96 protein-coding genes and 1 tRNA gene are annotated in these 102,352 nt (G+C 66.4%); 42 read left to right on the top strand and 55 right to left on the bottom strand.

Going from position 1 to position 102,352, the window contains the following annotated elements; genetic code table 11:
- Nucleotides 1-157 precede the first annotated feature (157 nt).
- Together J8I33_RS28170 and J8I33_RS28165 are read left to right on the top strand one after the other, a co-directional pair.
- Nucleotides 158-826 (top strand): M35 family metallo-endopeptidase, encoded by a 669-nt coding sequence (locus tag J8I33_RS28170; protein ID WP_209939521.1) that lies wholly within the window; start codon nucleotides 158-160, stop codon nucleotides 824-826.
- Nucleotides 819-1,229, top strand: coding sequence for a hypothetical protein (locus J8I33_RS28165; RefSeq protein WP_209939520.1), 411 nt, complete (start codon nucleotides 819-821; stop codon nucleotides 1,227-1,229). Before J8I33_RS28170 ends, J8I33_RS28165 begins: the two co-directional genes overlap by 8 nt.
- Nucleotides 1,230-1,432: 203 nt before the next feature.
- On the opposite strand, the gene J8I33_RS28160 is transcribed toward J8I33_RS28165, so the two are convergent.
- The 4 genes from J8I33_RS28160 to hemE all read right to left on the bottom strand — a co-directional run bounded on the left by J8I33_RS28160 (nucleotide 1,433) and on the right by hemE (nucleotide 10,774).
- Nucleotides 1,433-2,572, bottom strand: a complete 1,140-nt coding sequence (locus J8I33_RS28160) for a branched-chain amino acid ABC transporter substrate-binding protein (protein WP_050015844.1) — start codon at nucleotides 2,570-2,572, stop codon at nucleotides 1,433-1,435.
- Between the two features lie 84 nt (nucleotides 2,573-2,656).
- Nucleotides 2,657-6,589 carry a trifunctional transcriptional regulator/proline dehydrogenase/L-glutamate gamma-semialdehyde dehydrogenase gene (putA, locus tag J8I33_RS28155; RefSeq protein ID WP_209939519.1) on the bottom strand — a complete coding sequence of 1,311 codons (3,933 nt, stop codon included), beginning with the start codon at nucleotides 6,587-6,589 and terminating at the stop codon, nucleotides 2,657-2,659.
- Nucleotides 6,590-6,966: 377 nt separating this feature from the next.
- Nucleotides 6,967-9,228, bottom strand: coding sequence for a primosomal protein N' (locus tag J8I33_RS28150; protein WP_209939518.1), 2,262 nt, complete (start codon nucleotides 9,226-9,228; stop codon nucleotides 6,967-6,969).
- Between the two features lie 451 nt (nucleotides 9,229-9,679).
- Nucleotides 9,680-10,774 carry a uroporphyrinogen decarboxylase gene (gene hemE, locus J8I33_RS28145; protein WP_290369655.1) on the bottom strand — a complete coding sequence of 365 codons (1,095 nt, stop codon included), beginning with the start codon at nucleotides 10,772-10,774 and terminating at the stop codon, nucleotides 9,680-9,682.
- Between the two features lie 148 nt (nucleotides 10,775-10,922).
- On the opposite strand from hemE, the gene J8I33_RS28140 reads away from it, so the two are divergent.
- Nucleotides 10,923-11,741 carry a transporter substrate-binding domain-containing protein gene (locus tag J8I33_RS28140; protein ID WP_209939517.1) on the top strand — a complete coding sequence of 273 codons (819 nt, stop codon included), beginning with the start codon at nucleotides 10,923-10,925 and terminating at the stop codon, nucleotides 11,739-11,741.
- A gap of 737 nt (nucleotides 11,742-12,478) precedes the next feature.
- On the opposite strand, the gene J8I33_RS28135 is transcribed toward J8I33_RS28140, so the two are convergent.
- The 26 genes from J8I33_RS28135 to J8I33_RS28010 all read right to left on the bottom strand — a co-directional run bounded on the left by J8I33_RS28135 (nucleotide 12,479) and on the right by J8I33_RS28010 (nucleotide 41,592).
- Nucleotides 12,479-14,206, bottom strand: coding sequence for an AMP-binding protein (locus J8I33_RS28135; RefSeq protein WP_209939516.1), 1,728 nt, complete (start codon nucleotides 14,204-14,206; stop codon nucleotides 12,479-12,481).
- Nucleotides 14,207-14,476: 270 nt separating this feature from the next.
- Entirely contained in the window at nucleotides 14,477-14,902 is a 426-nt protein-coding gene (locus J8I33_RS28130) for a F0F1 ATP synthase subunit epsilon (protein WP_006477288.1), read from the bottom strand.
- Between the two features lie 121 nt (nucleotides 14,903-15,023).
- Complete coding sequence (gene atpD / locus J8I33_RS28125) at nucleotides 15,024-16,418, bottom strand: F0F1 ATP synthase subunit beta (RefSeq protein WP_031397079.1); 1,395 nt, start codon at nucleotides 16,416-16,418, stop codon at nucleotides 15,024-15,026.
- A gap of 66 nt (nucleotides 16,419-16,484) precedes the next feature.
- On the bottom strand, nucleotides 16,485-17,360 hold the full coding sequence (gene atpG, locus J8I33_RS28120) for a F0F1 ATP synthase subunit gamma (protein ID WP_034209645.1): 876 nt from the start codon (nucleotides 17,358-17,360) through the stop codon (nucleotides 16,485-16,487).
- A gap of 122 nt (nucleotides 17,361-17,482) precedes the next feature.
- Nucleotides 17,483-19,024 carry a F0F1 ATP synthase subunit alpha gene (atpA, locus tag J8I33_RS28115; RefSeq protein WP_006756467.1) on the bottom strand — a complete coding sequence of 514 codons (1,542 nt, stop codon included), beginning with the start codon at nucleotides 19,022-19,024 and terminating at the stop codon, nucleotides 17,483-17,485.
- A gap of 44 nt (nucleotides 19,025-19,068) precedes the next feature.
- Nucleotides 19,069-19,608, bottom strand: a complete 540-nt coding sequence (locus tag J8I33_RS28110) for a F0F1 ATP synthase subunit delta (RefSeq protein WP_006477284.1) — start codon at nucleotides 19,606-19,608, stop codon at nucleotides 19,069-19,071.
- A gap of 2 nt (nucleotides 19,609-19,610) precedes the next feature.
- Nucleotides 19,611-20,081, bottom strand: a complete 471-nt coding sequence (locus tag J8I33_RS28105; protein WP_006477283.1) for a F0F1 ATP synthase subunit B — start codon at nucleotides 20,079-20,081, stop codon at nucleotides 19,611-19,613.
- A 129-nt stretch (nucleotides 20,082-20,210) separates the two neighbouring features.
- Complete coding sequence (gene atpE / locus J8I33_RS28100; RefSeq protein ID WP_006482730.1) at nucleotides 20,211-20,480, bottom strand: F0F1 ATP synthase subunit C; 270 nt, start codon at nucleotides 20,478-20,480, stop codon at nucleotides 20,211-20,213.
- Between the two features lie 75 nt (nucleotides 20,481-20,555).
- Complete coding sequence (gene atpB / locus J8I33_RS28095) at nucleotides 20,556-21,407, bottom strand: F0F1 ATP synthase subunit A (protein ID WP_209939515.1); 852 nt, start codon at nucleotides 21,405-21,407, stop codon at nucleotides 20,556-20,558.
- A gap of 110 nt (nucleotides 21,408-21,517) precedes the next feature.
- Nucleotides 21,518-22,042: an ATP synthase subunit I gene (locus J8I33_RS28090; protein ID WP_050015828.1), complete on the bottom strand. Its 525-nt coding sequence runs from the start codon at nucleotides 22,040-22,042 to the stop codon at nucleotides 21,518-21,520.
- A 569-nt stretch (nucleotides 22,043-22,611) separates the two neighbouring features.
- On the bottom strand, nucleotides 22,612-23,742 hold the full coding sequence (locus tag J8I33_RS28085) for an SLC13 family permease (protein WP_209939514.1): 1,131 nt from the start codon (nucleotides 23,740-23,742) through the stop codon (nucleotides 22,612-22,614).
- Nucleotides 23,743-23,752: 10 nt separating this feature from the next.
- Nucleotides 23,753-24,646, bottom strand: a complete 894-nt coding sequence (locus J8I33_RS28080) for a ParB/RepB/Spo0J family partition protein (protein WP_152860544.1) — start codon at nucleotides 24,644-24,646, stop codon at nucleotides 23,753-23,755.
- A 31-nt stretch (nucleotides 24,647-24,677) separates the two neighbouring features.
- Entirely contained in the window at nucleotides 24,678-25,457 is a 780-nt protein-coding gene (locus J8I33_RS28075) for a ParA family protein (protein ID WP_050015824.1), read from the bottom strand.
- Nucleotides 25,458-25,508: 51 nt separating this feature from the next.
- A complete protein-coding gene (rsmG, locus tag J8I33_RS28070; protein ID WP_124555749.1) occupies nucleotides 25,509-26,195 on the bottom strand; it encodes a 16S rRNA (guanine(527)-N(7))-methyltransferase RsmG in 687 nt (228 codons plus the stop codon).
- Nucleotides 26,192-28,171: a tRNA uridine-5-carboxymethylaminomethyl(34) synthesis enzyme MnmG gene (gene mnmG / locus J8I33_RS28065; protein ID WP_050015820.1), complete on the bottom strand. Its 1,980-nt coding sequence runs from the start codon at nucleotides 28,169-28,171 to the stop codon at nucleotides 26,192-26,194. Before mnmG ends, rsmG begins: the two co-directional genes overlap by 4 nt.
- Before the next feature lie 511 nt (nucleotides 28,172-28,682).
- Nucleotides 28,683-29,438 (bottom strand): ABC transporter ATP-binding protein, encoded by a 756-nt coding sequence (locus J8I33_RS28060; RefSeq protein ID WP_209939513.1) that lies wholly within the window; start codon nucleotides 29,436-29,438, stop codon nucleotides 28,683-28,685.
- Nucleotides 29,438-31,222 carry a branched-chain amino acid ABC transporter ATP-binding protein/permease gene (locus tag J8I33_RS28055; protein WP_209939512.1) on the bottom strand — a complete coding sequence of 595 codons (1,785 nt, stop codon included), beginning with the start codon at nucleotides 31,220-31,222 and terminating at the stop codon, nucleotides 29,438-29,440. The genes J8I33_RS28060 and J8I33_RS28055 overlap by 1 nt, the downstream gene beginning before the upstream one ends.
- Before the next feature lie 4 nt (nucleotides 31,223-31,226).
- On the bottom strand, nucleotides 31,227-32,282 hold the full coding sequence (locus J8I33_RS28050; RefSeq protein WP_209939511.1) for a branched-chain amino acid ABC transporter permease: 1,056 nt from the start codon (nucleotides 32,280-32,282) through the stop codon (nucleotides 31,227-31,229).
- 170 nt (nucleotides 32,283-32,452) lie between these two features.
- Complete coding sequence (locus tag J8I33_RS28045; protein ID WP_124594456.1) at nucleotides 32,453-33,610, bottom strand: ABC transporter substrate-binding protein; 1,158 nt, start codon at nucleotides 33,608-33,610, stop codon at nucleotides 32,453-32,455.
- A gap of 76 nt (nucleotides 33,611-33,686) precedes the next feature.
- Nucleotides 33,687-34,484, bottom strand: coding sequence for a hypothetical protein (locus tag J8I33_RS28040; RefSeq protein WP_209939510.1), 798 nt, complete (start codon nucleotides 34,482-34,484; stop codon nucleotides 33,687-33,689).
- 187 nt (nucleotides 34,485-34,671) lie between these two features.
- Nucleotides 34,672-35,649 carry a branched-chain amino acid ABC transporter permease gene (locus J8I33_RS28035; protein ID WP_209939509.1) on the bottom strand — a complete coding sequence of 326 codons (978 nt, stop codon included), beginning with the start codon at nucleotides 35,647-35,649 and terminating at the stop codon, nucleotides 34,672-34,674.
- Entirely contained in the window at nucleotides 35,649-36,533 is an 885-nt protein-coding gene (locus J8I33_RS28030; RefSeq protein ID WP_050015808.1) for a branched-chain amino acid ABC transporter permease, read from the bottom strand. The genes J8I33_RS28035 and J8I33_RS28030 overlap by 1 nt, the downstream gene beginning before the upstream one ends.
- Nucleotides 36,534-36,661: 128 nt before the next feature.
- Entirely contained in the window at nucleotides 36,662-37,861 is a 1,200-nt protein-coding gene (locus J8I33_RS28025; RefSeq protein ID WP_050015806.1) for an ABC transporter substrate-binding protein, read from the bottom strand.
- Between the two features lie 77 nt (nucleotides 37,862-37,938).
- On the bottom strand, nucleotides 37,939-38,694 hold the full coding sequence (locus tag J8I33_RS28020; RefSeq protein WP_050015804.1) for an ABC transporter ATP-binding protein: 756 nt from the start codon (nucleotides 38,692-38,694) through the stop codon (nucleotides 37,939-37,941).
- The gene (locus J8I33_RS28015; RefSeq protein ID WP_006477266.1) at nucleotides 38,691-39,470 is read right to left on the bottom strand and encodes an ABC transporter ATP-binding protein; all 780 of its coding nucleotides are present in this window, start codon (nucleotides 39,468-39,470) and stop codon (nucleotides 38,691-38,693) included. Before J8I33_RS28015 ends, J8I33_RS28020 begins: the two co-directional genes overlap by 4 nt.
- Nucleotides 39,471-39,906: 436 nt before the next feature.
- The gene (locus tag J8I33_RS28010) at nucleotides 39,907-41,592 is read right to left on the bottom strand and encodes a choline dehydrogenase (protein WP_209939508.1); all 1,686 of its coding nucleotides are present in this window, start codon (nucleotides 41,590-41,592) and stop codon (nucleotides 39,907-39,909) included.
- Nucleotides 41,593-41,774: 182 nt separating this feature from the next.
- Between J8I33_RS28010 and J8I33_RS28005 the strand changes: the two genes are divergently transcribed.
- Both J8I33_RS28005 and J8I33_RS28000 read left to right on the top strand, forming a co-directional pair.
- Entirely contained in the window at nucleotides 41,775-42,674 is a 900-nt protein-coding gene (locus J8I33_RS28005) for a LysR family transcriptional regulator (RefSeq protein ID WP_209939507.1), read from the top strand.
- Between the two features lie 182 nt (nucleotides 42,675-42,856).
- Nucleotides 42,857-43,390, top strand: coding sequence for a class IV adenylate cyclase (locus tag J8I33_RS28000; protein WP_050015796.1), 534 nt, complete (start codon nucleotides 42,857-42,859; stop codon nucleotides 43,388-43,390).
- A 60-nt stretch (nucleotides 43,391-43,450) separates the two neighbouring features.
- Here the strand turns inward: J8I33_RS28000 and J8I33_RS27995 are convergent, their stop codons facing one another.
- Nucleotides 43,451-43,936 (bottom strand): Lrp/AsnC family transcriptional regulator, encoded by a 486-nt coding sequence (locus tag J8I33_RS27995; RefSeq protein WP_050016018.1) that lies wholly within the window; start codon nucleotides 43,934-43,936, stop codon nucleotides 43,451-43,453.
- A gap of 138 nt (nucleotides 43,937-44,074) precedes the next feature.
- Between J8I33_RS27995 and phhA the strand changes: the two genes are divergently transcribed.
- Nucleotides 44,075-44,968, top strand: coding sequence for a phenylalanine 4-monooxygenase (gene phhA, locus J8I33_RS27990; protein WP_221623581.1), 894 nt, complete (start codon nucleotides 44,075-44,077; stop codon nucleotides 44,966-44,968).
- A 68-nt stretch (nucleotides 44,969-45,036) separates the two neighbouring features.
- Complete coding sequence (locus J8I33_RS27985; RefSeq protein WP_280884427.1) at nucleotides 45,037-45,414, top strand: 4a-hydroxytetrahydrobiopterin dehydratase; 378 nt, start codon at nucleotides 45,037-45,039, stop codon at nucleotides 45,412-45,414.
- A 91-nt stretch (nucleotides 45,415-45,505) separates the two neighbouring features.
- On the opposite strand, the gene J8I33_RS27980 is transcribed toward J8I33_RS27985, so the two are convergent.
- On the bottom strand, nucleotides 45,506-45,736 hold the full coding sequence (locus tag J8I33_RS27980; RefSeq protein ID WP_006401493.1) for a DUF3717 domain-containing protein: 231 nt from the start codon (nucleotides 45,734-45,736) through the stop codon (nucleotides 45,506-45,508).
- 122 nt (nucleotides 45,737-45,858) lie between these two features.
- On the opposite strand from J8I33_RS27980, the gene J8I33_RS27975 reads away from it, so the two are divergent.
- Together J8I33_RS27975 and J8I33_RS27970 are read left to right on the top strand one after the other, a co-directional pair.
- Entirely contained in the window at nucleotides 45,859-46,551 is a 693-nt protein-coding gene (locus tag J8I33_RS27975; RefSeq protein ID WP_006401494.1) for a response regulator transcription factor, read from the top strand.
- Between the two features lie 120 nt (nucleotides 46,552-46,671).
- Nucleotides 46,672-48,156: a sensor histidine kinase gene (locus J8I33_RS27970; RefSeq protein WP_209926218.1), complete on the top strand. Its 1,485-nt coding sequence runs from the start codon at nucleotides 46,672-46,674 to the stop codon at nucleotides 48,154-48,156.
- A gap of 146 nt (nucleotides 48,157-48,302) precedes the next feature.
- Here J8I33_RS27970 and J8I33_RS27965 read toward each other — a convergent pair whose 3' ends face one another.
- From J8I33_RS27965 to mnmC, 7 genes are all read right to left on the bottom strand, one after another.
- Nucleotides 48,303-48,833 (bottom strand): SET domain-containing protein-lysine N-methyltransferase, encoded by a 531-nt coding sequence (locus J8I33_RS27965; RefSeq protein ID WP_050015789.1) that lies wholly within the window; start codon nucleotides 48,831-48,833, stop codon nucleotides 48,303-48,305.
- A gap of 177 nt (nucleotides 48,834-49,010) precedes the next feature.
- Nucleotides 49,011-50,123, bottom strand: coding sequence for an NADH:flavin oxidoreductase/NADH oxidase (locus J8I33_RS27960; protein WP_089488016.1), 1,113 nt, complete (start codon nucleotides 50,121-50,123; stop codon nucleotides 49,011-49,013).
- Nucleotides 50,124-50,342: 219 nt separating this feature from the next.
- Nucleotides 50,343-51,053 (bottom strand): glutamine amidotransferase, encoded by a 711-nt coding sequence (locus J8I33_RS27955; protein ID WP_209939505.1) that lies wholly within the window; start codon nucleotides 51,051-51,053, stop codon nucleotides 50,343-50,345.
- Nucleotides 51,054-51,081: 28 nt separating this feature from the next.
- Nucleotides 51,082-51,720: a MarR family winged helix-turn-helix transcriptional regulator gene (locus J8I33_RS27950; protein ID WP_050015785.1), complete on the bottom strand. Its 639-nt coding sequence runs from the start codon at nucleotides 51,718-51,720 to the stop codon at nucleotides 51,082-51,084.
- 505 nt (nucleotides 51,721-52,225) lie between these two features.
- Complete coding sequence (locus J8I33_RS27945; protein WP_006490006.1) at nucleotides 52,226-53,341, bottom strand: YbdK family carboxylate-amine ligase; 1,116 nt, start codon at nucleotides 53,339-53,341, stop codon at nucleotides 52,226-52,228.
- Nucleotides 53,342-53,355: 14 nt separating this feature from the next.
- Nucleotides 53,356-54,570 carry a cation:proton antiporter gene (locus tag J8I33_RS27940; protein WP_050015784.1) on the bottom strand — a complete coding sequence of 405 codons (1,215 nt, stop codon included), beginning with the start codon at nucleotides 54,568-54,570 and terminating at the stop codon, nucleotides 53,356-53,358.
- A gap of 672 nt (nucleotides 54,571-55,242) precedes the next feature.
- Nucleotides 55,243-57,174, bottom strand: a complete 1,932-nt coding sequence (gene mnmC, locus J8I33_RS27935) for a bifunctional tRNA (5-methylaminomethyl-2-thiouridine)(34)-methyltransferase MnmD/FAD-dependent 5-carboxymethylaminomethyl-2-thiouridine(34) oxidoreductase MnmC (protein WP_209939504.1) — start codon at nucleotides 57,172-57,174, stop codon at nucleotides 55,243-55,245.
- Between the two features lie 388 nt (nucleotides 57,175-57,562).
- On the opposite strand from mnmC, the gene J8I33_RS27930 reads away from it, so the two are divergent.
- The gene (locus J8I33_RS27930; protein WP_006401505.1) at nucleotides 57,563-57,841 is read left to right on the top strand and encodes an HU family DNA-binding protein; all 279 of its coding nucleotides are present in this window, start codon (nucleotides 57,563-57,565) and stop codon (nucleotides 57,839-57,841) included.
- A gap of 129 nt (nucleotides 57,842-57,970) precedes the next feature.
- Here J8I33_RS27930 and J8I33_RS27925 read toward each other — a convergent pair whose 3' ends face one another.
- Nucleotides 57,971-59,284 (bottom strand): GTP-binding protein, encoded by a 1,314-nt coding sequence (locus tag J8I33_RS27925; RefSeq protein ID WP_209939503.1) that lies wholly within the window; start codon nucleotides 59,282-59,284, stop codon nucleotides 57,971-57,973.
- Between the two features lie 153 nt (nucleotides 59,285-59,437).
- Entirely contained in the window at nucleotides 59,438-59,914 is a 477-nt protein-coding gene (locus J8I33_RS27920) for a lytic transglycosylase domain-containing protein (RefSeq protein ID WP_209926222.1), read from the bottom strand.
- A 367-nt stretch (nucleotides 59,915-60,281) separates the two neighbouring features.
- On the opposite strand from J8I33_RS27920, the gene gspD reads away from it, so the two are divergent.
- The 3 genes from gspD to gspF are packed head-to-tail and all read left to right on the top strand — an operon-like array spanning nucleotide 60,282 to nucleotide 65,345.
- A complete protein-coding gene (gene gspD, locus J8I33_RS27915) occupies nucleotides 60,282-62,627 on the top strand; it encodes a type II secretion system secretin GspD (protein ID WP_209939502.1) in 2,346 nt (781 codons plus the stop codon).
- Nucleotides 62,624-64,123, top strand: coding sequence for a type II secretion system ATPase GspE (gene gspE / locus J8I33_RS27910; RefSeq protein WP_050015776.1), 1,500 nt, complete (start codon nucleotides 62,624-62,626; stop codon nucleotides 64,121-64,123). The genes gspD and gspE overlap by 4 nt, the downstream gene beginning before the upstream one ends.
- Before the next feature lie 4 nt (nucleotides 64,124-64,127).
- Complete coding sequence (gene gspF, locus J8I33_RS27905) at nucleotides 64,128-65,345, top strand: type II secretion system inner membrane protein GspF (protein ID WP_050015775.1); 1,218 nt, start codon at nucleotides 64,128-64,130, stop codon at nucleotides 65,343-65,345.
- Between the two features lie 37 nt (nucleotides 65,346-65,382).
- Here the strand turns inward: gspF and J8I33_RS27900 are convergent, their stop codons facing one another.
- Entirely contained in the window at nucleotides 65,383-65,793 is a 411-nt protein-coding gene (locus J8I33_RS27900) for a type II secretion system protein N (protein WP_006477247.1), read from the bottom strand.
- A gap of 175 nt (nucleotides 65,794-65,968) precedes the next feature.
- Here J8I33_RS27900 and gspG point away from each other — a divergent pair, with 175 nt between their 5' ends.
- From gspG to J8I33_RS27860, 8 genes are read left to right on the top strand one after another with little or no spacing between them, the layout of a single operon-like run.
- Nucleotides 65,969-66,421, top strand: coding sequence for a type II secretion system major pseudopilin GspG (gspG, locus tag J8I33_RS27895; protein ID WP_012492990.1), 453 nt, complete (start codon nucleotides 65,969-65,971; stop codon nucleotides 66,419-66,421).
- Between the two features lie 38 nt (nucleotides 66,422-66,459).
- Complete coding sequence (locus tag J8I33_RS27890) at nucleotides 66,460-67,029, top strand: GspH/FimT family pseudopilin (RefSeq protein WP_124594462.1); 570 nt, start codon at nucleotides 66,460-66,462, stop codon at nucleotides 67,027-67,029.
- Between the two features lie 2 nt (nucleotides 67,030-67,031).
- A complete protein-coding gene (gspI, locus tag J8I33_RS27885; protein WP_060733874.1) occupies nucleotides 67,032-67,433 on the top strand; it encodes a type II secretion system minor pseudopilin GspI in 402 nt (133 codons plus the stop codon).
- Nucleotides 67,411-68,109 carry a prepilin-type N-terminal cleavage/methylation domain-containing protein gene (locus J8I33_RS27880; RefSeq protein WP_209926224.1) on the top strand — a complete coding sequence of 233 codons (699 nt, stop codon included), beginning with the start codon at nucleotides 67,411-67,413 and terminating at the stop codon, nucleotides 68,107-68,109. Before gspI ends, J8I33_RS27880 begins: the two co-directional genes overlap by 23 nt.
- 2 nt (nucleotides 68,110-68,111) lie before the next feature.
- On the top strand, nucleotides 68,112-69,221 hold the full coding sequence (gene gspK / locus J8I33_RS27875) for a type II secretion system minor pseudopilin GspK (protein WP_050016009.1): 1,110 nt from the start codon (nucleotides 68,112-68,114) through the stop codon (nucleotides 69,219-69,221).
- A gap of 26 nt (nucleotides 69,222-69,247) precedes the next feature.
- Entirely contained in the window at nucleotides 69,248-70,621 is a 1,374-nt protein-coding gene (gspL, locus tag J8I33_RS27870) for a type II secretion system protein GspL (RefSeq protein WP_209939501.1), read from the top strand.
- Entirely contained in the window at nucleotides 70,618-71,124 is a 507-nt protein-coding gene (locus J8I33_RS27865; RefSeq protein WP_050015768.1) for a type II secretion system protein M, read from the top strand. Before gspL ends, J8I33_RS27865 begins: the two co-directional genes overlap by 4 nt.
- Nucleotides 71,125-71,160: 36 nt before the next feature.
- Complete coding sequence (locus J8I33_RS27860; protein ID WP_050015762.1) at nucleotides 71,161-71,949, top strand: type II secretion system protein N; 789 nt, start codon at nucleotides 71,161-71,163, stop codon at nucleotides 71,947-71,949.
- A gap of 162 nt (nucleotides 71,950-72,111) precedes the next feature.
- Here the strand turns inward: J8I33_RS27860 and J8I33_RS27855 are convergent, their stop codons facing one another.
- From J8I33_RS27855 to J8I33_RS27845, 3 genes are all read right to left on the bottom strand, one after another.
- Nucleotides 72,112-72,270 carry a hypothetical protein gene (locus J8I33_RS27855; RefSeq protein ID WP_166741970.1) on the bottom strand — a complete coding sequence of 53 codons (159 nt, stop codon included), beginning with the start codon at nucleotides 72,268-72,270 and terminating at the stop codon, nucleotides 72,112-72,114.
- Nucleotides 72,271-72,511: 241 nt separating this feature from the next.
- Entirely contained in the window at nucleotides 72,512-74,062 is a 1,551-nt protein-coding gene (locus J8I33_RS27850) for an efflux transporter outer membrane subunit (protein ID WP_209939500.1), read from the bottom strand.
- A 281-nt stretch (nucleotides 74,063-74,343) separates the two neighbouring features.
- Nucleotides 74,344-74,628 carry a multidrug ABC transporter ATPase gene (locus J8I33_RS27845; RefSeq protein ID WP_089488069.1) on the bottom strand — a complete coding sequence of 95 codons (285 nt, stop codon included), beginning with the start codon at nucleotides 74,626-74,628 and terminating at the stop codon, nucleotides 74,344-74,346.
- A gap of 175 nt (nucleotides 74,629-74,803) precedes the next feature.
- Here J8I33_RS27845 and J8I33_RS27840 point away from each other — a divergent pair, with 175 nt between their 5' ends.
- The 3 genes from J8I33_RS27840 to J8I33_RS27830 all read left to right on the top strand — a co-directional run bounded on the left by J8I33_RS27840 (nucleotide 74,804) and on the right by J8I33_RS27830 (nucleotide 77,373).
- Nucleotides 74,804-75,292, top strand: coding sequence for a MarR family transcriptional regulator (locus tag J8I33_RS27840; protein WP_050015756.1), 489 nt, complete (start codon nucleotides 74,804-74,806; stop codon nucleotides 75,290-75,292).
- A gap of 178 nt (nucleotides 75,293-75,470) precedes the next feature.
- Nucleotides 75,471-77,027: a DHA2 family efflux MFS transporter permease subunit gene (locus J8I33_RS27835; RefSeq protein ID WP_050015755.1), complete on the top strand. Its 1,557-nt coding sequence runs from the start codon at nucleotides 75,471-75,473 to the stop codon at nucleotides 77,025-77,027.
- A gap of 94 nt (nucleotides 77,028-77,121) precedes the next feature.
- Nucleotides 77,122-77,373 (top strand): prevent-host-death protein, encoded by a 252-nt coding sequence (locus J8I33_RS27830; RefSeq protein WP_209926227.1) that lies wholly within the window; start codon nucleotides 77,122-77,124, stop codon nucleotides 77,371-77,373.
- 30 nt (nucleotides 77,374-77,403) lie between these two features.
- Here the strand turns inward: J8I33_RS27830 and J8I33_RS27825 are convergent, their stop codons facing one another.
- Nucleotides 77,404-78,330, bottom strand: coding sequence for a LysR family transcriptional regulator (locus J8I33_RS27825; RefSeq protein WP_089488012.1), 927 nt, complete (start codon nucleotides 78,328-78,330; stop codon nucleotides 77,404-77,406).
- 142 nt (nucleotides 78,331-78,472) lie between these two features.
- Between J8I33_RS27825 and J8I33_RS27820 the strand changes: the two genes are divergently transcribed.
- From J8I33_RS27820 to J8I33_RS27770, 11 genes are all read left to right on the top strand, one after another.
- Nucleotides 78,473-78,946 (top strand): CidA/LrgA family protein, encoded by a 474-nt coding sequence (locus J8I33_RS27820; protein ID WP_050015750.1) that lies wholly within the window; start codon nucleotides 78,473-78,475, stop codon nucleotides 78,944-78,946.
- Between the two features lie 13 nt (nucleotides 78,947-78,959).
- On the top strand, nucleotides 78,960-79,682 hold the full coding sequence (locus tag J8I33_RS27815; protein WP_050015748.1) for an LrgB family protein: 723 nt from the start codon (nucleotides 78,960-78,962) through the stop codon (nucleotides 79,680-79,682).
- Between the two features lie 257 nt (nucleotides 79,683-79,939).
- On the top strand, nucleotides 79,940-80,440 hold the full coding sequence (gene fliL / locus J8I33_RS27810; protein ID WP_179233119.1) for a flagellar basal body-associated protein FliL: 501 nt from the start codon (nucleotides 79,940-79,942) through the stop codon (nucleotides 80,438-80,440).
- A 22-nt stretch (nucleotides 80,441-80,462) separates the two neighbouring features.
- Nucleotides 80,463-81,461: a flagellar motor switch protein FliM gene (fliM, locus tag J8I33_RS27805; RefSeq protein WP_050015744.1), complete on the top strand. Its 999-nt coding sequence runs from the start codon at nucleotides 80,463-80,465 to the stop codon at nucleotides 81,459-81,461.
- Nucleotides 81,454-81,957: a flagellar motor switch protein FliN gene (gene fliN / locus J8I33_RS27800; protein WP_209939499.1), complete on the top strand. Its 504-nt coding sequence runs from the start codon at nucleotides 81,454-81,456 to the stop codon at nucleotides 81,955-81,957. The genes fliM and fliN overlap by 8 nt, the downstream gene beginning before the upstream one ends.
- Complete coding sequence (gene fliO / locus J8I33_RS27795) at nucleotides 81,954-82,529, top strand: flagellar biosynthetic protein FliO (RefSeq protein WP_209926229.1); 576 nt, start codon at nucleotides 81,954-81,956, stop codon at nucleotides 82,527-82,529. The genes fliN and fliO overlap by 4 nt, the downstream gene beginning before the upstream one ends.
- Before the next feature lie 36 nt (nucleotides 82,530-82,565).
- Nucleotides 82,566-83,327: a flagellar type III secretion system pore protein FliP gene (gene fliP, locus J8I33_RS27790; RefSeq protein ID WP_124555730.1), complete on the top strand. Its 762-nt coding sequence runs from the start codon at nucleotides 82,566-82,568 to the stop codon at nucleotides 83,325-83,327.
- Nucleotides 83,328-83,344: 17 nt separating this feature from the next.
- A complete protein-coding gene (gene fliQ / locus J8I33_RS27785; RefSeq protein WP_006401718.1) occupies nucleotides 83,345-83,617 on the top strand; it encodes a flagellar biosynthesis protein FliQ in 273 nt (90 codons plus the stop codon).
- A gap of 28 nt (nucleotides 83,618-83,645) precedes the next feature.
- Complete coding sequence (gene fliR, locus J8I33_RS27780) at nucleotides 83,646-84,428, top strand: flagellar biosynthetic protein FliR (protein ID WP_124555729.1); 783 nt, start codon at nucleotides 83,646-83,648, stop codon at nucleotides 84,426-84,428.
- Nucleotides 84,429-84,781: 353 nt separating this feature from the next.
- Nucleotides 84,782-86,800 (top strand): site-specific DNA-methyltransferase, encoded by a 2,019-nt coding sequence (locus tag J8I33_RS27775; RefSeq protein ID WP_089488003.1) that lies wholly within the window; start codon nucleotides 84,782-84,784, stop codon nucleotides 86,798-86,800.
- On the top strand, nucleotides 86,800-89,832 hold the full coding sequence (locus J8I33_RS27770; protein WP_209939498.1) for a DEAD/DEAH box helicase family protein: 3,033 nt from the start codon (nucleotides 86,800-86,802) through the stop codon (nucleotides 89,830-89,832). Before J8I33_RS27775 ends, J8I33_RS27770 begins: the two co-directional genes overlap by 1 nt.
- A 236-nt stretch (nucleotides 89,833-90,068) precedes the next feature.
- On the opposite strand, the gene J8I33_RS27765 is transcribed toward J8I33_RS27770, so the two are convergent.
- From J8I33_RS27765 to egtB, 5 genes are all read right to left on the bottom strand, one after another.
- Complete coding sequence (locus tag J8I33_RS27765) at nucleotides 90,069-90,437, bottom strand: hypothetical protein (RefSeq protein WP_209939497.1); 369 nt, start codon at nucleotides 90,435-90,437, stop codon at nucleotides 90,069-90,071.
- 233 nt (nucleotides 90,438-90,670) lie between these two features.
- Nucleotides 90,671-90,925, bottom strand: a complete 255-nt coding sequence (locus J8I33_RS27760) for a hypothetical protein (RefSeq protein ID WP_050015730.1) — start codon at nucleotides 90,923-90,925, stop codon at nucleotides 90,671-90,673.
- A 37-nt stretch (nucleotides 90,926-90,962) separates the two neighbouring features.
- Complete coding sequence (locus tag J8I33_RS27755; RefSeq protein ID WP_209939496.1) at nucleotides 90,963-91,253, bottom strand: hypothetical protein; 291 nt, start codon at nucleotides 91,251-91,253, stop codon at nucleotides 90,963-90,965.
- Between the two features lie 292 nt (nucleotides 91,254-91,545).
- Nucleotides 91,546-92,559, bottom strand: a complete 1,014-nt coding sequence (gene egtD / locus J8I33_RS27750) for an L-histidine N(alpha)-methyltransferase (protein WP_050015726.1) — start codon at nucleotides 92,557-92,559, stop codon at nucleotides 91,546-91,548.
- Complete coding sequence (gene egtB / locus J8I33_RS27745) at nucleotides 92,543-93,769, bottom strand: ergothioneine biosynthesis protein EgtB (protein WP_209939495.1); 1,227 nt, start codon at nucleotides 93,767-93,769, stop codon at nucleotides 92,543-92,545. The genes egtD and egtB overlap by 17 nt, the downstream gene beginning before the upstream one ends.
- 578 nt (nucleotides 93,770-94,347) lie before the next feature.
- Between egtB and J8I33_RS27740 the strand changes: the two genes are divergently transcribed.
- The gene (locus J8I33_RS27740; protein WP_011544480.1) at nucleotides 94,348-94,824 is read left to right on the top strand and encodes a carboxymuconolactone decarboxylase family protein; all 477 of its coding nucleotides are present in this window, start codon (nucleotides 94,348-94,350) and stop codon (nucleotides 94,822-94,824) included.
- The gene (locus J8I33_RS27735) at nucleotides 94,824-95,705 is read left to right on the top strand and encodes a sigma-70 family RNA polymerase sigma factor (protein WP_209939494.1); all 882 of its coding nucleotides are present in this window, start codon (nucleotides 94,824-94,826) and stop codon (nucleotides 95,703-95,705) included. The genes J8I33_RS27740 and J8I33_RS27735 overlap by 1 nt, the downstream gene beginning before the upstream one ends.
- Before the next feature lie 90 nt (nucleotides 95,706-95,795).
- On the opposite strand, the gene J8I33_RS27730 is transcribed toward J8I33_RS27735, so the two are convergent.
- Both J8I33_RS27730 and J8I33_RS27725 read right to left on the bottom strand, forming a co-directional pair.
- Nucleotides 95,796-96,311, bottom strand: coding sequence for a DUF2628 domain-containing protein (locus tag J8I33_RS27730; protein ID WP_089487999.1), 516 nt, complete (start codon nucleotides 96,309-96,311; stop codon nucleotides 95,796-95,798).
- A 320-nt stretch (nucleotides 96,312-96,631) separates the two neighbouring features.
- Nucleotides 96,632-96,708 (bottom strand) — tRNA-Val (locus J8I33_RS27725).
- Between the two features lie 589 nt (nucleotides 96,709-97,297).
- Between J8I33_RS27725 and J8I33_RS27720 the strand changes: the two genes are divergently transcribed.
- The 3 genes from J8I33_RS27720 to J8I33_RS27710 are packed head-to-tail and all read left to right on the top strand — an operon-like array spanning nucleotide 97,298 to nucleotide 98,303.
- Nucleotides 97,298-97,558, top strand: coding sequence for a hypothetical protein (locus J8I33_RS27720; protein WP_124594483.1), 261 nt, complete (start codon nucleotides 97,298-97,300; stop codon nucleotides 97,556-97,558).
- A gap of 31 nt (nucleotides 97,559-97,589) precedes the next feature.
- The gene (locus J8I33_RS27715) at nucleotides 97,590-97,970 is read left to right on the top strand and encodes a hypothetical protein (RefSeq protein WP_209939493.1); all 381 of its coding nucleotides are present in this window, start codon (nucleotides 97,590-97,592) and stop codon (nucleotides 97,968-97,970) included.
- Between the two features lie 15 nt (nucleotides 97,971-97,985).
- Nucleotides 97,986-98,303, top strand: a complete 318-nt coding sequence (locus J8I33_RS27710; protein ID WP_209926248.1) for a hypothetical protein — start codon at nucleotides 97,986-97,988, stop codon at nucleotides 98,301-98,303.
- Between the two features lie 489 nt (nucleotides 98,304-98,792).
- Here J8I33_RS27710 and J8I33_RS27705 read toward each other — a convergent pair whose 3' ends face one another.
- The gene (locus J8I33_RS27705) at nucleotides 98,793-99,551 is read right to left on the bottom strand and encodes an anti-sigma factor (protein WP_069618831.1); all 759 of its coding nucleotides are present in this window, start codon (nucleotides 99,549-99,551) and stop codon (nucleotides 98,793-98,795) included.
- A complete protein-coding gene (locus tag J8I33_RS27700) occupies nucleotides 99,548-100,069 on the bottom strand; it encodes a sigma-70 family RNA polymerase sigma factor (protein ID WP_050015712.1) in 522 nt (173 codons plus the stop codon). Before J8I33_RS27700 ends, J8I33_RS27705 begins: the two co-directional genes overlap by 4 nt.
- 158 nt (nucleotides 100,070-100,227) lie before the next feature.
- Between J8I33_RS27700 and J8I33_RS27695 the strand changes: the two genes are divergently transcribed.
- Both J8I33_RS27695 and J8I33_RS27690 read left to right on the top strand, forming a co-directional pair.
- Nucleotides 100,228-101,313, top strand: a complete 1,086-nt coding sequence (locus tag J8I33_RS27695) for a catalase family peroxidase (RefSeq protein WP_209939492.1) — start codon at nucleotides 100,228-100,230, stop codon at nucleotides 101,311-101,313.
- Nucleotides 101,313-101,843, top strand: coding sequence for a cytochrome b (locus tag J8I33_RS27690; RefSeq protein ID WP_209939491.1), 531 nt, complete (start codon nucleotides 101,313-101,315; stop codon nucleotides 101,841-101,843). The genes J8I33_RS27695 and J8I33_RS27690 overlap by 1 nt, the downstream gene beginning before the upstream one ends.
- Nucleotides 101,844-102,352: the final 509 nt, after the last annotated feature.

The following is a 102,352-nucleotide window of genomic DNA, read 5'->3' as shown; positions in this document are numbered from 1 at the left end:
GATGGCTCCCGCCGTCCGCTCGCGAACATCCGCTACCGAATCGTTACCGACACCGGCCAGATTTTCACGGGCACCACGGATACGGCCGGGCAAACACATCGGATCGCCACCGACGTCTTGGCAACTCTGAAAATCTATACGATGGAACATTGAAGCAATGAAAAATTTTGATGTAAACGACGGCGGAGAATGGTTCCTAGTACATTCAGGTGCAGTCACCAATACCAATCCTGGGTCGATGGTGGAGGTAACAATCAATACCGAAAGAATATGTCACAACATGACAAACAAGGAATTCCGTGAAATGGTATTGATTAAGCGCGATCGATCCGTTTCTCTTGTCGAAAAAAGAATCGAAGATTTGCAGCGCTGGTCCCACGCTGACAAGGCACGTGTATTACAGTGGTTCGGCAGAGCCGATGAGAGCACCCGCATAGCGCTATTAGCAGGTCTAGCCGCAATCGCTCGCGTACTAAAGTCACTCACAGGCTACAATTTCACGCGATGGGATAGCGAGCGATTCAAACACATTGGATGCGTTCCAAATCCAAACAAATCGGGAGTTGCAGCATCAGTTTGCTCACCGGACACTGCAACTCATACGATTGCAATACATCCCGATTTTTGCACAATGCGAGATTTCTCATGGGAAAAGGATTCCGTAGTTTCCACGCTGATTCATGAAGTGAGTCATTTCGACGATACAATGGGAACCAAGGATCACAGATATTTCATGGAGGAATGCTTGACGTTTGGAGCCGAAAATCCGAATCAAGCAATCAACAATGCCGACAGTATTGCAGGATACGTTATCTACAATGCTTAAGTTTATTCTTGGCATAAGCCTTCTCACCTCCAATCCGGTATTCGCATGCATCGCCAGCGAGAATTTCGACATCTACTTTTCGAGAGATAGCTCGCACATATCGAATTCCGAGATCGTCCGCATTGCAAAATGGGTAGTCGACCAAAAAATCAATTATGCAAATCACCTAACCAAAGAAACGACGCTGATCAGCGGCCATGCCGAGGAAAGCGAACCGGAAGCACCGGCCCTTGCGCAATCGAGATTGCAAACCGCGTATGCGCTGTTGGAGGAATTAGGTTTTTTACGCGGGACCATCAAGAAGAGCGCCCGCGTTTATTCGCATGGCGACGTGGACAATGGACGGCGTGTGGAAATTTCCTTCCTGCCCGACTGCCCTAACAAGTGCTGCGACGGCAAGTAACGTCATAATGCCGCCGGCCACAGCGATGCGGTATCGACGTACGCATGCGGCGCCCCCGCTGCACCGTGGCCTGCAAGATTCCTATGCCCTACCGGCCGTGGCTCACCAAAGAAAAAGCCACCCGGCCCAACGGCCCGGTGGCTTTTTCGCATGAATCGCGGGACGACGCATCGCGCCGCCGCCCGCTCTCCACATCAGGCTGCTTACTTCCCGCCGATGCTCTTCAGCGGCTTCCAGTCGCCCTTCTCGACCTTGTACATCGTGATGCCGCCGTTCTTCAGGTCGCCCTTCGCGTCGTACGCGACGTGCGTCGACGTGACGCCGGCCATGTCGGTCTTCGCGAGCACCGGCAGGTACTTCGCCGGATCGGTCGAATCGGCCTTCTTCATCGCGTTCAGCATCGCCATCGCGCCGTCGTACGCGTACGGCGAGTACGTCTGCACGTCTTCGCCGAAGCGCTTCTTGTACTTGTCGGCGTAAGCCTTGCCGCCCGGCATTTCTTCCAGCGGGAGGCCGGCCAGCGATGCGATCGTGCCTTCGGCCGCGTTGCCCGCGATCTTCAGGAACGTCGGCGTCTTCACCATTTCGCCGCTCATCAGCGGAGCGGTGATGCCGAGCGCCTTCATCTGCTTGACCATCGGCGCAGCCTGCGAATCCGCGCCGCCGTAGTAGACGAGGTCCGGCTTCGCCGCCTTCAGCTTCGTCAGAATCGCCTTGAAGTCGACAGCCTTGTCGTTCGTGAATTCACGGTCGACGATCGTCGCGCCGCCGGCCTTCGCGGCCTTCTCAAACTGGTCGGCGAGACCCTGGCCGTAGGCCGTGCGGTCGTCGACGATCGCGATCTTCTTCATGCCGAGATCCTTCGACGCGAACGTGCCGGCCACCGAGCCCTGCTGCGTGTCGGACGTCATCATGCGGAAGGTCGTCTTGTAACCCTGCTGCGTGTATTCCGGCGCCGTCGCCATCGCGATTTCCGGAATGCCCGCGTTCGCGTAGATGCGCGAAGCCGGAATCGTCGTGCCCGAGTTGAAGTGGCCGAGCATGCCCTTGATGCCGTCGTCGACCAGCTTCTGGGCGACCGTCGTACCCGTGCGCGGGTCGGCCTGGTCGTCCTGCGTGTCGAGCACGAACTTCACGGCCTTGCCGCCGATCTTCGGGTTCGTCGCGTTGAAGTCTTCCAGCGCGAGCACGATCCCGTTCTGCATATCCTTGCCGTAGTGCGCCTGCGCGCCCGTCATCGGCCCTGCGTAACCAATCTTCACGTCGTCCGCATGGGCCGTCCCCGCCAGCGACATGACCGCGACGAACGTCGCGCCTGCCACTTTTTTCATCGTGTGTTGCATAGCATCTCCTTGGTACCAGGGTAAATGGAGCGGCTTCGGGATCGCCTGGCCGCTTCCTTTGTTTGATCCGAACGGCAAGGATGATCAGCCGATCGTCATCAAATTCGCATTGCCGCCCGCCGCGGCCGTATTCACGCTCACCGAGCGCTCCGTCAGCAACCGCTCGAGCGCGTAGTCTTCCGCGTCGCCGTTCTCGAACGCGCCCGCCGACACGCCCTGCACCGATACGATCGGCCCCGGGCGCTGCGCGACGTCCTTCACGAGCGTCTGCAGCTCGTCGCTGTCGCCTTCGAACAGCACCGCGTCGAACGGCGCGTCGGCCTGCTTGCGCACGGCCGCGTGCGCCTTCAGCGACGCCGGCAGCGCGGCGACCAGCGCCTCGCCCGCCGCGCCGGCGAACAACGCGCGGTTGCCGGTCGCCAGCACCGCCGCGAACTGCGCGCGCGCGCCGCCCGGCGTGGCCGCGACACACAGCACCGTGCCGCGCGGGCCGAGTGTATACGTGTTTCGCTCGCCCGTCGGGCCGGTCAGCACCGCGGTTGCGCCGGCCGGCACCTGTGCGAGGTAACCGTCGCAGCGTGCGGCGAGCGCCGGCTCGCGCTGCTCGATCAGCCAGTCGCGCAGCGCGGTGAGCGCTGCCGCCGGATTGCCGCGCGCGTCGCCATCGGCCGCGCCGTCCGCGATCAGCGACTCCGCGAGCGAACGCGGCAGCCCCGACGGACGCGTCGCGAGCAGGCGCTGCAGGTACAGCGCGCCGCCGGCCTTCGGCCCCGTACCCGACAGCCCTTCGCCGCCGAACGGCTGCACGCCGACCACCGCGCCGATCACGTTGCGGTTCACGTAGATGTTGCCCACGTGCGCATTCGAGATCACGTGCGCGATCGTCTCGTCGATCCGCGTGTGGATGCCGAGCGTCAGCCCGTAGCCGGTCGCGCGGATCTGCTCGAGCAGCTTGTCGAGCTGGCTGCGGCGGTAGCGCACCACGTGCAGCACGGGGCCGAACACTTCACGCTTCAGCTCGTCGATACTGCCGATCTCGATCAGCGTCGGCGGCACGAACGTGCCGTGCGCGCACGCGTCCGGCATCGGCAGCTGCGTGACCGCATGGCCCTTGTCCTTCATCGCCGCGACATGCGTGTCGATCGTCTGCTTCGCTTCGCCGTCGATCACCGGGCCGACGTCGGTCGACAGCCGGTCCGGGTTGCCGAGCGCGAGCTCGTGCATCGCGCCCTTGAGCATCGTCAGCGTGCGGTCCGCGACGTCGTCCTGCAGACACAGAACGCGCAGCGCCGAACACCGTTGACCGGCCGAGTCGAACGACGACTGCATCACGTCCGCGACCACTTGCTCCGCGAGCGCCGACGAGTCGACGATCATCGCGTTCTGGCCGCCCGTTTCGGCGATCAGCGGAATCGGCTTGCCGTCCGGGTCGAGGCGCGCGGCGAGCGTCTTGTTGATCAGGCGCGCGACTTCGGTCGAGCCCGTGAACATCACCGCACGCGTGCGCGGATCGGCGACCAGCGCCGCGCCGACGGTCTCGCCCGTGCCCGGCAGCAGCTGCACCGCGCCGGCCGGCACGCCGGCCTCGCGCAGCAGGCGCACGGCCTGGGCGGCGATCAGCGGCGTCTGTTCGGCCGGCTTCGCGAGCACCGTGTTGCCGGCGGCGAGCGCCGCGGCCACCTGGCCCATGAAGATCGCGAGCGGGAAGTTCCACGGGCTGATACAGACGACGGGGCCGAGCGGACGGTGCGTGTCGTTCGAGAATTCGCCGCGGATCTGCGCCGCGTAGTAACGCAGGAAGTCGACCGCTTCGCGGATCTCGGCGATCGCGTTCGGCAGCGACTTGCCGGCTTCGCGCACGATCAGGCCCATCAGCGTGTGCATCTGCGCTTCGAGCAGATCGGCCGCGCGCACCAGGCAATCGGCGCGCGCATCGACCGGCGTGGCCTGCCAGATCGGCGCGGCGGCCACCGCGTGCGCGAGCGCCGCGCTCACGTGTTCGGACGTCGCTTCGCTGACCGTGCCGACCAGGTCGCGCTGGTCGGCCGGGTTGCGCACGTCGCGCGCCGGCGCGTCGGCGAGCGCGTCGTCGGCGAGCATCGGCGCCGCGCGCCACGGGTGGTGCGCGCTCGCGAGCAGCGCGGACGACAGCGACGCGAGACGGTGTTCGTTCGACAGGTCGAGGCCCATCGAGTTGGGACGCTCGTCGCCGTACAGGTGGCGCGGCAGCGGGATCTTTGCGTGCGGCGCGCCGAGCGGCACGATCTTCGACGCTTCGTCGACCGGATCGGCGACCAGCTCCTTCACCGACACGGTTTTATCGGCGATGCGGTTCACGAACGACGTGTTCGCGCCGTTTTCCAGCAGACGGCGCACGAGGTAGGCGAGCAGCGTCTCGTGCGTGCCGACCGGTGCATACACGCGGCACGGACGATTCAGCTTGTCGCGGCCCGTGACTTCCTCGTACAGCGGCTCGCCCATCCCGTGCAGACACTGGAATTCGTACTGGCCCGGGTAGTAGTTCTGGCCCGCGAGCTGGTAGATCGCGGCCAGCGTGTACGCGTTGTGCGTCGCGAACTGCGGATACACGGCGTCCGGCGCCGCGAGCAGCTTCTTCGCGCATGCGAGGTACGACACGTCGGTGTAGATCTTGCGCGTGTAGACCGGATAGCCTTCGAGGCCGTCGACCTGAGCACGCTTGATCTCGGTATCCCAGTACGCACCCTTCACAAGGCGGATCATCAGGCGGTGACGGCTGCGGCGCGCGAGATCGATCAGGTAGTCGATCACGAACGGGCAGCGCTTCTGGTAACCCTGCACGACGAAGCCGATGCCGTTCCAGCCCGCGAGATCCGGATCGAAGCACAGCGCCTCGAGCAGGTCGAGCGACAGCTCGAGGCGGTCGGCTTCTTCCGCGTCGATGTTCAGGCCGATGTCGTAGCGACGCGCGAGCAGCGCCAGCGCGCGCACGCGCGGCAGCAGCTCGCTCATCGTGCGGTCCTGCTGCGAGCGCGAGTAGCGCGCATGCAGCGCCGACAGCTTGATCGAGATGCCCGGGCCTTCGTAGATGCCGCGGCCGCCGGCCGCCTTGCCGATCGCGTGGATCGCCTGTTCGTACGACGCGTAGTAGCGCTGCGCGTCCTCTTCGGTCGTCGCCGCTTCGCCGAGCATGTCGTACGAATAGCGGAAGCCGCGCGCTTCGTACTTGCGGCTGTTCGCGAGCGCCTCGGAAATCGTTTCGCCGGTGACGAACTGCTCGCCCATCAGGCGCATCGCCATGTCGACGCCCTTGCGGATCAGCGGCTCGCCGCCGCGGCCGATCAGGCGCGTGAGTGCCGACGACAGCCCCGCTTCGCTGTTGGTCGTCACGAGCTTGCCGGTGATCATCAGCCCCCAGGTCGCCGCGTTCACGAACAGCGACGGCGCGTGGCCGACGTGCGAGCGCCAGTCGCCCTTGCTGATCTTGTCGCGGATCAGCGCGTCGCGCGTCGCGCGATCGGGAATGCGCAGCAGCGCTTCGGCGAGGCACATCAGCGCGACGCCTTCCTGGCTCGACAGCGAGAACTCGTGGATCAGCCCTTCGACGCCGCCGCCCGAGCTCTTCTCGCGCAGCGCCTCGACCAGCTTCGTCGCGAGCGCCTGCACGTCCGCCTGCAGGTTCGCGGGCAGGCGCGCCTGGCCGAGCAGGAACGGCACGCACTCCGGTTCCGGCCGGCGGTACGCAGCCGTGATCGCCGCGCGCAGCACCGATTGCGGCTGCACGTTCTGCGCGAACTCGAGGAACGGATGCGGCGAGTTGTCGTCGTCGCCGTCCGCGGCCTGACCGTCGGCGAGCTCCGTCACGCCGCTGTGGCCCGACAGCTCGGGCGGCAACTGGCCGTGCTCGATCCGCTCGAGATACGCGAAGATCGCCTGCTTGATCAGCCAGTGGGGAGTGCGCTCGAGACGCGCTGCCGCATCTTTCAGGCGCGAGCGGAGAAGGTCGTCGACTTTGACGCCGAGAGTCGTGCTTGCCATGGTGGGTTCGTGCGCCGGTGCGAGCCCGGCAGTATGGTGTAAGAGGATGCGCGAAATCCTACGGCACGCAATAAAAAGGTGCAACCAAATTGAGAGAGAGGTTGCACCCATAAGTTAGTCAATATAATCAGCTACTTATGAGGTTGCAACCTAGGGGTTGCCCGTGGTCGGGGGCTCGGTGTTTTCCCTGATCGGGGCGATTCGGTACGCGTGTGCAACCTTCGGCATACGCGGAAGCAGTCGAAAACGGGTTGCACTGGGTGGTGTGACGCGGTGGGGTGCGGGCGCCGGGCGCGAGACGGGAGACGATTCGGGCGCGCGGCGGCCCGGGCTTCCCGTGTCAGGCAACGCCCCGCGCGACAGCCGCGCGGTGCCGCTCAGATATCCAGCGGATCGACCTCGACGCTCCACCGCAGCACGCCCTTCAGCGCGCGCAACTCCGGCAACCATGCGCGCAGCGCATGCTGCAGCGCCGCCCGCGATGCGCTTTCGAGGAGCAACTGCGCGCGGTGAACGTTGGCGACCTTCACGATCGTCATCGGCACCGCGTCGTACACGGTCACGCGTTCGGCGCCCGGCAGCCCCGGCAACGCGGCCGCGGCCTGCAGCAGGAACGCGAGCGCCGCGTCGAGCGTACGCCCTTCGGCGCGCAGCAACGCCTGGTAGACGAACGGCGGCAGGTGCGCGTCGCGACGCTCGCCGAGCTGCGAATTCGCGAAGCCGACGTAATCCTGCCGGCCGAGCGCGTGGTACAGCGCGTGACGCGGGTAGCGCGTCTGCACCATCACCTCGCCCGGCAGCCCGGCCCGCCCCGCGCGGCCGCTCACCTGCATCAGCTGCGCGAACAGCCGCTCGCTCGCGCGGAAGTCGTGCGAAAACAGCGCGGTATCGGCATTGAGCACGCCGACGAGCGACACGCGCTGGAAGTCGTGCCCCTTCGCGATCATCTGCGTGCCGACCAGGATGTCGACCTCGCCCGCGTGCACGTCGGAAAAAAGCGCCTGCGCGCTGCCCTTGCGGCGCGTGCTGTCCGCGTCGATCCGCAGGATCCGCGCGCCCGGCACGGCCTCGGCGAGCGCCTCCTCGATGCGCTGCGTGCCGCGCCCGAGCGGCGCGATGTCGACGTTCCCGCACTCGGGACACGACCGCGGAATCCGCGCTTCCCAGCCGCAGTGATGGCAGCGCAGCGCATGCTCGGGCTTGTGCAGCACGACGTACGCGCTGCAGCGCGGGCAACCGGCCACCCAGCCGCATGCGTCGCACGCGAGCTGCGGCGCATAACCGCGCCGGTTCAGGAACACGAGGCTCTGTTCGCCGCGTTCGAGCCGCGCCTTCAGCGCTGCGACGAGCGGCCCCGACAGCCCGCCCATCGACGCGCGCCCGCGCCGCCGCTCCTCTTCGAGATCGATCAGCCGCACGGTCGGCAGCGTCGCGTCGGCCACCGCGCGGCGCGACAGCGTGAGCCGCGTGTAGCGCCCCTGCTCGGCCTGCCACCAGCTTTCGAGCGACGGCGTGGCCGAGCCGAGCACGATAGTGATGCCGAGCTGCTTCGCGCGCCACACCGCCAGGTCACGCGCCGAATAGCGCAATCCTTCCTGCTGCTTGTACGCGGGCTCGTGCTCCTCGTCGACGACGATCAGCGCGAGCGTCGGCATCGACGCGAGCACCGCGAGCCGCGTGCCGAGCACGATCCGCGCGCGGCCCGTGTGCGCGGCGAGCCAGTTGCGCGCCCGCTCGCCTTCGGCAAGCCCGCTGTGCAGCGTGACGATCGCATCGTCGGCGAGCGCGCCCGCGAAGCGCGCGCGAAACGCGGCCTCGAACTGCGGCGTCAGGTTGATTTCCGGCACGAGCACGAGCGCCTGCGCGTCCGGCCGCGCGTCGAGCAGCGACGCGAGCGCATGCAGATAGACCTCGGTCTTGCCGCTGCCCGTCACGCCGTGCAGCAGGAACGGCGCGAAGCCCTGCGCCGCGCGGATCGCGTCGAGCGCTTCGGCCTGCTGGTCGGTCAACGCCGGCGGCACAGCGCGTCCACTGCTTGTCGACAGGTTATCCACAGGGTTGGCCACAGGCGCATCGGCCCAGCCGATCTCTTCGACGTCGACCCAGCCGCGTGCCGCCCAGTCGTCGAGCGTCGCGACAGCCTTCGGATGCAGCGCACGCGCGTCGGGCAGCGTCAACGAACCGGTATCGGCCAGCGCCTGCGCGAGCCGGCGCAGCGCGGCGCCGCGCGCGGGCAATGCGTCGGGCAGCGCCGCGCGGCCGGCTTCGGTCGGCCGGTAGCGCACTTCGGGCGCGAGCAACCGCCCCCAGCGCCCGGCGTCGCGCAGCGCCTGCGGCAGCGCCGGTAACGCGACTTCGCCGCGCCCGCGCTGATAGTAGTCGGCGGCGAACGATACGAGCGCGAGCCAGTCCGCCGACAGCGGCCGCAGCTCCGTGCAGATCGCATCGACCGCGCGCAGCCGCGTCGGCGGTACCTCGGTGTGAGTGGTGACTTCGCAGACAAGCCCGACGGCCTGCCGCTTGCCGAACGGCACCTGCACGAGCGTGCCGGGCACGGGCACCGGCTGCGCGTCGCAGCGGTAGTCGAACAGGGTCGCGAGCGGATGGTCGAGCGCCACGCGCAGGTAGGTGCCGCTCATCCGCGCGCTCCGGCAGCGGCGGGACGCAGCATACGGACGGCCGGCATCCGCGTCCGCATCGCGGCGGCGAACTTAAAGTAAAACGTCAGATTCGGCGCTAAGTTTTGGATTCGCATTAGGAATCGCCGTATACCCTGCCCAGCCTGTGGATAACTTTGTTGAGAACTCGCCGCTCAATGGCCGCAACGCGCGCCGGGCCGTGCTTTCCGCTGTTTTTCGCCGCTTCCGGCGGTGCCCCGCGAAGCCTTATTCCATAAGGCTGCTATTCAAATTACCCAACCATAGCGAGACAAATTGACCGATACGGGGCTCTACCGCGCTGCAACGTGGAAAATGTGTATAAGTCAAGTCTTGACAAGCACCGAATCGGCAACGGGAGCGGGGTTGCGTCCTGTTTAGTTTCAAAAACGAAACATCGTCATCCCGCAGCGCAGCATGACGGCGCTTGCGTTCAGCCCGCCGCTCCGCTACGGATCGCGCGGCTGTGGGTATGGACTTCGTCGACGAGTTCGGCGACGTGATCGGGCGACGTGAATTGCGAAATGCCGTGCCCGAGGTTGAACACGTGGCCCGGATGGTTGCCGTAGCTGTCGAGCACCGCGCGCGCCTGTTCGCGCACCGCGGCCGGCGGCGCAAACAGGATCGTCGGGTCGAGGTTGCCCTGCAGGGCGACGCGCCCCGCGACGCGCTCGCGCGCGGCGCCGAGGTTGACCGTCCAGTCGAGCCCGACCGCGTCGACGCCGGTCGCCGCGATCTCCTCGAGCCACAGCCCGCCGCCCTTCGTGAACGTGATCACCGGCACGCGCTCGCCGTCATGCTCGCGCTTGAGCTGCGACACCACGCGGCGGATATAGTCGAGCGAGAAGCGCTGGTACGCGCCGTCGGCCAGCGCGCCGCCCCACGTATCGAAGATCATCACGGCCTGCGCGCCCGCTTCGATCTGTGCGTTCAGGTACGCGGCCACCGCCTGCGCGTTCACGTCGAGGATCCGGTGCATCAGGTCCGGGCGCGAATACGCCATCGACTTCACCGTACGGAAATCGTCCGAGCCGCCGCCTTCGACCATGTAGCACGCGAGCGTCCACGGGCTGCCCGAGAAGCCGATCAGCGGCACGCGCTGCCGGCCCTGGCCGTCGGTGAGCGCGCGGCGGATCTCGCGCACGGCGCCCGTCACGTAGCCGAGCGTCTCCTCGATGTCCGGCACCGCGAGCCTCGCGACGTCGGCCTCGGTGCGCACCGGATGCGCGAACTTCGGCCCTTCGCCGACCTGAAAGTCGAGGCCGAGCCCCATCGCGTCGGGAATCGTCAGGATGTCCGAGAACAGGATCGCGGCGTCGAGCGGAAAGCGCTCGAGCGGCTGCAACGTCACTTCTGTCGCGTAGTCGGGATGCTTCGCGAGACCGAGGAAGCTGCCGGCGCGCGCGCGCGTCGCGTTGTATTCGGGCAGGTAGCGGCCGGCCTGGCGCATCAGCCAGATCGGCGTGTAGTCGGTCGGCTCGCGCAGAAGCGCACGCAGGAAGGTGTCGTTGAGCAGGTTATGGGCCACGGTAGGAGCGACGAAGCGAAGGCAAAGCGGCATTTTACCGGACAGCCGCGATCGGGCTGCGCATGCCGATGCGATGGCGGCCATATGACGCGCGCGATGGCTCCGTTATGATCGGACGCTCATATCGAACGAAACGAAGGAGGAGACGATGAAGACACTCGCCACGCTTGCCGCGCTCGCCACTGCCACCGCGTTTTGCTGCGCTGCCGCGCACGCGCAGGGAGCGGCCACGGCCACGGCCGCGCCCGCGGGCGCCGCGGCCGCCGGCTCGCGGCTCGACGACGTGCTCGCGCGCGGCACGCTGCGCGTGTGCACGACGGGCGATTACAAGCCGTATTCGTACTACCGCGCGGACGGCCGCTTCGAGGGCATCGACATCGATATGGCGGAGTCGCTCGCGAAATCGCTCGGCGTGAAGGCGGACTACGTGAAGACGAGCTGGCCGAACCTCACCCACGACTTCGTCGCGAAGTGCGACATCGCGGTGGGCGGCGTGTCGACGACGCTCGAGCGCCAGAAGCGCGTGTTCTTCACGCAGCCGTACGTGGTCGACGGCAAGACGCCGATCGTGCGCTGCGCGGATGCCGACAAGTACCAGACCGTCGCGCAGATCGACCGGCCCGATACGCGTGTGATCGTGAATCCGGGCGGGACCAACGAGCGCTTCGCGAAGCAGTTCTTCGCGCATGCGAACCTGAGCGTCTATCCGGACAACGTGACGATCTTCAAGCAGATCCTCGCGGGCAAGGCTGACGTGATGGTGACGGATGCGTCCGAGACGCTGCTGCAGCAAAAGCTGAATCCGGGCCTCTGCTCGGTGCATCCGGACAAACCGTTCCAGTTCGGCGAGAAGGCGTATATGGTGCCGCGCGGCGACGTCGTGTTCCAGCAATACGTCGACCAGTGGCTGCATCTCGCGCTGTCCACCGGTGAATACCAGGCAATTGCGGACAAGTGGCTGAAGTAGTCGGCTGAAGTAGTCGCGAGCGCGTGCGGCCTCGGCGGTCAATAATGGAAATCGTCCCCGTTGTTGCCGCCGATGAAGACTGAAAGCGGTGTGTTCTGCAGCCGGGCCGGCGCCCCGCCGTTACAGATTGCGGTGACGCCGACCGGCGTAAAACCGCGAAAATTGGCCGAATGGCCGACTACCGCGTGCGCCGATCACGTTTCAAAATCTTTCTGACGAATGAATCCTCATGCGCGGTATCTATCGCGCGATGCACATTCACGCGTGCAAATGGGCAATTCACTGACGCGAAAACGCAGGAAAAACGCGTGATGCGCATACGATGAAAACTCTGTGGAAAAGATGGGTAAATATGACCTTTTTCAGGACCCCGAAAACAGCAAAAAATCCCGGAAAGCCTTATCTGGCGGGCGTTACAACCTGAAACACTTTGTTACCGCCACGGGTCATTAATTCGCCCACAATGGGCCTCAACGGTTTCAACACGGATGCGGTCTCGTGTGCCAAGTGTGAGCGGACGCGAAGCGCTGCGAGCCAGTCGGTCACGTACCGAAGCCCTTCCGAGGGGCATCCCTGTTGGAGTCGTTTCCGGCCCCCGCCGGATCCGGTTTCATCTTTGGTCTCCTCGCGCTAACCCCGTAGCGTGTGGTTTTTAGCGGGCTAATAAGCCCGCTTTTTTTCGTCCATCGAAAACGTAGCGACCTACAGGCCGCCACGTTTTTTCGCACCGTCTCCCTTCAAGCAGTCTTCTGCACGTCGAGCTTCAGTTCGTCGATCATCCGCTCGCGCATCACGAACTTCTGCACCTTGCCCGTCACCGTCATCGGCAGTTCGTCGACGAAGCGGATATAGCGCGGAATCTTGTAGTGCGCGATCTGCCCGTTGCAGAACGCGCGCACGTCGTCCTCGGTCATCTGCTCGTCCGCGCGCAGCACGATCCACGCGCACAGCTCCTCGCCGTACTTCGCATCGGGCACACCGAATACCTGCGCGCTCTGGATCTTCGGATGGCGGAACAGGAATTCCTCGATCTCACGCGGATAGACGTTCTCGCCGCCGCGAATCACCATGTCCTTCAGGCGGCCGACGATGTTGCAATAGCCGTCCTCGTCGAGCGTCGCGAGGTCGCCCGTATGCATCCAGCCGTCGACCAGCACCTCGCGCGTCTTCGCGTCGTCATCCCAGTAGCCGAGCATCACCGAATAGCCCTTCGTGCACAGCTCGCCCGTCGCGCCGACCGGCACGATGTTGCCGCCCGGATCGACGATCTTCACTTCGAGATGCGGCTGGATGCGGCCGACCGTCGTCGTGCGCTTTTCCAGCGGATCGTCGGTCGAGCTCTGGAACGACACGGGGCTCGTCTCCGTCATCCCGTACGCGATCGTGATTTCGGACAGATGCATCTGCGCGACGACGCGCTTCATCGTCTCGATCGGGCATGGCGAGCCGGCCATGATCCCGGTGCGCAGCGTCGACAAGTCGAATCTCGCGAATTCCGGATGATCGAGCTCCGCGATGAACATCGTCGGCACGCCATGCAGCGCGGTGCAGCGTTCTTCGGCCACTGCCGCGAGCGTCGCGACCGGATCGAACGCTTCGCCGGGAAACACCATCGCGGCGCCCTTCGACACGCAGGCGAGCACGGCCAGCACCATCCCGAAGCAGTGATAGAGCGGCACCGGGATGCAGAGCGAATCCTGTTCGGTGAAACGCATCGCCATCGCGATCGAGCGCGCGTTGTTGACGACGTTGCGGTGCGTGAGCGTCGCGCCCTTCGGGCTGCCGGTCGTGCCGCTCGTGAACTGGATGTTGATCGGATCGTTGGCCGCGAGCGTCGCGCCGATCGCATCGAGCAGCGCCGGATCGACGGCCCGGCGGCCGCGCGCCATCACGTCCGCGAAGCGGAACATGCCGGCGGGCGCCACCTCGCCCATCGACACGATCGTGCGCAGGCTCGGCACGCGCGCCGCATGCAGGTCGCCCGGCGTCGCGGTCGCGAGCTCCGGCGCGATGGTCTGCAGCATCTCGACGTATGCGGAGCTCTTGAAGCGCTCGGCTGCGATCACGGCCTTGCAGCCGACCTTGTTCAGCGCGTATTCGAGCTCCGACAGCCGGTAGGCCGGATTGATGTTGACCAGCACCGCGCCGATCCGCGCGGTCGCGAACTGCGTGAGCAGCCATTCGCTGCGGTTCGGCGACCAGATGCCGACGCAGTCGCCCTTCACGATCCCGAGCGCGGCGAGCCCCGCGGCCAGCACGTCGACCTCGTGTGCGAATTCGCGCCAGGTCCAGCGCACCTGCTGCTCGCGAAACACGACGGCCGGACGGTCGGGAAAGCGGCCGGCCGTGTCGAGCAGGAACCGGCCGATCGTCGCGTCGGATAGCGGCACGTCGGTCGCGCCGCGCACGTAGGACAGTCCGTTTTCGGGCGCGATCAGCGCCCCCTTGCCAAGGTCTGCTGCCATCGATGTCTCCGTCCGTTTTTGTCTGATCGGCCCGCGCGCGTGCTGCGCCTGCCTGCTGCGCGCGCGCCTCCGCCGCGACGATCGCGACGGACGCCCTCAGCGCGGATGATGCCGCGCTCCGCTGACGACACTCTGACATCGAATCGCGGCGGGCGGGTGAAATAGCACGACCGGACGATACGATCCGGCCCGCAAAAAAACAGACGAAAAAGCCGGGCGAAAAAAAAGCAGCCCGAAGGCTGCTTTCTTTCGCGGGATACGCGGCGCGGCTCAGTGCCGGCTGCGGATCTTCGCCAGACGCTGGATCGCCTCGAGCTGCGCCATCGCGGTCGCGAGCTCGGATTGCGCTTTCGCGAGGTCGAGATCCGACTTCGCGTTCTGCAGCGTTTCCTCGGCGCGCTTGCGCGCTTCCTCGGCTTTCGCCGCGTCGAGGTCCTTGCCGCGGATCGCGGTATCGGCGAGCACCGTCACGGCGCCCGGCTGCACTTCGAGAATGCCGCCCGCGACGAACACGAATTCGTCGTTGCCGCCCTCGACTTCGATGCGCACCGCACCCGGACGAATCCGCGTGATCAGCGGCGTGTGACCCGGCAGAATGCCCAGCTCACCCGTTTCGCCCGGCAGCGCGACGAATTTCGCCTCGCCCGAGAAGATCTGCTCTTCCGCGCTGACGACGTCTACTTTGATGGTTGCCATATCGACTCCAATCTCATCCACAGGTTGAGCGTATTGCGGCCGACGCGGGCGGCCGGCATACAAGTCATCGCTGACTCATTGCTCCGGCCGGCACACGCCGGCTTGCGCCCCACTCAAGCCCTTACTGGATCTTCTTGGCCTTTTCGAAGGCTTCGTCGATCGTGCCGACCATGTAGAACGCCTGTTCCGGCAGGTGGTCGCACTCGCCGTCGACGATCATCTTGAAGCCGCGGATCGTTTCCTTCAGCGGCACGTACTTGCCCGGCGAGCCCGTGAACACTTCAGCGACGTGGAACGGCTGCGACAGGAAACGCTGGATCTTACGCGCACGTGCGACCGACAGCTTGTCTTCCGGCGACAGTTCGTCCATGCCCAGAATCGCGATGATGTCGCGCAGTTCCTTGTAGCGCTGCAGCGTCTGCTGAACGCGACGGGTGATCGAGTAGTGCTCTTCACCGATCACGTTCGGGTCGATCTGGCGCGACGTCGAGTCGAGCGGGTCGACCGCCGGGTAGATGCCCAGCGAAGCGATGTCACGCGACAGAACCACGGTTGCGTCCAGGTGGCCGAAGGTGGTCGCCGGCGACGGGTCGGTCAAGTCGTCCGCAGGGACGTACACGGCCTGAACCGACGTAATCGAGCCCTTCTTGGTCGACGTGATGCGCTCTTGCAGCTTGCCCATTTCTTCAGCCAGCGTCGGCTGATAGCCCACTGCCGACGGCATACGGCCGAGCAGTGCCGACACTTCGGTACCGGCCAGCGTGAAACGGTAGATGTTGTCGACGAAGAACAGCACGTCGAGGCCTTCGTCACGGAAGTGCTCGGCCATCGTCAGGCCGGTCAGCGCGACGCGCAGACGGTTGCCCGGCGGCTCGTTCATCTGGCCGTACACCAGCGCGACCTTGTCGAGAACGTTCGAGTCCTTCATTTCGTGGTAGAAGTCGTTCCCTTCACGGGTACGCTCGCCCACGCCCGCGAACACGGAGTAACCGCCGTGTTCCTTCGCGATGTTGTTGATGAGCTCCATCATGTTGACGGTCTTGCCCACGCCAGCACCGCCGAACAGGCCAACCTTGCCGCCCTTCGCGAACGGGCAGATCAGGTCGATGACCTTGATACCCGTTTCGAGCAGTTCGGTCGACGGCGACAGTTCGTCGAACGCCGGTGCCTTCTGGTGGATCGAACGCGTCGTTTCGCTTTCGATCGGGCCGGCTTCGTCGATCGGACGGCCGAGCACGTCCATGATACGGCCGAGGGTCGGCTTGCCGACCGGCACCGAGATCGGCTTCGCCGTGTTCTTCACGGTCAGGCCGCGGCGCAGGCCGTCGGATGCACCCAGACAAATGGTACGGACCACGCCGTCGCCCAGCTGTTGCTGGACTTCGAGCGTCAGTTCCGAGCCATCGAGAATGAGCGCGTCGTAGATCTTCGGCATGCTGTCGCGCGGGAATTCCACGTCGATAACGGCGCCGATGCACTGTACGATCTTGCCTTCTACCAAAGCAGCAGTACTCATCGCTTTTCCTTTAAATACCTGATTCTTTACTCGCGCAAAGGCGCAGTTGTCGTCCCGGGCGCGCGCTTAAACAGCGGCTGCGCCGCCGACGATCTCCGACAGTTCTTTCGTGATCGCGGCCTGACGGCTCTTGTTGTATACGAGCTGCAGTTCGCTGATCACCGTCTTCGCGTTGTCGGACGCGGCCTTCATCGCGACCATGCGCGCCGATTGCTCGGACGCCATGTTTTCCGCGACGGCCTGGTACACCAGCGCCTCGACGTAACGCACGAGCAGTTCGTCGACGACTGCCTGTGCGTCCGGCTCGTAGATGTAGTCCCACGACGTCGCCGGCGTACCGTCATCGGCTTCGAAGTGTTCCGACGACAGCGGCAGCAGCTGCTCGATCACGGCTTCCTGCTTCATCGTGTTGACGAAGCGCGTGTAAGCGATATAAACCGCCGACAGCTTGCCTTCCGAGTACAGATCGAGCTGCGTCTTCACGGCGCCGATCAGCTTGTCCAGGTGCGGGGTGTCGCCGAGGTGCACGACCTGCGACATCACCTTCGCGCCGAAGCGGTTCAGGAACCCGAGGCCCTTGCCGCCGATCGCGGTGGCTTCGACCTTCTGGCCCTTCTCTTCCAGCTCCTTGAACTTCTGCACCGTCGCACGCAGCACGTTGGTGTTCAGACCACCGCACAGACCCTTGTCCGTCGTGACGAGGATGATGCCGGCCGTCTGCGCGCCGTCGTTCGCCACCATGAACGGGTGGCGGTACTCGGGGTTCGCACGGCTCATGTGCGCGGCGATGGCACGGACCTTGTCTGCATACGGACGAGCAGCGCGCATGCGTTCCTGCGCGCGACGCATCTTCGATGCAGCCACCATCTCCATCGCCTTCGTGATCTTGCGCGTGTTCTGCACGCTCTTGATCTTGCCGCGAATTTCCTTCATTCCAGCCATAGCTTGCTCCTTTGCGCCCCGAGTTAGCGCTTTAGCGCTTTACTCGGGGCTCATGCCTCGCTCACCGAAGCGGCGCGGGCGCATCATGCGCGCCCGCGCGGCCTCGGTGTGTCACTCGCGGATCAATAGGCACCGGACTTCTTGAAGGATTCGATCGCCGCGCGCAGCGCGCCTTCGTCGTCCTTCGAGAGATCCTTGGTGTCTTCGATGCGCTTGATGAGGTCAGCGTGGCTGGTCTTCAGGTTGTCGCGCAGGCCCTTCTCGAACGACAGCACTTGCTTGACGTCGAGATCGTCGAGGTAGCCGTTGTTCGCGGCGTACAGCGACACGGCCAGTTCCCAGACCTGCAGCGGCTGGTACTGCGGTTGCTTCAGCAGTTCCGTCACGCGGCGGCCGCGCTCGAGCTGCTTGCGGGTCGCTTCGTCGAGGTCCGATGCGAACTGCGCGAATGCGGCCAGTTCACGGTACTGCGCGAGGTCGGTACGGATACCGCCCGACAGCTTCTTCACGACCTTCGTCTGAGCGGCGCCACCGACGCGCGACACCGACACGCCGGCGTTGATTGCCGGGCGGATGCCTGCGTTGAACAGGTCGGTTTCCAGGAAGATCTGGCCGTCGGTAATCGAGATCACGTTCGTCGGAACGAACGCGGTCACGTCGCCAGCCTGCGTTTCGATGACCGGCAGTGCCGTCAGCGAGCCGCTCTTGCCCTTCACTTCGCCGTTCGTGAACTTCTCGACGTACTCTTCCGACACGCGAGCCGCACGCTCAAGCAGACGCGAGTGCAGATAGAACACGTCGCCCGGGTACGCTTCACGGCCCGGCGGGCGGCGCAGCAGCAGCGAGATCTGACGGTATGCCCAAGCCTGCTTGGTCAAGTCGTCATAGATGATCAGCGCGTCTTGGCCGCGGTCGCGGAAGTATTCGCCCATCGTGCAGCCGGCGTACGGCGCCAGGTACTGCATCGCAGCCGAATCCGATGCCGAAGCGGCGACGACGATCGTGTATTCCATCGCGCCCGTTTCTTCGAGCTTGCGAACCACGTTCATGATCGACGAAGCCTTCTGGCCGATCGCGACGTAGATACAGATCAGGTCCTTGCCCTTCTGGTTGATGATCGCGTCGAGCGCCACCGCGGTCTTGCCGCACTGACGGTCGCCGATGATCAGCTCGCGCTGGCCACGGCCGATCGGCACCATCGCGTCGATCGACTTGATGCCCGTCTGCACCGGCTGCGACACCGACTTACGCCAGATCACGCCCGGGGCGATCTTTTCGATCGCGTCGGTCAGCTTCGCGTTGACCGGGCCCTTGCCGTCGATCGGGTTGCCGAGCGCGTCGACCACGCGGCCGACGAGTTCCGGACCAACCGGGACTTCGAGAATGCGGCCCGTCGTCTTGACGATGTCGCCTTCCGAGATGTGTTCGTATTCGCCGAGAATCACCGCGCCGACCGAGTCGCGCTCGAGGTTCAGCGCGAGACCGAACGTGTTGCCCGGAAACTCGAGCATTTCGCCCTGCATCACGTCCGACAGGCCGTGGATACGCACGATACCGTCGGTCACGGAGATCACGGTGCCCTGGTTGCGAACGTCTGCGCTCGCTTCAAGGCCCTGGATCCGGCTCTTGATCAGCTCGCTGATCTCAGAGGGATTGAGTTGCATTATTCGCTCCTGATAGTCAATTCTGTTGCGTGCCGGCGTGGCGCTCAGGCGGTCAACGCAGCCTGCATCGATGCGAGACGCGCGCGAACCGAGGTGTCGAGCACTTCGTCGCCGACCGTCACGCGCACGCCGCCGATCAGCGACGAATCGACTTCGACCGTCGGTTTCAGCTTGCGCTTGAACTTGCGTTCGAGGCCCGAGACGAGACTGTCGAGATCCGCGCCGTTCAGCGGGAACGCGCTCACGATCTCGGCGTCGGCTGCACCTTCACGTTCGTTCTTGAGCGCCTCGAACTGCTCGGCAATTTCCGGCAGCAGCGCGATGCGATGATTGTCGACCAGCATCTGCACGAAGTTCTTCGCTTCGGCGCCGGCCGCGACGGGCGACTTCACCGCAGCAAGCAGCAGCTCGGCTACTTGCGTGCGCGTCACCTTCGGGCTCGACGCGACCGACAGTACTTCCGGCAGACGCGCAACCTGGGCCAGCTCTTGCACGAGCGTGGACCAGGCGGCGATGTCACCGCCCTCGGCCACGCGGAACAGCGCTTCTGCGTAAGGGCGGGCGATGGTTGCAAGTTCGGCCATGATCAGAGCTCGGCTTTCAGTTGATTCAGCAGTTGGGCGTGGGCCGTTTGATCGACTTCGCGCTTCAGGATCTGCTCGGCGCCCTTCACGGCCAGCGCGGCGACTTCGCCACGCAGCGCTTCGCGCGCCTTCACGATTTGCTGTTCTGCTTCCGCCTTCGCCTGGGCGACGATGCGGGCGGCTTCAGCCTGGGCGTTGGCCTTGATTTCCTCGGCGACCGCCTGCGCACGCTTTTCAGCGTCGGCGATGCGCTGCTGGCCGTCGTTGCGGGCCTGCGCGAGTTCCTGGTCCACGCGCTTGTGCGCTGCGTCGAGTTCCGCCTTGCCCTTCTCCGCGGCGGCGAGGCCGTCGGCGATCTTCTTCGAACGTTCGTCGAGGGCGTTGATCAACGGCGGCCACACGAATTTCATCGTGAACCACGCGAGGACCAGGAACACGACCATTTGCGCAAACAGAGTTGCGTTGAGATTCACGGTGTTTCCTTATCTGCTATTCCGGAAAAATGAAACGGTAAGGCGCTCATCGAGTTGCATTCGATCAGCGCCCCAAGTCTCCGTTCCGCCCTGCGCCGGCTCGCGCCGGACGCATATTTCCGAGGAACCTTAGCCTGCGAGCTTCGACAGGAGCGGGTTCGCGAACGCGAACAGCATTGCGACACCCACGCCGATCAGGAATGCAGCGTCGATCAGACCAGCCAGCAGGAACATCTTCGTTTGCAGCGGGTTGATGAGTTCCGGCTGACGTGCGCAGGCTTCGATGTACTTGCCACCCATCAGCGCGATACCGATACAGGCGCCGATTGCACCCAGGCCGATGATGATGCCGATACCGATGGCGGTCAGACCCTGGATGTTGGCGATGTAAGCTTGCATGATCACTCCTTTGTGAAAAGACTTGGAACTGAGATTTAAAAAACTAAAACGAAGACTCTTTGTTGCACGCCGCGCTTAGTGCGTGTCGTGCGCCTGGCCGAGATACACCAGCGTCAGCATCATGAAAATGAATGCCTGCAACAGAACAATCAGGATGTGGAAGATTGCCCAGACGCTACCCGCGATCACATGACCAACGAAGCCGAGGAACGTTGCGTCGCCACCGAAGCTCCACATACTGCCGAGCAGGGCGATCAACAGGAACAACAGCTCACCCGCGTACATGTTGCCGAACAGCCGCATGCCGAGGGAGACGGTCTTTGCGAGGTATTCGACGATGTTCAACGCGAGGTTCGGAATCCACAGCAGCGGGTGGGCGCCGAACGGCGCCGACAGCAGCTCATGCACAAAGCCGCCCGCGCCCTTGATCTTGATGCTGTAGTAGATCATCAGGACGAACACGCCGAGCGCGATGCCGAGCGTGCCGTTCAGGTCGGCCGTCGGGACGATGCGATGGTGGGAAATCACGTCCGACAGACCGAGCAGGCCGATCACGCGGCCCGGCAGGTCGACCGGGAGGAAGTCGAGGGAGTTCATCAGCGCGACCCACACGAACACCGTGAGGGCGAGCGGCGCGATGAAGGTGCGATTGCCGTGGACGATGGCCTTCGACTGGTCTTCGACCATTTCGACGAGCATCTCGATCGCGCACTGGAAACGGCCCGGCACGCCCGACGTCGCCTTGCGGGCGGCCAGACGCAGCAGGAGGATCGTCGCGATGCCGCATACGATCGACCAGAACAGCGTGTCGATATTCCAGACGTGAATATCGAAAATCGACGTCTGATGCGAGGTGGAGAAATTCTGCAAGTGGTGCGCAATGTACTCGGACGGATCCGGACCGCGCGTGCCTTCGCTAGCTGCCATATCGTTAATGCCACCCAAATTGTCGAAAATCGTTTTGCCCCGTTCCGCAACACGCTATTGCGGGAACGGGCCGGTGCGGTTCGTTGTCGAAACCGCACGCTGCTTGTTCCTTACCGCCAGGCCAGCGCGATCCAGTACGTCTTCAGCACGACGAGGTACGTGACGAGGAACGGCACCCAGTGCACGCCGGCCCAGCCGAACGCCACCGCGGTGAACATCCCGATCGTCAGAGCGAGTTTCAGGGCTTCGCCCATCACCCAACTCATCACGGTGGCCGAGCCACCTGCCTTCAGTCGTGCCACGAATACCGCACTGGGCACCCAGCCGATCGCTCCGCCCAGAAACGCGGATTGCGCAGCGGCGCCCGGCGACTTCGAAAACAGCCACCACGCCAGCGTTGCAACCAGGGACAGGACCACTTGCGCGAACACCACCTTGTAGGGGGTCACGCGCGAGGGCTTGCTCACGTTCGGGCCAAACAGCCTTTCGGCCTCGGCCCGCGTCAGCGGAACGATGTTGTTATCTTGCTGCTCGACATCCCAGTCGTCGTCGGATTCACGCCGCTCGCCGGCCGCCGAAGCGGTGCGTTGCGTGCGCTGATCATCGTGCCTGTCGTCCGGCGCCTGACCCGCCATCGCAATCTTCCGCTGAAATCCTTGAACCCGACCCCAAGCTTTCTGAAAGCTTTCAGGGGTGCCTAGCTAACAAATCCGGGCGATTGTAAGCGATAGTTGCAAGTGATTCAAGGCTTTAGACGCGACAAAAACCTGCATAAAACGACGCCTCATGATGTGAAAAAACGCCCGATTCGACGACGTACGATGACAGTTGTAAGGTCGGTTTCGTGCACCGGTATTTCGTGCGCAAAAAACTCCGGTGACGGGGGTAAATGGCGGGGAAACGATGCGCGAGGCGGGTCAGGCGGAAGCGGTGCGATCGCCGCACGGAATTCGCTGCAATGCAGCCATTGGAAACGACTCGGCGCGACGCGCCCGAATCAGCCACACGCGAGAACCGAACAGCGCGCGCGACGCGAGAAATTCGACCGGATGTTCGCGCATCGATTCATCCAGTCAGTTGTCGCGCCGCCACAGATGTTCGACTGTGGATTGCAACACTTATCCACAATGCTCGATCACGATGGACGCTGTGCGCCCTGCCCGCGACCCGAACGGCACACCTGCGCCGCACGCACCGGCCTCGCTCAACCGTGCATGAGCAGCCACGCGCCGAGCGTCGCGCTCACCAGCGCGAACGGAATCGACACGACGTGGAACGGCAGCCACATGCGCGGCTCCTTCGCGAGACGCACCGCGATCAGGTTCGCGAGCGAACCGATCGCGAAACCGAAGCCGCCGACCGATACGCCGAAGGCAAGCGCGCGCCAGTCGTGCGTGAACTCCGAGAGCAGGATCGCGGCCGGCACGTTGCTGATCACCTGCGACAGCACGGCGCCGGCGGCATAGGCGCGCAGCGGCGAATCGAGTTGCGCGTGCGCGATCGCGTCGTGCACGACGGGCAGCGCGGCCGCGCTGCGCAGCACGACGAACATCAGCACGAAGATCAGCAGCAGCAGCCAGTCGATCTTCAGGACTGCGTCGCGTTTGACGGCGAGCAGCACGATCGCGACCCCGACGAGGCCCGGCAGCGGATGGTGCGCATCGGCGAGCAGCACGAATGCGGCGAACAGCACCGCCGCGATCAGCGCGTGCATGCGTTGTACGGGAAAGGCCGCGGCGTCGCCGGACAGGTCGAGCGGCTTCGCGCGGAACATCAACGCGGTCAGCACGAGCAGCAGCGCCATTAGCGCGACGGCGAGCGGCCCGAGCGTGACCACGAAGCGGCCGAACGACACGCCGCTCAATTGCCACAGGAAAAGATTCTGCGGATTGCCGAGCGGCGTCGCGACGGACCCCGCGTTGACCGCCAGCGCGACGACGATCACGAGCCGCCGGAACGGCAGCGGCGTCAGCGCGCGCAGCGACACCATCAACGGCACGACGACGAACAGCGCGACGTCGTTGGTGAGCCACATCGACAATACCGCGGCGAAGCCGACGAGCAGCATCGCGAGCCCGCGCTCGGAATGCACGTGATGCACGATGCGATGCGCGAGCCACATCAGGCAGCCGGACAGCTCGAGCGCCTTCGTCAACATCAGCAGGCCCGCGAGCGTCGCGACCGTCTGCCAGTCGACGCGATCGGCGAGTACCGAAAATGGTTGCGGACGCACCCATTGCAGCACGATCAGCCCCAGCGCGAGCACCGATAGTACCGGTTCCTGCGCAAGCCAGCCGAGCCACCGGCGCGGCGGCGGTGCGCCCGTTTCCTGCATACCTGCCCCGTTATTCTTCTGTTGCGACGTTGCCGCGCAGTCGCGCGAGAATGCCCTCGAGTGCATCGAGGTTGCCGAAGTCGATCATCACCTGCCCTCGCCCGCGGCGGCCGAGCTTGATCTTCACTGTCGACGCGAGCAGGTCCGACAACTCCTCTTCGAGGCGACGCGTATCGCGACCGCCATCGTCCTTCGCACGCGCCTTCACGGCCGGGGCTTCCTTCGTCGTGTGCGAGACGAGCTTCTCGGTCTCGCGCACCGACATGCGCTTGTTGACCACCTGATGCGCGAGCGTGATCTGCGTGGCCGCATCGACCGCGAGCAGCGCCCGTGCGTGCCCCATGTCGAGATCGCCGGCCAGCAGCATCGTCTGCACCGGCGACGCGAGGTTCAGCAGGCGCAGCAGGTTCGACACCGCGCTGCGCGAACGGCCGACCGATTCGGCCGCCTGTTCGTGCGTGAAACCGAACTCGTCGAGCAGACGCTGGATGCCGTGCGCCTCTTCGAGCGGATTCAGGTCCTCGCGCTGGATGTTCTCGATCAGCGCCATCGCGGCGGCGGCCTGATCGGATACGTCCTTCACGAGCACCGGCACTTCATCGAGGCCGGCCAGGCGCGCCGCGCGGAACCGCCGCTCGCCCGCGATGATCTCGTATTTGTCTGACGAAATGGGCCGTACCAGGATCGGCTGCATCACGCCCTGCGCGCGAATGCTTGCCGCGAGTTCCTGCAGGCTGCCCTCGTCCATCCGCGTGCGCGGCTGGTACTTGCCGGCTTGCAGCTTGCCGAGCGCGAGCGTGTTCGGTGCGCCTTCGATCTTCACCGCTTCGGTGATATCGGCGCTGCCGCCGAGCAGCGCTTCGAGGCCACGTCCCAAGCCCTTCTTCTTTGGTACCGCGTTCATGTCTTTCTTCCTCGCTTCGCTCATGTCCGGATCACGACACCTCGAACGCGCGCACGCGCTCGATCATCTCGGCACCGAACTGGATATACGCCTGCGCACCACGCGAGCTGCGATCGAACACGACGCCCGGCAACCCGTAACTCGGCGCTTCGGCGAGGCGCACGTTGCGCGGAATCACCGCGTCGAACACCTTGTCGCCGAAGTGCGCTTTCAGTTGATCGGAGACTTGCTGCTGCAGCGTGATGCGCGGATCGAACATCACGCGCAGCAAGCCGATGATCTTCAGGTCGCGGTTCATGTTCGCGTGAACCTGCTTGATCGTGTTGACGAGGTCCGACAACCCTTCCAGCGCAAAGTACTCGCACTGCATCGGAATCACCACGCCATGCGCCGCGCACAGGCCGTTCAGCGTCAGCAGCGACAGCGTCGGCGGGCAATCGATCAGCACGAAATCGTAGTCGTCGGCCACGTGCTCGAGCGCGGCCTTCAGGCGACGCTCGCGGTTGTCGATGCTGATCAGTTCGATCTCGGCGCCGGACAGCTCGCGGTTCGCGGGAAGCACGTCGTAGGTGACGCCTTCCGGACGCACGCGCGCGTCGGTGACCGACACGCCGTCGACCAGCACTTCGTACACGGTCGCTTCGCAAGCGGCCTTGTCGATCCCGCTGCCCATCGTCGCGTTGCCCTGCGGGTCGAGATCAATCAACAGGACTCGTTGCTCCTGCGCTGCAAGGCTTGCGGCGAGATTGACCGATGTCGTCGTCTTGCCGACGCCCCCCTTCTGGTTCGCAACGCAGAAGATCTTTGCCATCGTTGGTGTGTTCCCTTTACCTTCAAACAAACGGCGCGCTACCGCGCGCCTTCAATTCGCGTCGTCGACGGCCACTTCGAACAGATGCCGCTCCGCATCGAGCATCGGCACCGCCAGCCGGATCGTCTGCTTCACGCGGCTGCCTTCCGGCAACCGCGCAATCTCGTCGTCCGGATGAACGCCCTTCATCGCCCAGATCGATCCGCCCGGCGCAACCAGATGTCGAGCAAGTTTAACGAAGTCGGACAGGTCCGCGAAAGCGCGGGATACGATCATGTCGAATTTTTCCGGGACTTCGACACCCGGCTGCAGCGATTCGACCCGGCCGGTCACGACCGACAGGTTCGCGAGCTTCAGTTCCGCGCGCATCTGCGTCTGGAACGCCGATTTCTTCTGCACGATGTCGTTCAGCGTGACCTGCCAGCCCGGCTCGACGATCGCCAGCACGATACCGGGCAGCCCGCCGCCCGAGCCGACGTCGAGCACGCGCGCGGACACGCGGCCGCGCAGATGCGTGACGATGGAAAGCGAATCGAGGATGTGCTGGATCAGCATCTGCTTCGGGTCGCGGATCGCGGTCAGGTTGTAGACCGCATTCCACTTGCCGAGTAGCGCGACGTAGTCCAGCAGCTGGTTGCGCTGCGTATCCGTCAGCGTGAGGTCGAGCGCCGCCGTGCCTTCGACGAGCATCCCCTCCAGTACGTCCCGATTAACCGCCGGCGCGCGACGCGCCGTCATTGTTGCGTCGGGACAGTGCCGTCCCCCTGCTCCGCGGCCGCGGCGGCCTCTGCGGCCGTACCATTACGGCGGCCCAGGCCGCGACGCTTCAGATGCACCATCAGCAGCGAGATTGCCGCCGGCGTGACGCCCGAGATGCGGGACGCCTGCCCGATCGTTTCCGGCCGGAACTCGTTGAGCTTCTGGCTCACCTCGAACGACAGGCCGCGAACCTCGCGGTAATCGATACCGTCCGGCAGGCGCGTGTTTTCGTTCGCGTCGTTGCGCTCGATCTCCGACGCCTGGCGCTCGATATAGCCCTGATACTTGATCCCGATCTCGACCTGCTCCTTGATCTGCTCGAGCAGCACCGGATCGTCGGTCAACGGCTCCGCGGGGCCGCACTCGCCGCCCTTCAGCCCGCACACGCCGTCGTAGCTCACGCCGGGGCGGCGCAGCAGCTCGGCGAGGCTGTATTCGTGGTCGATCGCCTTGCCGAGCAGCGCGGTCGCCTCTTCGGCAGGCAGCGTCTTCGGCGTAACCCACGTCGACTTCAGGCGTTCGGTTTCACGTGAAACAGCGTCGCGCTTCCGGCTGAAGGCATCCCAACGTGCATCGTCCACCAGCCCAAGCTCGCGGCCGATCTCGGTCAGGCGCATGTCGGCGTTGTCTTCGCGCAGGCTCAGGCGATACTCGGCCCGGCTCGTGAACATCCGGTACGGCTCCGCCACGCCGCGCGTGACGAGATCGTCGACCAGCACGCCCAGATATGCCTGGTCGCGACGCGGGCACCACGCATCCTTTTCCTGCACGTAGCGGCCCGCATTGAGACCAGCCAGCAGACCCTGCGCAGCCGCTTCTTCGTAGCCGGTCGTCCCGTTGATCTGACCCGCAAAGAACAGTCCGTTGATCGCCTTCGTCTCGAGCGACGCTTTCAACGCACGCGGGTCGAAATAGTCGTACTCGATCGCGTAACCGGGGCGCAGGATGTGCGCATTCTCGAGGCCGCGCATCGAATGCACGAGCTCGAGCTGCACGTCGAACGGCAGGCTCGTCGAGATCCCGTTCGGGTAGAACTCGTTGGTCGTCAGCCCTTCCGGCTCGAGGAAGATCTGGTGCGATTCCTTCGATGCGAACCGGTGGATCTTGTCCTCGATCGACGGGCAATAGCGCGGCCCGACGCCTTCGATCACGCCTGTATACATAGGCGAACGGTCGAGACCGCCGCGAATGATGTCGTGCGTGCGTTCGTTCGTGTGCGTGACCCAGCACGGCAGCTGCTGCGGATGCTGCTCCGCGCGGCCCAGGAACGAGAACACGGGAATCGGATCGAGGTCGCCCGGTTGCTCGTCGAGCTTCGAGAAGTCGATCGTGCGGCCGTCGATACGCGGCGGCGTACCGGTCTTCAGCCGGCCCTGCGGCAGCTTCAGCTCCTTCAGGCGCGACGACAGCGACACGGCCGCCGGATCGCCCGCGCGACCGCCCGTGTAGTTGTTCAGGCCGACGTGGATCTTGCCGTCGAGGAACGTACCGGCCGTCAGCACGACCGCGCGAGCGCGGAAGCGGATGCCGATCTGCGTGACGGCGCCGACCACGCGGTCGCCTTCGACCATCAGATCGTCGACGGCCTGCTGGAACAGCCACAGGTTCGGCTGATTTTCGAGCCGGTGGCGGATCGCGGCCTTGTACAGGATGCGATCGGCCTGCGCACGCGTCGCGCGCACAGCCGGCCCCTTCGACGAATTGAGGATCCGGAACTGAATACCGCTTTCGTCCGTCGCGGCGGCCATTGCGCCGCCCAGCGCGTCGACTTCCTTGACCAGATGGCCCTTGCCAATGCCGCCGATCGACGGATTGCAGCTCATCTGCCCAAGTGTTTCGATGTTGTGGGTCAGCAGCAGTGTCTTTGCGCCCATACGGGCGGACGCCAGCGCGGCTTCCGTGCCGGCATGGCCGCCACCGACGACGATGACGTCAAATTCTGTGGGAAAAAGCATGGTGGATTCCGTACGCGGAACTGCGTACGAACCTATCTGAGAAATGTATGGGCCGAATTATAGCGGGTTCGCTTTTCGCCCGAAGGCCGTCCGAATGGTAGGGTCTGTGCATTTCGGCGATTTTTTAGTCGGGAACACGCAAATTTGCCGCGCCGGGGCTGTCTCAGCGTTGTCGGTGAGCGATTCAACGCACATCTTCGGGCCTGTGCAAAGCATGTACGGAACCCCGAACTCCCCGATGTCTGTGGCCAGCGCAACACTTCGAACCCGTGGCCGTGCGCCCTCCGCCACACAACATTTCCGCCGGTTGTCCCGGCACTTGTCCACTGAAGTGCAGCATGGTCGACCTGTGGAACCAGCCTGCGCGGCACCGCACAGCGCTTCCCACTGTTCCCGCACGACTTATCCCCGGCCTTGAACCGTGGACGCGAAAACTGCACCCGGCTCACAAACAAAAACGGCGTGTTTCACGTGAAACACGCCGCCCGTTTCCTGTCCACCGCACCGGCAATCAAGCCGTCTTCTTCGCCAACCCAAGATACGTCTCGATCACACGCGGATTCTGCGCAAGCTCGGCCGCCGGCCCTTCCAGCGCAAACTCGCCCGTCTCCAGCACATAGCCATAGTCGGAGATCTGCAGCGCCGCCCGTGCATTCTGCTCGATCAGCAGCGTCGCCACGCCGGTGCCGCGCAACGCGCTGATGATATGAAAGATCTCCTTCACGATCAGCGGCGCCAGCCCGAGGCTCGGTTCGTCGAGCATCAGCAGGTCGGGCTTGCCCATCAGCGCGCGGCCGACTGCCAGCATCTGCCGCTCGCCGCCGGACAGCGTGCCGGCCGCCTGCCGGCGCCGCTCCTTCAGCCGCGGAAACAGCGCGAACACGTGATCGAGCTGATCGAGGAAGTTCGATTCCCCCGCCTGCTTGCGCCGATACGCGCCGAGCACGAGGTTGTCCTCGACCGTCATCGTGCTGAACAGCTCGCGCTTTTCCGGTACGAGGCACATTCCACGCGCGACGCGCTGCTCGACCGGCAACACGCTGACGTCGGTACCGCGATACACGACCGCGCCCGACGCGTGCCCCGTTACCGGGAGCGCCCCCATGATCGCGTTCAGCAGCGTCGATTTACCGGCGCCGTTCGGGCCAATCACGCTGACGATCCGCCCCGCCCCTACCTTGATTGCCGCACCGTGCAGCGCCTCCACCTTCCCGTACCGCACCGCCAGCCCGCGTACGTCGAGAATCGGCATCGTCGTGTCCGTCATCACTCCACCCCGCCCAGATACGCTTCGAGCACGGCCGGGTCCTGCTGCACGTCCTGCGGCAGCCCTTCCGCGATCCGCGTGCCGAATTCCATCACCACCAGCCGGTCGGTGAGGTTCATCACGAAATCCATGTCATGTTCCACGAGCAACACGCTCATTCCTTCCGCCTTCAGCCGCCGCAGCAGGTCGGCGAGTTGCTGCTTCTCCTGGTAACGCAGCCCCGCGGCCGGCTCGTCGAGCAACAGCAGCGTCGGATCGCAGCACAGCGCCCGCGCGATTTCGAGAATCCGCTGCTGACCAAGCGCGAGGCTCCCCGCTTCGTCGTACATGTGCGCTTCGAGCCCGACACGCCGGATCTGGCGCGCGGCTTCGGCCAGCAACTGCGCTTCCTCGCGCGCATTGAGCCGCGCAATGCTGCGCCACACGCCGGTATGACCGCGCAGATGCGCGCCGATCGCGACGTTCTCGAGCACCGTCATCGTCGGCAACAGCTTCACGTGCTGGAACGTGCGACCGATGCCGCGGCGGACGATCTGGCGCGACGTCAGTCCGTCGATGCGCTCGCCGCGGAACGTGATCGCGCCGCCGGTCGGCTTCAGCACGCCGGTCACGAGGTTGAACGTGGTCGACTTGCCCGCGCCGTTCGGGCCGATCAACCCGATGATCTGCCCCGCTTTCACGTCGAAGCTGACGTCGTTCACGGCCACGAGCCCGCCGAACTGCTTGCGTGCGGTGTCGACGACGAGCAGCGGCTCGCCGGCCACGGGCTTCGCACGCTGCGGCGGCGGATCGGCCTGCTCGGGCACGTGCGCACGGGGCCCGCGCGGGAACAGTCTCGCGACGAACGGCCATACGCCCTGGCGCGCGTACTGCAGCAGCAGCACCATCAGCACGCCGAACACGATGATCTCGAAGTTGCCTTCCGAGCCGAGCAGCTTCGGCAGCAGCGTCTGCAGATAGTCCTGCAGCACGGTCAGGATCGCCGCGCCGAGCACCGCGCCCCATACGTGCGACACGCCGCCCACCACAGCCATGAACAGGAATTCGATCCCGTGGTTCAGACCGAACGGCGTCGGGTTCACCGCGCGCTGCAGGTGTGCGTACAGGAAGCCCGATACCGCCGCGAGCACGGCCGCGTAGACGAAGATCACGACGCGCATCCACGCGGTGTTCACGCCCATCGCCTCGGCCATCACGCCGCCGCCGCGCAGCGCGCGGATCGCGCGGCCGGGCCGGCTGTTGAGCAGGTTCTGCACCGACACGATCGCGGCCAGCACCACGGCCCAGATCAGGAAGTACAGGCTGCGGCCGCTGTCGAGCACGATGCCGAACAGGTTCAGCGCCGGAATCCCGTTGATCCCGTCGTACTTGCCGAGCAGTTCGAGGTTGCCGAACAGGTAGAACAGCGCGAGGCCCCACGCGATCGTGCCGAGCGGCAGGAAGTGCCCGGACAGCCGCATCGTCACCGCGCCGAGCACGAGCGCGACGAGCGCCGTCAGCACAACGCCGACGATCAGCGCGAGCCACGGCGATACGCCGTAGCGCGTCGTCAGGAACGCGGTCGCATACGCGCCGATGCCGACGAACGCGGCCTGTCCGAAGCTCGTCATCCCGCCGACGCCCGTCAGCAGCACGAGCCCGATCGCGACGATCGCATACAGGCCGATGTAGTTCAGCAGCGTGATCCAGTATTCGGGCACCTGCAGCGCGCCGGGCAGCACCGGCAGCGCGAACAGCACCACGAGAAACAGCCAGAAGGTCTTGTTGCGTACCATCGTCTTCATCGCGTCACTCCTCTTCCTCTTCCGCATGCAGCGTCGCGAAGCTCCGCCACAGCAGCACCGGAATGATCAGCGTGAACACGATCACCTCCTTGTAGGCGCTCGCCCAGAACGACGAATACGATTCGAGCACGCCGACGAGCAGCGAGCCGGCGGCCGCGAGCGGATAGCTGACGAGCCCGCCGATGATCGCGCCGACGAAGCCCTTCAGCCCGATCAGGAAGCCCGAGTCGTAGTAGATCGTCGTCAGCGGGCCGACGAGGATCCCGGACAACACGCCGAGCCCCGCCGCGAACGTGAACGCGAGCCGCCCGGCTTCGGTCGTGCCGATGCCGACGAGCCGCGCACCGAGCCGGTTCACCGACGTCGCGCGCAGCGCCTTGCCGGCGATCGTGCGCCCGAAGTACACATACAGCGCGCCGATCAGCACGAGCGCCGTGACGACGACCAGGATGCTCTGCACCGACACCGTCATGCTGCCGATCGCGAGCGACGCGTCCGAGAACCCGTTGGTACGCGAGCCTTCCGCGCCGAACATCACGAGGCCGAGGCCGACCATCGCGAAATGGACGGCGACCGACACGATCAGCAGCAGCAGCGTCGTGCCTTCGGCGATCGGCTGGTACACGAGCCGGTAGACGAACGGCCCCATCGGCACGACGATCGCGAGCGTCAGCGCGATCTGCGCGAGCATCGGCATCGGCTGCGCGGCGAAGCTGCGCGTGATTGCGAACACCGCGAGCGGCAGCAGGATGTAGCGGCTGCCGAGCGTCGCGAGCGTGCGGCCGAGCTGATGGCGGCGTTCGCGATGCCGGATCAGGCCGCCGGCTTCGAGCAGGAAGCATGCGACGCCCATCACGAACAGCAGCCAGCAGGTGGCGGGAAATTTCTGCGCCTGCAACGCGGCCAGCGTCAGCGCACCGTAGGCGACGAATTCGCCCTGGGGAATGAAGATCACCCGCGTGACGGAAAACACCAGCACGAGCGCCAGCGACAACAATGCATAAATGGCGCCGGTCGTGATGCCGTCTTGCGCGAGGATCGCCGCAATCGAGAGATCCATACGTTTCGTGTATCGAGAGAATGCTGCGGAGAAACGAAAGGCGGAAACGGCCGGGGCGCACGGCGGGCCCCGGCCGTTCCAGGCGGCACGGATGCGGCCGTGACGCGCGCCGCCCTGCCGACGGCGTGCACGGCGCCGTTCGCGCCGCGCACGCCGGTTTCACGTGACGCTTACTCGGCCTGCAACTTCCACTTGCCGTCGACGATCTGCACCATCACGCGCGCACGTGTGTCGAAGCCGTTGTGATCCGTCGCCGTCATGTTGATCACGCCGTGCGAGACGGGCAGGTCCTTCACGCTTTCGAGCGACGCGCGCAGCGCTTCGCGGAACGCCTCGGTGCCCGGCTGGCCCTTCTTCAGCGCGTCCGGGATCGCGCGCTGCAGCAGCAGGCCCGCATCCCACGCATGGCCGCCGAAAGTCGACAGCGAACCCGCGCCGTAAGCCTTCTCGTACGCGGCCTTGTAGCCGAGCGCCGGCTTCTTCACCGGATTCGAATCGGGCAGCTGGTCGGTCACGAGCACCGGGCCGGCCGGCAGGATCTCGCCTTCGCAATCCTTGCCGCACACGCGCAGGAAATCGTTATTCGCGACGCCGTGCGTCTGGTAGACCTTGCCCTTGTAGCCGCGCTCCTTCAGCGTCTTGGCCGGCAGCGCCGCCGGCGTGCCGGAGCCGGCGATCAGCACCGCATCCGGGTTCGAGCCCAGCAGCTTCAGCACCTGCCCCATCACCGACGCGTCGGTCCGGTTATAGCGTTCGTTCGACACGAGCTTCAGCCCGTTCTTCGCGGCCGCCGCGTCGAACGTCTTGTACCAGCTGTCGCCGTATGCGTCGGCGAAGCCGATGAAGCCGACCGTCTTCACGCCATGCTTCGCCATGTAGCCGGCGATCGCATCGGCCATCAACTGGTCGTTCTGCGGCACCTTGAACATCCACGCGCGCTTCGCGTCCATCGGCGCGATGATCTGCGCGCTCGCCGCGAGCGAGATCGTCGGCGTCTTGCCCTGCGACACCGGATCGAGCATCGCGAGCGAGTTCGGCGTGACGGACGAGCCGATGATCGCGTCGACGTGGTCCTCGTCGATCAGCTTGCGCACGTTCTGCACCGCACGGCTCGTGTCGGACGCGTCGTCCAGCACGATGTACTGCACGCTCTTGCCCGCGATCTCCTTCGGCAGCAGCGCGATCGTGTTCTTTTCCGGAATCCCGAGCGACGCGGCGGGCCCGGTGGCCGACAGCGTCACGCCGATCTTCACCTGCGCCGACGCCGTGGCCGCCGCACACACGAGGCCCGCGGCAAGCAGGGCCTCCATCCATCGATTCATCTTCATTTACGTTGTCTCCAAACGCTGCTCGAAAAAACCACGGTTGCTCGGGCGGCTCCCGGTCCCCAAACAAGTTAATATCTTAATTATCCCACCCGTCCGCGCCCATGCTCGTTTTCCCGCGACACGCCGCCACGCGCCGCGCGCCGATTGAAACGGCCGTCCGACCGTCACGATGCGCAGCAGCGGTGTCGTCAGGATGAAGAAAGCGAAGAAATGCGGGAGCGTGCGCAAGCTCGTTGCGCGCGCATCGATGGTCGGCACGCACGGCAAGCGATGAAACCTCGGAAAGCCCGCCGCTCATGCGATTGCGCATACGGATGCAGAGACGGATGCGAGCGCAACGACCCGCGCCGGCGCCGGGACGTGCATACAGGCCGCGGAACGGCTCGGAAATGCCCCGATGACCCATCGAGCACCCCATGACGAACGAACGGCGTCCGCCGCGTCTCCTGCCCCGAACCACCGTGCTGCGCTGCTCATCCAACCGTACTCCCTGTTCTGCATTGTGCTTGTAGGAGAACTGCCGACCGATTTTCCCGACCGCACGGTCGGCGAAAGCCGAGTGTAACGGACGCCTTTCGCGCCCGCCAACCGGGTAAGCCCGAAGCGCCTGTGCAGGATTGCGCATCGTCGGCGAACGGATCGCGGGAAACGGAAAAACGGGCAACGCGGCAAAGCGCGGAAAAGACGCGGTGCGAACGCAAACGCGGAAAGCGGCGCCATCGGCTGGCGTGCGGGCCGATGCACCATCGAGGGAATTCGTGCACGCAAATGAAAAAGCGCTGTTGGATTCCGTCCAACAGCGCTTTGGGGTCCGGGCACTTTGTGCCTCGATTGTCTCCTCGTTCTCCACCTGCAAATTCGTTTCGCGGTGCATCAGAACTGAAGTGAATCTTAAAGAGGCTTAAGCACCACGACAACTTAGCATTTACCCCTATGGTGCATTGCCGCACGAAAATGGGGCACCAGCCGGCCGCGCGGCGACGGCCCGAGCCCGCGGTGACGCCCTTCCCGGCCGAGCCGGATGGTGCTTCGCATCAACGCGGGCGACGCGCACCGCATGCTCACGACGACGCCCTGAGCGGCTTGATACGCGCGACCATCTCACCGACGATGCCGCGCCGGAACGCCAGCACGCATGCGATGAAGATCAGCCCAGTGACGATCGTCGTCGATTCGCCGAGCGAATGGAACCACGCGACACCCGTCGTCGACGCGAGCCATTCGCCGATGTCGCCGAGCCGGTCTTCCAGCGCGACGATCAGCGCGGCGCCGAGCAGCGGCCCGAACAGCGTGCCCATCCCGCCGACGAGCGTCATCAGCACGACGAGGCCCGACATCGTCCAGTACGCATCCGACAGCGTCTCGAAGCCGAGCACGAGCACCTTCAGCGAGCCGGCCAGCCCCGCGAGCGCGGCCGACAGGATGAACGCGAGCAGCTTGAAGCGATCGGTGTCGTAGCCGAGCGAGATCGCGCGCGCTTCGTTCTCCTTGATCGCGACGAGCACCTGGCCGAACGGCGAATGGACGACCCGCACGATGAACGCGCACGCGGCCACGACCGCCGCCAGCACGACGTAGTACAGCGTGACGTCGTTCGACAGGTCGAGCAGCCCGAACAGATGGCCGCGCGGCACGCCCTGCAGGCCGTCCTCGCCGTGCGTGAACGGCGCCTGCAGATAGATGAAGTAGACCATCTGCGCGAACGCGAGCGTGATCATCGCGAAGTAGATGCCTTGCCGGCGGATCGCGAACAGCCCGACGACGAGCCCGAGCAGCGTCGCGGCGACGGTGCCGGTCAGCACGCCGAGCTCCGGCGTGAAACCGAGCGTCTGCATCGAATAGCCGGTCGCATAGCCGGCCGTCGCGAGGAACATCGCATGGCCGAACGACAGCAGCCCCGTATAGCCGATCAGCAGGTTGAACGCGGCCGCGAACAGCGCGAACGCGAGCACCTTCATCACGAACACCGGATACGCGCCGATGAACGGCGCGGCGAGCAGTGCGGCGAGCAGCACGCCGTAGAGCATTTTTCTCTGCATCATTTTTCCTTGCCGAAGAGGCCCGCCGGGCGGAACAGCAGCACGATCGCCATGATCACGAACACGACGGTGGCCGACGCTTCGGGATAGAACACGCGCGTGAAGCCCTCGATCACGCCGAGCAGCAGGCCCGTGACGATCGAGCCGAGGATCGAGCCCATCCCGCCGATCACGACCACCGCGAACACGGTGATGATCATCGGCTGGCCCATCAGCGGCGACACCTGGATCACCGGCGCGGCCAGCACGCCCGCGAACGCGGCGAGCGCGACGCCGAAGCCGTAGGTGAGCGTGATCATCATCGGCACGTTCACGCCGAACGCCTCGACGAGCTTCGGGTTCTCGGTGCCCGCGCGCAGGTACGCGCCGAGGCGCGTCTTCTCGATCACGAACCACGTCGCGAGGCACACCGCGAGCGACGCGACGACGACCCACGCGCGATAGTTCGGCAGGAACATGAAGCCGAGGTTGGTCGCGCCGGACAGCTGCGACGGCACGTCGTACGGTTGGCCGGATGCGCCGTAGATCGAGCGGAACACGCCTTCGACGACGAGCGTGAGGCCGAACGTGAGCAGCAGCCCGTACAGGTGATCGAGCTTGTACAGCCAGCGCAGCATCGAGCGTTCGATCGCGATCCCGAACGCGCCGACGATCAATGGCGCCAGCACGAGCATCGCCCAGTACGGCAGCGCGAAATACGACAGCCCCATCCACGCGAGCATCGCGCCCAGCATGAACAGCGCGCCGTGCGCGAAGTTGATCACGTTGAGCAGCCCGAAGATCACCGCGAGCCCGAGGCTCAGGATCGCATAGAACGAGCCGTTGACGAGCCCGAGCAGCAACTGGCTCAGCATCGCCGGCAACGGAATGCCAAAGATTTCCATCGACTTAGCCGTCAGAATGAGTTTCGTTGCGTACGCAACTTTGCAGCCGCGCGCACGCGGGCGGCGCAGCGGGCACGTCGCTGCCGCCGCCACCGTGCGGCGCGCCCGTGCGCGCCGCTATCCGATGCTTACTTCCACAGCGCGCAGCGCGTTTCCTGCTTGGTGCCGAACGCCTGTTCGCCCGGAATCGTCGCGAGCACCTTGTAGTAGTCCCACGGCTCCTTCGATTCCGACGGCTTCTTCACTTCCATCAGGTACATGTCGTGGATCATGCTGCCGTCCTGACGGATGTAGCCCTTCGCGTAGAAGTCGCTGATCTTGATCTTCTTCAGCTCGGCCATCACCTTGTCGGAATCGGTCGTCCCGGCGGCCTGCACGGCCTTCAGGTAGGTCGTCACCGACGAGTAGTCGGCCGCCTGCAGGCTCGACGGCATCTTCTTCATCTTGCCGAAGTAGCGCTGCGCCCACTGGCGCGACGCCGCGTCGCGGTTCCAGTACCAGCTGTCGGTCAGCACGAGGCCCTGCGTCGTCTCGAGGCCGAGGCTGTGCACGTCGTTGATGAACATCAGCAGCCCGGCGAGCTTCATCGTCTTCGTGATGCCGAATTCCTTCGCGGCCTTGATCGAGTTGATCGTGTCGCCGCCCGCGTTCGCGAGACCGAGGATCTGCGCCTTCGACGATTGCGCCTGCAGCAGGAACGACGAGAAATCCGACGCGGACAGCGGATGCCGCACCGCCCCCAGCACCTGTCCGCCGCTCGCCTTCACGACGTCCGACGTGTTCTTCTCGAGCGCCTTGCCGAACGCGTAGTCGGCGGTCAGGAAGAACCACGTCTTGCCGCCCTGCTTCACCACCGCCGAGCCGGTGCCTTTCGCGAGCGCCATCGTGTCGTACGCATAGTGCACCGTGTACGGCGTGCACTCCTCGTTCGTCAGCGTGTCCGCGCCCGCGCCGATGTTGATGTAGACCTTCTTCTTCTCCGCGGCCAGCTTGGCCATCGCCAGCGCCGTCCCCGAATTCGTGCCGCCGACGAGCAGGTCGAGCCCGCCGCGGTCGATCCATTCGCGCGCCTTCGACGCGGCGATGTCCGCCTTGTTCTGGTGATCCGCGTACACGACCTCGATCGGCTTGCCGAGCACCTTGCCGCCGAAGTCGGCGACCGCCATGCGGATCGCCTCGAGACCGCCCTGGCCGTCGATGTCCGCATACAGCCCCGACATGTCGGTGACGAAACCGATCTTCACGCTATCCGCGGCATGCGCGGCGCCGGCGGTGAGTGCGGCGGTCGCGAGCGCGAGACAGGCCTGTGCGAGGGTCTTCATTTTCATTGACGTCTCCTGTTGTTCTGATGCGTTGTGGTTATTCGAGGGCCGCCACGGCTAGCGGCAACGGAAACGAGGCGGCGTCATACTCCGAGCAGGTCGTGCAGGGTCGGCATCTTGCCTTCCAGTTCGGACGCGCGGAAATGCTCGACGATGCTGCCGTGCTCCATCACGTAGAAGCGGTCGGCGAGCGGCGCGGCGAAGCGGAAATTCTGTTCGACCATCACGATCGTGTAGCCGCGCGCCTTCAGCGCGACGATCATCCGCGCGAGCGCCTGGACGATCACCGGCGCGAGGCCTTCGGAGATCTCGTCGAGCAGCAGCAGGTTCGCGCCGGTGCGCAAAATTCGCGCGACCGCGAGCATCTGCTGCTCGCCGCCGGACAGCCGCGTGCCCTGGCTCTGCCGACGCGACGCGAGGTTCGGGAACATCGCGTAGATCTCGTCGAGCGACATCGAATGCTCGCGCGGCCCGATCAGCGGCGGCAGCATCAGGTTCTCCTCGCACGACAGGCTCGAGAAGATCCCGCGCTCCTCCGGGCAATAGCCGATGCCGTAATGCGCGATGCGATGCGTCGCGAGGCCGATCGTCTCGTGGCCGGCGACCTTGATCGACCCGCTGCGGCGGCCCGTGAGGCCCATGATCGCGCGCAGCGTCGTCGTGCGGCCCGCGCCGTTGCGGCCGAGCAGCGTGACGACCTCGCCGCGATGCACGGTCAGGTCGACGCCGTGCAATATGTGGGATTCCCCGTACCAGGCCTCCAGGCCCGTGATTTCCAGCGCAGGCGTACCGCTCTCGACGCCGCTCAATTCGCGTTCCTCCCGTTCGCTGTGCTTCATGCGTGCGCCCCCGCGAGCGCCGCGTCGGCGCTGCCCATGTAGGCTTCGATGACGAGCGGATTCTTCGACACTTCCGCGTACGAGCCTTCGGCCAGCACCTCGCCGCGTTGCAGGACGGTGATCGTGTCGGAGATCCCCGCGATCACGTTCATGTTGTGCTCGACCATCAGGATCGTGCGGCCGCTCGCGACCTTCTTGATCAGCGCGGTCACGCGGTCGACGTCCTCGTGGCCCATCCCCTGCGTGGGCTCGTCGAGCAGCATCAGTTCGGGCTCCATCGCGAGCGTCGTCGCGATCTCGAGCGCGCGCTTGCGGCCGTAGGCCAGCTCGACGGTCGGCACGTGCGCGAAATCGGTGAGGCCGACCTGCGTGAGCAGGTCCATCGCGCGATCGTCGAGCCGCTTCAGCGTGCGTTCGCTGCGCCAGAAATGGAATTCGGTGCCGAGCGCGCGTTGCAGGCCGATGCGCACGTTCTGCAGCGCGGTCAGGTGCGGGAACACGGCCGATATCTGGAACGAGCGGATGATGCCGCGCCGCGCGACCTGCGCGGGACGCTCGTCGGTGATGTCGATGCCGTTGAAGACGATCTGCCCGGCCGTGGGCGTCAGGAATTTGGTGAGGAGGTTGAAACAGGTGGTCTTGCCCGCGCCGTTCGGCCCGATCAATGCGTGGATCGCGCCGCGGCGCACACGCAGGTTGACGCCGTTCACGGCGGTGAAGCCCCTGAATTCCTTCGTCAGTCCGCGTGTTTCCAGAATCGTGTCGCCGAGAATCATGTTCCCTTCCGTACGAAGTCAGGCGAAGCACCGGGAAGCCTGGCGCAAGCGGCCGCGAACAGGTCAGCGGATCAGCGGGCTGCCCCCGGGCGCCGTGGTACGCCTCGAGGGTTGGTCTCCCGCGCCGACGCGTATGCACATTACAGAACATTGTCGCGCCGTTGGTGCAGTGCAATCATCGGGATTTGCACTTATAGGGGTGGCCGCCATATCGGCTGCGATTGCGTGCGGTTTCGCACCGCGCTTTTTTGACACGTGCATCATCACGCGTTGACCTGCCGCAGGATCTGGCACACGCGCACCCGATAAAAAAGCCGCGCGACGGCGCGGCTTGCACGGATCTTGCCGTTAGAGCGGACGCGCCGGCAGCTTGTTTCGCATAGCGAATCAGCGGGCGTTCGCATGACGGCCCGCTGGCGCGCGGGTCAGCGAGCCTTCATGCCGCCGTCACCGCGGCCTCGGTGCGCACCGACGTCGTTTCGCGCGCCGCACGGCGGTCGGCGCGAATCATGTCGCTCGCGCGCTCGGCGATCATCAGCGTCGGCGAATTGGTGTTGCCCGACGTGATGAACGGCATCACCGACGCGTCGACGATCCGCAACCCCGCGATGCCGCGCACGCGCAGCCGGCTGTCGACCACCGCGCGCGCGTCGTCCGCACGCCCCATCCGGCACGTGCCGACCGGATGGAAGATCGTCGTGCCGACGACGCCGGCCGCGTCGATCAGTTCGGCCTCGGTCTGGTACCGCGGGCCCGGCAGGATTTCCTCGGGGCGATAGCGCGCGAGCGCCGGCGCGGACGCGATCCGGCGCGTGAGGCGCAGCGCGTTCGCGGCGACGTGACGATCGTGATCGGTCGACAGATAGTTCGGCGCGATCGCCGGTGCGCTGCGCGGATCGGCGCTCGTCACGTGCACGCTGCCGCGCGAGCTCGGCCGCAAGTGGCACACCGACGCCGTGAAAGCGTTGAACCCGTGCAGCGGCTCGCCGAAGCGTTCGAGCGACAGCGGCTGCACGTGGTATTGGAGATCGGGGCGCGTGAGCGCGGGATCGTCCGGATCCGATTTCGCGAACGCGCCCAGTTGCGACGGCGCCATCGACATCGGCCCGCGCTGCAGCAGCGCATATTCGGCGCCGATCATCAGCTTGCCCCACCAGCGCGCGGAGAGTGTATTGAGCGTACGCACGCCGTCGACGCGAAACGCCATCCGCAATTGCAGGTGATCCTGCAGGTTTTCGCCGACGCCCGGCAGATCCTGCACGACGTCGATGCCGAGCGCCTGCAGCCGCCGGCCGTCGCCGACACCCGACAGTTCGAGCAGTTGCGGCGAATTCACCGCGCCCGACGTCAGCAGCACTTCCACGCGCGCCCGCGCGACGTAGTCGGTGCCGCCGCCGTGATATTCGACGCCGACCGCGCGCCGACCGTCGAAGATCACGCGCTGCGCATGCGCGCCGGTGATCACGGTCAAGTTCGGGCGCGCCATCGCGGGCCGCAGGAACGCCTTCGACGTATTCCAGCGCACGCCGCGCTTCTGGTTCACTTCGAAGTAGCCGACCCCGGCGTTGTCGCCGCGGTTGAAATCGTCGGTGGCGGGAATGCCCGTCTGCTGCGCGGCCTGCGCGAACGATTCGAGGATCTCCCAGCGCAGCCGCTGTTTCTCGACGCGCCAGTAGCCACCCGCGCCGTGCGCATCGCTCGTGCCCGCATGGTGATCCTCGCTGCGCTTGAAGATCGGCAGCACGCTGTCCCACGACCAGCCGGCGTCGCCGGTTTCCTGCGCCCAGTTGTCGTAATCCTCGCGCTGGCCGCGCATGTAGATCATCCCGTTGATCGACGAGCAGCCGCCGAGCACGCGGCCGCGCGGATACGACAGCGCACGGCCGTTCAGCGCCGCTTCGGGCTGCGTCTTGTACAGCCAGTCGGTGCGCGGGTTGCCGATGCAGTACAGATAGCCGACCGGGATATGGATCCAGTGATAGTCGTCCTTGCCGCCCGCCTCGAGCAGCAGCACGCTGATGTCGGGATCCTCGGTCAGGCGGTTCGCGAGCACGCAACCCGCGGTGCCCGCGCCGACGATCACGTAGTCGAATTCGCCCTCGAGCGTGCGTTGAGTACTCACGGCGTGTCTCCTTCCTGCTTGTCGTGTACCGCGCGGCGCGATGCCGCGCGCATGTTCAGCATAGTGCGTCGCGCCGCGCCTGCGGCCCCGCGCCACGATCCGATGAAGCGTACTCCCGCGCCCGGCCGCCGATCCAATGAGTTATGCTGAACTGCGTTATAAGCCACGCTCATATCACGACGATGGATCTCACCCTGCTTCGCGCGTTCGCGACGGTCGCCCGCGAAGGCAACCTGACGCGCGCCGCCGTGCAGCTACATCTGACGCAGCCGGCCGTCAGCCTGCAGATCAAGCATCTGCAGGAAACGCTCGGGGTCGTGCTGTTCACGCGCACGTCGCGCGGGCTCGCGCTCACGCGCGACGGGCAGACGCTGCTGCCGCACGCGGAGCGCGCGCTCGCAGCCGCCGCCGACGTGCAGCGCGCCGCTGCCGCGCTGCGGCACGAGGTGCGCGGCCGGCTGCGAATCGGCACGATCCTCGATCCGGAGTTCCTGCGGCTCGGTGGCTTCCTGCGCGCGCTGGTCGAGACCCATCCGCAGATCGAAACGGCGCTGCGGCACGGGATGTCGGGCTGGGTGCTCGAACAGGTGCGCGCGCAGGCGCTCGACGTCGGCTACACCATCGGCCGGCCCGACGACGATTCGCCGCGCGACGGCGCGCTGTTCCACACCGTCACGCTCACGCGCTTCGAATACCGCGTGCTCGCGCCGGCCGGCTGGAAGGAGCGCGTGCAGCGCGCGCACGACTGGCGTGCGCTGGCCGCGCTGCCGTGGATCTGGACGCCGCCCGCGTCCGCGCATCACCGGCTGCTGTCGCGCCTCTTCGCGACGGCCGGCGCGCAGCCGGTGAAGGTCGCCGAGGTCGACCAGGAGCAATCGATGCTCGATCTCGTCAAATCGGGGATCGGGTTGACGCTCGCGCGCGATTCGATCGCGCTGGCCGAAGCGCACGCGCATGCGCTGACGATCGTCGAACGCATGACGGTGCCGACCGAGCTGACGTTCGTGACGCTCGCCGAGCGGCGCGACGAGCCGGCGATCGCGGCCGCGCTGCGGTTGATCGACGCGCAGTGGGCGATATGAGCGCGGCTGATGTCGACGCGGCCGGTTACGCATCGAGTTTCGGCGCCTGACGCATGCCGCGGATCGAATCGCGTGCCCCGCGTCGTGTCGCCGCGGCCGGTCCGCGCGTCACGCCACCATCGCAGGCTTTTTGCTAGATTGTGCGTTCGCACACCGCGAGACCCCGATTGAAGGAGACCCGCATGGCCCGCAACATCGAGATCAAAGCCCGCGCCCGCGAATTCGACCGGCTGCGCGAACGGGCGGCCCAGCTCGCGACCGAAGCGCCGCTCTTCTACCGCCAGCAGGATTTCTTCTATGACGTGCCGCGCGGCCGGCTCAAGCTGCGCCGCTTCGAGGACGGCACGCCGGCCGAGCTGATCTTCTACCAGCGCGACGATCGCGACGGCCCGAAGGCGTCGTACTACACGCGCAGCCCGGTGACGAATCCCGACGCGATGCATTCGCTGCTCGCGACCGCGCTGACCACGCGCGGGATCGTGACGAAGGAGCGGCACGTGTACCTCGCCGGCCGCACGCGCATCCACCTCGACCGCGTCGACGGCCTCGGCGATTTCATCGAGCTCGAAGTCGTGCTGGGCCCCGACGACGACGAAGCGGGCGGCGAAGCCGAAGCGCACGAGGTGTTCGCGAAACTCGGCGTCGCGCAGGACGATCTCGTCGCGGTCGCGTACGTCGATCTGCTGAACGCCGACACCCAGCCCGAAACGGCCTGATCCGGCCCCATCGAAGGCGGTACGGCGCGTGCCGCCTTCAGCGCCGATGCCGCGTCCCCGTCACGCGGCGCCCGGCGCGAGATGCGCGAGCGGCAATGCACCGTTGCGCTTGAAGGTCGTCAGCACGATGTTCGAGCGCACGCTGTCGACGCCCGGCACCCGCATCAGCTTCTTCATCACGAACTGCGACAGCGCGTTGAGATCCGGCGCGACGATCCGCAGCAGGTAGTCGGCATCGCCCACCACCGCATGACATTCGAGCACTTCGGGCAGCACGTCGATCTGCTGCTGGAACTGCTCGATGATCGAATCGCCGTGATGCTTGAGCTTCAGGCTCGTGAACGCGGTCACGCCGAGTCCGAGCTTTTCGGGTCGCAGCATCACGCGGTAGCCTTCGATCACGCCGGCCGCCTCCAGCCGCTGCAGCCGCCGGCCGATCTGCGACGGCGACAGCGGCACCTGCTCGCCCAGCTGCTGATGCGTCGCGCGACCGAAGCGCTGCAGCACGTCCAGCAACGCGAGATCGAAGTGATCGAGTTCCAGCATGAGCATTCTCCGCATTGATTCGTTATTCGATGCGCAATTATCGCATCACTAAGCGAATTGACGCCAACTATGCGCCCAATCCGCGCGTCGCCCGCTCTACACTTGCATGATCCCAACCCCAGCGTGCAGAGCCTGATCATGTCCACCGTCGTCACCGCGAAACTGCAGGAGCAGTTCGATGCGGGCCTCGAAACCCGCGCCGATTTCACCATCGACCAGCCGCTGCAGCGCTACGGCCAGGTCGACCACGCGGTGTGGAAGCAGCTCTATGCGCGCCAGTCGGCGCTGCTGCGCGGCCGCGCGTGCGACCCGTTCGTCGCCGGGCTCGGCAAGATCGCGCTGCCGGCCGATCGCGTGCCGTCGTTCGCCGACGTGAACCGTCAGCTGAAGCCCGCGACCGGCTGGGAAATCGTCGCGGTGCCCGGCCTCGTGCCCGACCGCGTGTTCTTCGCGCATCTCGCGAACCGACGTTTCCCGGTCACCTGGTGGATGCGCCGTCCCGACCAGCTCGACTACCTGCAGGAACCCGACTGCTTCCACGACCTGTTCGGCCACGTGCCGCTGCTGATCGACCCGGTGTTCGCCGACTACATGCAGGCGTACGGCCGCACCGCGCTCGCGGTCGCCGACGACGAAGCGGCGCTGGCGCGGCTCGCGCGCCTCTATTGGTATACGGTGGAATTCGGGCTGATCCGCGATCCGCGCGGCACGAACGGGCTGTCGATCTACGGCGCCGGGATCGTGTCGAGCAAGGGCGAAAGCCTGTATAGCCTCGAGAGCGCGGCGCCGAACCGGCTCGGGTTCGACCTCGAGCGCGTGATGCGCACGAAGTACCGGATCGACACGTTCCAGAAGACCTACTTCGTGATCGACGATTTCGCGCAGCTGTTCGCGCTCGCCGACGTCGATGGCCGCGCGCTGGCCGACCGGCTCGCGGGGCTGCCCGAATTCGCGGCCGGCGCGGTGCTCGACACCGATCGCGTACTGCATCGCGGCACGGGCGAAGGCTGGCCCGACGACGCTGACGCGTGACGCGCCGGCCGTCGGTTGCCGGTTGCCGGTTGCCGGCCGCCCGTCGTCCTTTCCGCAACTATGGAACAATGAACGATGCCGGCTTCGCCGCGCGGCGCAGCCGCGCGTGGGCGCCGTTACCGAACGAGAGGTGCAAGATGATCCACAAGCTCACATCCGAAGAACGCAAGACCCGGCTCGAAGGCCTGGCGCAGTGGACGGCCGTGCCGGGCCGCGACGCGATCCAGCGCCGCCTGCGCTTCGCCGATTTCAACGAGGCATTCGGCTTCATGACGCGTGTCGCGATCAAGGCGCAGGAAATGAACCACCATCCGGAATGGTTCAACGTGTACAACCGCGTCGACGTCACGCTGTCGACCCACGACGCCGACGGCCTGACCGAACGCGACATCGAACTCGCGCGGTTCATCGACGGCGCCGCCGCGCACGCGCAACCGGGCGCCTGAATCCCGTCTCCGCCGCCGCGCGCTTTCCGTGCGCGGCGCGTCAACTTTTCATTTCGCTGAACGTTTTCTAGGATGTACTCAGCGAAAGCCTTCAGCTTTCCAAGCCATCCTTAAGGCGCACGTAAGTCTCGTACGCTTTCCGCGCCTTGGGGTCCAAACCTTCCAGTTGCAGCGCGCTTTCGCGCTGTACAATCAGCAGCGCATACGGCTTGGAGAGCGCGCTGGCCTCTTCGCAGAGTTTGAGTTCGTCGCCGCTCGACGGCGAGCGGGCGCGCCAGAAATTGATCGCGGCTTCGAGGTCGTGGATCGAAATATCGGACATGATTGGATTTAATCGTTCGCTGGCCGCCATGCTTGATGTCAGGCGATGCGGCGTTCCTGTGGAAACGGCTTCGTGCTGTCCGCGTGCCTGAACCGCCAACCCATTGTACTTGAGCGAACTTCATGCGACTCCTTCTGATCGAAGACGACCGCCCCATCGCACGCGGTATCCAGAGCAGCCTCGAGCAGGCTGGCTTCACCGTCGACATGGTGCATGACGGCATCTTTGCCGAACAGGCGCTGGCACAGAACCGCCACGAACTCGTGATCCTCGACCTCGGCCTGCCGGGCATCGACGGCATGACGCTGCTCACGCGCTTTCGCCAGACCAACCGCCACACGCCGGTGATCGTGCTGACCGCCCGCGACGAGCTGAACGACCGGATCCAGGGCCTGAACTCCGGCGCCGACGATTACATGCTCAAGCCGTTCGAGCCGGCCGAGCTCGAAGCGCGTATCCGCGCGGTGATGCGCCGCAGCGGCCCGCACAGCGACATGCCGCGTCCCGAAGTGTCGCTCGGCGGCGTCCGCCTGTCGGGCGTCGACCGCCGCATCTTCAACGACGACAAGCCGCTCGAACTGTCGCCGCGCGAATTCGCGGTACTGGAAATGCTGCTGCTGCGGCACGGCCGCGTCGTCAGCAAGGCGCAGTTGCAGGATCACCTCACGCACTTCGGCGGCGATCTCGGCGACACCGCGATCGAAGTCTACGTGCACCGCGTCCGCAAGAAACTCGAGCAGTGCCGGGTCGAAATCGTCACGGTGCGCGGCTTCGGCTACCTGCTGCAGGAAATTCGCCAGACGGCGAGCGTCTGAGCGACGCCGCGCGCCGGCCGGCCGCGTGCCGCCGGCGCACGCGTGCTGCTCTGCGTCGCCGTTCCCGGCGCACGACCGCGCCGCTCCCTGTGAGCGGCGCTTATCCTTTTGCCCGTCGAAATGTCTTCTGATCCGGCTGTGACCACCAGCCTGCGCCGCTCGCTGCTCCGGCGCCTCGCCGCCCCGCTGTCGATGCTCGCGCTGATGAGCGGCCTGATCGCCTACTGGCTCGCGTGGCAATACACGCAGCACGTGATCGACCGCTCGCTCGCCGATCTCGCGACCGCGATCTCCAAGCAGATCCAGATCGCCGGCCCCGACGCGCCGTTCACGGTGCCGCCGCTCGCGCAGGCGATGTTCTCCGATCCAGCCGAAGCGCTGATCTACCGGATCAGCGACGGCGAGGAGGAACTCGCCGGCGATCCGAAGCTGCCGCTGCAGGGCATCAACGTGCGCCGCATGCATCACGCGTACGTGTTCGAGGCCGAATACGACAATCGCGCGGTCCGGGTCGCGCAGGTGCGCGTCGACAACGTCGAGGGCGGCCGGCCGATGGTCGTCGAAGTCGCGCAGCCGGTGCGGCACCGCTACCGGATCGCGGCCGAATTCCTCGTCGCGATCATGATGCCGCTGCTGTTGCTGCTGCTCGCGGGCTGGGGCATCGTATGGCGCGTCGTGAACCAGCAGCTGGGCCCGCTCACGCATCTCGCCGATTCGCTGAACCGGCAAACCCATACGTCGCTGGAACCGGTCGACGAAACCGACGTGCCGCTGGAGATCCGGCCGCTGACCAGCGCGATGAACGCGCTGCTCGGCCGCCTGAAGACCGCGCTCGACGCGCAGCGCAAGTTCATCGCCGATGCTGCCCACCAGTTGCGCACGCCGCTCACCGCGGTGAAGCTGCATGCCGAGCAGGCGGCCGTCGCGCGCGACCCGCACCAGACCTTCGCGGCGGTGCGCGAGCTGCGCGCGGCCGCCGACCGCGCGGTACGGCTGTCCAATCAGTTGCTGTCGCTCGCGCGGGCCGAGCCGGGCGAACAGGCCGCGCGCTTCGTCGACGTCGATCTCGCGGCGATGGCGTTCGAGACCGGCGCCGAATGGGTGCCGCGCGCGCTCGCGTCGCACGTCGACCTCGGCTTCCAGCGCAGCGACGAGCCGGGCGACGACGAGAAGCTGATCGTGCGCGGCAACCCGGTGCTGCTGCGCGAGGTGATCGCGAACCTGCTCGACAATGCGCTGAAGTACGTGCCGCTCGCGCGGCCGGACGGCGCGCGGATCACGGTGAACGTCGCGCGCGCCGCGCTCGAGGACAGCCAGCCGGCCGCCGAGATCGTCGTCGAGGACAACGGCCCCGGCGTGCCCGCGAACCAGCAGGCCGACCTGTTCAAGCGCTTCTTCCGCGGCGACGCGCAAAGCGGCAACGGTGTCGAAACCGGCGCCGGGCTCGGGCTCGCGATCGTGCACGACATCATCGCGATGCACGGCGGCACCGTGTCGTACGAGGATGCATCGGAAGGCGGCTCGCGCTTCGTGGTGCGGGTGCCGCTCGCGACGCGGACGGAAAAACCGGCCGGCGAAACGCCGGCCGCGGCGCCGACGCACTGAGCGATCGCCGAGCGAGTCGCGGCGGGCAACCGCTGGCCCGTCGACCGGGCGGCCCGCCGGAAAAGGAAAGCGAACGCCGGGCCGCCACGACGCGGCAGCCGCGGGCTGAAACGACCGCGGCAGCGCGCGATGCGCTGCCGCCTGCATCACTTCCTGTTCTTCTTGTCCTTCGAACCGGACGCAGGCTTGCCGTCCTTCTTGTCCTTCTTCTTTTTCTTCTTCCCGCCTTCGTCGGACGTCGCGAGCAACGTGCCGCGGCACGATTCCGCACCGCAGTGGCACGCGTATTCGCGCTTGAGCTTCTTCGTCAGCTTCGCGTCGATCACGAGGCCGTAGTCGTAGAACAGCTCCTCTTCCGGGCCGATATCGCGCAGCGCGTGGATATACACGCGGCCTTTGACTTCCTCGGCTTCGCAGTTCGGCGCGCACGAATGATTGATCCAGCGCGCGCTGTTGCCGTCGACCTTGCCGTCGATCACGCCGCCTTCGTCGAGTGCGAAGTAGAACGTATGATTCGGCTCGCTCGGGTCGTGCGGATGACGGCGCAGCGCTTCCTTCCACGAGATTCGCTCGCCCTTGTATTCCACTACGCGTTCGCCGGCCTTGATCGGCGCCACGGCGAACACGCCCTTGCCGTGTACTCCCGAGCGGCGCACCGCGATCCTGCGTGAACTCATCGAACCAATCCTTGTGAAGACGACTTGAACGGAAGCGACCGCGATCGCGGCCGGGCGCCGCGCCAAACGAAAACGCGGCACCGGTCGGTGCCGCGTCGGGGCATGCGGCGAATCACCCGCATCCTACACGTTCGATATTGCTTCGTTCAACATCGCGCGCAATATTGCGCGGTGCGCTCAGCGCTGGCCGAACGCGACGTCGCCGAACAGCGCCTTGTGCTCGCGCGGCTGCGAGCGCCAGTACTGCGGCGGCGCCGTCACCTGCGCGCCGAGCTCGGCCGCCGCATGCCACGGCCAGCGCGGGTCGTACAGCATCGCGCGCGCCATCGCGACGAAATCGGCATCGCCGGCCTCGATCAGCCGGTTCGCATGCTCGGGTTCGTTGATCAGGCCGACCGCGATCGTCGGCATGCCGACCGCCCGCTTCACGGCCTGCGCGAACGGCACCTGATAGCCGGGCGACAGCGGAATCTTCTGCAGCGGCGACACGCCGCCGGACGACACGTCGATCCAGTCGCAGCCGCGGCGCTGCAGTTCGTGCGCGAACGCGATCGTATCGTCGAGTTCCCAGCCGCCTTCGACCCAGTCGGTCGCGGACACGCGCACGCCGACCGGCCGATCGTCCGGAAACGCGGCGCGCACGATCTCGAAGATCTCGAGCGGAAACCGCATCCGGTTTTCGCGCGAGCCGCCGTATTCGTCGGTGCGCCGGTTCGCGAGCGGCGACAGGAACTGATGCAGCAGGTAGCCGTGCGCCGCGTGCACTTCGATCGCATCGATGCCGAGCCGCGCGGCCCGCCGGGCCGACGCCGCGAACGCTTCGCGGATGCGGTTCAGGCCCGCCGCATCGAGCGCGAGCGGTGGCGTCTCGCCGTCCTTGTGCGGCACGGCCGACGGGCCATGCGGCAGCCAGCCGCCGTCGGCGACCGGCACGAGCTGCCCCCCCTCCCACGGCGCCGCACTCGACGCCTTGCGCCCCGCATGCGACAACTGCATCGCGATGCGGATCGGCGAATGCTTGCGGATCGCGGCCAGCACCGGCTTCAGCGCGGCTTCGGTCACGTCGTCCCACAGGCCGAGGTCGCCATGGGTGATGCGTCCGTCGGGTTCCACCGCGGTCGCTTCGATGCACAGCAGCCCGGCGCCCGACAGCGCGAGATGGCCGAGGTGAATCATGTGCCAGTCGGTCGCTTCGCCGCGTTCGGCCGAGTACTGGCACATCGGGGAGATCACGATCCGGTTCGGAAGGGTCACGCCGCGCAGCGTGAACGGGGAAAACAGCGCAGTCATGGAAGCCGCTCGCCAGGAAAGGGAAAGAGCGGACGAGCGTAGCACGCACGCCTGAAGCGTGCAGACAGCGCGCTCCGCAGTAAGCGGATGGTCAGGTATGGCCGGACGGACGCCGGCGGGGCGTGGAACAAACGGAATAGGCGATGGAAGGCGATGCGCCGGCCCTCAACGGATGCAGGCCGGGCCAATCCTTTCCGGCGGACGGGACCGCCCGCGACGTCAGAGCCCGACGCTACCGAGCCACTCCGCGAACATATGCCGTGCGGCCGTCTCGAGCGCGGGGCCGTGCTGCGCGGTATCGGCGCGCAACTGACGCGCGTCGATGCCGGGCGTCGCGGCGATTTCGCCGGCGTTCGCGATCAGCCACGGTTCGAAGCGATCGGTACGGATCTCGGGATGACATTGCAGCGCCAGCACGTGCTGCCCCCATGCGAATGCCTGGTGGTGGCAGGCCGGCGTCGACGCGAGATGGATCGCACCGCCCGGCAGGTCGAACGTATCGCCATGCCAGTGCAGCATCGATGTCGTCGCGCCGTCGAGATGGCGCAGCGGCGACGCGCGGCCGGCATCGGTGAGCGTCAGCGGCGCCCAGCCGAGCTCGTGCTGCGCGGCCGGATAGACGCGCGCCCCGAGCGCCCGCGCGACGAACTGCGCGCCGAGGCAGATGCCGAGGATCGGCAGCCCCGCGTCGATGCGCTGGCGCACGAGCGCCAGCAGCGGCGCGATCGTCGGATACTGCGCGTCGTCGTACACGCTGAGCGGCCCGCCGAGCACGACGAGCAGCGACGGCTCGAGCACGTCGAGCACCTCGACCCGCGACGATCCGACATCGACATAGCGCACCCGTCGACCGCGTTCGCCGAGCACCTGCTCGAAGCTCCCGAGATCCTCGAAATGCACGTGGCGGATCGCCACGACTTCAGCGTTCATCATCGGCCTCCCGGTCGATCGACGGACGTCAGCCTGCGAAAATCTTCCAGGTCTTCTTCTGCGTCGCCGCGTCGGCTTCTTCCTGCACCGAGCAGTCGAGACGCAGATCGCTGTCGGACATGTCGAGGTCGAGCGTCGCGCAGTGATGCACCGTCTTCTTCGACGGTTTGCCCGGCTGAAAGTACGTGCACGTGAGGCACATGCGCTGCGGCGGCGTCGCACCGGCCACCTGCAGCTCGCGCAGCGTCTTCAGCAGCGCGCGGTACAACGTGCCCTGCTCGTCCGCGCCGAGCTTGCCGACTGCTTTCGTCAGGAATTCAGGCCATTGCAGCGCCTTCTTCGCGGCCGTGCGGCCACGCGCCGACAGGCGTACGGCCAATGCCCGGCCGTCGTCCAGCGCACGACGCTTCTCGACGAGCCCCTTCGTCTCGAGCGTGCTGACCGCATCGCTCGTGGTGGCCGCGGTCAGCTGCGTCTCGCGCGCGATCTCGCCGAGCCGCATCGGGCCCTTGCGCTGCAGCAGCAGCACGAGAATCTCGCCTTGCGTCGGCGTCAGGCCAGCGCCTTCCGCCCAATCCCATGCCTCGCTCCGCATGGCCGTGCTCAACCGCAGCAGGCTGTGGGTCACACGTCCCGCAGCCTGGTTCCCGTAAACGCCTTCGCTCATAGTCTTTTCGCTTTGCCGCCGCCCGGATGGCCGAGCGGCCGTAGTGTGGAGATCGAATCCATCTCAAAACAGACGCCCTCTCTCGAGTGCGTCAGCACGGCCGTCGCGAGGCACACGCGGCGGTCGCGTTCGCGGCGACCGGAGAGACACGCATCGTTCCGGTGTCCGCAAAGCCGACATTCTAAGCGAGAGCGGAAAATCGCACAGCTAAGTTATCCCCTGCATGCTGTGGAAAATCGCTGGATAACCGGATTTTTTCGTTGTGCGCGTGATGTCGCGCGCCCGCGAAACGGGGCGCGCCGGCATTTTCCTGTTCGGATCGGCCATCGGCCGCGCGGTCATGATCCACCGGGTTATCCCACCCACAGAGCATTGACTTTGCAGCGGAATATCGGGTTATCCACAGATTGCGACGGTGCCCGTCGACGATTTCGGCGCGACAGGGCACCGATAACCGTTCAGCGAATCGCGGCGCGGTCGATTCTGCAATCTGCAAAACATATTTTCACTCGCGCCAACGTAAGCACTGCTGCCGGACCGTCTCGTTCAGCGATTTTTCCTGTTTGAAAACGGTTCTCAACCACGATGCATCGTTCACGCGCGCCTTTGCGAGCGCGCCGATCTCGTCGAGCGCCGCGCGCGAACCGAGCGCGGCCGCATGCGGCGCGATCCGGTCGAGCGTGTCGAGGATGTCTTCCGCGATCGTGCGGCGCTCGCCCGTCTGAGGATTCACGCAGGTGCCCTCGAGCCCGAAGCGGCACGCTTCGAAACGGTTGAACGTATAGACGAGGTAATCGTCCTCCGACAGCTTCAGCGGCCGGTCGGTCAGCAGGTAGCGTGCGAGCGTCTGGATGTAGCAGGCGATCGCCGCCGCGCGGTCGACCGACAGCGGCGTGTCCATCACGCGCACTTCGATCGTGCCGTAGCCGGGCTTCGGCCGGATGTCCCAGTAGAAGTCCTTCATCGAGTTGACGACGCCCGTGTTCACCATCTTCGTGAAGTACTCCTCGAACGAGTCCCAGGTCAGCACGAACGGCGCGCGGCCCGACAGCGGGAACGCGAATACCGAATTCAGGCGTGCCGAATGGAAGCCCGTGTCGACGTTCTGCACGAACGGCGACGACGCGGACAGCGCGATGAAGTGCGGAATGAAGCGCGACATCGAGTGCAGCAGGAACAGCGCGCTGTCGGGATCGGGGCAGCCGATGTGCACGTGCTGGCCGAACACGGTGAACTGCTTCGCGAGATAGCCGTACAGCTCGGAGATGTACTGGAAGCGCGGCGCATCGTAGATCTGCCGGTCGCTCCATTGCTGGAACGCATGCGTGCCGCCGCCGGCCAGCCCGACGTTGAGCTGGTCGGCCGCCTTCACGAGCACGTCGCGGATCGCATGCAGCTCGCTGACGGCCTGCTCGTGCGAATGGCAGATGCCGGTCGACAGCTCGATCATGCTTTCGGTGATTTCCGGCGTGATGTTGCCGGGAAAGGTCTCGCCCTGGATCAGGCGCATCAGGTCGGACGCCGCTTTGGTCAGGTCGTAGTTGTGCGTGTTGACGACCTGGATCTCCAGTTCGACGCCGAACGTGAACGGTTCGGAATTGACGAAGGTTTCGAGTGCCATGGCAGGTTCCGGAATCAGTTGCCGTCGCTGCGTTCGCCGACCGCCGACAGGCAGCGATAGACGACGAACGGGCTGACGAGCTGCAGGATCACGATCGAGCACATCACGATCGCGCGCAGGTGCGGGTCGAAATTGGGATAAAGCTGGTAGGTATCGTCGACGAGCAGGTACGACAGCGCGGACATCGGCGTGAGCGCGATGCCGAGCGCGATGCCCTGCTTCATCCCGAGGCCGCTCGGCTTCGCGAACGCGACGACGCCGGCCAGCTTCGCGGCGAGCCGCGTGACGATCAGCACGATCGCGAGCAGCCCGCCGAGCGCGATGTCGCCCCACGTGAACGACGTGAGCGTCAGCACGAACAGCACCACCGTCAGCAGCCAGCCGGCCGTGCCGAAGTGCTCGGGCCACAGCTGCGGCCGCGCTTCGAGGTTCTTCACGATGATGCCGGCGAGCAGCAGCGTGAGCAGCGTCGACAGCTTCAACGCCTGCGCGACGGCGATCGCGAGCATCACGAGCCCGAACAGCGCGACGAACGAATGCTCGTCGCGCATCGTCGCGGTCATGTGACGGAACAGGTAGTTGCACGAACGCGCGACGAGATACGCGACGATGAACGAACCGGCTAGCAGGTAGAGCGGCTGCAGGATCGTCGCGAAAACGTTGCCGTACGCTTCCTGGTGCAGCCAGCTCGTCACGAGCTTGGTCAGCACGATCGCGTACACGCTGTTGAGCGCGGTGAGCGTGATCAGGCGTTGCGACACCTGCCCTTCCGCACGCAGTTCGGTCTTGAGCTGGATCACCATCGACGGCGACGTCGCGATCGCGATCGCCGACAGCACCAGCGCGACCATCCCCGATACGCCGAGCGCGAGCATCACGAACAGCACGAGCACGAACGTGAGCGTGGCCTCCGCGAGACTCGACGCGACGAGCCACGGATTGCGCCGGATCCAGCGCAGGTCGAGGCGGCTGCCGAGTTCGAACAGCAGCAGGCCGAGCGCGACGTCCATCAGGAGCCGCGAGGTTTCGTCGGTGCTGGTGTCGATCACGCCGAATCCGAACGAACCGGCGATCAGGCCGATCACGGCATAGCCGGTGATGCGCGGCAGGCGCCACGCGCGATAGCACAGCTCGCCGCACAGGCCGGCTGCGAACAGCGCGAGCCCGGCCCAGAACACGGCATCCGGCGCGAGCGGCCAGTTGGGCAGGAATGAGAACGCCGACTTCATCGTGGTGACTTCTCCTTTGGAAGCAACCGCCAGCGACGCGGGGTCAAGCGACAGGAATGGATGCGCGCCGGCTGGGTATTGCCCCGAATGTGATTGTTGTGCTCGACGATGGCGGTACATGGGGTCCGCCTGTTCCGCCACAAGGCGGAACGTCGTTCAGGTTGCCGATCTGGATTGTCGGCCTGGTGTGTGAACGGACTGCGCAGTCTCGAAGATTCAGATTCGAAATCGTGCCGACCGTTCCATTGAAGCATGTCCGGCGCTTGGCCGAACGAACGCGAAGGAAACCGATTGTGCCACAGGTTTTTCGCTCCGGAACCGATTGAATCGACGCGCGGGGCTGTGCGCCGCAGCAGGTCTTTGGTTTCAAAGGTTTACTTGTATATATACGTAGTAGAAGTTAACAAAGGACGCACAGTTCTGTGGATAACTCCGGTTTACGCTGACAGATCAAGGTGTTGGCGAAACCATAACCGGTTGCACAGGCTGTTCGCGCACAGCGGTTTGAGTTGAGCAACTTTCGGGCCGCATCACAGCTGTGCCGAGTTGCCCAGTTTACGTCCACTGTGATTGCACACGGAGTGCACGCGGATTCCGCGCGGTTATCCACAGCGTCGCGTGGATAACCTTGCGCGGAAAAATCGGGAAACTGTGACGGCTGCGGGCGGCCAGTCAGCCGGCCGAACCGACGCGGCGGGCGCGCAGTGCGCGGATCAGGAAGCGGGCGGGATCGATCGCGTCGGCGAGTTCGCGCTCGAGCGGCCACGGCTCGCCTTCGAGTTGCGACGCGATCAGTTCGGCGCCGAGCGCAGCCCATACGAGGCCGCGCGAACCGAAGCCGAATGCGCCGTAGAGGCCCGGCGTGCGCGGCAGGTCGCGCGCCTGCGCACCGCCCAGCGCGCGTGCGTTCGCGGTGGCCTGCGCCTCGTCGGCGAGCGGGCCGACGAGCGGCAGACGGTCGCCGACGACCCAGCGGAACGCCACGCGGCCGTGCAGCGTGGCCGGATCTGGCAGTTCGCCGATCAGGCCCGGCAGCAGGCGCCGCACGCGGTCGAGGTTTTCGGCGTGGCCGGCCGCGCGCATCGCGGGATCGGTGTCGTCGGGTTCGAACGTGGCGCCGATCAGCAGCGTGCCGTCGTCGAGCGGCACCGCGTAACCGTCGCCGATCGCCGGGCACGGCAGCGGCGCCGTCGTGCCCGGCGGCAGCAGCGTGAGCTGGCCGCGTACCGGTTGCAGCGCGACATGCTTGAGCCCGGCAAGACGCGCGGCGTCGCCCGCGTTCGCGAGCACGACGACAGTTGCATCGGCGAGCGTGGCGCCCGTATCGTCGAGCGCATGCCACGCGTCGCCCCGCCGTTCGAGCCGTGCGACGCCGGTGGACGCGAGCAGGCGCACGCGCTCGCCGGCCGCCGCATATTGCGCGGCGCACAGCCCGGCCGGCCAGACGGCGCCGCCGTGCGGGAACAGCAGGCCGCCGTGCGCGACCGGCAGATTCAGATGTGCGCGTGCGGCATCGGCATCGAGCAGCGTCACGTAGTCGGACGGCGCGCCGAACGCATCGAAGGCGTCGCGCATCCGCGCGAAATCGTCGGCCGATTCGGCAAGATGGATCATCCCGTGCGTGCTGCGTGCGAATGCATGCCCTGCGTGTTCGAGCGCACGCCAGCGTGCGAGCGCGTGCAGGAAGCCGCCGCGCGTGAGGCGGCTCGCGACGTTGTCGTCGCGCGTCATCAACGGGTGGAACACCCCGGCCGGATTGCCCGACGCTTCGCTCGCGATCCGTTCGTGCCGCTCGATCAGCGTGACGTCCCAGCCGCGCGCGGCCAGACGTTCGACGACCGCGCAGCCGGCGAGGCCCGCGCCGATCACGATCGCACGGCGCGCTGCAACGGGCAGCGCACGCGGCGGCTCGTGCCGGCGCGCGCGCCAGCGCGGCGCATAGTCGCCGACGAGACGATCGTCGACTTCGCGGAACGTGAAACCTGTTTCGCCGAGCGCGTACTTCACGTCGTCGGACTTTGCATGGGTCGCAAACGTCGCGTGTTCGCCGGCGAGTTTCGCGAGTGCGCGGATCCCGTCGCTCGACGCCGCGGCGCCGTCGAGAAAAAACGCATCGGCGCGCGCGACGAGCTTCTTCAGCAGGTCGATCGGATCGCCGAACGCGAGCGTGAGCACCACGCGTCCTTCGTCGAATTCGAGCCGGTGCACGCCCGGCACGAGCATCGGCCATGCGTCGATCAATGCATCGGTGTCTGCCGATATGGTTGTGTACGCAACCATATGCGAAACCGCGCGGCGCAGGTCGTCGCGCGAGAACGGATGCGACTCGACTGCAACGACATGCAACCGTTCGCAGCGCGCGGGATCGTCGCGCCACGCGGCCCACGCCGCGAGGAAGCCGGCACCCGCGCCGAATTCGGTCGCGACGATCGTAAACGTCCGGCGGCGCTGCCAGCGCGTGGGCAGCCCGTTGCCGGAGACGAACGCGCGATGTGCGTGCGCGAGCGTGCCGGATGCGCCGTGATGAAGCTCGCCGAACTCGGGCGAGACGAGCGTGCCGTCGTCGCGAAGCGCGAGCGAGGCGTAAACAAGTCGGTCGGGCATGCGAAACAAAAAACGTGGCAGCCAAGCCTGGCAAGGGATTGCGGCAGGCCGTCCGATCGGCCGTTGGAAAAGGGCAACGGGGCGACGGGCGGGCGGACCACGCTGCGTATCCTGTCCGGTTGGCGCAGGTCAAAAAACGGGCAATCGACGATTCATTCGGCGAAATACCGATGAAAATCTTTGAAACCCTTGTCGTTATTGGGTTTGCGCTGCGCTATCATAGCAACGCCGTACCGCGGGGTGGCCGCCGGCAAGCCGGAGGGCGCGTCGCGCGGGCCAGGATTCGGCGCTGTGTCGTCGGAGTCTGACTCTCGACGGCACGGTTCGCGCACGTATAATCGGCGCGTTCGCGCTGTTCGTGTCAACCTAACCTGATAAAGGAACCTTAATGAACAAACAGGAACTGATCGACGCCGTCGCCGCCCAAACGGGCGCCAGCAAGGCTCAAACCGGCGAAACGCTGGACACGCTGCTCGAAGTCATCAAGAAGGCCGTGTCGAAGGGTGATGCGGTTCAGCTGATCGGCTTCGGCAGCTTCGGTTCGGGCAAGCGCGCAGCACGTACGGGCCGCAACCCGAAGACGGGCGAAACCATCAAGATCCCGGCAGCCAAGACGGTCAAGTTCACGGCTGGCAAGGCGTTCAAGGATGCCGTCAACAAGCGTTAAACCCGCGCCTGTTCCAGAAAAAACCCGCCTCTCGGCGGGTTTTTTGTTGGGCACGCGCGGCATTTTCGCCACAGTTCGCGCCGCCCTTGCAAAAGTTAACGGTTGTTTTTACAAGCCGTTACCACGCGATCACGCGTGCACGATCTGCGTGTCGCCGTGATCGTCGTCGTCGTGCGAATCGACGTCCCACGCCGGGAACGGATCGTCGAACGCGGCCCATCCCGCCGCGCCGAGTGCGAACTCCGCATCCGTCAGCAGACACGCGTCGAGTTTCGTGCGCCACGCATCGGCGTCGAGCGCGATGCCGATCAGCACGAGTTCCTGCCGGCGATCTCCGACCGTGCGATCGTCGAGATCGCTGAGCCATTCGGTGCGGATTTCAGCGAGCAGCTCGTCGTCGTCGGGCCATTCCGCGCGATCCTGCGCCGCCCACCACAAACCCGCCGGCCCGTGCCGGCATACGCCGCCCGCCTGCGACAGCGAGCCCGCGATGTCGTTGCGCGTCGCGAGCCAGAAGAAACCCTTGCTGCGCAGCACGCCCGGCCACTCCTGATGCAGCAGCGCCCACAGCCGTGCCGGGTGAAACGGCCGGCGCGCGCGGTAAACAAAATTGCCGATCCCGAATTCGTCGGCTTCGCCGTGCACGTGCGCATGATGGTCGTCATGGCAGTCGGGGTCGTCGCAATGCGTGTGATCGTGGTCGAGCGATGCGAGCCAGCCCGGTGCGTTCGCGGCTTCGTCGAAATCGAAGCGGCCGGTGTTCAGCACTTCGTCGAGCGGCACGTTGCCGAACGTCGATACGACTTGATGCGCGCGCGGATTGAGACGCGCGAGGATGTGCTGCAGGCGTGCGAGATCGTCCGCGCCGACCAGATCGGCCTTGTTGATCACCAGCACGTCGCAGAATTCGATCTGCTCGATCAGCAGCTCGACGAGCGTGCGGTCGTCGTCTTCCGACGCGGCGATGCCGCGCGTCGCGAGCGCATCGTCGGAGCCGTAGTCGCGCAGGAAGTTGTACGCGTCGACCACGGTGACGAGCGTGTCGAGCCGCGCGATCGACGACAGCGACGCGCCGTCGTCGTCGACGAACGTGAACGTTTCGGCGATCGGCATCGGCTCCGCGATACCGGTCGATTCGATCATGATCGCGTCGAAGCGGCCTTCGGACGCGAGGTTGCGGATTTCGACGAGCAGATCGTCGCGCAGCGTGCAGCAGATGCAGCCGTTCGACATCTCGACGAGGCGTTCCTCGACGTGCGACAGCGCCTGCGCGTCGCGCACGAGCGACGCGTCGATGTTGACCGCCGCGAGATCGTTGACGATCACCGCGACTTTCAGGCCCGCGCGGTTCGCGAGCACGTGGTTGAGCAGCGTGGTCTTGCCGGCGCCGAGGAAACCGGACAGCACGGTGACGGGCAACGGCTGTTTCATTGCCGGATTCATGATGATATGCACCAACGGAAAAGATGAAAAAGCGGCCGCGGCGCCCTGCCGGGGCGCGATCGGCCCGCACGCGGGCGAAACGGCGGCGCCAGCCCGCATTGTGCATCAAACGCGCGCGGCCGGCCCTGCGTCAACCGGCGACGCGGCGCCGAATCACTGAGCGGGCTGCGCGGCCTGGGCAGTCTGCGCGGACGGCAGCAGCTTCCATTGCGTCAGGATGCCGGCGATCTGCCGCGCGTACTTGTCGCGCAGCGACGGCGTTTCCGAATGATAGGCGCCGACCGCCTGCCACGTGTTGCCGTAGCGGTTCATCTTCTGTTTGAGATGCCACGCGGCGATGTACACGTTCTTGCACGGCTCCATCAGCGTGTCGCGGCCGATCCCGTAGCGCGACAGCGTGGGCAGGTGGATCGAATTGATCTGCATCAGGCCGTAGTCGACCGAGCCGTTCGTATTCTTGTTCAGCGCACCGGGCCGGTTGCGCGATTCCTGCCATGCGATCGCGCGCAGGATCAGCGGATTGACCTGCTGATATTTGGCCGCTTCGTCGAAACAATCCGCGCGTGCGTTGCCGCTGGCGAACCACGCGCTGGCGGCGATCAACGCGATCGAAGCGAACCGTCTGTTCATCGTGCGGAAACGGAAAGGAATTGCGCGAAGCTCGGGAAAACCCGTGCCTGTTATTAATGCGACGAGAAACGCGTCGCCCGTATCATACCGGCAGACCGTCCAATTGCGACAGGCAGGAATACGGCAGCCCGGTTATACCGCATTTCCGTGTCGATTCATCTCGAAATCGGGGCGACGGCCGGCATGCGGAGGGTGACGCCGATCCTTACATATCGCATACGATTCGCCGGACACATGTCGTATGTGAGACAGTCTTCGGATCAATGTGATATTTCGGACATGAAAAACTGCTAATGTCGCCTCTTTCGGACTTGGATCCCAGCACTACCGCCGGAAGTGGCCTGAGCCGGCATCGACCCATTCATCCATGACAAGAAATCGCTTCGTTATGCGGCGTATCGCCACGACCCTGCTCGTGGCCGGCATCATCGTCTCGCAGGCTGCCTACGCTCAGGTCACGCTCAACTTCGTGAATGCGGACATCGACCAGGTCGCGAAAGCGATCGGCGCCGCGACCGGCAAGACCATCATCGTCGACCCCCGCGTGAAGGGGCAGCTCAATCTCGTCGCCGAACGGCCGGTGCCGGAAGACCAGGCGTTGAAGACGCTGCAGTCCGCGCTGCGCATGCAGGGCTTCGCGCTCGTGCAGGATCACGGCGTGCTGAAGGTCGTGCCGGAAGCCGACGCGAAGCTGCAGGGCGTGCCGACCTACGTCGGCAATGCGCCGCAGGCGCGCGGCGACCAGGTGATCACGCAGGTGTTCGAGCTGCACAACGAATCGGCGAACAACCTGCTGCCCGTGCTGCGGCCGCTGATCTCGCCGAACAACACGGTGACGGCCTACCCGGCGAACAACACGATCGTCGTGACCGACTATGCGGACAACGTGCGCCGCATCGCGCAGATCATCTCCGGTATCGACAGCGCCGCGGGTGCGCAGGTGCAGGTCGTGACGCTGCGCAACGCGAACGCGATCGACCTCGCCGCGCAGATGCAGAAGATGCTCGACCCGGGTGCGATCGGCAACAGCGACGCGACGTTGAAGGTGTCGGTCACGGCCGACCCGCGCACCAATTCGCTGCTGCTGCGCGCATCGAACGGCTCGCGCCTCGCGGCCGCGAAACGCCTCGCGCTGCAGCTCGACGCGCCGAGCGCGGTGCCCGGCAACATGCACGTCGTGCCGCTGCGCAACGCCGATGCGGTGAAGCTCGCGAAGACGCTGCGCGGGATGCTCGGCAAGGGCGGCGGCAACGACAGCGGCGCGTCGGCGTCGTCCAACGATGCGAACAGTTTCAACCAGAACGGCGGCTCGTCGTCGAGCGGCAACTTCTCGACCGGCACGTCGGGCACCCCGCCGCTGCCGTCGGGCGGCCTCGGCGGTTCGTCGTCCTCGTCCGGGTATGGCGGCGGCTCGTCCGGCGGTGGCCTTGGTACGGGCGGCCTGCTCGGCGGCGACAAGGACAAGAGCGGTGACGACAACCAGCCGGGCGGGATGATCCAGGCCGACTCGGCGACCAACTCGCTGATCATCACCGCGTCCGATCCGGTTTACCGGAACCTGCGCTCGGTGATCGACCAGCTCGACGCACGGCGCGCGCAGGTCTATATCGAAGCGCTGATCGTCGAGCTGAACTCGACGACGCAGGGCAACCTGGGCATCCAGTGGCAGGTCGCGAGCGGCCAGTTTCTCGGCGGCACGAACCTGAACCCCGGGCTGGGGCTCGGCAACAGCATCATCAACCTGACGGCGGGCGGCTTGACCAACGCGGCCGGCGGGGTCACCGGCGGCGGGCTGGCGTCCAATCTCGGGCAGTTGTCCCAGGGCCTCAACATCGGCTGGCTGCATAACATGTTCGGCGTGCAGGGGCTCGGCGCGTTGCTGCAGTATTTCTCGGGCGTGAGCGACGCGAACGTGCTGTCGACGCCGAACCTGATCACGCTCGACAACGAGGAAGCGAAGATCGTCGTCGGCCAGAACGTGCCGATCGCGACCGGTTCATACTCGAACCTGACGAGCGGCACGACGAGCAATGCGTTCAATACCTACGATCGCCGCGACGTCGGCCTGACGCTGCACGTGAAGCCGCAGATCACCGACGGCGGGATCCTGAAGCTGCAGCTCTACACGGAGGATTCGGCGGTCGTCAGCGGGACCACGAACGCGCAGACCGGCCCGACCTTCACGAAACGCTCGATCCAGTCGACGATCCTGGCCGACAACGGCGAGATCATCGTGCTCGGCGGCCTGATGCAGGACAACTACCAGGTGTCGAACAGCAAGGTGCCGCTGCTCGGCGACATCCCGTGGATCGGCCAGCTGTTCCGTTCGGAATCGAAGCAGCGCGCGAAAACCAACCTGATGGTGTTCCTGCGTCCGGTGATCATTTCCGATCGCAGCACCGCGCAGGAAGTCACCGCGAACCGCTACGACTACATCCAGGGCGTGACGGGCGCCTACAAGTCGGACAACAACGTGATCCGCGACAAGGACGACCCGGTCGTCCCGCCGATGCCGCTGGGTCCGAGCCAGGGCGGCACGCCGGCCGGCAACCTGTTCGATCTCGACAAGATGCGCCGCCAGCAGTTGCAGCGCCAGGTCGCGCCGGTACCGGCCCAGCCGCTGCCGGAAGCAACGCCCGCGCAGCCGCAGAGCGTGCCGCAGCAAGCCGTGCCGCAACAGCCGCTGACCACCGCGCCGGGAGCGTCGCAGTGAGCGACGTGCTCGCGTCATCCGCCCACGACGGCGCGCCGGGCGAGCGCCAGCCGCCGTCGCCGCTCGCCGCGCGCCTGCTGCCGTACGGTTTCGCGAAGAGCGGCCAGGTGCTGATCGCGCATCAGCTCGACGACACGCTCGAGGTGTGGATCAGCGAACGCACGAGCGACGCCGCGCTCGCGGAAATCGCGCGCAACTTCGGTTCGATTTCCGTGCATCGCGTGCCGGCCGACGAGCTCGCGCAGGCGATCAACCAGGCCTACGCACGCCAGGACGGCAGCGCCGCGCAGGTGGTCGGCGAGGTCGAAGGCGAAGTCGACCTGTCGCGGCTGATGCAGGACATCCCCGAAGTCGAGGATCTGCTCGAATCGGAAGACGACGCGCCGATCATCCGGATGATCAACGCGCTGCTCACGCAAGCGGCGCGCGAACAGGCGTCGGACATCCACATCGAGCCGTTCGAGAATGCGTCGGTCGTGCGCTTTCGCGTCGACGGCACGCTGCGCGACGTCGTGCGCCCGAAGAAGGCGCTGCACGGCGCGCTGATCTCGCGGATCAAGATCATGGCGCAGCTCGACATCGCCGAGAAACGGCTGCCGCAGGACGGCCGCATCACGCTGCGCGTCGGCGGCCGGCCGGTCGACGTGCGGGTGTCGACGCTGCCGACCGGGCATGGCGAGCGCGCGGTGCTGCGTCTCCTGGAAAAGGACGCGCAGCGGCTGAACCTCGAAGCGCTCGGGATGGGTCGCGACACGCTCGTCCAGTTCGACAAGCTGATCGCCCGTCCGCACGGCATCGTGCTCGTCACCGGCCCGACCGGTTCCGGCAAGACGACCACGCTGTACGCGTCGATGTCGCGGCTCGAAACCGCGACGACCAATATCATGACCGTCGAGGATCCGATCGAATACGACCTGTCCGGCATCGGCCAGACGCAGGTGAACGAGCGGATCGGGATGACCTTCGCCCGCGCGCTGCGCTCGATCCTGCGCCAGGACCCGGACGTGATCATGATCGGCGAAATCCGCGACCTCGAAACCGCGCAGATCGCGGTGCAGGCGTCGCTGACGGGCCACCTCGTGCTCGCGACGCTGCACACGAACGATGCGGCGTCCGCCGTCACCCGTCTGACCGACATGGGTGTCGAGCCGTACCTGCTCGCGTCGTCGCTGCTCGGCGTGCTCGCGCAGCGCCTCGTGCGCCAGCTCTGCCCCGTCTGCAAGGAAGAGCGGCACGAGGACGGCCGCACCGTGTGGCATCCGGTCGGCTGCGACAAGTGCGGGCATTCGGGCTATGCGGGCCGGCGCGGCGTGTACGAACTGCTGCTCGTCGACGAGTCGATCCGCACGCTGATCCACCGCAACGCGGCCGATGCCGAGATCCTGGCCGCCGGCCGCGCGGAAGGGATGCGCACATTGCGCGACGACGCGGAGCGCTGGCTCGCGTCCGGCGCAACGTCGCTCGAGGAAGTGCTGCGCGTGACGGGAGGCGCATAGCGCGATGCCGGCATTCCGTTTCGAAGCAATCGATTCGGCGGGGCGCGCGCAGAAAGGCGTGATCGATGCCGACAGCGCGCGAGCCGCGCGCGGCCAACTGCGCACGCAGGGGCTGACGCCGCTCGTCGTCGAGCCGGCCGCCAGCGCGACGCGCGGCGCGCGTTCGCAGCGGCTCGCGTTCGGGCGCAAGCTGTCGCAGCGCGAGCAGGCGATCCTCACGCGCCAGCTTGCGAGCCTGCTGATCGCGGGGCTGCCGCTCGACGAGGCGCTCGGCGTGCTGACCGAGCAGGCCGAACGCGACTACATCCGCGAACTGATGGCCGCGATCCGCGCGGAAGTGCTCGGCGGCCATTCGCTCGCGAATGCGCTGGGCCAGCATCCGCGCGATTTTCCGGAAATCTACCGCGCACTCGTTGCCGCGGGCGAGCACACCGGCAAGCTCGGCATCGTGCTGTCGCGCCTCGCCGACTACATCGAGCAAAGCAATGCGCTGAAGCAGAAGATCCTGCTGGCGTTCACGTATCCGGGCATCGTCACGCTGATCGCGTTCGGCATCGTCACGTTCCTGCTGAGCTACGTCGTGCCGCAGGTCGTCAACGTGTTCGCCAGCACGAAGCAGCAGTTGCCGATCCTCACGGTCGTGATGATGGCGCTGTCGGAATTCGTGCGGCACTGGTGGTGGGCGATCCTGATCGCGGTCGCGCTCGTCGTGTGGTTCGTGAAGGCGACGCTGTCGCGCGCCGGGCCCAGGCTCGCGTTCGATCGCTGGGTGCTGACCGCGCCGCTCGCCGGCAAGCTCGTGCGCGGCTACAACACGGTGCGCTTCGCGAGCACGCTCGGGATTCTCACCGCGGCCGGCGTGCCGATCCTGCGCGCGCTGCAGGCGGCCGGCGAGACGCTGTCGAACCGCGCGATGCGCGCGAACATCGACGATGCGATCGTGCGCGTGCGCGAAGGCTCCGCGCTGTCGCGCGCGCTGAACAACGTGAAGACGTTTCCGCCGGTGCTCGTGCACCTGATTCGTTCGGGCGAGGCGACGGGCGACGTGACGACGATGCTGGATCGCGCGGCCGAAGGCGAAGCGCGCGAACTCGAGCGCCGCACGATGTTCCTGACGAGCCTGCTGGAGCCGCTGCTGATCCTCGCGATGGGCGGCATCGTGCTCGTGATCGTGCTGGCCGTGATGCTGCCGATCATCGAGCTGAACAACATGGTGCAGTGACGGTGCGGCCCGATTCCGACGGATGGGCCGCTACCGTTCAGCGCATGTAGATCGCGGGGGACGGCGTGTTCGCCGGGAGCTGGATTTCGGCGCGGGCGCCGTTGCGGTCGACGATGATCGAGCGCGGCCGGACTTCGGCGAGCTTCGCGCCGGACGTGACCTCCGCGCCGAGCGACACGGCGCGCGGCGGTTCGCCGCCGACGCCGACGATCGCGGCGCCGCCATGATCGAGCGCGAGAATGCCGAACAGGTGGATGTCCTGGACGGGATTCTTGTCGAGCTGGCCGCCGAAGAGCGCCGCGGCGTCCTCGGTGCGGATCGGCAGCCGCGCGGCGGCGGCGGGCAGCGGCGCTTCGCGGGCCGACAGCGTGACGACCCAGTAGGTGGCCGTCGCGCACAAACCCGCGAAGAGGGCGAGGGAAAGGATCCGGATCGAGAGCGCGTTCATGCGCGCTATTGTACGGATGTATATGAAATTTGCGTTGGGTGAAAGCCCTCGGCGATGCGCGCCTTACAATGCGTGCTCCGCGCCCGCCGGTCCGGAAGGTTGCTGTCAGGCAATCGTCCGGTGCGCCGGGTGCGTCACTCAATCGACGACATTTTTTGGAAAGAGGTAGTCAGTCATGCAAACGTGGATCACTCGCCGCAACGCGGCCGTGCGTCGTCAGCGCGGTTTCACGCTGATCGAGATCATGGTGGTGGTCGCGATCCTCGGGATCCTGGCGGCGCTGATCGTGCCGAAGATCATGAGCCGCCCCGACGAGGCGCGCCGCATCGCCGCGAAGCAGGACATCGGCACGATCATGCAGGCGCTCAAGCTGTACCGCCTGGACAACGGCCGCTATCCGACCCAGGAGCAGGGCCTGAACGCGCTGATCCAGAAGCCGACCAACGATCCGATCCCGAACAACTGGAAGGACGGCGGCTATCTCGAGCGCCTGCCGAACGATCCGTGGGGCAACGGGTACAAGTACCTGAACCCGGGCGTGCACGGCGAGATCGACGTGTTCAGCTACGGCGCCGACGGCAAGGAAGGCGGCGAAAGCAACGACTCCGACATCGGCTCGTGGCAGTAAGCCGGCGCTGATCGGCCCGACGTTTCATTCCGTTCTTCATGCTCGCCATTCGCACGACCTCCCGCTGCGGCCGCGATTGCCGCGTGCGTCGCGGTGCGGTGCCGTCCGTACCGGCAGGTGCCGATGGCGGCTTGATGAAGCCCCGCGCGGCGCGCCGTCGCGGGCGCGGCTTCACGCTGCTCGAAATGCTGGTCGTGCTCGTGATCGCGGGGTTGCTCGTGTCGCTCGCGTCGCTGTCGTTGACGCGCAATCCGCGCACCGACCTGCGCGAGGAAGCGCAGCGGATCGCGCTGCTGTTCGAGACGGCCGGCGACGAAGCGCAGGTGCGCGCGCGGCCGATCGCGTGGCAGCCAACCGCGCACGGTTTCCAGTTCGACGTGAGCTCGCCCGACGGCTGGCGCACGTTGCGCGACGACGTGCTGCGCCCGCGCGACTGGGACGGCGGCGTCACCGGCGCGGACATCGATTACCCGGGGTCGGACACGCGCGCGAACCGCGTCGTGTTCGGCACCGAGAGCATCGACACGCCGGTGCGCGTGACGCTGCATTCGGCCGCCGGCAGCGCGACGATCGTCGGCACCGGCAACGGTCGCTACGAGGTGCAATGACGATGCGTCGTCGCCTGCCCTTCCCCGTTTCCTCCGCCCGCGGCTTCACGATGATCGAGGTGCTGGTCGCGCTCGCGATCATCGCGGTCGCGCTCGCCGCGTCGATCCGCGCGGTCGGCACGATGGCGAGCAACGCGTCCGACCTGCATCGCCGGCTGCTCGCCGGCTGGAGCGCCGACAACGCGCTTGCGCAGCTGCGGCTCACGCATGCGTGGCCGGAAGTCGGGGAGCAGAGCTTCGACTGCTCGCAAGGCAACGTGCAGCTCGTCTGCACGCAGCGCGTGAGCACCACGCCGAACCCGGTGTTCCGGCGCGTGCGGATTTCGGTGAGCACGCCCGGCCGTGCCGGCGTGCTCGCGCAGATGGTGACGGTGGTCGCGAATGAAACCAGCCGTCCGCTCTGACGCGCCGATGCGACGCCCGTCCACCCGTGCCGCCCGCCTCGCCCGCGGCTTCACGCTGATCGAGCTGATGATCGCGATCGCGATTCTCGCGGTGGTCGCGATCCTCGCATGGCGCGGGCTCGACCAGATCATGCGCGGTCGCGACAAGGTCGCGGCCGCGATGGAAGACGAGCGCGTGTTCGCGCAGATGTTCGACCAGATGCGCATCGACGCGCGGCTCGCCGCGACCGACGACGAGGCCGGCCAGCCGGCGATCGGCGTCGCCGGCAATACGCTGCAGATCGTGCGCGAACTCGACGTGCCGGGCGTCGCGCCGCGGCTGCAGGTGGTCCGCTACCGGATCGCCGGCGGGCGCGTCGTGCGCTATGCATCGCCGCCGATCGACGACACGAACCGGCTGCGCACCGTGCTGAAGGACAGCAGCGTCGAAGGCTGGAGCTGGGTCGCGCTGATGGGCGGCGTCGGCGCGATCGACGCGAAGCTGTACGTGCCGCGCGTGGGCTGGACCACCAACCTGCAGACGGCCGACGAAGCGCTCGCACAGAACAACGACGCGCTGAAGGTGCCGCAGATCGGCAACGCGCCGCCGGCGCGCGCGGTGACCGGGCTGCAGGTCAGCATCGGCGCGACGTCGCTGCGCGTGCCGGTCACGCGCATCTTCCTCGTCGGGGAATGACGATGCGTGCGCGCCCTTCCCGTCGAATCCGGGCCCGCCGCCAGCGCGGCGCCGCGATCATCACCGCGCTGCTCGTGGTCGCGCTGTCGGCGATCCTCGTGTCGGGGATGCTGTGGCGCCAGCAGGTGCAGATTCGCCGCATCGAGAACCAGCGGGTAATCGCGCAGGCACAGTGGGTCGCGCGCGGCGCGCTCGACTGGACGCGGATGATCCTGCGCTCCGAAGGCGATACGGCGCCCGGCATCACGTATCTCGGCGGGATCTGGGGCGTGCCGATCGCGAAGACGAAGCTGTCGGATTTCCTCGGCCGCATCGGCGCGCCCAACGACACGGACGCCGAAGACACCTATCTGTCCGGCTCGATCGAGGATGCGCAGGCGAAGTTCAACCTGCGCAACCTCGTGTCGTCGCCGGCGCCCGGCGTGCTGCAGCTGAACGTCACGCAGATGCAGGCGTTCCAGCGCCTGCTGACGACGCTCGGCTACGACAGCGCATTCGCGAAGCGCATCGCGCTGCAGGTGCGTGCGGGGCTGCTGCATTCGGCCACGCGGTTCCAGATGCCGAACCTGCCCGGCGGCGGCGGGACCGCCGCGACCGCCGCGACCGCACCGGTGACGAGCGGCGACATGCAGGGCAGCGGCTTCACCGACGATCCGGGGATGGCCGGCGGCGACCGCGGGCCCGCGCCGCTGATGATGACGCGCGTCGACAGCCTGCTCGACGTCGACGGCGTGACGCCCGAGATGGTCGCGCGGCTGCGCCCGTTCGTCACCGTGCTGCCGACCACGACGCCCGTGAACATGAATACCGCGCCGGCCGAAGTGATCGCCGCGCTGATACCGGGGATGAGCGTGTCGTCCGCGCAGGCGCTCGTGGCGCGCCGCGAGACGGTGTTTTTCCGCAACGTCGGCGACGTGCAGCTCGCGCTGCGCGGCGCCGGCGCGCCGCCGAACGTGACGATCGACTCGAGCCTCGTCGACGTCAATTCGAGCTATTTCATCGTGCATGGCCGGATCCAGCACGAACGCGCGGAGGTCGATCGCACCTCGCTCGTGTATCGTGATCCGACCACGCACTCGACGCGGGTCGTGCGCATCCGCGACCAGCTATAACGACGCCAATCGGGAGAGGAGCTCTTGTGAGCACGTTGATTGTTTCTTTGCCGCCGCGCGAGCCTGCCGTGCCGTTGCAGGGATGGCAGTGGCCCGAGCTGCCGTTCACGCTCGTCGACAAGGCCGGCCACGTGCAGCGCGCGGGCCGCGCCGCGCTCGCGCTGCTGCCGCGCGCGAACGCGACGGTGCTGATCGTCGCCGCGCGCGACGTGCTGCTGCTGGCCGCGACCGTGCCGCCGCTGAAGGGGCCGAAGCTGCGCCAGGCCCTGCCCAACATCGTCGAGGATCAGCTGATCCAGGATCCGCTCGGCTGCCATATCGCGCTCGATCCGGCCCCGCTGCCCGACGGGCGCCGCGTGCTGGCCGTCGTCGATCGCGCGTGGTTCCGCACGATCTGCGACGCGTTTACCGCGGCCGGCCACCGGCACCTGAGCGCGGTGCCCGCGACCCGCTGCCTGCCGGCGCCGCGCGCGTCGGCCGACGCCGCATCCGTCGTGCCGGCCGGCGGCGATCCCGCCGACGCCGCCGCGCTCGTCGCGGACGTCGCCGAGCCGGCTGCCCGCCCGGCGACGGTCGCCGCGGTGCTCGGGCTCGCGACGGCGGTCGAGCCGGTGCTCGTCGAAGCCGGCGCGCTGCCGGCCGCGGCCGGTGCGCCGCGCCTCGAGCTGGCGGTCGCGCGCGGTGCGCTCGGCGAAGGCTTCGCGGCGCCCGCGTCGCGCGCCGCCGGCACGCTGGCCGCGCTCGCGGGCGGCGGCGACATCGAGCTGTACGAACTCGGTGAGCCGGGCGCGGAGCCGCGGCTCGCGTCGGTCGGCCGCACGGACGCGCCGCTGCTGCCGGGCGCCGCGCCGCTGTCGTTCGATACGTTCGCGCGCCGGGCGCTGACCGAGAAATTCGATCTGTGCCAATTCGAGTTCGAATCGCAGCCGTGGCGCTTCGACCGCGCGACGCTCAAGCGCCTGCGCGTGCCGATCGCGCTCGCGGCGGCGACGCTCGGCGTCGCGGTGATCGGGATGAACGTGCACTGGTGGAAGCTGTCGCGCGAGCGCGATGCGCTGTCCGCGCAGATCACCGAGACGCTGCTGTCTGCCTTTCCGAAGACGACCACCGTGCTCGACCCGCCCGCGCAGATGCAACGCCAGCTCGACCAGCTTCGGCTGGCTGCCGGCGAGCTGTCGCCGAATGATTTCCTCGCGCTGTCGAGCGGCCTGGCGCGCTCGATGGGTGCGCTGCCGCTGAATGGCATCGCGTCGCTCGACTATCACGACCGGCGGCTCGACGTCGGCTTCAAGCCGGAGGTCAAGGTCGATCCCGATTTCACGCAGCGCCTCGCGCGTAACGGACTGTCCGGCGAAGTCGACAGCAACACGGGCAAATGGACGATCCGGAGCCGCTCATGAAAACCGAACAACTGAACCAGACGCTGGCCCAGTTCTGGGGCGAGCGCTCGCCGCGCGAGAAGATGCTGCTCGGCTGGGGCGGCGCCGTGCTGGCCGTCGCGATCGCGTATTCGGTGCTGTGGTCGCCCGCGCAGGAAGGCCGTGCGCGAATCCAGCGCGCGCTGCCGACGATGCGTCACGAACTCGCGCAGATGACCGCGCAGGCGAACGAGGCGAAATCGCTGTCGGCTGCCGCGCAGGGCGTCGCGCCGACCGGCCTCGCGCTGAAGGATGCGCTGACCGCGTCGCTGTCCGATCACGGGCTGCAGGGCGCGCAGGTGCAGATCGTCGGCAATGGCGTGCAGATCCAGATGAAGAACGTGTCGTTCCCGGCATGGACCCAGTGGCTCGACGATGCGCGCCGGCAGTTCAAGGTGCAGGTCGGCGAAGCGCATGCCACGGCGCTGAAGGAAGACGGCCAGGTGGACCTGACGGCCGTGATGCAGCCTTCCGTCCAGAAATAGATGACCGCAGTGGATGACGCAAACGAAGGCCGGCCGATGCGGCCGTGGGCGAGACGGCTCGTCGCCGTGTTGCCATGGGTGCTGGCGGGCGGCGTGGCGACGGCGGTGACGCTCGTCGCGCTCGCGCCGGCCGCGTGGATCGCGCCGCAGTTCGCGCGGGCGACCGGCGGTCACGTGAATCTCGTCGATCCGGACGGGTCGCTGTGGCACGGCTCGGGCACGCTGATGCTCGCGCCGGGCGCCGACCAGAGCGCGGCGACGCTGCTGCCGGGACGGGTCGAATGGACCACGCGCTTCTGGCCGCTGCTGACCGGGCGCGTGCAGATGCGCCTGCGGCAGACGGAAGCGATGCCCGATGCGGTCACGCTCGATGCGACGTGGCGCGGCGCGGTGCTGTCGGCGGGCACGATGGCGGTGCCCGCGTCGCTGCTCGCGGGGCTCGGCACGCCGTTCAACACGCTCGACCTGCAGGGCGACGTGCGGCTCGGCTGGAGCGACTGGCGGCTCATCGGCAACAACGCGTTCGGCCAGTTGACGGTGACGATCGATTCGATGAGTTCGCGCGTGTCGCGCGTGAAGCCGCTCGGTTCGTACCGCGCGGTATTGCAGGCGAAGGGCGCGGGCGCCGATCTCGACCTGTCGACGACGCAGGGCCCGCTGTTTCTCGACGGGCACGGCAGCTTCGGCCCCGGCCAGGGATCGTTTCGCGGGACCGCGCATGCGGCGCCCGAGCAGCAGGCGAACCTCGCCGGGCTGCTGAATCTGCTCGGCCACCCGATCGGCAACAACCAGGTTTCGCTGATCTTCGGCGACGCGCAGCGCTGATTGTGCGCGGTGCGTTCAAGCACGCACAAACGTGCAATCGGCTGGAATGATCTTTACTGAAACCACCGCCTGCGGGATTGCAATATGCCTGCCCCGTCATCGATTTGAATATCACGGCGCCGGATAATGAAACGAAGGGCCGGCAAAGCCGGCCCACACAACTTACTTGTCGCCCGTCGGCGTTTTCAGAACCCAGTGCCGTTCGCCATTAGGCGTGGGCGGCATGATATTGCCGATACCGATGGAGCGTGTGTCATTCGGATTTCCAACAGGATGCCACGTACCGCCCTGCGGGCACTTTTCTCCGATATTTGCGATCATTTTAGTCGTTTCCTTATTAAGGGTGAATTCGCATCGTGGTGTCGATGCAGTGAATTCGTAAGCTGCGCCTTTAATAAGTTCAAAGATTTTATTTTGAGATATTTGGAAGTCGACAAAAATCAAGTTTTAACTGTTGTTTGCTAAATTCCATTAGCAGTTTTTAGGACTTGAACGAAAGATGCCCATTCGCCATTCTTTTGCCAAGCGATTTGGCATGCAGTCGTTCGATCGAGCGTGACTTTCATTTCTGGGCGATCGGTGTGGCCGCCGCACTGCTCGCGGATGCCGGCACAGGCGCCGGCGCCGCCATGTCGCCGTTCTCGCGCGCCATCTCCGATACGTCCCAGCCGCCGCCGAGCGCCTTCACGAGCCCGACCGACGACACCATCCGCTGCCCGGCGATCGTCGCGAGCTTCTGCTGCGCGGTGAACGCGGTGGTTTGCGCGTTCAGTACGTTCAGATACGCGACCGTGCCCGCCTTGTACTGGTTCGTGACGATCGCGAGCGCGTGCTCGGCGCTGTCGACGGCCTGCCGCTGCACGTCGATTTCCTGCGCGAGGATCCGCTGCGACGCAAGGTTGTCCTCGACGTCCTGAAACGCGGTCAGCACCGCGAGGCGATAGGCGGCGACGTCCTGGTCGTAGGTCGCGCGCGCGGCGTCGGTCTGCGCGGCGCGCAGCCCCGCGTCGAACAGCGTGGCCGCAAGCTGCGGGCCGACCGTCCAGAAGCGCGCCGGCAGCGTGAACAGTTGCGACCACACCGAGCTCTGGAAGCCGCCGGTGGCCGACAGCGTCAGCGTGGGGAAGAACGCGGCGATCGCGACGCCGATCTGCTCGTTCGCGGCCGCCGCGCGGCGCTCGGCCGCCGCGACGTCGGGCCGGCGCTCGAGGATCGTGGACGGCACGTCGACCGGCGTGATCGGCGGCTCGGCCGCGAGCGGGGTCGGCGGCAGCGAGAAGGTCGACGCGGGCTCGCCGATCAGCGTCGCGATCGCATGCTCGTACTGCGCGCGGGCGACGCCGTTGTCGATCTGCGCGGCCTGCGCGCTCTGCAGTTGCGTCTGCGCCTGGATCACGTCCGCGCGCGCGGCGACGCCCTGCGCGTACTGGTTCTGCGTGAGCTGCAGCGAGCGTTCGTACGACTTCACGGTGTCGTCGAGCAGCTTTTGCAGCGCATCGGACGTGCGCAACTGGAAATAGGTCTGCGCGAGCAGCGCCTGCTGCGACAGCCGCGCGTTCGCGAGATCGGCCGCGGCGGCCGCTTCGCCGGCGCGCTGCGCGCTGACGGTGCGGCTCACCTTGCCCCACAGGTCGGGTTCCCAACTGGCGTCGAGGCCGACGCTGTAGCTGTTGTTGATCGACCCGGTCGACCCGCTGCCGAAATTCGACGACGAACCCGACGACAGCGACGTGCGCGGCGACCGCGCGCGCGAGCCCGATGCGGTCAGCCCGACGGTCGGGAAATACGCGGCGCGCGCCTCGGTGACGAGCGCGCGCGCCTGCCGGTAGGCGGCCGCCGATTGCGCGATGGTCTGGTTCGACGCGTTGAGCTTGCCGATCAGCGCATCGAGCTGCCGATCGTTGTAGACCGTCCACCAGGCGCCGCGGTCGGCACGATCGGCGGGCTGCGCGACTTTCCAGCCGGCCGGCGCTTCCTTGAAGGCGGCGGGGATCGACGTGTCGGGCCGGTGATAGTCGGGCCCGACGGCGCAGCCGGCGAGCAGCACGGCCGTCGCAATGGCGACGGCGGCGCTCAGCGGGCGAACGGCGCGCGGGAGGGGGGCGTACGGCATGGTGGTTTTCCTGTCTGGGCGTGACGGCCGGCGAGCGGCGTCGCGCGATGCGGTCGTCGTGCCGCTGGCGGACAAATGGTAACTGACGGCGGAAAAGCTGCGCAGCCCTAAGGGTACGGTGCACGGCGGCCCGGATGTGTTACCGGCGCGGCCGGCCGGTTTACCGGCCATTACGGCTCGCTTGCGGGAAAACGGACGTGCGACCGGGCATACGACGCCGGTCACGCGTGACGCGGCCGGCGATCAGGCGGGATAGTGTGGAGCGTGAGAGCGCTGCGACGTCAGTGGCAGCGCGCGGGCACCGGGACGGGCTCGGCGGCGGCCCGCCATGTCGACGGCTCGGTTGCGGCCGGCTGGCTCGTGCGGCGGGCGCCGCCCTTCGCGTTGCGCTGCCGGCGATGATCGAACCATGCGAACCCGAGCGCCGCGAGCGAGCCGCCCGGCACGACCAGCATCGTCACGTACAGCGCGATCTTCCAGCCGCGGTGCGGCCCGGAGAACACATGATGAGCGGTATCGGTCAGGTTGCGGCGCAGCGCGCCGGCGGCATTTTTCAGGAACAGCATCGCGAACATCCTCGGGGTGCCCGGCAGCGCGGGCCAATCGGTCAGAACATCATCTCCGGCAGTGCAACATGCACGTCGTAACTGGTTGACTCAAATAATATTGACTAAGCAATCATTTTTCAAGATACTGGGCGCGTTCAAACCCGAAACGCACTATTGCTGCGCGCGCAATCGTATGACCGGCGGCCTCTACGATCCCGAGAACATCGCGCTGGAAACGAGCCTCGGCTATTACCTGTCGAAGGCGAAGCAGGCGCTCGTCGAGCGGATGGATCGCGCGCTCGAGCCGCTCGACCTCACCGCGCAGCAGATCGGCGTGATCCTGCTGCTGTCGCGCGGCTACGCGCGTACGCCGTTCGAGCTGTCGCGCAAGATGTCGTACGACAGCGGGTCGATGACGCGCATGCTCGATCGGCTCGAACGCAAGGGGCTGATCGCGCGTGCGCGCAGCGAGCAGGACCGCCGGATGATCGAGCTGACGCTGACCGAGCGCGGCATCGAAGCCGCCCGCGCGCTGCCGTCGCTGGTCGCGACCGTGCTGAACGCGCAGCTCGAAGGCTTCTCGGCCGACGAACTCGCGACGCTCATCGGCCTGCTGCAACGCTTCATCGCCAACGGGCCCGGTTCGACCGGCTGCCCGACGCCCGACGAACCCGACTGCTGATGCGTGCGGAGACCCCATGTCCAGGTTTAAACAGTCGCTTATTTCTCTGTCTGGGCAGAAGATGACGAGGCACGCGCTCCGCTTTTCCCCTTTTTCATTCCACCCGGCCGGGCCGCGCTGCGTCGCGCGCCCGTGCGTTGCGCCGGCGCGTTGCGCGCGCCGCGTCTAGGAGATCCCGATGTCCGCCACCACGGCATCCGCCCCCGCCGCCGAACCGGCGCCGCTGACCGGCGGCGCGCTCGCACTGCTGACCGTCGGGCTCGCGCTCGGCACCTTCATGGAAGTGCTCGACACGTCGATCGCGAACGTCGCGGTGCCGACCATCTCGGGCAGCCTCGGCGTCGCGACGAGCGAAGGCACGTGGGTGATTTCGTCGTACTCGGTCGCATCCGCGATCGCGGTGCCGCTGACCGGCTGGCTCGCGCGGCGGGTCGGCGAGGTGCGGCTGTTCACGCTGTCGGTGCTCGCGTTCACGATTGCGTCCGCGCTGTGCGGCCTCGCGACCAACTTCGAGACGCTGATCGCGTTCCGGCTGCTGCAGGGCCTCGTGTCGGGGCCGATGGTGCCGCTGTCGCAAACGATCCTGATGCGCAGCTACCCGCCCGCGAAACGCGGGCTCGCGCTCGGGCTATGGGCGATGACGGTGATCGTCGCGCCGATCTTCGGCCCGTTGCTGGGCGGCTGGATCAGCGACAACTACACGTGGCCGTGGATCTTCTACATCAACCTGCCGATCGGCGTGTTCTCGGCGACCTGCGCGTACTTCCTGCTGCGCGGCCGCGAGACGAAGACGTCGAAGCAGCGGATCGACGCGATCGGCCTCGCGCTGCTCGTGATCGGCGTGTCGTGCCTGCAGATGATGCTCGACCTCGGCAAGGACCGCGACTGGTTCAACTCGTCGTTCATCGTCGCGCTCGCGCTGATCGCGGTCGTGTCGCTCGCGTTCATGCTCGTGTGGGAGGCGACCGAGAAGGAGCCGGTGGTCGACCTCACGCTCTTCAAGGACCGCAACTTCGCGCTCGGCGCGCTGATCATCTCGTTCGGCTTCATGGCGTTTTTCGGCTCGGTCGTGATCTTCCCGCTGTGGCTGCAGACGGTGATGGGCTACACGGCCGGCAAGGCCGGCCTCGCGACCGCGCCGGTCGGGCTGCTCGCGCTCGTGCTGTCGCCGTTGATCGGGCGCAACATGCACCGGCTCGACCTGCGGATGGTCGCGAGCTTCGCGTTCATCGTGTTCGCGGGCGTGTCGCTGTGGAACGCGACGTTTACGCTCGACGTGCCGTTCAACCACGTGATCCTGCCGCGGCTCGTGCAGGGCATCGGCGTCGCGTGCTTCTTCGTGCCGATGACGACGATCACGCTGTCGAGCATCTCCGACGAGCGGCTCGCGAGCGCGTCGGGGCTGTCGAACTTCCTGCGCACGCTGTCCGGCGCGATCGGCACCGCGGCCAGCTCGACGTTCTGGGAGAACGACGCGATCTACCATCATGCGCGGCTGTCGGAATCGGTGAGCGTCTACGCGCAGAACACGACCGACTACCAGGGCGCGCTCGCACAGCTCGGCATCGTCGGGCAGACGGCCAATGCGCAGCTGAACCAGCTCGTCACGCAGCAGGGCTTCATGATGGCGACCAACGACTTCTTCCACCTGTCGGCGGTGATGTTCATCGCGCTCGCGGCGCTCGTGTGGATCACGAAGCCGAAGAAGGGCGCGGGGCCGGCGATGGGGCATTGAGGGGCGCGTTCGGGTTCCCGGCACGCCGCCCATGCGGCGTCCACCACATAGATAAAGAGCTAAGCTGGCCGACCCGGACTCGCGGAACAGTGAAATGCCGACTTATGACCTACGTGATGCGACAAGGAACCTGTCGCTTTTGATCGATGACGCAATTCGTTCTGGTGAACTGTTCGTCATCGAGAACGACGGCAAGCCGCTGGTCAAAGTCGTGCCGATTGCCTCGGCACCGACGCTTGCTCCGGTATCGCGGGTCGGATTCATGAAGGGGCAGATTCGGGTCCCCGAGGATTTCGATGCGTTGCACGCCGACACGATTCGAAACAGATTCGACGGCACTGAATGAAATCAGCGTGCCGAACGTCTCGTCCTTGCCTCACTCCCTCGCCCGCAATCCCCCAAACGCCAGATCGTCGGCCGGCGCGAGCGGCAGCGTCGCCCGCGCGACGTCGAGCCACGCGCGCGCCGCGTGCGACAGGTAGCCCTTCTTCAGCCAGCCGAGCGCGATCGCCCACGTGATTTCCGGCTCGACGATCGGCCGGCACGTGAACTGGCTCGCGTCGAGCCGCCGGCAATACGGCTCGGGCAGCAGCGCGATGCCGACGCCCGCATGCACGAGCGCGGCCATGAAATCCCAGTGGCCGCTGCGGCTCACGATCGACGGCGTGAAACCGGCTTGCCGGCACGCATCCAGCACCGCGTCGTGCAGCGCGAGGCTTTCCGCATAGAACACGAACGATTCCCGCGCGAGATCGGCGAGCGGCACGGCCGCGTGGTCCTCCCAGCGCGACTCGCGGGGCGCGACGAGCCACAGCGGCGCGCGCACCATCGGCAGTCGCTCGAACGTGCCGGGATCGACCGGCTCCAGCAGCCCGCCGAGTTCCAGCTCGCCCGACATCAGCGCCGCCTCGATCATCCGCGCGCCCTGCTCGAACAGCTTCAGCTCGATGTTCGGGTAGCGCTGCTTGTACGCGGCGATGATCGGCGTGAACAGCGAACCGCCGAGCGGCGGGATGCCGATCGTCAGCTCGCCGCGTCCGAGCGTGCCGAGATCGTTCAGCTCCGACTGCAGCTGCGCCTGCGCGGCGAGCACGTCCTGGCCGCGCTGGAACACGATCCGCCCGGCGTCGGTCAGCACCATCTGCCGGCCGTCGCGCAGCAGCAGCGGCGAACCGATCTCGTCTTCCAGCGCCTTCACCATCTTGCTGATGGTCGGCTGCGTGACGAACAGCTTGTCGGCCGCCGCGGTGAAGCTCTGCTGGCGAACCACCTCGACGAAGTACCGCAGCGCGCGCAATTCCATCGATCACTCCCCAGATTGGTGCAGCTGAATTCAAAGCGAATTCCGAATTGGAATGACAAGGATAGAGACAAGTCATTTTATTTATGGTTAGGGGAAACCCTATACTTGCTCCATTGACAGAAACACCTGTAGGGAGCCCGCCATGAACAAGCCGACCGCCACTGCCGCCGCCCGCCCCGCCGCTTCGGGCAGCCTCGCGCACACGGGCCGGATCGTGCTGCAGGCCACCGCGCTCGGCGTGTTGTGGATGGCGGTCGACTGGGCCGTGCGCAAGGTTGGGCTGCCGATTCCGTCCGGCGTGATCGGCCTCGCGGTGCTGCTCGTGCTGCTGTTCTCGGGCCGCGTCGCACCGGCGTGGGTGAAGGACGGCGCGAACTGGCTGCTGTCCGACATGCTGCTGTTCTTCGTGCCGGCCGCCGTCGCGGCCGTGCAGTACGGCGGGCTGTTCCGCGAGGACGGCTGGCGCATCGCGCTGGTGATGCTCGCCGGCACCGCGTTCGTGATGGTCGCGGTGGCCGTCGCCGTCGATCTCGCCGCGAAGCTCGAACGCCGGCTCGCCGTGCAGCGCGTGTTCGCCGAACGCCGCCGCGCGCGCCTGAGCGCCATCGCGCACTGAGCCGGAGCCTTCCATGCTCGCCGCGCTATCGAACCTGCCCGCCGACCGGGTGAATACCGCCATCTCCGTCGGCTGCTTCGTGCTGACGATCGTGCTGTATTTCGCGTCGAAGCGCCTCTATGCGTACAAGAAGACGCTGCTGTTCTCGCCGCTCGTGTTCGTGCCGGGCGTGCTGGTGCTGCTCGTGCTGCTGACCGGCATCCCGTATTCGGTCTATTTCCGCGACACGCGCTGGCTGATGTGGCTGCTCGGCCCGGCGACGATCGCGTTCGCGGTGCCGATTTACGACTATCGCGACCTGATCCGCCGCCACTGGCTGTCGCTGTCGGTCGGCGTCGCGGTCGGGATCGGCGCGGGCGTGTGCGGATCGCTGCTGCTCGCGAAGCTGCTGCACCTGTCGCCCGAGCTGCAACGCTCGCTGATGACGCGCTCGGTGTCGACGCCGTTCGCGCTCGCCGTGTCGGACAAGATCCACGCGCCGAAGGACCTCACGGCCCTGTTCGTGATCGCGACCGGCATCTGCGGGATGCTGCTCGGCGAACTGGTGCTCGCGCTCGTGCCGATGCGCACGCGGCTCGCGCGCGGCGCGCTGTTCGGCGCGGCCGCTCACGGGGTGGGCACCGCGAAGGCGCGCGAGATCGGCAGCGAGGAAGGCGTCGTGTCGAGCCTGACGATGATGATCGCGGGTGTCGCGATGGTGCTGATCGCGCCGCTGCTGTCGCTGCTGCCGATCTGACGATGGATGCGCGGGCGGGCACCGCTGCCCGCCGGCCGCACTCCTTGCCCGCCGGCCCGGTTCCCGTCGGCCGCACGCCGTCCCGCTCCCGCCCGATCGTTTCCCCCCGCCGTTCCTGCCCCGCATCGCGCCGACATCCGGCCGACGCCCGGCCGACAATCGGCTGAGATAGCCGCAATTCCCCCCTCTTTTCCGCCCATCGGCCTCGGCCCGGATGCCGAACAATGCATGCTACGAGACATCACGCACGCATTCACATGGCCACGACTGCAACCCCGACCGCCGACAAGCCGGCTTCCTCCGGCAAGTTCAAGCGCATCGCGCTCATCGCCGTCATCGCGCTGGGCGCGGCTGCCGCCGCCGCCGGCGGCATGTACGTGTTCCTGGGCAAGGCAGGCGTCGGCCATCCGAGCGCGCCCGCCGAGCCGGCGCCGCTTGCCGCGCCGGTGTTCTTCGCGCTCGACCCGCTGACCGTGAACCTGCAGTCCGACGACGGCGCGCAGCACTACCTGCGCGTCGGCCTGTCGCTGAAGCTCACCGACCCGAAGGCGCAGGAGCAACTGACCGCGCGGATGCCGGAAATCCGCAGCCGGATCCTGCTCGCGCTGTCGAACAAGCATCCCGAGGAGCTCGCGACGCCGGACGGCAAACGTTCGCTCGCGAAGGAGCTGCGGGAGCTGATCGAGCAGCCGACCCAGCCGGGCAACCAGCGCGCGAAGGTCGACGACGTGCTGTTCACCGAGTTCGTCGTCCAGTAACGCGGCCGCAAAAGGAGCGCGTATGGGTCACCAGGAGTTCATGTCCCAGGAGGAGGTCGATGCCCTCCTCAAGGGCGTCACGGGCGAAACCGATTCGGTCGACGAGCAGCGCGACACATCGGGCGTCCGCCCCTACAACATCGCGACGCAGGAGCGGATCGTCCGCGGCCGGATGCCCGGCCTCGAGATCATCAACGACCGCTTCGCGCGCCTGCTGCGGATCGGCATCTTCAACTTCATGCGGCGCACGGCGGAAATCTCCGTCAGCCAGGTGAAGGTGCAGAAGTACAGCGAATTCACCCGCAACCTGCCGATCCCGACGAACCTGAACCTGGTGCACGTGAAGCCGCTGCGCGGCACGTCGCTGTTCGTGTTCGACCCGAACCTCGTGTTCTTCGTCGTCGACAACCTGTTCGGCGGCGACGGGCGCTTCCACACGCGCGTCGAGGGCCGCGATTTCACGGCCACCGAGCAGCGGATCATCGGCAAGCTGCTGAACCTCGTGTTCGAGCACTACACGACCGCGTGGAAGAGCGTGCGGCCGCTGCAGTTCGAATTCGTGCGCTCGGAGATGCACACGCAGTTCGCGAACGTCGCGACGCCGAACGAGATCGTGATCGTCACGCAGTTCTCGATCGAGTTCGGGCCGACGGGCGGCACGCTGCACATCTGCATGCCGTACTCGATGGTCGAGCCGATCCGCGACGTGCTCAGCTCGCCGATCCAGGGCGAGGCGCTCGAAGTCGACCGCCGCTGGGTGCGCGTGCTGTCGCAGCAGGTGCAGGCCGCCGAGGTCGAGCTGACCGCGAATCTCGCCGAGATCTCGGCGACGTTCGAGAAGATCCTGAACCTGCGCGCGGGCGACGTGCTGCCGCTGGAGATCGAGGACACGATCACCGCGAAGGTCGACGGCGTGCCGGTGATGGAATGCGGCTACGGAATTTTCAATGGTCAATATGCGTTGCGCGTGCAGAAGATGATCGGCGCGAGCGATTCGATGAAGGAAGGTGGATATGAGTGAGCTGAACCAGACGCCCGACGACGACATGCAGGCGATGGCCGATGCGGCCCTCGCGACGTCGGCCGCCGCGGCATCGGCCGCCGACGCGAAGGCGCCGGCCGCGGCCGACGAAGAGCAGGGCCTCGACGACTGGGCGGCCGCGCTCGCCGAGCAGAACGAGCAGCCGGTGCAGGTGGGCGCCACGGGCGCCGGCGTGTTCCAGCCGCTGTCGAAGGCCGCGGCGAGCTCGACGCACAACGACATCGAGATGATCCTCGACATCCCGGTCAAGATGACCGTGGAGCTCGGCCGCACGAAGATCGCGATCCGCAACCTGCTGCAGCTCGCGCAGGGCTCGGTCGTCGAGCTCGACGGCATGGCCGGCGAGCCGATGGACGTGCTCGTGAACGGCTGCCTGATCGCACAGGGCGAAGTCGTGGTCGTCAACGACAAGTTCGGTATTCGCCTCACCGACATCATCACGCCCGCCGAACGCATCCGGAAGCTGAATCGATGAACGTCGTGAAGCCCGGCTGGCGCGTGTGCCGCGCGATCGCAGCGGCGGCGCTGGCCGCCGCCGCGCCGCTCGCGTGCGCGCCGGCCGGCGCCGCCGACATGAACGCGGTCAACCACGCCGGTTCGATCGCGTCGAGCGTGACGGTCGGCTCGGCCGTGCCGTCGCTCGGCATCGGCGCGGTGCTGCAGACGCTCGTCGGGCTCGCGGTCGTGATCGGCCTCGTATTCGCGTGCGCATGGCTCGCGCGCCGCTTCGGCTTCCAGCCCGTGCGACGCGGCGGCCCGCTGAAGGTCGTGTCGAGCGTCGGGCTCGGCGCGAAGGAAAGCGCGACGATCGTCGAGATCGGCGACACCTGGCTCGTGCTCGGCGTCGCGCCGGGCAACGTGCGCCTGCTGCATACGCTGCCGGCCGGTTCGGTGGCGGCCGCCGCGACCGCGGGGTCGACCTCGGCCGACGCGCCCGCCGGCGGCAACCCGTCCGACGGCACCCTGCCCGGCACGTTCGGCGCGCGGTTTCGCGACGCGCTCGCGGGCGAAGCCGCGAAACGCCTCGGTCGCGGCAAGGACCGCTGACATGGCGCCGCGCCCTCTTTCCGTCTCCGCACTCCGATGAAACACGCATTCCTGCATCACGCGGCGCGTGTCGCGCCCGTGCTGATCCTCTGTCTCGCGCCCGCGCTTGCGTGCGCGCAGGCGAACGGCCTGCCCGCGTTCAATGCGAGCCCGGGCCCGCACGGCGGCACCACCTATTCGCTGAGCGTGCAGACGATGCTGCTGCTCACGATGCTGTCGTTCCTGCCGGCGATGCTGCTGATGATGACGAGCTTCACGCGCATCATCATCGTGCTGTCGCTGCTGCGCCAGGCGCTCGGCACCGCGACGACGCCGCCGAACCAGGTGCTCGTCGGCCTCGCGATGTTCCTCACCTTCTTCGTGATGTCGCCGGTGCTCGACCGCGCGTACAACGACGGCTACAAGCCGTTCTCCGACGGCTCGATGCCGATGGAGCAGGCCGTGCAGCGCGGCGTCGCGCCGTTCAAGACCTTCATGCTGAAGCAGACCCGCGAGACCGATCTCGCGCTGTTCGCGAAGATCTCGAAGGCCGCGCCGATGCAGGGTCCCGAGGACGTGCCGCTATCGCTGCTGGTGCCCGCGTTCGTCACGAGCGAGCTGAAGACCGGCTTCCAGATCGGCTTCACGGTGTTCATCCCGTTCCTGATCATCGACATGGTCGTCGCAAGCGTGCTGATGTCGATGGGGATGATGATGGTGTCGCCGTCCACCGTGTCGCTGCCGTTCAAGCTGATGCTGTTCGTGCTCGTCGACGGCTGGCAACTGCTGATCGGCTCGCTCGCGCAGAGCTTCAGTTAAGCGGAGGAACACGCGCGATGACGCCCGAACAAGTGATGACGCTGGCGCACCAGGCGATGATGGTCGGCCTGCTGCTCGCGGCCCCGCTGCTGCTGGTCGCGCTCGCGGTCGGCCTCGTCGTGAGCCTGTTCCAGGCCGCGACGCAGATCAACGAAGCGACGCTGTCGTTCATCCCGAAGCTGCTCGCGGTCGCCGCAACGCTCGTGATAGCCGGCCCGTGGATGCTGACGACGATGCTCGACTACCTGCGGCAGACGCTGCTGCACGTCGCGACGCTCGGCGCCGGCTGAGCCGCGCGCCCGGCCCGCTTTTTCCGCAATGTTCTCGGTCACCTATGCGCAGCTCAACGGCTGGCTGACGGCTTTCCTGTGGCCGTTCGTGCGGATGCTCGCGCTCGTCGCGACGGCGCCCATGGTCGGCCACGCGGCGGTGCCGGTGCGCGTGAAGATCGGCGTGGCCGCATTCATGGCGCTGGTCGTCGCGCCGACGCTCGGCGCGATGCCGGACGTCACCGTGTTCTCCGCGCAGGGCATCTGGATCCTCGTCACGCAATTCCTGATCGGCGTCGCGATGGGTTTCACGATGCAGCTCGTGTTCGCGGCCGTCGAAGCGGCCGGCGACTTCATCGGGCTGTCGATGGGGCTCGGCTTCGCGACCTTCTTCGATCCGCATTCGAACGGCGCGACGCCCGCGATGGGTCGGTTCCTGAACGCGGTCGCGATGCTCGCGTTCCTCGCCGTGGACGGCCACCTGCAGGTATTCGCCGCGCTCGCCGCGTCGTTCCAGTCGCTGCCGGTGTCGGGCGAGCTGCTGCACGCGCCGGGCTGGCGCACGCTTGCCGCGTTCGGCGCGACCGTGTTCGAGATGGGGCTGCTGCTGTCGCTGCCGGTGGTCGTGGCGCTGCTGATCGCGAACCTCGCGCTTGGCATCCTGAACCGCGCGGCGCCGCAGATCGGCATGTACCAGATCGGCTTTCCCGTCACGCTGATCGTCGGGCTGTTGCTCGTGCAACTGATGATCCCGAACCTCGTGCCGTTCGTGTCGCACCTGTTCGACATGGGGGTCGATGCGATGGGGCGGGTGTTGATCGGGTGGCGGTAGGCGCCCTGTCGACGCACATAGATCCTCTTCTGCCTCATTCGGGCCGCACTTTCCTTCCGCGATTCTCCCTGCTGGCACCCCGGCATTTGATTCCGACCGTGCCCCTTTTTTCGTCCTTTCCACCGCGGCGCCGACCGCCCGCGGCGCGCCCACCGCCCGCCCCGTGCGACAACCGGCCCGAACCCGCTTCCAGCCCGTCCGGCGGGCGATCGCGGCCGATACAAGCACGCCCGGCCCACATCGGCGCTTGACCTGCGCCGACCGACTCGCTAGCGTTTCGGGTTTGCCCGGGCGGCCATTGCCGCCGGTGCCGTGAGCGCGCCCGACGTCCTGGCGCGCGCGGCCGGGCTCCGATGGAAAAGACGATGCAGAAACTCGATGCGGCCAGCCCGCAGGCGATGTCGACGGATTTCACCGCCGACAACGTCGCGCGCCTGAAGGCGCTGTTCCCCGAACTCGTGACCGAAGGCCCGGACGGCGCGTCGGTCGACGTCGACGTGCTGAAGGCGCTGGTCGGCGAGCGCACGGTCGGCGACGCCGACGAGCGCTACGGCTTTCACTGGCACGGCAAGCGCGCCGCTCGCCAGGCCGCGCTCACGCCGTCGACGGGCACGCTGCGGCCCTGCCCCGACGACAGCGTCGCGTGGGACGACACGCGCCATCTGGTGATCGAGGGCGACAACCTCGACGTGATGAAGCTGCTGCACAAGAGCTACGCCGGCAAGGTGAAGCTCGTCTACATCGATCCGCCATACAACACCGGCAGCGATTTCGTCTATCCGGACGACTTCAGCGACAGCATCCGCCACTACCTGGCGATGACGGGCCAGACCGAAGCCGGCGTGAAGCGCAGCACCAACACCGAGGCGAACGGCCGGTTCCACACCGACTGGCTGAACATGATGTATCCGCGCCTGAAGCTCGCGCACGCGCTGCTGTCCGACGAAGGGCTAATCGCGGTGCACATCGACGAGCACGAAGTGCACGCGCTCGTGCTGATGCTGCGCGAGATCTTCGGCGAGGAAAACGAGCTCGGCGTGGCCGTGTGGGACAAGCGCAACCCGAAGGGCGACGCGCGCGGCGTCGCGTACCAGCACGAATCGCTGGTGCTGTTCGCGCGCAACGCCGAGACGCTGCTCGAACAGGCGCCGCTCAAGCGCCCGAAGCGCAATGCGCAGCGCATGCTCGACGCCGCGCATGATGCGGTGTACCGCAGCGGCAACCCGAAGGACGCGCAGAAGGCGTACCGCGCGTGGATGAAGGCGCAGACCAACCTGTCCGGCGGCGAGGTGATGTACGACCGGCTGTCGGCGGAAGGCCGCGTGTACCGCCTCGTGTCGATGGCCTGGCCGAACAAGAAGAAGGCGCCGGACGAATATTTCACGCCGCTGATCCACCCGGTCACCGGCAAGCCGTGCGCGATGCCGGCGCGCGGCTGGCGCAACCCGCCCGCGACGATGCAGGCGCTGCTCGAGCGCGGCCAGATCGAATTCGGCCCGGACGAAACCACGCAGCCGCAGCGGATCTACTACCTCGACGAGAACATGTACGAGAACGTGCCGTCGGTGCTGCCGTTCGCGGGCTCCGACGACGCGCTGTTGAAAACGCTCGGCATCCCGTTCGACCTGCCGAAGCCGGTCGACTTCGCGGCGGCCGTGATCGGCTGGTGCACGCGCGGCGACGACATCGTGCTCGACTGCTTCGCCGGCTCCGGTTCGACCGGCCACGCGGTGATGCAGGTGAACGCGACCGACGGCGGCGCGCGCCGCTACATCCTCGTGCAGCTGCCCGAGGCGCTCGACCGACGCGACAAGACGCAAACCGCGGCCGCCGATTTCTGCGCGAAGCTGAAGAAGCCGCTGACGCTCGCCGAAATCACGAAGGAACGCCTGCGCCGCGCCGCGCAGCAGGTCGCGCGCGACTATCCGGAAAGCTATGGCGACCTGGGTTTTCGCGTGTACCGGCTCGACACGACCAACGTGATCGAGTGGGACCCGCGCCGCGACGACTTCGACCATGCGCTGTTCGCGTCCGTCGAACACGTGAAGACCGGCCGCACCGAGGACGACCTGCTCGCCGAGCTGACGTTGAAGCTCGGCCTCGACCTGTGCACGCCGGTCGAGCATCACCAGGTGGCCGGCAAGACGGTGCACCTGATCGGCCGCGCGATCGTCGCGTGCTTCGATGCGCGCATTTCGCGCGACGACGCGGGCCCGCTCGCCGACGGCATCGTCGACCTGCTGGATGCGACCGGCGCGTCGCGCGACGTCACGTGCCTGTTCCGCGACAGCGGCTTCGTCGACGACGTCGCGAAGCTCAATCTCGCCGCGCTGCTCGAACAGCACGGCGTAAAGCGCGTGCGGAGCCTGTGATGCGGCTGCATTTCGAAGCGGATCTCGACTACCAGCGCGAGGCGATCGACGCCGTCTGCGACCTGTTTCGCGGGCAGGAATCGTATCGCGGCGACTTCAGCGTGCTCGCGAACGCCGCGCCCGGCACGACGGCCGCCGCGCAAGGCTCGCTCGGCTTCGCGGTGTCCGAGCAAGGCGTCGGTAACCGGCTGTCGCTGACCGACGACGCGCTCGCACGCAATCTCGCCGACGTGCAGTTGCGCGGCGGGCTGCCGCCGTCCGGCCTGCCCGGCTCGCGCGACTTCACCGTCGAGATGGAGACCGGCACCGGCAAGACCTACGTGTACCTGCGCACGATCTTCGAGCTGAACCGCCGCTACGGCTTCACGAAATTCGTGATCGTCGTGCCGTCGATCGCGATCAAGGAAGGCGTGCACAAGACGCTGTCGATCACCGAGGATCACTTCCGCGCGCTGTACGCGGGCGTGCCGTACGACTACTTCCTGTACGACTCCGCGAAGCTCGGCCAGGTGCGCCACTTCGCGGCGAGCGCGGCGATCCAGATCATGGTGATGACGGTCGCCGCGATCAACAAGAAAGAGATCAACAACCTCTACAAGGACAGCGAGAAGACCGGCGGCGAGAAGCCGATCGACCTGATCCGCGCGACGCGGCCGATCGTGATCGTCGACGAACCGCAAAGCGTCGACGGCGGCCTCGAAGGGCGCGGGCGCGAAGCGCTCGCCGCGATGGCGCCGCTCTGCACGCTGCGCTATTCGGCCACGCACGTCGACCGCCACCACATGGTGTACCGGCTCGATGCGGTCGACGCGTACGAGCGCAAGCTCGTCAAGCAGATCGAGATCGCGTCGGCGATCGTCGAGGATGCGCACAACAAGCCGTACGTGCGGCTCGTCGGCGTGTCGAACCGGCGCGGCGCGATCAGCGCGCGCGTCGAGCTCGACGTCGCGACCGCGGCCGGCGTGAAGCGCCAGATCGTGTCGGCCACCGACGGCGACGATCTCGAGCGCCTGACCAAGCGCGCGCTGTACGCGGGGCTGCGGATCGGCGAAGTGCATGCGGTCAAGGGCGCCGAATACGTCGAGCTGCGCCATCCGGAAGGCGAGGCGTTCCTGTCGCTCGGCGAGGCGTTCGGCGACATCGACACGCTCGCCGTGCAGCGCGAGATGATCCGCCGCACGATCCGCGAGCATCTCGACAAGGAGCTGCGCCTCGCCGAACGAGGCGTGAAGGTGCTGTCGCTGTTCTTCGTCGATTCGGTCGAACGCTATCGCCGCTACGACGAGAACGGCGTGCCCGTGAAGGGCGACTACGCGCTGATCTTCGAAGAGGAATATGCACGCGCGGCGCGCGTGCCGGCCTACCGTGCGCTGTTCGACGGCGTCGACGTCGCGCTGGAAGTCGAGCGTGCACACAACGGCTACTTCTCGATCGACCGCAAGGGCGGCTGGACCGACACGAGCGAAAGCAGCGCGGCGGCCCGCGAGAACGCGGAGCGCGCGTACGGCCTGATCATGCGCGAGAAGGAAGCGCTGCTGTCGTTCGACACGCCGCTCAAGTTCATCTTCTCGCACTCGGCGCTGAAGGAAGGCTGGGACAACCCGAACGTGTTCCAGATCTGCACGCTGCGCGACATCCAGACCGAACGTGAGCGCCGCCAGACGCTCGGCCGCGGGCTGCGCCTCGCGGTCGACCAGGACGGCGAACGCGTGCGCGACGCGGGCGTGAACACGCTCACCGTGATCGCGACCGAGCGCTACGAGTCGTTCGCGGAGAACCTGCAGAAGGAAATCGAGGCCGATACGGGCATCCGGTTCGGGATCGTCGAGGAACACCAGTTCGCGGCGCTGCCGGTGCAGGAAGACGACGGCCCCGCGCATGCGCTCGGCATCGAGCTGTCGCGCGTGCTGTGGAACCATCTGCACGAGCAGGGCTACGTCGACGCGCAGGGCAAGGTGCTCGACCGGCTGAAGGATGCGCTGCGCCAGAGCGCGCTCGTGCTGCCGGACGCGTTCGAGCGACTGCGCGCGCCGATCGTCGCGACGCTGCGCAAGCTGTCGGGCCGCTTCGCGGTGCGCAATGCCGACGAGCGCCGCGCGATCGCGTTGCGGCGCGATGCGTCGGGCAAGGCCGTCGTGTTCGGCGAGGATTTCCGCGCGCTGTGGGACCGCATCCGCCATCGCACCGTGTACCGCGTCGAGTTCGACAACGCGAAGCTGGTGCGCGACTGCACGGCCGCGCTGCGCGACGCGCCGGACATCGCGCGCGCGCGGCTGCAGTGGCGCAAGGCCGAGATCGACATCGGCAAGGCCGGCATCGAGGCGATCGAAGTAGCAGGCGCCGGCACGGTGCTGCTCGACGAAGGCGAGTTGCCGCTGCCCGACCTGCTCACCGAGTTGCAGGACCGCACGCAGCTCACGCGTCGGTCGCTCGCGACGATTCTTGCCGACAGCGGCCGGCTCGACGATTTTCGCGTGAATCCGCAGCAGTTCATCGCGGTCGCGGCCGACGCGATCAATCGCTGCAAGCGGCTCGCGCTCGTCGCGGGCATCGCGTACCGCAAGCTCGGCGAGCGCCACGTGCATGCGCTCGAATCGTTCGAAAGCGAGGCGCTGACCGGTTATCTGCGCAACCTGCGGCTCGATGCGCGCAAGTCGATTCACGAAGCGGTCGTGTGCGAGACGGACGCCGAGCGCGCGTTCGCCGATGCGCTCGAAGCCCACGACGGCGTGAAGCTGTACGCGAAGCTGCCGGCGTGGTTCCGCGTGCAGACGCCGCTCGGCAGCTATCACCCGGACTGGGCCGTGCTCGCGGAACAGGACGGCGGCGAGCGGCTGTACTTCGTCGTCGATACGCCGAATGCCGACGGTCACGTGCCGAGCGAGCACGAGCGCGCGAAGCTCGCGTGCGGCGAAGCGCATTTCCGCGCGCTGGTCGACGGCGACGGCGCGGCGCGCTTCGTGCGCGTCGGGCAGGCGGATGCGCTGTTCGAACCGACCGCGATTGCGCCACCGGCGGGCGGCGGGCGGTAACACGAAGGGCGGCGACGAGCCGCCCCTTTTTCATGGGCCGGCGGTGTCCTTCTTCCCCGTCGAATCCGTCCGTCAAGCGCGTGAAAGCGGTTCGTATGATGGCGGGCCGGGCGGCCCAGTTACGGCTGGTTGCAAATCGGGTCGGTTCGACGGTCGCCTCAGCCGCTTGTGTCGCTTGTGCCGCCGCAATGAAAAAAAGGCGCCGAAGCGCCCTTCTCCGTCCTGCGTGCGCCGGCTTACAGCGTGCGGCCGAACGCGTTGCGATGCGTGTGAGGCGTGGACGTCTTGCTGTGCGCGGTATGGCCGTGCGTATGCCCGCGACCCGGCTGCGTGCCGGCGCGATCGGCGATCGTGTCGGAACGGTCGGCCGCGCGTGCGAGGCCCTTGTCGCGGTCGCCCGCACTGAAGCTGTTCGAATTGCTCAGCGCCTGGCCGCTCATGTGACCGGCCGACATGCCGCCCGCGTTGCCACCCATCCCGCCTGCGCCGTGACCGCCGCCATTGCCACCGCCGCCACCATTGCCGCCGGCTGCCGCGTTCGCGGAGACGGCACCCAGTGCGAGCAGCGCGGCTGCCAGCACGGACAGATATCGTTGGGTTTTCATTGTTTGCTCCCTGGAGCGTGTTCGAATGATTGCATTCTAGGAACGCGCGGTTTCCGCGCGACTCGACGTTGTAAATGATCGTAACGACGCGCATCGCGCGCATTCGTCCGATCAATTTGCCGTATGCCGGCTGCGTGCGCGGAATGCGCGGCCGGCCGTCGCCGAACAAGGAAGTTGCAAGGCGGAAGCGGCGCGTGCCGTTCCGCCGGTCGATGAAGATGCTGCCTCGGCGCTTACTGCGCCGGCAGCATCCGTTGCGCCGCCGCCTTGCGCTGCGCGGCCTGCTCCTGCTCGTGCTGCTTCGCGACGTGATGGCCCACGATACAGCCGCCGACTGCGCCGACCACCGCGTGGTGCCCCGCATAGTGGCCGGCCACCCCGCCGACCACCGCGCCCTTCATGCAGCCCGCCGCGTGCGCGCTGCCGATCGTTGCGAGCGCAACGACAGCGGCGGCGGCACACAGCCTGATGTATCGCACGGGCATCATGTTTTCATCCTCCTCTTGCGACGATCAGATGGGCCGCTTAATCCCAGCGGCCGCCACGCCAGCCCCCGCGCTCGCGCCACTCGTGCTCGCGCCATTCATGGCGGCGCCATTCGCGCTGACGCCAGCCGTCGCCGCGCCAACCGTAGTCGCGATAGCCGACCGGCGCGTACATCACCGGCGGAGGCGGCGCCACATAGACGGGCGCCGGCGCCGTGTAGACGCCCGGCACGCCGATGCCGACCGACAGGTCGACGTGGGCCGACGCGACGCCCGAAGCTGCCAGCGCCGCTACACCGAGAACTGCACCGAGAATAAGTTTCTTGCTCATTTCGCGACTCCCTGCACGTGTCGTGCGTCATGTGACTACGGTTCGGAGTCTAGGCACCGGACGCTGACACAGGTGAAACGGGTATGCGAGACAGGTAACGGACGTTTACGGGTGCCCGCAAAGCCTGATGGAGCAAGGGAAAGGCGACGTTCCGGACACCGTTGCAGCGATGCGCCGGGTCGGTAAAAAGGGAATTTTCGGCACGAAACCGGCGATCGGATCGAACCCGCCGGTGTGCACGGGGAGCGAGCCGCCCTCACCCCGCGGCGCGGGCGGCTCGCAACGGCGCGCGTTACGCGCGGATATCGTCGACGCTGCGCAGCCAGTGCACGCTGAACAGGTTGTCCGCATCGGTCCACACGGTATCGGGTGCGAACCCGGCGCGGCGCGCGATCGCGTGGAAGCCGTCGATCGTGAACTTGTGCGAGTTCTCCGTGTGGATGCGCTCACCGGCTTCGAAGCGGAACACGTGGCCGCGCACGTGCACGGTCTGCGCGACGTCGCTGACCAGATGCATCTCGATGCGCTGGCGCTCGCGGTCGTAGAACGCGCAATGCGAGAACGCGTCGACGTCGAAATCCGCGCCGAGCTCCGCGTTTGCGCGCACCAGCAGGTTCAGGTTGAACTGCGCGGTCACGCCCTGCGCGTCGTTGTACGCGTGATGCAGCGTGCGCTCGTCCTTCACGAGGTCGGCCCCCACCAGCAGGCCGCCGCCGCGCAGCAGCCGTGCGGCGTCACGCAGGAACGTGTCGGCCTCTTCCGGCGAGAAGTTGCCGATCGTCGAGCCGGGAAAGAAGCCGATGCGTCGCCGCGGCGTTTCGGTCAGCCCGGCCAGTTGCTCGGCCTTCGTGTAATCGGCCGCCAGCGGCGCGACGTCCAGCCATGGATAGGCCGCACGCAGCCGCGCGGCCGCACCGTGCAGGTAATCGGCGGAGATGTCGACCGGCACGTAGCGCGCCGGCGCGTTCGCGTAGTTGTCCGCGAACGCGTCGAGCAGCACGCGGATCTTCTCGAGCGAACCCGCGCCGAATTCGACGATGTCCGCATGCGGGCCGACGCGCCGCACGATCTCGGCCGCGCGATCGCGCAGGATGCCGAGCTCGGTGCGCGTCGGGTAGTACTCCGGCAGTTCGCAGATGCGGTCGAACAGCGCGGAGCCGGCCGCATCGTAGAAGTATTTCGGCGGGATGCTGCGCGGCGTGCGCGACAGTCCGTCGATCAGGTCGCGCTCGAACGCGCTCGGCCGCGAATCGCGGGCGGGTTGCAGGCCACCGCTCGTGGCCGTCAGGTCAGACGTCTCGCGCAAGTCGCACCCCCGTGAATTGCCAGCGTGCCGCCGGCGGAAAGAAATTGCGGTACGTCGGCCGTTCGTGCCCGGGCGGCGTCGCGATGCTGCTGCCGCGCAGGACCTGCTGGCCGACCATGAACTTGCCGTTGTATTCGGCCGCGACCCCGGCGAGCGGCCGAAAGCCCGGATAGGGCTCGTAGGACGAACGCGTCCACTGCCAGACGTGCCCGAGCATTTGCCGGATCCCGTCGGCCGCGAACGCGGTTTCCCATTCGAATTCGGTCGGCAGCCGCGCGCCGGCCCATTCTGCATACGCGGCGGCCTCGTAGAAGCTCACGTGACACACTGGCGCGTCGGGCGCGAGCGGTTCGACGCCGTGCAGGCCGAAGGTGCGCCGCACGCGCGTGGCGGCCGCATCGTCGTCGTCCGGCATCCAGTACGCGGGCCCTTGCCACCCTTCCCGCTGCACCGTGGCCCAGCCGTCGGACAGCCAGAACTCGGGGCGCGTATAGCCGCCGTCCGCGACGAACGCCGCGAATTCCGCATTCGTCACCAGGCGGTTCGCGATCTCGTACGGCCGCACGAGTGCGGTGTGGCGCGGCCGTTCGTTGTCGAACGAGAACGTATCGCCGTCGTGCCCGATCTCGACGAGCCCGCCCGGCTGAGGCAGCCAGCGCAGCGGGCCGGCATCGCCCGCGGCGAGCGCGTGTTCCGCCTCGGCGCCGGTACGCGGCCGGAACGCCGGCTTCAACGGGTTGCACGAGAACGCATGCAGCATGTCGGTGACGATCAGTTCCTGATGCTGCTGCTCGTGATGCAGGCCGAGCACGAGTTCGGGCGCGATCGCGTCGAGCAGCGCCGCATCGGCGCCGGCCAGCGCGCGCAGCATCGCGTCGTCGACGTATTGCCGGTACGCATGCACGTCGTCCAGCGACGGACGCGTGAGCAGCCCGCGCTGCGGCCGCGGATGGCGCGGGCCGAGCGCTTCGTAATAGGAATTGAAGAGGAACTGGAAGGCGTCGTCGAACGGCGCGTAGCCAGGCACGCGGCGCATCAGCACGACGGTTTCGAAGAACCAGGTCGTATGCGCGAGATGCCATTTCGTCGGACTCGCGTCGGGCATCGACTGCACGGCCTGGTCTTCGGGGGACAGCGTCGCGGTCAACGCGACGCTGTGGGCGCGCACGTCCTGGTAACGGCGCTGAAGCTGTGATGCAAGAAGGCTCATCGGTTTACCGTTCACGTCGCGATTCGCTGCGTTGCGTTGCCGGAAAAGGGAAAGCCTTGCGCTGGGATGCGCGCGGCTGACGGGCGATTTGCTGCTGCGTCGTCGGGCAGCCGGCGCGCGCGCCGGGCCGCGAATGCGGCTTCACTTCATCTGCCCGTGCAGAACAGTATGGTCCAGAAATGTGAACGTCGCGAATCGGATTTCGGATGAAACGAAGGCGAAAGAAAAATGAAAGCATACGTGAGGTGGGCGTCGCGCGTTTCACGAACCGCCGATGCCTGTCGTGACGGGGTTCGGCCGACGGAGGCAACCCGCGTGCCCGCGGCTGCGCCCTACTGACGTCCGGTGACAACCGCTCGGCATGCGTGAAAGGTCGATGGCGCGCGTGCGCCCGAGGCGCGGCGTCAGGCAGCCGATTCGTCAGTCGATATCGCGACCTTCCGGGTGCCCGGCTCTACGGCTCCACCCTTTGCGTGCCGTCGCTTTCTTCTCCGGCCGCAAAAATTTTTGCATCGATGTCACACGCGCGGGGTGCTCGCTCGTCATATCGACGAACCCACACGAAAGGAGAAGGAACCATGACTGCGAAACTCAATCCGTTTGCCGCCGCCCCCGCGTTGATGAAGAGCTGGATGACCGTGTCGGTCGCCGCTGCCGGGAGCCTCGAGCCGACGCTGATCGAGCTGGTCAAGATCCGCGCGTCGCAGATCAACGCGTGCGCGAACTGCCTTAACATGCACACCGTCGAGGCGCGCGAGCAAGGCGAGACCGAGCAGCGCATCTACCTGCTGTCCGCGTGGCGCGAAGCGCCCTGCTACACCGACCGCGAGCGCGCGGCGCTCGGCTGGACCGAGGCGCTCACGCGGCTGTCGGAGGGCCACGCGGCGCACGAAGCCGCCTATGCGGCGCTGAACGACCATTTCAGCGAGGAGGAACAGGTGAAACTCACGGTGATGATCAACGTGATCAACGGTTGGAACCGGCTCGCCGTCGGTTTCGGGCTCTGGGTCGACCCGGCCGACGCGAAGGCCGCCGCCGCGAAGATGGTGGCCTGATGCCGAGCCTCGACCCGGTCGGCAGCCACGCCGACGAACGGGCCGACGCGGCGGCGAGCTTCGATCCGCTGCGTCGCACGCTGATCCGCGTCGCGTACCGGATGCTCGGTTCCGTCGCGGATGCCGAGGACATGGTGCAGGAGGCGTTCATCCGCTGGATGGACGTCGACCGTACCGAGGTGCGCGTGCCCGAGGCGTTCCTGCGCCGCATGGTGATGCGCATGTGCCTCGACCAGTTGAAGTCCGCGCGGCACCAGCGCGAGACCTATATCGGCCCGTGGCTGCCCGAGCCGGTCGTCGAGGAAGACGAACCGGACGATGTCACGCTGCCGCTGCTGCTCGCGCTCGAACGGCTGTCGCCGCTCGAACGCGCGGCGTTCCTGCTGCACGACGTGTTCGGCCTCGAATTCGACGAAGTGGCCACGACGATCCAGCGCGACCCGGCCGCCTGCCGGCAGCTCGCCGCGCGGGCCCGCACGCACGTGCGCGAGGCGCGACCGCGTTTTCATGTCGAAAAGCAGCGCGGGATCGAACTGGCCGAAGCGTTCTTCGCGGCGTCACGTAGCGGCGACATGCGTACGCTCGGCGCGATGCTCGCCGAGGACGTGAGCCTGCATTCCGACGGCGGCGGCAAGCGGCCCGCGGCCGGCAAGCCGGTGTTCGGCTTCGAACTGGTGATGCGGGTGCATGCGTACCTGGCCGAGCTGTTCGCGACGCATGCGTCGAAGCTCGTGCGGGCCGGGTTCATCAACGGGCTGCCGGGTTTCGTCACGCTGGAAGCCGACGGCGAGCTGCAGACGACGGCACTCGAGATCGACGACGGAAAGATCGTCGCGATTTATGTCGTGCGGAATCCTGACAAATTGAAGCATCTGCATTGAGCGCGGCGCGAGCATGCGCCGTATGCGATGTGCCCGCCGGCGCCGCCCTCTTCTTTTTGCCCTGCGTTTTCCAATCGCCGGCTATCGCGATCAGTACGTCGCGCCTCCGACGTTGCCGATCATGTACAACAGCACGCCGAGCAGCGGCGTCGCGACGGCGAAACCGGCCGCCGCCAGCCAGTTCGTGCCGCCTTGCGCCTCGAGCAGCGCGAGAAACGATTCGCGAGTCGTCGCGTGCGGGCGCAGTTTTTCGATCTGGCGTTCGACGTATCGCTTGTAGAGGCTGTTCCCGCACCAGCCGAGCGAGACCGCGATCCCGATGGTGATCGGGTCGAGCGTGCTCGATTCGAAGTATGTCGGGAAGTACAGCAACTCGAGCAGCGTGATGCCGAGCGTGGCGGCAAGCACGGCGGCCGCCTGCCAGTACATGCATCGGTACGCCATCCAGGCCGGGCCCAGGAAGCACGCGGCCCAGTTCCACGATTGCCGGCTCTTGCGCGAGTCGGCGATCGCCCATTTTCGTTCGTACCAGGCGGCCTTCTTGCCGACGTAAGCGGCGATTTCGTCGTTGCTTGCCGATGATGCGGCGGTCGTGGCCTCGGACATGATCGTGTGCTCTCAGTCGCGCGGATCGCGCGTCGTTGTTTTGATGTGGTGGAAGTCGGATGACGGGCGAAGCCGCCGCGTCGATGCGCACACGATTCTACGCGCCGTGCAGCGGCAGTTGTGTGGCGGATCGGATGGTTCGTGACGATGCGATGCCGGGCCGTGTATCGCGCAACGCATCGGGGCTTCATGCGTTGTTTTGCGTTGTTTCGGACCGGAAAAGAAAAACGCCACGCGAGGTTGCCGCGTGGCGTTTGTATGTTGGCGAGCCGCGTTGCCTGTAGGCAAGTTGTGCTGCCGGACCCCTTCATTTTGTTCGTTGGTAGGCTCGATTGGATTCGAACCAACGACCCCCACCATGTCAAGGTGGTGCTCTAACCAACTGAGCTACGAGCCTAAGAAGCCGCGAATTATAGAGAGGGTTTTGGGGCAGCACAAGCCCCTTCGTGAAAATTTTTTGAAAGGGCGTGTGTGGAGGCGGGCGATCGATGTGGCCTGCCGATGCGGGGACGCTGAGGCTTCATCTGTTCGCATCACAGCAAAACGCGTCGATGTGCTGTGGTGTTATCCACATTGCCCTCTGGATAACCGTCCGGGAAGTCTCTGGATTCACAGTGGAACGATTGAGGATATGTCGGCGCGGCTGTGAATCGCCGAAAAGTTGTTCTGTGCTGCCGGACGCTGTTCACGTCGCGCACCCAGGGTTATGCATTTCGGTTCGCGTTGAAAATTCAGTGCGTTACGGAGGTTATCCACTGTGAGGCACAGAGCTTGTTAACTATCACTACGTATATATACGAACCCTGTTAACACCTTTGGATAAGCACAGTCCGTCGACTGTGATCCGCCTGGGATATGCACTGCGTGCAGCGAGCAGACAAACGAAGCGGAACGCTGTGAAGCGCATCGAGCGATGCGCGAGTCTTCATGTCTGTAGAATCGCCGGCATCCAGAATGCAAACGCCCGACGAACGGGCTCGCGGCCAATGACCCATGCTTCGTCGACCCATCTCCAGGCGCTCGATATCGACACCGTCGTACGCCGGATGCAGCACCATCCGGGCGACATCGTGTTGGAGCGACGCGTGTCGATACCGGAAGCCGAGGTCCTGTGTTGCCGCTACAAAGGCGAGCGATTCAACGTGAAGTTCGATCTCGACTACGAGGTGTCTGTTGATCGTGTCGGCATGCTGTCCGGCGAGGACGTCGCGAAGATCGTCGGATGGCTCACGAAGGAGGCAAGGTGATCACAGCGGGCGACACTGGACGATGCGCGCGATGAAGGCGCCCGTCGACGAGATGCTGGCGACGGACATTGCCGGCCACATTGCGGTCGTCGTGACCGACATGGCGGCTGCGGTCGAGGGGCTGATCCGGTTGGGCTTCGCCCGGAAAGCCGATTGCTGGGAGCGTGCGATCGCGGACGACAACGACCGCCAGGCTCTCGTTGCCGCGCTTATCGATCTCGATGCGTTGTTCTCCGCGGGCCGTGACTGGAGCCCGCAGGCACTCGTCGAGTATTACCGGGAGATCGGCGTCGTTCGAAGCGGGTACCGTTCGGTTGCATGGCGCGGGCCGACGCAATACGTCATCGAACGACATGACACGGGATGGAACATCCGCCTGCGTGGGCGATTGTTATCGGAAGACAGGCGGTGAAATTCGGAGAAGACGATGAGCACATCGAATTTCGGCACGATCGACCGGTGTTCGGTCACGCTCAACACCGCGACGCTGCTCGGCCTGAAAACTGCCTACGAAGACTTTGCGGCGACTGGGCAGGACCTGCGCAACTTCGAGATCTGTATCACGGATAAAAGGGCATCCACGGTGGATCCCGGACCAGACGATGATGTCATCACCATCACGTTCGTGGCGAAGCTGATTCCGGGCATGCGCGGGCTGGGCAACGCAAACCGGCTCGGAAAGTCGATCCACTACGTCATCGCGCCGGAAACCGGCGAGATTCTCGGGATAGTCGGGACGAAGTGACCGGAAGCGCGAGCGGCGGTGTGTGGATAACCGGCGCACGATTCAGTTGAAACCCTGTGCACCGGACCGGTGAGCATTCCGGTTTCGATGGTCCTGTCGGCCTGAATGCCCGACCTGACAAGGCTTTGCCGACAATGAAAGAGGGCAGCGAACAAATCGCGCGACGTCCGGAAGTCGAATGCCTTGTGGATATCGACGCCCAAAACAACCCGAAACGCTGTGCACGTCAAAGGTGAGCGAACCGACCGAAGGCGACCTGCGGGACCAGCAGGAGATATGTGGATATCCGGTTCCGCGGCGACTCGAAACCCTGTGATTTTAAAGGTGAGGGCGCCGGCGCGGTGTCGATGTGAATAACTGCCGAGGAAAGTCAGTCGAAACGCTGTGCATTCGAGCGGTGAGCATGCGCCCGTTCAAGCCCGCAAAGCCGCTCCACAAAAGGCGCTGACGGCCACGACCAACCGCCAGCCGGGCGCGCATCCTACCGCTTCAAGTCTGCTGATCGAGCGCCTGCACGACTGCTTTCTCGCCAAGACTCCCCGCCGGCCCGACCACCGCATAGTTGAGCCCATTCACCGATCCATACCGCGCGAGCAGCGCGCCATCCACGCGTTGCCCGTTCGGCAGCAGCCGATGTCCCGATTCCGCCGGCCGGAGATAGAAGCTCAGCGTCCGTCCCGCATCATCCTCATAGAGCACCATCGCGGCAGTCGCCCCGCTGTCCGTCGTGAACAACCGCCCACCGACCGGCCTGAACCCCGCCGCGCTCAAATCCGGCAGCTTCGCCGATGCGCCCACGCCTTTGGTGAGCCATCCCTGCAAATCGCCCGCACCGGTCGGCCGGTAATCGACCTTGGCCGTCCGATCGACCACCATCATCTGGTAAGCCTTGACCGCATCGCTCATCGGCGCGATGGGCGGCGCCGCGTTCCACCCGCGAGCCTGCCAGCCGCCGAATGTCCCGAGCCCGACGCAGAACACGAACGAAGCCGCCATCGCGAACCGCATCCGCGCGCGCTCGGCCCGTCGGCCGCGAATCGCCGCCGGATCCAGCGCAGGGTTATCGGCCGGCATCCGCACGCTCTCCAGCGCGGCCCGCAACCGCTGCGCGTCCTGCTGCCATTGCTTCACCTGTTCCGCGCGCGCCGGATGCAGCGCGAGATAGCGCTCGACCGCGGCGCGCGCATCGTCGTCGAGCTGGCCGTCGACATAGGCCTGAAGGTCATGTTCGTTCGGAGGCGTGTTCATTTTTTCATCAACCGCAAGGAAGGAGCGGGAAGTTCACCGTCGCTGAGCTGGCGCAGCGCCTGGCGCGCGCGGGAGAGCCGCGACATCACGGTGCCGATCGGCACGTCGAGCAGGTCGGCCGCTTCCTGATAGGTGAAGCCCTCGACCGCGACGAGCAGCAGCAGGCTGCGCTGCTCGTCCGAGAGCCGGCCGAACGCTTCGAGCGTCGCGCGCGCCGCGAATTCGCGTTCGGCGGACGGCCAGTGCGCTTCGTCGTCGTTGCCGATGCGGCCAAGCAGCCACGCGTAGCGCTTCGCACTGCGTTTGCCGTCGAGAAATTGCCGATACAGGATCGTGAAGAGCCAGCTGCGCAGCGACGCGTCGTCGCGACGGCTCGTCCAGCGCGACAACGCGCGCTCGAGCGTCGACTGGACGAGATCGTCGGCTGCATGGACGTCGCGCGCCAGCCAGAGCGCGAAGCGTCGCAGCCTGGGGATGAGTTCGCGCAATGCTTCGTCGTCGAGGGCGGTGGAGGGCATGGCTGGGCCGGTTGCCGAAAGGGTCGTGGATGCCGCGTAGGACGCCGGCCGGCATCGGTTATTCCCTCCAGCATACGAAAAAATTCTTCGTGGAATAAAGCGGCGTGGGCGGCGTCCTACACGCGTTCGACAATGATCTGACGATCGGGAGTGCATTCATGAAGCAATCTTCTTCTTCGCCGCAGCGCGAGCCCGGGCGCGGGTGGTGGCGCTGGGCCGTGATCGGCGGCGCGGTGGCCGGCGTGGCCGCGGCGTTCGGGTATGCCGGCGGATGGCTCGCGCCGGCGCGTCTGACCCCGCACCGGCTCGTCGACGCGCTGCAGACCAACAGCGGCATCCATCCCGGCTACCGGCGCAATCACGCGAAGGGCGTGTGCGTGACCGGCTATTTCGAAGGCAACGGCGCCGCGAGCGCGTATTCGGTCGCGCCGTTCTTCAAGGCGGTGCGCACGCCGGTGGTCGGGCGCTTCGCGTTGCCGGGCGGGAATCCTTATGCGCCGGACAGCAGCGTGCCGATCCGCAGCCTCGCGCTGAAGCTCACCGCGCCGGACGGCGAGCAATGGCGGACCGGGATGAACGCGATGCCGGTGTTTCCGGTGGCGACGCCGCAGGCGTTCTACGAGCAGACGCTCGCGACCCGGCCCGATCCGAAGACGGGCAAGCCCGATCCGGCGAAGGTGAAGGCGTTCTTCGGCGCGCACCCGGAAGCCGGCGCGTTCCTGCAATGGGTGAAGGGTGCGAAGCCGAGCGCGAGCTACGTCACCGAAAGCTATTACGGGCTGAACGCGTTCTACTTCGTCGATGCGGCCGGCAAGCGCCAGGCGGTGCGGTGGCGCGTCGTGCCGGAGCAGACGGCGGGCGCCGGTGACGTCGCGACGGCCGCGGATCCGAACGTGCTGCAGCAGGACGTGACGCAGCGCATCGCGGCCGGCCCGCAGAAGTGGAAGCTGCTGGTCACGCTGGCGGAGCCCGGCGACCCGGTGGACGACGCGACGAAGGTCTGGCCCGCGCAGCGCACGACGATCGATGCGGGCACGCTCGTGCTCGATCGCGTGGAGGCGCAGGACAGCGGCCCGTGCCGCGACGTGAACTACGACCCGACGGTGCTGCCGCAGGGGATTCAGGTGTCGGGCGATCCATTGCTGGCGGCGCGCTCGGCCGCGTATGCGGATTCGTATCTGCGGCGCACGAGTGAAGAGGCCGGCGTGGCAGGCGTGGCGCGAGTGAGTGGGGAGGGACGGTGATGAAGGTTTCGACGACGTTTAGTTTGCCGGCGCGGGTGCTGCACTGGGTGATGGCCGCGATGATTCTCGCGATGCTGTTCATCGGGGTGGGGATGGTGGCGTCGGTTTCCGGGCGGCACGAGATCCTGGTGGCGATTCACAAGCCGCTGGGCGTGGCCGTGCTGGTGCTGGTGTGCGTGCGGATCGTGGTGCGAATGCTGTCGAAGCCGCCGGCGTTGCCCGACGATCTGCCGTGGTGGCAGAAGGTGGCCGCGCACGGGTCGCATCTCGTGCTGTATGCGCTGATGGTGGCGATGCCGCTGATCGGCTGGGCGATGCTGTCGGCGGGCGGGTATCCGGTGACGTTGGGTGGCGGCGTGCAACTGCCGGCGCTGGTGTCGGCCGATCCGGTGACGTTCGCGTGGCTTCGGGTCGCGCATCGCGTGTTGGCCTATCTCTTCTTCCTGACGTTCCTCGCGCACTTTGCGGCGGCGCTGTATCACGGGCTGATTCGGCGGGACGGCGTGGTGAGGGCGATGGTCGGGCGGTAATCGACGGAAGGTTGCGTTCGATACGGCGGGGCTGTTCAAGGGCGACCTGCGCCTGCCGTGTCGTCTTATATATGAGTACTGGGAAGTGCTCGGCGGTCCCGGCCATAGCACGTCAAAAATATTTCACAAAAGGGGTTGCGGAGACCGGGGCGGATGCATAGAATCACGCCTCTTTCGCGCTAACGGAAACGCAGCGCGGGGGAAGAAGAGGGAAGCGGTGCTGTTGAAGTCGGTTTTATCGATTCCAGTGCACGCGAAATTAAACCGCTGTCGTCGCAACGAAGTAGTTAAAAAAGTTGTTGACGAGCTGCGAAACACGGTTCATAATCTCGATTCTCTGCTGCTGAAAACGCAGCGCTGCCGGGAAACACGAAATTCCTCGCAGAATGCTCTTTAAAAATTAACAGCCGATAAGTGTGGGCGCTTGATGAAAGCGAGCTGATCCTCGGATCAGATAGCGAAAGTATCAAGAGTCTCACACTAAAGTAAGTCAGGTTTATGAAGTGATT

The sequence above is a fragment of the Burkholderia sp. AcTa6-5 genome (assembly GCF_017815075.1).
Classification (GTDB): domain Bacteria; phylum Pseudomonadota; class Gammaproteobacteria; order Burkholderiales; family Burkholderiaceae; genus Burkholderia; species Burkholderia sola.
The sequence above is the reverse complement of the archived record's forward strand: the minus strand, read 5'-3'. Positions and strand labels throughout refer to the sequence as shown.

Excerpts from the sequence above, each read along its gene's own strand:
- J8I33_RS28170 (WP_209939521.1), top strand. The coding sequence starts at position 158 with ATGAAAAATTTTGATGTAAACGACGGCGGAGAATGGTTCCTAGTACAT.
- J8I33_RS28165 (WP_209939520.1), top strand. The coding sequence starts at position 819 with ATGCTTAAGTTTATTCTTGGCATAAGCCTTCTCACCTCCAATCCGGTA.
- J8I33_RS28160 (WP_050015844.1), bottom strand. The coding sequence starts at position 2,572 with ATGCAACACACGATGAAAAAAGTGGCAGGCGCGACGTTCGTCGCGGTC.
- putA (WP_209939519.1), bottom strand. The coding sequence starts at position 6,589 with ATGGCAAGCACGACTCTCGGCGTCAAAGTCGACGACCTTCTCCGCTCG.
- J8I33_RS28150 (WP_209939518.1), bottom strand. The coding sequence starts at position 9,228 with ATGAGCGGCACCTACCTGCGCGTGGCGCTCGACCATCCGCTCGCGACC.
- J8I33_RS28140 (WP_209939517.1), top strand. The coding sequence starts at position 10,923 with ATGAAGACACTCGCCACGCTTGCCGCGCTCGCCACTGCCACCGCGTTT.
- J8I33_RS28135 (WP_209939516.1), bottom strand. The coding sequence starts at position 14,206 with ATGGCAGCAGACCTTGGCAAGGGGGCGCTGATCGCGCCCGAAAACGGA.
- J8I33_RS28130 (WP_006477288.1), bottom strand. The coding sequence starts at position 14,902 with ATGGCAACCATCAAAGTAGACGTCGTCAGCGCGGAAGAGCAGATCTTC.
- atpD (WP_031397079.1), bottom strand. The coding sequence starts at position 16,418 with ATGAGTACTGCTGCTTTGGTAGAAGGCAAGATCGTACAGTGCATCGGC.
- atpG (WP_034209645.1), bottom strand. The coding sequence starts at position 17,360 with ATGGCTGGAATGAAGGAAATTCGCGGCAAGATCAAGAGCGTGCAGAAC.
- atpA (WP_006756467.1), bottom strand. The coding sequence starts at position 19,024 with ATGCAACTCAATCCCTCTGAGATCAGCGAGCTGATCAAGAGCCGGATC.
- J8I33_RS28110 (WP_006477284.1), bottom strand. The coding sequence starts at position 19,608 with ATGGCCGAACTTGCAACCATCGCCCGCCCTTACGCAGAAGCGCTGTTC.
- atpE (WP_006482730.1), bottom strand. The coding sequence starts at position 20,480 with ATGCAAGCTTACATCGCCAACATCCAGGGTCTGACCGCCATCGGTATC.
- atpB (WP_209939515.1), bottom strand. The coding sequence starts at position 21,407 with ATGGCAGCTAGCGAAGGCACGCGCGGTCCGGATCCGTCCGAGTACATT.
- J8I33_RS28090 (WP_050015828.1), bottom strand. The coding sequence starts at position 22,042 with ATGGCGGGTCAGGCGCCGGACGACAGGCACGATGATCAGCGCACGCAA.
- J8I33_RS28085 (WP_209939514.1), bottom strand. The coding sequence starts at position 23,742 with ATGCAGGAAACGGGCGCACCGCCGCCGCGCCGGTGGCTCGGCTGGCTT.
- J8I33_RS28080 (WP_152860544.1), bottom strand. The coding sequence starts at position 24,646 with ATGAACGCGGTACCAAAGAAGAAGGGCTTGGGACGTGGCCTCGAAGCG.
- J8I33_RS28075 (WP_050015824.1), bottom strand. The coding sequence starts at position 25,457 with ATGGCAAAGATCTTCTGCGTTGCGAACCAGAAGGGGGGCGTCGGCAAG.
- rsmG (WP_124555749.1), bottom strand. The coding sequence starts at position 26,195 with ATGACGGCGCGTCGCGCGCCGGCGGTTAATCGGGACGTACTGGAGGGG.
- mnmG (WP_050015820.1), bottom strand. The coding sequence starts at position 28,171 with ATGCTTTTTCCCACAGAATTTGACGTCATCGTCGTCGGTGGCGGCCAT.
- J8I33_RS28060 (WP_209939513.1), bottom strand. The coding sequence starts at position 29,438 with ATGACGGACACGACGATGCCGATTCTCGACGTACGCGGGCTGGCGGTG.
- J8I33_RS28055 (WP_209939512.1), bottom strand. The coding sequence starts at position 31,222 with ATGAAGACGATGGTACGCAACAAGACCTTCTGGCTGTTTCTCGTGGTG.
- J8I33_RS28050 (WP_209939511.1), bottom strand. The coding sequence starts at position 32,282 with ATGGATCTCTCGATTGCGGCGATCCTCGCGCAAGACGGCATCACGACC.
- J8I33_RS28045 (WP_124594456.1), bottom strand. The coding sequence starts at position 33,610 with ATGAAGATGAATCGATGGATGGAGGCCCTGCTTGCCGCGGGCCTCGTG.
- J8I33_RS28040 (WP_209939510.1), bottom strand. The coding sequence starts at position 34,484 with ATGCACCGCGAAACGAATTTGCAGGTGGAGAACGAGGAGACAATCGAG.
- J8I33_RS28035 (WP_209939509.1), bottom strand. The coding sequence starts at position 35,649 with ATGCAGAGAAAAATGCTCTACGGCGTGCTGCTCGCCGCACTGCTCGCC.
- J8I33_RS28030 (WP_050015808.1), bottom strand. The coding sequence starts at position 36,533 with ATGGAAATCTTTGGCATTCCGTTGCCGGCGATGCTGAGCCAGTTGCTG.
- J8I33_RS28025 (WP_050015806.1), bottom strand. The coding sequence starts at position 37,861 with ATGAAAATGAAGACCCTCGCACAGGCCTGTCTCGCGCTCGCGACCGCC.
- J8I33_RS28020 (WP_050015804.1), bottom strand. The coding sequence starts at position 38,694 with ATGAAGCACAGCGAACGGGAGGAACGCGAATTGAGCGGCGTCGAGAGC.
- J8I33_RS28015 (WP_006477266.1), bottom strand. The coding sequence starts at position 39,470 with ATGATTCTCGGCGACACGATTCTGGAAACACGCGGACTGACGAAGGAA.
- J8I33_RS28005 (WP_209939507.1), top strand. The coding sequence starts at position 41,775 with ATGGATCTCACCCTGCTTCGCGCGTTCGCGACGGTCGCCCGCGAAGGC.
- J8I33_RS28000 (WP_050015796.1), top strand. The coding sequence starts at position 42,857 with ATGGCCCGCAACATCGAGATCAAAGCCCGCGCCCGCGAATTCGACCGG.
- J8I33_RS27995 (WP_050016018.1), bottom strand. The coding sequence starts at position 43,936 with ATGCTGGAACTCGATCACTTCGATCTCGCGTTGCTGGACGTGCTGCAG.
- phhA (WP_221623581.1), top strand. The coding sequence starts at position 44,075 with ATGTCCACCGTCGTCACCGCGAAACTGCAGGAGCAGTTCGATGCGGGC.
- J8I33_RS27985 (WP_280884427.1), top strand. The coding sequence starts at position 45,037 with ATGAACGATGCCGGCTTCGCCGCGCGGCGCAGCCGCGCGTGGGCGCCG.
- J8I33_RS27980 (WP_006401493.1), bottom strand. The coding sequence starts at position 45,736 with ATGTCCGATATTTCGATCCACGACCTCGAAGCCGCGATCAATTTCTGG.
- J8I33_RS27975 (WP_006401494.1), top strand. The coding sequence starts at position 45,859 with ATGCGACTCCTTCTGATCGAAGACGACCGCCCCATCGCACGCGGTATC.
- J8I33_RS27970 (WP_209926218.1), top strand. The coding sequence starts at position 46,672 with ATGTCTTCTGATCCGGCTGTGACCACCAGCCTGCGCCGCTCGCTGCTC.
- J8I33_RS27965 (WP_050015789.1), bottom strand. The coding sequence starts at position 48,833 with ATGAGTTCACGCAGGATCGCGGTGCGCCGCTCGGGAGTACACGGCAAG.
- J8I33_RS27960 (WP_089488016.1), bottom strand. The coding sequence starts at position 50,123 with ATGACTGCGCTGTTTTCCCCGTTCACGCTGCGCGGCGTGACCCTTCCG.
- J8I33_RS27955 (WP_209939505.1), bottom strand. The coding sequence starts at position 51,053 with ATGAACGCTGAAGTCGTGGCGATCCGCCACGTGCATTTCGAGGATCTC.
- J8I33_RS27950 (WP_050015785.1), bottom strand. The coding sequence starts at position 51,720 with ATGAGCGAAGGCGTTTACGGGAACCAGGCTGCGGGACGTGTGACCCAC.
- J8I33_RS27945 (WP_006490006.1), bottom strand. The coding sequence starts at position 53,341 with ATGGCACTCGAAACCTTCGTCAATTCCGAACCGTTCACGTTCGGCGTC.
- J8I33_RS27940 (WP_050015784.1), bottom strand. The coding sequence starts at position 54,570 with ATGAAGTCGGCGTTCTCATTCCTGCCCAACTGGCCGCTCGCGCCGGAT.
- mnmC (WP_209939504.1), bottom strand. The coding sequence starts at position 57,174 with ATGCCCGACCGACTTGTTTACGCCTCGCTCGCGCTTCGCGACGACGGC.
- J8I33_RS27930 (WP_006401505.1), top strand. The coding sequence starts at position 57,563 with ATGAACAAACAGGAACTGATCGACGCCGTCGCCGCCCAAACGGGCGCC.
- J8I33_RS27925 (WP_209939503.1), bottom strand. The coding sequence starts at position 59,284 with ATGAATCCGGCAATGAAACAGCCGTTGCCCGTCACCGTGCTGTCCGGT.
- J8I33_RS27920 (WP_209926222.1), bottom strand. The coding sequence starts at position 59,914 with ATGAACAGACGGTTCGCTTCGATCGCGTTGATCGCCGCCAGCGCGTGG.
- gspD (WP_209939502.1), top strand. The coding sequence starts at position 60,282 with ATGACAAGAAATCGCTTCGTTATGCGGCGTATCGCCACGACCCTGCTC.
- gspF (WP_050015775.1), top strand. The coding sequence starts at position 64,128 with ATGCCGGCATTCCGTTTCGAAGCAATCGATTCGGCGGGGCGCGCGCAG.
- J8I33_RS27900 (WP_006477247.1), bottom strand. The coding sequence starts at position 65,793 with ATGAACGCGCTCTCGATCCGGATCCTTTCCCTCGCCCTCTTCGCGGGT.
- gspG (WP_012492990.1), top strand. The coding sequence starts at position 65,969 with ATGCAAACGTGGATCACTCGCCGCAACGCGGCCGTGCGTCGTCAGCGC.
- J8I33_RS27890 (WP_124594462.1), top strand. The coding sequence starts at position 66,460 with ATGCTCGCCATTCGCACGACCTCCCGCTGCGGCCGCGATTGCCGCGTG.
- gspI (WP_060733874.1), top strand. The coding sequence starts at position 67,032 with ATGCGTCGTCGCCTGCCCTTCCCCGTTTCCTCCGCCCGCGGCTTCACG.
- J8I33_RS27880 (WP_209926224.1), top strand. The coding sequence starts at position 67,411 with ATGAAACCAGCCGTCCGCTCTGACGCGCCGATGCGACGCCCGTCCACC.
- gspK (WP_050016009.1), top strand. The coding sequence starts at position 68,112 with ATGCGTGCGCGCCCTTCCCGTCGAATCCGGGCCCGCCGCCAGCGCGGC.
- J8I33_RS27865 (WP_050015768.1), top strand. The coding sequence starts at position 70,618 with ATGAAAACCGAACAACTGAACCAGACGCTGGCCCAGTTCTGGGGCGAG.
- J8I33_RS27860 (WP_050015762.1), top strand. The coding sequence starts at position 71,161 with ATGCGGCCGTGGGCGAGACGGCTCGTCGCCGTGTTGCCATGGGTGCTG.
- J8I33_RS27855 (WP_166741970.1), bottom strand. The coding sequence starts at position 72,270 with ATGATCGCAAATATCGGAGAAAAGTGCCCGCAGGGCGGTACGTGGCAT.
- J8I33_RS27850 (WP_209939500.1), bottom strand. The coding sequence starts at position 74,062 with ATGCCGTACGCCCCCCTCCCGCGCGCCGTTCGCCCGCTGAGCGCCGCC.
- J8I33_RS27845 (WP_089488069.1), bottom strand. The coding sequence starts at position 74,628 with ATGCTGTTCCTGAAAAATGCCGCCGGCGCGCTGCGCCGCAACCTGACC.
- J8I33_RS27840 (WP_050015756.1), top strand. The coding sequence starts at position 74,804 with ATGACCGGCGGCCTCTACGATCCCGAGAACATCGCGCTGGAAACGAGC.
- J8I33_RS27835 (WP_050015755.1), top strand. The coding sequence starts at position 75,471 with ATGTCCGCCACCACGGCATCCGCCCCCGCCGCCGAACCGGCGCCGCTG.
- J8I33_RS27830 (WP_209926227.1), top strand. The coding sequence starts at position 77,122 with ATGCCGACTTATGACCTACGTGATGCGACAAGGAACCTGTCGCTTTTG.
- J8I33_RS27825 (WP_089488012.1), bottom strand. The coding sequence starts at position 78,330 with ATGGAATTGCGCGCGCTGCGGTACTTCGTCGAGGTGGTTCGCCAGCAG.
- J8I33_RS27820 (WP_050015750.1), top strand. The coding sequence starts at position 78,473 with ATGAACAAGCCGACCGCCACTGCCGCCGCCCGCCCCGCCGCTTCGGGC.
- J8I33_RS27815 (WP_050015748.1), top strand. The coding sequence starts at position 78,960 with ATGCTCGCCGCGCTATCGAACCTGCCCGCCGACCGGGTGAATACCGCC.
- fliL (WP_179233119.1), top strand. The coding sequence starts at position 79,940 with ATGGCCACGACTGCAACCCCGACCGCCGACAAGCCGGCTTCCTCCGGC.
- fliM (WP_050015744.1), top strand. The coding sequence starts at position 80,463 with ATGGGTCACCAGGAGTTCATGTCCCAGGAGGAGGTCGATGCCCTCCTC.
- fliN (WP_209939499.1), top strand. The coding sequence starts at position 81,454 with ATGAGTGAGCTGAACCAGACGCCCGACGACGACATGCAGGCGATGGCC.
- fliO (WP_209926229.1), top strand. The coding sequence starts at position 81,954 with ATGAACGTCGTGAAGCCCGGCTGGCGCGTGTGCCGCGCGATCGCAGCG.
- fliP (WP_124555730.1), top strand. The coding sequence starts at position 82,566 with ATGAAACACGCATTCCTGCATCACGCGGCGCGTGTCGCGCCCGTGCTG.
- fliQ (WP_006401718.1), top strand. The coding sequence starts at position 83,345 with ATGACGCCCGAACAAGTGATGACGCTGGCGCACCAGGCGATGATGGTC.
- fliR (WP_124555729.1), top strand. The coding sequence starts at position 83,646 with ATGTTCTCGGTCACCTATGCGCAGCTCAACGGCTGGCTGACGGCTTTC.
- J8I33_RS27775 (WP_089488003.1), top strand. The coding sequence starts at position 84,782 with ATGGAAAAGACGATGCAGAAACTCGATGCGGCCAGCCCGCAGGCGATG.
- J8I33_RS27770 (WP_209939498.1), top strand. The coding sequence starts at position 86,800 with ATGCGGCTGCATTTCGAAGCGGATCTCGACTACCAGCGCGAGGCGATC.
- J8I33_RS27765 (WP_209939497.1), bottom strand. The coding sequence starts at position 90,437 with ATGAAAACCCAACGATATCTGTCCGTGCTGGCAGCCGCGCTGCTCGCA.
- J8I33_RS27760 (WP_050015730.1), bottom strand. The coding sequence starts at position 90,925 with ATGATGCCCGTGCGATACATCAGGCTGTGTGCCGCCGCCGCTGTCGTT.
- J8I33_RS27755 (WP_209939496.1), bottom strand. The coding sequence starts at position 91,253 with ATGAGCAAGAAACTTATTCTCGGTGCAGTTCTCGGTGTAGCGGCGCTG.
- egtB (WP_209939495.1), bottom strand. The coding sequence starts at position 93,769 with ATGAGCCTTCTTGCATCACAGCTTCAGCGCCGTTACCAGGACGTGCGC.
- J8I33_RS27740 (WP_011544480.1), top strand. The coding sequence starts at position 94,348 with ATGACTGCGAAACTCAATCCGTTTGCCGCCGCCCCCGCGTTGATGAAG.
- J8I33_RS27735 (WP_209939494.1), top strand. The coding sequence starts at position 94,824 with ATGCCGAGCCTCGACCCGGTCGGCAGCCACGCCGACGAACGGGCCGAC.
- J8I33_RS27730 (WP_089487999.1), bottom strand. The coding sequence starts at position 96,311 with ATGTCCGAGGCCACGACCGCCGCATCATCGGCAAGCAACGACGAAATC.
- J8I33_RS27720 (WP_124594483.1), top strand. The coding sequence starts at position 97,298 with ATGACCCATGCTTCGTCGACCCATCTCCAGGCGCTCGATATCGACACC.
- J8I33_RS27715 (WP_209939493.1), top strand. The coding sequence starts at position 97,590 with ATGAAGGCGCCCGTCGACGAGATGCTGGCGACGGACATTGCCGGCCAC.
- J8I33_RS27710 (WP_209926248.1), top strand. The coding sequence starts at position 97,986 with ATGAGCACATCGAATTTCGGCACGATCGACCGGTGTTCGGTCACGCTC.
- J8I33_RS27705 (WP_069618831.1), bottom strand. The coding sequence starts at position 99,551 with ATGAACACGCCTCCGAACGAACATGACCTTCAGGCCTATGTCGACGGC.
- J8I33_RS27700 (WP_050015712.1), bottom strand. The coding sequence starts at position 100,069 with ATGCCCTCCACCGCCCTCGACGACGAAGCATTGCGCGAACTCATCCCC.
- J8I33_RS27695 (WP_209939492.1), top strand. The coding sequence starts at position 100,228 with ATGAAGCAATCTTCTTCTTCGCCGCAGCGCGAGCCCGGGCGCGGGTGG.
- J8I33_RS27690 (WP_209939491.1), top strand. The coding sequence starts at position 101,313 with ATGAAGGTTTCGACGACGTTTAGTTTGCCGGCGCGGGTGCTGCACTGG.